Genomic DNA, 115,343 nt, shown 5'->3' with positions numbered 1-115,343 from the left:
ACAGCAGCGAGCGAGTATACGGATGCACCGCCCGCTGGAAAATATCGTCTACCGTGCCCGTCTCTACCAGATAACCATGATGCAGTACACCAATTCGGTCGGAAATATGTTTTACTATCGCCAGATCATGAGCGATAAACAAATACGCCATACGCAGCTCTTGCTGTAGTTGCTTGAGCAGATTGACGATCTGTGCTTGAATCGATACATCGAGCGCACTGATCGCTTCATCGGCAATGAGCAGCTTCGGATTCATAATGAGCGACCGCGCAATTCCAATCCGCTGCCGTTGTCCGCCGGAGAACTGATGCGGATACCGATCCGCATAGCTGCGTGCCAGTCCGACACGATCCATCACCTCATATACGCGCTGCCGCCGTTCCGACGCCGAACGATATGTACGATGAATATCCAGACCCTGACCGATGATGTCGATCACCCTTTTTTTCGGATTTAAACTGGCCATCGGGTCCTGGAAAATCATCTGCATCCGGCTGGCAATATATCGCCTGTGTTCCCGGGTTAATGGGCCACTAATCTCTCTACCATCCAGCATGATCTTGCCCTCATCCGGGTCATAAATACGGATCAAGCATCGTCCAATCGTCGATTTGCCGCTACCGGATTCACCGACCAGTCCATATGTTTCGCCCTGCCGAATTTGTAAATCGATCCCATTGATAGCCTGCACGATCTGCCCACCGGAACGAAATGATTGTTTTAATCCACTCACCGACAGTAAAGGTGTAGGCTCGGTTGCCGTCTCTAGCGGTTGGATCATGTCGGTAGGTTGCACGGTTACGGTCATACTATCCGCCTCCTTTGCTTCATATTTTCAACTTGGAATCCAGCGCATCACGCAAACTGTCAGCCAACAGATTGAAGCTGATCATTAACAATGCGAATACGGCGACAGGGATCGCGACCATATACGGATGAATCATCATCGACTTAAATCCAGTGCTGATCAATGTACCGAGTGAAGCGGTCGGCTCCGGAATGCCCAGTCCGATAAACGACAGAAACGATTCAATAAAGATCGCTTCAGGAATCGACATCATCGCCATAATAATGATCGTGCCGTACATATTCGGCAAAATTTCACGCAGCAAAATCATAACGTCGGAAGCGCCCAGCGTGCGGGCTGCCAGTACATAATCTTGCTGCTTCAACCGCAATACCTGTGCCCGTACAATCCGGCTCATACCGATCCAATTTGTAATCATAAGTGCGATAATGATCGTAATCAGCCCTGGCTTAAGAATAATCATAAACAGCGTAATCACGACCAGACTCGGTATACCCGCAATCACCTCGATGATCCGCTGCATCACCAGATCGACCTTGCCGCCAAAATAGCCTGAAATCATGCCATATGTAATCCCGATCACAATATCGATACAGACTGCCACCATCGCCACAAACAGTGAAATGCGTGTACCCGTACATACGCGTGTCCACAGATCACGACCGAGCGTATCGGTGCCAAAGTAGTGATACTGCTGTTGTAGCCCTCGCTCAATATACGGATTCTCCCCCCGCGTCTGTCCGTTCCAGAAACCAAGTTGTTCCACCACCGGCAGTCGGGGTGGCAAGTTTTGCATGTTCATATCGACTGCATTGGGTGCATAGCCACTAATCAACGGGCCGATCAGCGCTAACAGCATGATGATGGTTAACAGGATGACACCGATCAGACCGCTTTTGCTTTGCAGTAGACGGCGGATACTTTCATAGCGTGGCTTGTGATAATCCTCGTTCACATATTCAGCAGCAGGCTGCCGCTGCGCTAGCTCAAACGGAGCAGCAAGCGCAGTATTCACTGCATAGGAATCGTGATTATAAGCAGCATTCTTATCGGTATGGACTACATGTCGTACAGTATTCGACCGCTGTTGTACCTCCTTCGTCTTTCGTAATATAGCTGTCGTTTGTGTCGTTTCTATTGCATCTTTCGCTCCGCTGGTCTGACGATGAGCAGCAATTTGCTGTGCATCGGGAGCGGCAACCTGCTCGGTAGGAGGAGCTGATGTGAACGCTTTGTCTTTGCTGTCGTTTTGACCGGTAGGCGTTCCATATACTTGAATGTGTTTATTCATGTCTTCCCTCCTCCAGCTAGCCGAATACGTGGATCGATCAAACCGTACAGCACATCGACCAGCAGCATCATGCCGATAAACAGAATGCTATAAATAAAAGCAATCGAGATCGCAACATTGTAATCGTTCACCTGAATAGCCGTAATAAACAGATTACCGATACCTGGAATGGCGAAAATATTTTCAATGACCATACTGCCCATCATCATGCCCACAACCATCGGTGCAATTACTGTCAGCAACGGAATCAGCGTGTTACGCAACGCATGGAAAACGATAATGACAAAGCTGTTCATCCCTTTTGAATATGCCAGCTGAATGTAGTCTGATTGCAACGCTTCAATCATCTCATTACGTGTAAACCGTGCCACTTTGGCAATCGGTAACATCGCCAGGGCAATACTCGGCAAAATGGTGGATGAATCTGCCATCCGCTGCGAGAATAACACCGGAAACCAGCCTAATTTGAAAGCGAAAAAATACATCAGTCCCAGCGCGAACACATACGATGGAATGCTCGCCCCCAGCATCGATACGAGCGAGGAAATCGTATCCCAGATTGTCGAGTGACGTAGCGCTGAGATGATGCCGAGCAGAAGACCGATCACGATCCCAAGCGTAATTGCCTGCAAACCGATCTGGAAGGAGATTAGTAACCGATCCTGAATTAAGCTAGTAATAGGCATATTTTTCTGAATTACATACGACACGCCAAAGTCACCTTGTAGTACATGGGTTACATAGTTGGCGAATTTGATGGGAACTGGCTTATCCAATCCGTAAGCGGTGTTAAGCTGGGCCAGTTGCTGAGCAGTTAACTTATCATCATTGAATGGCGTGCCTGGCATCCATTCCATCATCGCGAACAAAATAAACAAAATGACCAGCAGTGTACAGCATGCAATCAACAACCGTTTAGCTACATAATTGATCATACACAGTCCCTTTCTCTAAAGCTTATAATTCCTATCGGGTTTATTAAATTAATAGATGTATATTAGGTTATCGAAATTACCAATCGGCGTCTAATAGATAATGTTGATAAGAGAATGAAAATATAGATATATGCGTGTAAAAAGCTTCTTAAACGGACAATTGCTGTTACAGCACATAACAAAAACAACCACCCGCGTCATTATAGCGTCGCGATCTTCTACCATTGCTGTTACAGTACAAAACAAAAACAACTAACCGTCGTCATCACAGCGTTACCATCTCCTACCATTGCTGTGACAGTCCATAACAAAAACCCTACTCGGAATTTTCCGGTAGGGTAATAAAAAAGTATTTACATGTCGTTGGATAGCCTAGTAATGACAGTGCAACCGACACTTTTCATTGAACATCGCCTTTGCAGTTTACGAACAAGATCACTTCTCCGCTTCTTTCGTGCTCGCAGTTAAGTGCGACTTACATGCCTATACATTACGCATACGTTTTAGTTCTCTTCAATCACTACTTCTTCAATTTCTTGCAAAATTTCTGCTGGCGTTTGTGCAAAAACATCAAGATTTTTAACATCCCGTATATTAACGGTCACAATATTAGCAGGCGTAACTGCTTTGGCATGAGCAGCTAAATAAGCATCCGTAAAATCAATTCCTTTTTGGCTAAAGTTTTTTAAAGCTGCTTCAATAACTTTTTTCTCTTCACACTCTATCCCTTTTAAATTAATAAAGGAAATTAATGTATTCTTTATTTCTTCTTTCTTTACGCTGAACTGTTTACCCATTAACACAAATACACATTCACTAATGATCAATGGCGAAATTTTCAGTGTAAACATGCCTTCTCCTGCTTTTTGAACCAGTGCGCGAGCGGAAGGAGAGAAATCCTTATTTGTTCTCAACACATAAATAATCACGTTTGTATCAATCCAAATTTCAATCTTCTTTTTTGACAAACTATTCTCCTCCAAAATGATTCTTCGCTAAAATCTGCTCACTACGTTCTTCTCGAGCACTGTCTAGGTTCAATACAAATCCATCCTGGTCCTGAGATTGATCGAATATACCAAACAATTGTTCCGCCGATAATAATTGAACCGGTTCGACAGTAATTACACCATCTGGATGTAATGAAAAACGAAGTTGGTCTCCTTCTTTTAAACCTAATTCCTTCATAATTTTAGCTGGAAATGTAGTTTGCCCCGAACGACCAATTGTTGTTTTCGTTTCTATAGATTTAATTTTAGTGTTTGTCTGCATTGTTTTATTCCTTTCACACTTATTACTTTATATACATTTCAGTACATGGAGTAGTTTATGCTATACTCAAATATTATTACATGAAATAAAAATTTTCAAGTATTTTAATATATTCAAGTAAAAAACAAAAAAATTGTATATTATCGATATTTTCAATATTTCAGCACTACCTTGTATGCCTTTTTTACTTCGGTTTGATATAATCTACTCTTTGAACACGATTTGAATACATGCACTAATGAGCAACCTTTTCCCGGCGATAACGATTCGGAGCTACGCCCATTACTTTTTTGAAGGCGGTGCTAAAATAGTGCTGCGACTCATAACCAACCCGTTCCGCCACTTCCAAAATCGTACAATCCTCATCAGCGAGCAAATGTGCCGCCTGCTGAATACGCATATGCACAAGCAGGTGAATAAACGACTGTCCCAGCTCGCGTTTCATCGTGCGGCTCAAATATGTTGGCGATACTTGCAAATGATCAGCTAACGATTCCAGCGTCAATTGCGGATCGGCATAATGCGCCTGAATATACGAGCGTGCTCGCCGCACAAGCGGCGACAGCGACAGCTGTCCGTCCAGCATCCGCTTCGCTGTGCTATATACCGTGCTGATCGTTTCCAGCCCCATTGCTTGTTCTTGCCTATGCTCATATGAAGTCTCTGCCGTTGATCGCTCCAATGCGCTATTTATTTCCGTCACAGCTGCTTCTGACTCGCCTATCAATGCAGATTGATCCGGCTGACTTTCCACTTCTATTTCTACTTCTACTTCTACTTCTACTTCTACTTCTACTTCTACTTCTACTTCCACTTCTGCTTCCACTTCTGCTACAAGAAGCCCGTTTTCCTTTACCACTGCTTCCTGTTCCCCATATTGTACAGGCATAGGCTGCTCGACCGGCTGCACATGCGCCTGAATATGCAAACTAATACAATCACGCACCGCAGCAACAATGCGTTCAGCCAGATCATGCTCAGGCTGACGCCACAGGCAGAGTACAATCAAGCCCGATCGATCCCGACAGACAGCAAGCGGAATATCCTGCAACAGCTCGGCAGCGATATTGCCAATCGCAAACTGCAACAGCTGGCGATCGCTATCCTGTAATGGTGGTCGTCCGTCTGCAATGCCAGACCAGCGCAGCAGCAATAGTGCGGCTGGAAGCTGCAAAGGAAATCCAAGAAATTGCAGCTGATGCGCAATCTCCTGCTGTGACAATCGCCCATGCAGCCAATCCAGACAAAATTGCTCGCGCAGTAACGGAATATTACGCTGAATCTGATCGGTCGCCTGCTTCAAATACCGCTCCTGCTGCCAGTCTCCGGTCAGCTCGGTTGCAATCTGAGACAGCACCTTACGCAGATGCGCCGGATCGACAGGCTTCAAAATATAATCTTTGACACCTAATCGAATCGCTTCCTGTGCATAGCTGAATTCATCATGTCCGGTAATGATCACAAATCGGCATTCTGGCTGTGCTTCACGAATGCGTTTGATCAGCGTAATCCCATCCATAAACGGCATATTCATATCTACCAGTAAAATATGCACCGGCTGCTGTAGCGCAAGCTCCAGCGCTTCTTCTCCATCTTCTGCCTCTGCTACAACGACCATGCCGAGCGCATCCCAATCGACCGATGAGCGAATGCCTTCGCGAATAATAAACTCATCATCTGCAATCATAACTTTCAATGCTTCATTCATGATGTTCCTCCTCCTGACGGATTAGCGCTGCTGGGAACTGGCGCAGTAGCGGTTGCGTGACGATAACCGCTGTTCCTCCTTCTGGCAAACGCCGCAGTGTCAGTCCATAACGCGTGCCATAAGCAAGATGGATACGCGCCTGAATATTCAGCAATCCATAGCTGCCTGCTGGCTCCGGCCCACGACTTTCCAGTGTACCAAGCGGCTCCTGTAACTGTGCTTCTAGTTCTGCTAACCGTTCGTCCGTAATCCCTGCGCCATCATCGGTAACGGTGTATATGAGCAGATCGTCCTGCTGATGAGCAGAAATTGTAATCATACCCGGTCCACGGCGTGCACGGATACCGTGATAGATCGCATTTTCCACCAGTGGCTGTAACAGCAGCTTGATCACATATACCTCACGCAACGATTCATCGATATCCAGCGTATAATGAAGCTTGCTCGCATAACGAGTCTGCTGAATTTGTAAATAACTACGAATATGTTCTTCTTCCTCAGCAAGCCGGATCATATCGCTCCCTCCACTAAGTCCGATGCGGAACAGACGCGACAGCGAACCGACCAGCTCGGATATATCATCAGCCCCCTTTTTACGAGCCATCCATTGAATGGTATCCAGCGTATTGTACAGAAAATGCGGTCGTATATGGGCTTGTAAACTGCGCAACTCAGCAGCACGCTTTTGCCGCTCCTGCCTTACATTTAGCTTCATCAGATTGCGAATTTCATTGATCATCCGGTTAAAGCTACGACCGAGCATACCGACCTCATCTCGCCGATCATTCATATAACGAGCGCTCATATCGCCAGCTTCTGCCTTTTGCATGAGCGCAGACAGACGATGGATCGGACGCGAAATCGATTGGGATAGCCCATACGATGCGGTTAACCCGACAAAACAGACGATAAATAGAAAGATCACGACATAAAAGCGAATCGCCCTTGATTCCGCTACCGACTCGCTCAAGCGAAACACACCGACTGTTTTCCAGCCTGTATAATCAGAAGTCGTGTATACGAATTGCACCTGCTGACCTTCCAGCTCACCGGTAAATACAGACTGCTTCGCTCCAGTCAGTGAAGCGGCAAGACGTGCAGGTACAGCCTGTTCCAGCGGTCCTTTCGGCGCATAGATTGGTTGTCCAACCGCATCGGTCACCATCAAATAACCGGTCTTTCCAAGCCGTACATCTTTAGCTGCCTCCGCAATGACACGCAGCTTCAGATCGATCAGCACGACGCCAGTCACTTTACCGGTACGCGGATCATTGAGCGCACGTGCAACCGAGATCACTTCGCTGTCCAAATAATTCGTATGACTGGTCACATTCCGTCCAGTCGGGTGCCCAACAATTGTGAATAAGCCCTGTTTGGCTGCCGCATCCTTATACCATTGCTCCTCAGTCAGACTGCGATTGGCGTTACGGGCATACATTTCATTGCTAATATAGTCACCATTACGATTGACGACGAGCATCCCTGCTATTTCTGGATACACGGTCGTAAACCCTTGCAAAAACTGCCGAATCCGGTACACCGATGTACCGGACAATCCTTCGGTTACCTTTCCATCTTCCGGCTCAGCATCGCTCAAGTTACGTGGATTCGTCGTAGACGATGAAGACATAAACTGCTCTACTGTTGGATCAAAGCCGATCAGATAGGTGATACTTTGCATATGCTCCATATACGTATCCAGCGTCTGATTTACTTTACCGATCAGCTGAAACGTATTGTCGGTCACCTGTTTTTCGATAATGCGATCAGATGTCCAATTCACCATCACTCCAAGCAAAATCGATGGCAAAATGCCTACGAGCAAAAACAGAGCGATCAGCTGATCACGTAACGGTAGATGATGCGGATGATACTGGCGCCAATCCTGACGTAGCCAGCGGCGCATTCGTTCGATAATGCCTAGCTTATTTGGCATAATAATCGCTCACATTATCTTTTGTCACAACCGAGACCCCTGTATCGACTCTGACCGGCACCGGTGAGACGATGCCACTCAGTGAGGGTGCAGGTACGGTTAATCCATGATGCAGATGAAATAAATATTGCAGTGACCAGTAGCCCATATTCCATGTGCCCTGCGCAATAGTTGCATCGATCGTACCATTCTGAATCATATCGAGTGTTTCTTTATTCGTATCAAAGCTAATAATGACTGGCTTGGTGGAAGCAGATGATGTGACAGGCTGAGTTACAGACGAATGAGCCGCCTGATTCACCGATCCAGTTGACTGATTCGTACCCGCTTGCTCATTCGTTGCGCTGACATTGGCGTTGGAGTCGGCGGCAGCATTACTGCCTACGCCTGATGCAGTAGACTGTGCTTGACCTTGCATCCATTGTTCAACCGCCGATCCGACACCGTAGGCACCGGTTGCTTCGGTAATGAAAATACCTTTGAGCTTAGGATACGCTTTGAGCAGTTCACTCGTCTGCTGCTGTGCCAGTACCGCATCCCCTTCATCATTTTTCACGGCAACGATCTTCATCTCGGGATAACTTTGCCGAATACGCTGCTCAAAACCAGCGGTACGATCTTTATGATTTTGCTGATTAGCCAGTGTGATAATCGCAATCTGCCCGCTCTTACCGATGCGTGTCGCCATCTGCTCAGCAGCGATACTGCCCGCATTTTGATTATCGGTAGCGAGGAATGAATAGGAACGACTGCCAGGTGCTTCCGCATCGAACATCACCACCGGAATGCCTTGATCAACCGCTTTGTTGACCGCCTGCACGAGCAGTGGCGAATCAATCGCTGAGATCGCGATACCAGCTGGTTTTTTCGCAATCGCCTGTTCCAAAATCATTGCCTGCTCGCGTGCATCATAACGTGTAGAGCCTTGATACTCCACCGATACATCCAGCGCCTCGGCAGCATCTTCAAATCCCTTTAATCCACTTTTCCAATATTCAATACCGGACTGAAACGTGATCATCATATATTTCTCGTTCATATCTCCCTTCATTCCCTGCTCACTCCAGGCAGAAGATGATTCCTGTACTTGATATTGTACGATATAAATGATCAAGGCTACGACCAGCGTAATATAGATCCATAGCATCTTGCGCATACAAGCCCTTCCCTTCAGCTCCTGATGATAACATCCTGCATGTGGAACAACATTTAATATAACGCAAATCCAGTTTTAAGAAAACGCTTTATATGTATTTGAGAGCAATAATATCCGTATGCGAAAAAACAGCCGTTCTTGCCCGACAATAAGGGAATAGAACGACTGCTTAAATTGTGGATTCGTTATGGAGTTGTTATGGAGTTATTATTGATTCGTTATGAAGTTGTTATGGATTCATTGTTGTTCAGTTATTGTTTCATGGTTACCCATTTGTTTTATATCGTCATCTTATAGAGTACATGCATCATACGAAGGCACCATGCAGTTACATGATTTAGCTAGGTTATTTAGCTAAATTATGTATCTGAGTGGTTTAGCTAAACAATGCGACTAATCCACTTATAAAGAGCTACTGCTCCAATCGAGACGCCGACTCGGATGCTCGGGCAAACGTGCGGCAATGAGCTGCTGTACTAGCGGATGCTGTGACTTCATCAATGCCTGTGGTGAATTAGCCGTGTACACGATCTGTCCGGCATCCATAACTATAATCCGATCACTGATCGTGAGCGCAGCCTGTACATGATGCGTAATAAATAAATACGACATGCCATAATCCGCACGTAATTGAGCAAGCAGGGACAGAATCTGCGTCTGGTTCACCATATCCAGACTGCTGATCGCTTCATCGAGCACGATCAGCTTGGGACGCAGTGCAATGGCACGGGCGATATTGATCCGTTGCAGCTGTCCGCCGCTAAATGCTGCCGGACGCTTGTCCACATCGCTTGCTTGCAAGCCTACCTGCTCCAGCAGTTCAGCGACACGTCGTTTCTGCTCCAGCGGACTCAGACGCTCATAATTACGCAGCGGCTCGCCGATAATCTGCCCGGCGGTCATGAGCGGATTTACCGCCGAATAACAATCCTGAAAAACCGCCTGCACCTCGCGCCGGATACTGTGCAATGATCGTCGATCACTCGTATAACAATCATGTCCGGCAAAACAAACCCGTCCTGCGGTCGGTCGCTGTAAGCCAAGAATGATTTTGCCAAGTGTGCTTTTGCCTGTACCGCTCACACCGAGCAAGCCCAGGCACACGCCCGGCTCCAGCGTAAAGGAAATGTCATGCAACACCGGCACAGCCGCTTTGCGCCATAGCCGTCCACCACCGGCATAGTGATGACTCACATGCGATACGTCAAGCATTGCTTTCCCCTCCCTGCTCCTGCTCCTGCTCCTGCTCCTGCTCCTGCTCCTGCTCCTGCTCCTGCTCCTGCTCCTGCTCCTGCTCCTGCTCCTGCTCCTGCTCCTGCTCCTGCTCCAAATGATGATATGCGGTCATCCGTGAATCCAGCAATAGCCGTGTGTATTCATGCTGCGGATGATCGAATAGCTGCTCTACACTGGCCTTCTCCACTATCCGACCGTGACGCATGACAGCAACATCATCCGCCATCTGTGCAATTACGCCAAGATCATGCGATACGAGCAAAATCGCTGTCCCACATTCTCGGCGCAATCGATCCAGCGCACGCAGCACCTGTAGCTGACTGACAAGATCAAGCGCTGTTGTCGGCTCATCGGCAATGAGCAACTTCGGCTGTAGACACATCGATAACGCGATCATAATCCGTTGTAACATACCGCCACTAAGCTGAAATGGATACTGCTTCAGCAAACGCGGCGGATAGGGCAAACCCATATTGTCCAGTGCATCTGCTGCGATCACGAGCGCCTGTCGCCGTGACAGCGTCTTATCATGTGTGCGTAATGTCTGCACAAATTGTGATCCGATCGTATGCAGCGGTGTGAACGCATTCATCGGATTTTGTAAAATCGTACCGATCTGCGCTCCACGCAACCGCCGCATATGTCGATCCGAATACGCTGTCAGCTCCTGCCCTTGCAAACGCACCTCGCCCGATCTAGCCATCTGTGCCCGATCCAGCAGTCCAAGAATCGCTTGGCATGTGAGCGACTTGCCGCTACCGCTTTCCCCTACAATGCCAAGCACACGTCCAGCTTCCAGCCGTAGATTAATACGATCTAACAATTCCAACCTACCCGATGGTGTATGGCACGCTACAGAAAGATCTACCGTTTCCAGCACAGGTGGATTCTGCGCGGCTATTGCTTCTGTCATGTGTAACTCCTTTCCAGCGATTAGCGCCGCTCGATTCCATATTTGGCAGATAGCGCTTCACCTAGCCTATTGAACAGCACAACGACGATCAAAATAAGCAGTCCCGGATAGATCATCAGCTCAGGATGACTGCGAATGTACGCCGTACCTTCATGAATCATTGCGCCCCATTCCGCCTGTGGTGGCTGTACGCCAAGCCCGAGGAAGGACAGCGCCGAAATATCCATAATCGCCCAGCCCATTTCCAATGTGCCGACAACCAGAATCGGTCGCTGTACATTCGGAATGATATGGGTACGAATAATGTTCCATGTAGATGAACCGCTAATCCGAGCAGCAGCAATAAAGCTCTGCTGCTTCAAGCTCACCACCATATTGCGACAAATGCGCGCATACGCCACCCATTGTACAAGCAACAGGGCGAGTAAAATTTGCAACAATCCGGGTCCAAAAATACCAACGACACCAAGCACAAGCACCAGATGCGGAAACGCCATCACACCTTCACAAAAGCGCATCAATATGCTATCCAGCCAGCCGCCTACATAACCAGCGATAGCACCAACGAGCAGTCCAACGCCAACGGATACGATAAAGATCACAAGCGCAAAGCCGAGTGATACCCGTGATCCGTACAACAACCGCGATAATGTATCTCGGCCCAGATGATCCGTACCGAGCCAGTGGGTGGATGTAGGTCCTTGTAACTTGTGTAGCAGATCAACTTTGATCGGATCATGCGGTGCAAGCCACGGCGCTAACAGTGCTGCTGCAAATAACAGTACGAGCAGCAGTGCGCAGATGCGAATGGTCATCTGCTCATAACCTCCGAATTTCCATTTATGTCTCACTGCTCGTCTGTCCTTTCAAAGAAATTCGTGGGTCCATCCATAGCTGAATCAGATCGACCAGCAGATTGCACACAATAAACAGGCAGGCTGCCAGCAACACATAACACTGGATAACCGGAATATCGCGGTTAAAGATCGCATCGACAAAATAACGTCCTAAGCCTGGCCATGAAAATACCTGCTCCACAATAATCGTTCCGGTCAACAGTCGTCCTAGATTAATGCCGATGCTGCTAATAAGCGGCATCAGTGCCATTTTTAATACATGTCTTAGCATAATGGTGCGTTCATGCAAGCCACGCATACGTCCATATTGCACATAAGTCGCCTGCATCTGATCGAGCATGCTCGCACGCAGCAAGCGCGTATACATCGCAATCAGCACAAGCGATAACGTGATCGTAGGCAACACCAGATTCGTCCAATCGCCCCGTCCTTCGACCGGCAACCAATCCAGCTTGACGGCAAAGAAGAAAATCAGCAGATAACCGAGCCAGAACTGTGGAATCGACGCACCGAGATACGCAATCGCACGGCTCACCGTATCGATCCAGCTATTCCGATACACCGCAGCAGCGACGCCAAGCGGCACACTCACGATGATGGAAAGCAACATGCTGGACAGCGCCAGCTCAGCTGTTGCAGGCAAGCGCGACTTGATCTCCTGCCATACCGGCTGATTGGTCAAATACGATGTGCCAAAATCAAGCTGCACCAGCCGTCCGAGTGTATGCACATATTGCACAACAAGCGGTCGATCGAGTCCAAACTCATGCCGTTTTTGTGCCAGCACTTCCTCTGTCGGATAAATATGCGCGGCGGTCAAATACGCCTCAGCCGGATCCACAGGTGAAACATGAATGAGTGCAAACGTAATTAGTGTCGCAATCAGTATAATCGGTACAACTGCGAGCAAACGCCTGCCAATATATTCGATCATAGACGGTTCTGCCTCCTGTCCTCTGCAATTGGTATGAATGGTATCGTGGACGCGATACACGGCAGTCAAGCATCAGCAAGCTGGAAAGCGTCCAATACTAACCGGACACTTTCCGCTTGCCACCATGCCTGCCGCCGTGTACAAGTGTGATTCCCTGGCAAATGAAGATCGCCTTATGGCTGACTCAATGTAATACCGGAAAATGCATTTTCATCCCGGTTCGCTGGGAATTCAAATGAAGCGATATTTTTATGATAAACTGCTGTCTTTTTCACATAGGAAATCGGTACAATCGCAGCTTGCTCCTGCAACGCGCTCAAAATCGATTGGTACAATTGCTGACGTTTTTTCTCATCTGTCGAAGACAATGTTTCGCGAATTTGCTGATCCAGTGCAGCTTTGTTTGGCATCGCACTCAGCGTCTCAGCAATACCGAAGCCTTTTTTCGCCACAACGTTAATGAAGGAATGTGGATCATACGGTGCGCCATAGTTGTACCAGAAGTACAGGTCGAAGTCATTAGCTTTCAGACGCTTGATCTGTACCGTCAGCTCCAAACCGGTCAGATTCACTTTCACGCCAAGCGCACTCCACTCCGCTTGAATCGTCTCTGCCATCGCCTTTTGAATTGGATCGGTTTTATCATAAATCAGTTCAAATTCCAGCGCCTGTCCATCTTTCTCGCGTACTGTGCCGCCTGCTGGCAGCTTCCAACCTGCTTCGTCGAGCAATGCTTGCGCATGCTGAACATTATAAGCGACTGAAGCTGACTTCAAATCGATATTCGTATACGGATAGTTTTTCGACAGGATCGTATCGGCTGGCTCTTCCAGACCGGATGTGATGCCTTCTACCATTTCCTGTTTGTTAAAGCCTTGCTGTAACGCCTGACGTACCCGTATATCCGCCAGCTTTGGATTGGACGAGTTCAGCAACAGACTGCGTGTGCCTACCGGATCGGACAGCTTGGTCACATAATCGGAGTTGTCACGCAACTGCTTGAACGCATCGAGGCTGATCACACCTTCGCCATAGATCAGATCCAGATCACCTTTCTCAAAAGCTGCTACGCGTGTCTCTGCATCAGGAATAATTTTTACCGTTACCTGATCCAGTGCCGGTGCTTTACCCCAATAGTTCGGATTGCGCTTGAACACTGCATATTCATCCTGCTTGTAATCAGCAAGCACCCATGCACCGGTTCCGATTGGCGTTTTAATGCCTGTTGCTGTATCGCCATTGTCCGGGAATCCGGCTGCACCGAGGAAACGGAATGGACGGACAACCGACAGATCTTGTAGTGCAGGGTAGTACGGTTCCGTTAATGTCATACGGAAAGTCAGATCGTTAACCGCTTCGGTTTTGGCGATAACGCTAACGAGTCCGAGCCAGCTATGTGTATCCTTGTGCAGCATAACTGCATCAAAGTTCTTTTTCACAATTGCAGCGTTAAATGTACTGCCATCGGAGAATTTCACATTGGGACGTAGCTTAAATGTGTATACTTTGCCGTCTTTGGAAATCGTCCACGACTCGGCAAGTGCAGGTTCCAGCTTGCCATTTTCCCCATAATGTACGAGCGGATCATATAGCATCGACTGAGCAAACAACTGCGATGGGTTATAAGTATGTGGATTCATGACACCAATATCGCGCGGCCATGACATCGTAATCGAACGAATGGATGGATCTTTGGTTGCGCCTGCGGCGGCGGAATCTGAATTACTGCCGCAACCGGCTACAATCGCTACGAAAACTAGCGACAAAGCAAGCAAAATCATAGATGAACGTTTCATGCGAAATAACATAATGGTCTAACCCCTTCTCTGTATCTATTGATAACGATTATCATCTTCATTTCATAAGAATAGGTAGCTATGCAGTGTTTGTCAACTAAATTGTTACAGGAAGTAAATGGATTTTCTTGTGTTTCTCATATATGGGATTTTGTGTGTCATGAAGGTGAGAGAAAGACGTGTTGCTGTTGCTGTTGCTGTTGCTGTTGCTGTTGCTGTTGCTGTTGCTGTTGCTGTTGCTGTTGCTGTTGCTGTTGCTGTTGCTGTTGCTGTTGCTGTTGCAATTATGATACGGATCGCTCGTCGATGTAAACCAGTCGGCTATGAATAAAATAACACGTCGGCATCCATCCCCATACTCAAAAGCCCATCCGAACGCTATTGAAGCATCCGGACAGGCTATCCAGCACACCTATCATACAATGGTGATCATCGTTCGTATCCATTCTTAATCAAAATACCTATGCAAGCTCCCACCACTAACGATCGAAGCTCGCCATCTCCAACTACCTTGTACTGGATTTACTTTTATACCGATCTCCATCCAGATGATCGAATCGTACAATGCAACTCTACCATTCTATACAAAAGCCAAACTAGGCACGTTCCTGCCCTGCCAGCGCTACGATCGCTGCAATCGCCGCGTCCATCTCACGATGCACCGCATCAGCAACCGCTGTCGTATGCGGATCGTATTCTGCTGCCAGATCAGCGTCAGCATAGCCATCAATCGCCACAATCGCTCCTGCACGCACGCCGCGCAAGGAAGCAATGATGTACAAGGCGGAAATTTCCATCTCTACCGCAAGTGCGCCTGCCTGCTTGAACTTACGGTGCGGAAACTCCTCGACTCCATTAAAAAATACATCAAGTGTTACGGTAATGCCCTTGCTTACCGCACCCTCACCCTGACGTGCAGCATAATATAGCGCTTCAGTTACCGCGCTATCGGCTACAGCTGGAAACGTCTCCGGTACGAGCTGACGGGTTAGACCGTCCGTCCGCACAGCCGCGGTACTGACGATCAAACTACCGGCAGGATGATCCGCAGAATATGAACCTGCGGTACCTACACGAATGAGCGTTTTCACACCTGCACGAATCAGCTCTTCAAAACAAACGGCAGCGCCCGGCGAGCCTACGCCGTGACTCACAACGGCGATCTGAACGCCATCCTTCGTGCCCACAAAGCTGCGGTACTCCCGGCTAAAAGCAAGCTCGCGCGGCTCATCCAGCTTGGCAGCAATCGCAGCCGCACGCTTCGGGTCACCGCACACAATCGCGTATTCTGGAATATCTTCACTATTCACTTGCAAAATGGGCATTAACATCGCTCAATCATACTCCTTTTTCGTCCATTCATCTTCCGGAATAGGCAGCGCCTCACCGGAGAAACGTTCTTCGCGAAACGGATCGGCTTCGTTGTGGAAACCATTTTGCTCCCAAAAGCCCGGACGATCCGCCGTCATAAACTCCAATCCCTCAATCCACTTGGCACTTTTCCAAAAGTACAAATGCGGCACCACGAGACGCAGTGGCCAGCCATGCTTTGGGGTGAGCGGCTTTCCATCATAATGATAAGCAAGCAGCACATGATCGCCCAGCAGATCAGCCAGCGGCACATTCGTTTCGTAATCATTGCCACCATGCACCATCACATAGGTCGCTTCCGGCTGAACGTGAATCCCCAGCTGCTCCAGCAGATCGCGAAAGCGTACACCTTCCCAGCGCGTATCAAACTTCGACCAGCGGGTGACACAGTGGATATCGTCGGTGATCTCCACACGCGGCAGTTCCATAATCTGTTCAAAAGATAACGCCTGCTCTTGCTCCACTGCTCCAAAAATACGCAGCCGCCACGTAGCCAGATCAATCTCCGGCACCTCGCCTTCATGCAAAATCGGAAACTTGTCCGTCAAAAACTGCCCTGGCGGTAGCCTTTTTGCCTGCTCTTCGGTCAGATTGTTAATGAGCGGCGTTTTGGAGGATTTAATTCGGTCTGCCTTTTTACTACTGCCTGCCATATCTGAATCCTCCCTTGTGAGCAACTGATGCATAGCTCTATTGTATACTGCATTTGATTACAAAAAAATCGGATGGTCGGATTGTAAACAAACTACCTCATGCATCGATCAACGCGAGCTACCATTCGCACGCTGCGCATCTTTAAGATAACTGCGATCTTTGAAAAAGAACATCGCTGCCAGTGTCATCATATACGGCAGCATCTGTGTAAACTGCGCTGGTAACGCAAATCCCTGCAAACGAATACTAAACGCATCCATCAGACCAAACAGCAGACTGGACGCGACAACGCCTAATGGATTCGATTGACCGAGCATCGTCGCCACAAGCGCGATAAAGCCGCGACCTGCGGTCATGCCTTCCGTGAACATCGTTACCTGTCCAAGCGATAGCTGCGCACCTGCCAATCCGCACAGGGCACCTGATACAAGTACCGCGCCATACTGGATGCGTCGCACCGGAATGCCCAGACTTTGTGCAGCGACCGGGTTCTCGCCTGCGGCACGCAAACGGAAGCCGCTCACCGTTTTGAACAAATATACCCACATGATGATTGCCGCTACGAACGCTGTATACACAAGCGGCGAATGTCCGGAGACGATCCCACCGAGCACGGGAATATCTTTAATAAGCGGAATGTCCCAGCGCGGCAAGCCCTGCATATTTTTATCGTAATACGCGCCTTTCACATCGAAGATCGCACGCAGACAGAACGTCGTTAAGCCTGCCGCAAGAAAGTTAAGCGAGATCCCGACTACGATCACATTTGCGCGTAAATTAATGCTCACATACGCAAATAATAACGAAAATAACATCACACAAATGACGGCAAACACGACCGCCAGCCACACATTACCGAGCAAATGATTGCCCAGAATGGCGGAAAAGGCACCGACCAGCACCAGTCCTTCCAAACCGACATTGAACAGTCCGACCCGTGCACAGATCGCACCGCCCAGCGCCGCCAGCAGAATGGGCGTCAAAATACGCAGTGTGGAGTTAAACAGCGAGATATCAAACAACTGATCCATTATTTTTGCGCTCCTTTCTGCGTTTGAGGAACAGATAGCCAAAACGTGCCGATACAAACAGCGTTAATGTCGCCTGAATGACACTTGCTACTTCCAGTGGAACATCCGTATTGCGCTCCACGCCCATCGCACCCGTTTGTAGGGCTGCCAGTAAAATACCGGCAATCGCTGTGCCGATCGGATGTGAGGAAGCGAGCAATGTCGCCATAATACCGCTCCACCCATAATCGGCTGATGCCAGCGCACCGTCCAAATAACGATGCTGCGTACCGAGCACCTCACCTGCTCCAGCAAGCCCGGCGAGCGCACCACTCGTCAGCATCGCTACAACCATCATTTGTCCGCGCTTCACACCGCCATAGGCGGCGAAAAATGGATTGTTACCGAGCATGCGAATCTCATACCCTGCAACCGAATGATGAATAAAAATATAGATCGCTACCGCCGCAAGCACCGCCAGAATGAAACCTGCATGCAGACTCATACCGGAAAACAACTTCGGCAGCCATACATCGGTCGCCAGCATCGGCGTTTGCGACATCGCGGCTGAGCCTGTCCGATCTTTGAGTGGAAACGACACCATATAACCGGCAAACAATGATGCGATATAATTAAGCAACAATGTCGAGATCAGCAGATTCACGCCAAACCGCGCATCCATATACCCCGCAAATAACGACCATAAGCCGCCAACGACCATACCGACCAGCAGCGCCATCATCATCACGAGCCAGCCCGGTCCTGGCATATACAATCCGGTAATCGCCGCAGCCAGACCGCCGAGCACCATTTGCCCGGTCGCACCCATATTGAAAAAGCCTGCCCGAAACGCCAGCGCCACACCAAGTCCGGTCAAAATAATCGGCGTCGCTCGCGTGAGCGTATTGGTCAAAAAATAAAAGCTGCCAAAAGCACCATTCCACATCTCGCGATACGTATCGACAACCGAATCACCGATCAGTATAATCGCAACCGCTCCAGCGAGCAGTCCGATCAGTACCGCAACGACCGGCTGGAGCATCCCTAGCAGTGTGCGTTTAATTGCATTCATGATTGTCTTTTCCCCCCTGCCATCAACAGACTGATCTGCTCTTCGGTCGCCTGTTCTGCCGTTAGCTCACCAGCAATCTTGCCTTCGTACATGACCACAATCCGGTCAGATAGCTTTAATATTTCCGTCAGTTCAGACGAGACGAGTAGAATACCATCTCCACCTTTACAGCGTGCCAGTAACTCCCCATGAATCAGTTCCATCGCACCCACATCCACGCCACGCGTCGGCTCGGCTGCGATCAGAAAAGGTTGCTGGTGCGCAAATTCACGCGCTGCGATCAGCTTTTGCAAATTACCACCAGACAGAAATTGTGCCTGTGTATCCAGTGATCCCGTCTTAATCGCAAAACGTTTCACCCATTCGTCCATCACTTTGCGTAATGCCGAACGGTCGATCAGTCCACGCTTACGAAAGCGTTGCTGATGACCCATTAATCCATTATCCAGCACCGTGGCGTCACGCGAAGCCCCCCACATATATCGATCCTCTGGAATATGAGCCAGTCCCTGTTCCCGAATACGGCGTACTGGCGCACCTGTCACATCCGCACCATTCAACTCTACCGTTCCGCTATCCGGTCGACGCAAGCCAGCGATCACCTGCAATAGCTCCGATTGACCGTTGCCAGAAATACCAGCAATCCCTACAATCTCACCACGGCGTACCGTTAGGGATATATCATCCAGTAGCGGCTTACTGCCTTTATGACCTGCCAGCATAATTCCCTGTACGTCTAGTACGGTATCCCCTGGTGCACGTGCAGCACGGCTCATCGGCACCAGCTGGCGTCCAACCATCAGGCGCGAAATTTGTTCTTCATCCGTATCGCTTGCCTTCATCTGACCGGTAATGATGCCATCACGCAGCACCGTAATTCGATCTGCGGCTTCCATAACTTCATGTAGCTTATGCGTAATTAAAATAAAGCTTTTCCCCTGTGCCGCCAGCCCTTTGATCGCAGCCAGCAATTCCTTCACTTCACCCGGTGTGAGTACGCCTGTCGGCTCATCCAAAATGATCACATCGGCACCCTGATACAGCACTTTCAAAATCTCGGTGCGCTGCTGAATACCGAGCGGACAATCGCCTGCTTTTTTCCACGGATCAACCGGCATCCCGTATCGTTCACCGAGTTCACGGACTTTGTCCGCTGCTGCCTGCCGATCGAAAAAAGCTGCCTTTTTCGGTTCGCCGCCAATGACGATATTTTCCGCCAGTGTAAAACTTGGAAATAGCATAAAATGCTGGTGCACCATCCCAATGCCATGCCGAATCGCCTGTGACGGATCATGAAAATGAACCTGTTTGCCATGAACGAGAATGCGCCCAGAAGTAGGCTGCTCCATACCATACAGCATACGCATCATCGTCGTCTTCCCTGCTCCATTTTCCCCGACCAGCGCATGAATCTCGCCCTTGCGCACATCAAAATGAATATCGTGATTGGCGGTGAATTCGCCATATTTTTTCGTAATGCCCTGCATTTCCAGCAAAACCGTCATCTGTTCGTTCCCTCCTGTTGCCCGATTGATGCCTACAGATAAAACAAAACCGGCTGCTCGGTGAAGCAGCCGGTTTCGTCAACTTGCCGTGCTAACATATGGTTCGCATTGATTTTTTATTTCGTTTGATTTCATTTTGATTCTATTTCTGTTTAATGAAGCCGATTATTGCTCCAATGGATTTTTAACTACAATTTTGCCGGAAACGATATCGTCTCTGATTTGCTTGAGCTTCGTGATATTCGCTTCACCGATAAATGGACTCAGCTTCGATTCACTATCTTTTGTCACAAAGGTAAGACCGACGCCATCTTCTTTCAGACCGTAGTTCGCTGTACCAAATTTAAAGCTGCCATTAGCAAAGTCTTTCACCGTTTCATAAGCAACCGCATCGGTTCCTTTGAGCTGGGACAGTACGATATGATCCGGGTCTTCCACCGTACGATCCGTATCTTGACCGGATGTGTACAGGTTTTTCTCCTTCGCCGCTTCGAACACGCCGAGATCACTCGTTGCGGATGCGCCTGCGACAAAGTCAGCACCCTGACCGTATTGCACCAGCGCAAGCTCTTTCGCTTTGGCAGGATCGTTAAAGCTACCTACGTAACCGATCAGGAATTTCGCTTTCGGATTGACCGATTCCAATCCCTGCTTGAAGCCTTCGCTGTACTTTTTGAGCAGCGGTACATCTTGAGCGGCTACCATACCGACCACATTGGTTTTAGTGGACAGTCCAGCAGCTGCACCGAGCAGATACGATGCTTCGTACTCACGGAAACCGACGCTACGCACATTCGGCAGATCAACTGTCGTATCGATAATCGCAAACGATTTGTCCGGATTTTCCTGAGCGACTTGTTTCAGTACATCCTCTGCCTGGAATGTTGCCGTAATGATCAGATCATAGTTCTCAGCAACGGTCGCACGCATATTTTGTTCAAACGCTGTCGGGTCGGAGGATTGGATCGTTTTGGTCTCTACACCAAACTCTTTGCCCGCCTTTTGAAAGCCTTCATCCATCTGTACAAAAAACTGGTTCACTCCGATTTCCTCTGGAAGCACAAGTGCAATTCTCTTCTTTGCGGTGCCGCTTTCACTGCCTGAAGCCGATTGTTCGGATTTAGAACCGCCTGATGCACATGCAGACAGCATTGCAACAAGCAATACCGAAACAATGACGAACGAAAAACGTTTCAACATGCGTTTTTATTCCCCTTTTGTTTCAAATTTTCTGTTCATTTTCAATAATGCTAATGGAATTTGTCGCCTTTTGTCAAATAGTTTTTTGCTATCTGTCTTATAGGTAAGGTTTGGCGGTGTAGAGGGTAACGTGGCAATGTGTCGTTTGTCGAAGTTTGTGGATGGTTAGAGAGTCGGTGCTTATTGGATACTACAGCTTAAATTTGCGATATGAATAAAATTCAACGGCGTATCGTCGTGTTAGGGGCTTTTTCGGAGTAGATGTAATTTGCATAAAGGGTGTTATTTTCTTCCATTATATTAAAATATGTACGTAAACTCGTATGAATGTAAAATTCATCAGTTCATATTTCGTCACTTCAGTTTTTATATACAACTTAATACACTTACATTGGTGCACATACATTAATACACTTATATTGGTGCACATATAGTCATTTTTATCACTCTGTTTGTACATATATAATTAGCAGCCTCTCCATACAACCATATATACCAGTATACAAAAAACCCCTTTTCTCTTGACCATAGAGAAAAGGGACTTTGCCTGTTTAATCATTACTGCTTATTTCAAACTTATATTTTATTTCAAACTTATATTTTATTTCAAACCCACCTTTTATTTCGGGCCTGCATTATTTTGTACGGCGCTTGGGATACTACCTGCATCGTCTACGCTATAGCTGTATGGGAATGAAGTGCCTGGGAAGGCTGCGCCCTGGGCGTTTGTTCCGGTCGTTTGGTTGTAGATGTTTTTGCGTTCGTAAAATTTGTAGCCGTCGGAGCCGTTGTCCAGACCGACCTGATGGCTGTTGTTCGTGCGGTAGAAGTAGTTGCCCTCGGAGAAGATGTTGCCGCCGCTACCGATCTGGGCTGCGTTGTATTGCTCCTGTGGGAACCCTTTGGAATTTTTGCCGCTTGGCTGGGTGCTGTTATCAAAATAATTGTTGTACATATGCACATAACCGCGCAGCAGTGGGCGGCCTTTCATGTTCGGGCCAAACCAGTTATGGTGCAGGGTCACATGCAGCTTGCCACCACCGTATTGATACGAATCGTTTTTGTTGGAGCCGATAATCATAGCAAGGCGTTCGGATGCCAGATCCTGATTGTTGCCCACCCAGTTCCAGAGCGGGTTCGGATTCATATTCAGCCAGCTATCGGTAAAATAGAAATGGCTATTCGATACGGTCGCATAATCCGAGCCTTGAGAGATTAGGAACAGATCGTCACTAATATTGTACATCGTCACATGTTCAACCAGAATATTGCTTGTACGACGGAACGATACGCCCAAATAGTTGGTGCCAATTCCGCCCGGCTGTGTATCGGCACCGGATAGATTTTGCAGGTCTTTAATATTGCCGTAGAAGGTAATATTTTTGACAACGACATTTTCGATATTCGTGCCAGCTGGTAATAGCTCACCGCTGAATTTAATTTGAATATTTTGCAGCACGGCTCCACCACCTGGTGCACCTTCAATGGTCGTGTTATTCCATTGTGTGCTGGCAAACGTAAATGTTTTCGGCTTGGTACCACCATAAATATTGCCTTTAATGACGATATGATGTTTACCGGCATTAAAGGCATTTTCCAGCTCCTGCAAGTTCGTTACGGTCACGGCTGCTTCATTCGAGCCATTGGTAGTCGCATAGCCACCGGTTGAAGCGGCATAGGCTTCATGCTGGCCCGGCCCTGTCCATACGAGTGCAGATAGGAGGGCTGTACTAAGCAATACTAGCTTAACCGGAGATAACGGTTTACGTTGTAATTTAGGAAAACGAATCATACTTTATGCCTCCTTTATTTTATGCACACGTTAACATATAGGGATAAACAAGCTGTTTTGATTGAAGAAAAACGGCTAAACTTGTACATTTTCATTTGGCTTGGATACGTTTTTTAGATTCGTAATGCCGTAATGATGCGTGGTTGTAGGTGCAGAACGACGGCTGCAATGACCAACAATCCTCCCCACTACGTCATAGATCGCAAAGTGACGTTCATTTTTAAATCCATGTTTGTACCAGAGTTCCGTTTTGATCAGAGTTTCAAGTGCTAGCGATCTAACTCATTCATTCAAAATGTGCTTATAATTGTGCTTATATTAGTTGCAAATAAACGATACAAAAACTATGTATTTACCTCCTTTCCAATCTGTATGGAAAATATTGAATATCAATAACTACATATCCAATTATAGATTTATATAGGCATTTATTCTATATAAATAGACCGATATGCAATATGAAGTGAATACTATAGCGATTTTGTGTTATCCAACTTCTCTTCTCAATCTTCATTATTGAATACGCTTACATAAAATAAAACGTTCGAATGACTGCCATCGCTTTGTTTGCTGTTCTTCGTCTTCATTCTGTATTCCATTTCATTCCAGTCGCTCTCAAGCTAAAAGGCAGCAAACCATTTGTATATACGCACCTCCCCCTTAACTGTGAAGTATAGAAATACAGATATTGCTATTCACTTTCTATTGCATCCCTAAAACTATACAAAAAAAATAGAGTAGCCTTCCCGCAGCCGCTTTTCTGAATGTCATACTTCTTCAGAAAAACAACTACAGTCTGCTACTCCTCGTTACGTTGCATATTCATCTGTCTTTCGATCAGGTAACACTAGCTAAAAGCTACATCGCATAGCGAAGACAAAGAACTATAAAACAAACAACAGTAAGGTACAGAACCACAACACAAAGAACAATAAAGACAAAAACCACAGCTGAAATTCAAACTCGTACCTTGACCGATATTCATTTCAACTTTAAATCTGCAAATCTGCCGCACGTTCTAAAAGATAGGCATGTTAACTCATCATCAAAGTTGAAATGTAACAGGGTTAAGGTACTAAACTTTTACGAACCATAACCAGAACGTTAAAAGCCAACCCTGAATATTAAAAGCTCAATCCAGAACGTTAAAAGTGAAAGCCAACGCGCCCTTCGCTGTTGTGCAGCCATACCCCTTTACGACTCTTATCCAGCTCGCCGCGTAAACCTTGAATCACCTCATGCATATCCAGCTTGCCTTCCTCATGCCAGCGCAGTGCCGCAGAAACGTACAGCTCGCCAAGCTGAGCAAAGGTAAAGCCCTCGGTTAGACGCGCTGCTTCCACTACCGTCTCATCCCCAGCAAATTCATGCAGACGCTTGCGGCGGAAATATTCCAGACGCAGCTCTTCATCCGGCAGCGTGATCTCATACGCACGATCAAAACGTCCTGCTCGGTTCATCAAGCCCGGATCGATCTTCTCTGGATAGTTGGTCGTACCGATCAGGAAAATCCCTTCCTTCGACGTCGCTCCATCCAGCGTGTTCAGGAAAAAGGAACGTGCTTCCGCTGGCATCGAGTCAATATCTTCAATGACAAGTACCATCGGCATCATCCGCCCAGCCGCTTCAAACACTTCTTCAATCGACTCACTGCTCGTATACTCGGTGATCTGCCAGTACGCTACCGGGCCAGGCACGCTGCCAGCAATCGATTTGACGAGTGTCGTTTTACCATTGCCGGGATGACCGTACAGCAAAATACCACGCTTATAGGGCACATCATATTTTTGATAAAAGCTGCGATCCTCTTCAAAGAAGCGATCCAGCGAACGGTAAATGTCCTGCTTGATGCTGGCAGGCATAATCACATCTTCACGCGATACGGCGCGGCTCACTGGCTCCAATTGACGATTAATACCATGACGCCCATCGGTGAATACGGTCACCCGGCGCAGACTTTGTTCACGCTGGCGCACACGCACATCGGCAAGAAATGTGAGCAATGCCTCATCGCTGACCGCGAAGACCAGATCATCATTGCTGATTCCATGCTCACGGAATACCGGCATACGTGCCAGTGCAATACCTTCCTGCGGATAAGCAAATACATTATTTTTCAACGAACGGTGTACATCGAAATCCGGTTCTGGCTTATCGCCGTCATATTCAAATGTCCATTCTTCCAACCGATCATAAATTCGGGTTACATGCTCGATTCGAGGAGAAGCTTGACGAAGATCCTCCTCTAGCAAGGTCCAATACTCTACATTCGGGTCCTCACTTGCATACAAACAATATTTCACGCCATAACGTTCGAACAGCCGCGCTTCAATTCCCGCAATAATACGGGCATAATCGGCATAACGTGAAGGCTGATGTGAATTGTGCTCATTATATACGATGATCGCGTCGTTCTGCTCTGTGACAGTATCACGCATAGTGTCTTTGCTGGTACGGTAAATAGAATCCAAACCGTTACCCTCCTTTGTAAGTTCAATTGTTTCCTATATTTCAAAACGTATGTGTTCACCTGTATACAGTGATCGATGATCGACATTACTTGTCGCCACTGTCTCCTTGCAGGGCGTTGTCGGATACATGTAAGCGAAATGTGAGCGGCATCGCCGAGGAGCTGATCCACGGAACTATAGCGCTCCGGTGTGAATGCATGATGGGCTGATCTTGTTATTTTGGCTCGTCTTTTTGTAAAAGTAGCTAGTTTATATCCGATAGATAAGCGATCGCATCACATATAATGCTATCAGACAAACGCTATTTTACGAACAAAAGAGATGAGCAGACCAGCCACACATTCCATCGATGCCGCTACAACAATCGATATTATTCAATTATACGCCTTTATAGCGCAAACGTGTAATGATGCCAACTAAACATACCGAAAGGCTACCTTCAGCTCAAGTTAGACTAAACTTTTGACTGCGCCACCTATAAAGTTGTTACCTATAAAGCTTGACGTCTAAAGCTTTACTTCGGTTCGTATCGGAAAAATCGATACTGTGGTTCACATGTATGTTATACGATGCAGTAACTCCGACTTTGAATTGGAGTTCGTCCATATACTATGTGGTAATCTCCATATTCTGTCATGCTATCAACTTCGATGGAAGACCTTTTCCTATACCCATCATGACACCTCTTTATGCCTTCATGCCAGTTCAATGTTCAGTATGATATCCACTAGTATAGTGTTGCATTTTTCATGTGATCTACTCCATTTACACGTCGTACACTGGCATTCGCTCAGTTCGTCCCCTTAATCGCTGCCAGCGGCTGGCAACGAGCGACGACAGAGGCAAGGCCGGCTCCGGTTACACTCTCAATAATTTGATCCACGTCTTTGTACGCCTGCGGTGATTCATCGAGTATGCTTTCCAGTGAACGCTGATTCACAACAATTTCGTCATCCGTTCCAACTTTAAGTGAACTGGCAAATTCGTCCACTTTCACCAGACGTTTCGTTGCTGAGCGTGAGCGTATCCGTCCAGCGCCATGACAGATCGAGTAGTAGTTCGACTCTCCACCTGGCTGACCGACCATAATGTATGAGGATGTGCCCATCGAGCCTGGGATGAGTGCTGGATGACCGGTCTCCACGTATGGCTTCGGATTGCCAGGATGACCGGCAGGTAAAGCGCGTGTTGCTCCTTTGCGGTGCACGAACATCGCTTCATCTCCACGATATTCGGACCATGCATAATTGTGCATCAGATCATACAGTGTACGAAACTCGCACTGATTACCAAACACATCACGGAATGCTTCCCGAATCGCAAAGGCGATCAGATGGCGATTGACCGTTGCATAATTAAGCGCCGAGTACATCAAATTCACATAGTGCTTAGCTTCTGGATGCGACAATGGCAGGAAAGCAAGCCGTGGGTCAGCTGTTCCCAGTCCCAGTCGATGCATCGCTGCCTGCATCGCCGGATTGCTATCCTGACTGATCGCTCCGCCCCATGAGCGTGAGCCAGAATGAATCATCACCACAATCTGTCCATCGTACATGCCCCATGCTTCGGCAATCGCTCGATTCTCTTCGGCAATCTCCAGTGCCTGAATTTCAGCAAAATGATTACCGCCACCGAGCGTCCCCAGCTGACGATGACCACGATGCCAGGCGCGATCCTGCACACCGCTCAGGACATTTTCGTCAAAATGAAACCGGCTTTCCTCCACATGTGTAAGCGAGGTCGCACGTTTCGGCGTGTAGCTGTCCGGCACATATTTGCCTGGCAGTCCTTTTAATCCGTTGCGTACGATATGTTCCAGACGCAAATCGGCAAAATGACCGCGCTGCTGCGATTCCATAGGCAAATACTTTTCAATCGCCCGCACCAGCTTACGACGCAGCTTCACTTCACGCAGATTATCACGGTGCAAATTGGTCAGATGCACGCGCATCCCACAGCCAATATCACTACCGACGATCGATGGCGAAACAATTCCGTCTTCGTTCCCCCATACCGCTGTCGTACCAATACATGTACCGACGCCCACATGCACATCAGGCGTATAGCCCATATAGCGAATACCTGGAATTTGCAAATTGTTATTCGCCATCTCAAACACTTTATAATCCAGTCCGGCAAATAGCTCTGGATTAGCATACACATTCAGATCACCGGCAGGTAGCCGTACCTGATGAATATAAGAATTATCGTTTGTTATCATAAAAGATAGTCCTCTTTTCTATACGTATCATTAGTTTTATATGTCTCGTTAATAGGTGCTGCCCATACGCTGCGCAGTGTTGCACGAAATAGCTCATCCAGTTGATGATCGGCAATTCCCGTACTTGCTGGCATCTCGGCGGCACACCGTTCCATCTGGTCGATCATTTCATCGATAAATTGTCGCACACGCGGCAGACTGGCTTCGACTCCTATTAAGTCGCCGCTACGTTTGCGCTGTAATAGCCGGTTCACTTCGTCTTTTAATGCTTGATCCTGAATTTGCTGCTCGATCAGCGTCTCCATCGATAACGGCGGAAACGTATGCTGTTCATGAATCCAGCTGCAAGCGAGCAGCGGACGTAGCACATACATATATTTTTTAATGCGCACCTGCTGGCCTTGCAGGTAGCTGCGAAAGTTACTTTTAGCCATGCTCAAATAATGATGCATACACACTCTGGGTGAAAATGCTTGTTCCGACCATTCGCGTAACGTTGTACTCCATTGATTCCATTCCTCATAAACGATATCCGAGTTCAGCCATTCGAGCAGCGACGGATTGGAGCGGCGAAACAGATTCAGCGCCTTGACAATATCCCAACCATTCAGATCCAGACCCGCATCGATCGGCTGCTCGATCACATCCCGGCGTGTAAATATAGACAAATACCATTCGGGACGATGCACATAAATAAAGCGCACATCATAATCGCTTCCTGGCGCATCGCCTCCCCATGCGCGACTGCCTGCTTCACACACATACAGTACACGCACATCTTCGCGCGTTTCAATGTCACGAATATTGTCCATCATTCGTTGCTGCATGATCCAATCGATTTCTTTCAAAGCGACCACTCCTCTCCATATCGTTATGAACGATAGATCAACGTAAAAATAGTTCAAAATCACTGCGAATGCAGCTCAAAATTAGAGCAAATACAACTCAAAATCATAGCGAATACAGTTCAAAATCAGAGCAAATACAGTTCAATATCATAGCGAATATAGCTCAAAATAAGACGCTAACATCGCTCCTCCTACTCACGAAGCTGTATAGCTTTTTGTGCATCTATATCAGGAACGAATATACATGCCTATCCAACTACGATTTAGCAAACGAGGCTGACTATTCACAACCGAAATCGAGTCTGTTGGTTTGACGATCAGCCGAAAACACATTCTGTTCAAGTGAATACATAGCGCGATCTGGATAAAGCTATATTCTCCATTTCAATGACAATAAAAAAAGCCGCAATCCCTCCTACGGGCTGCGGCTTAATGGTCGTTGGCCGACCTTTCTTGTCAAAAGGAGAGCACAAACGATCCATTCGCATGATACAACTGTAATTTTCAATCTTATACCGGGTTATAGCTGAGGTAAGGTCAATCGAGCTTAAATGCAGTGAGCGACCGATATGCGCATCCTATGCGTGGTGTTAGAGCAAGTTAGCCGCATATCAACATGGCTACTGTAAAACGTATCATTTGCATACGATATACGACCATGTTTACTGCAAGCTACATCGTTTACATGCCATACACTGGCATGGTTAGTGCAAACTATAGCGTTACATCCTATAGCATTACATGTAATACACTCGCACCATTACTACAAACCATAGCGTTGTATAGAATCCGCTCAATTGGTTACTGCCGTCCGTAGCCTATACATGTGGTTACTACCATCCGTAGCTTATACATACCGTGCATTCGCGTAGCTACTGTAAGTCGTATCATCTACACAAGATGCACTGCTACTGCTCTTTTTGCCCATAAAAATAATCAGGTGCTCGTGCTCACCTGATCCTCGCGTGGTATGGATGTACACCATACCAGTCAAGCTATAACTTCGGTATACTGAAGATTATGTCGTCCGTTGGAAGCTGGAAAATATGGAACAGGAATATGCAGTTGTCAAATAGCAAGTTTGAATATGGTTGTGCTGCGTGTCCGTGCTCGGACGATTAGAATGCTGAATGTGACGTGTACGTATATCCCGGATCATATGGTCCAACCTCCCCTCGTGTAAAATGTATCTCCATCATAACGACTGATTTTTCCAATTGTCAAATAAGAATGATAAAAAAAGGACTTTAGTCCTGTTTTTTCGTGTACAGTAGCATCGGATCAATGATACTATATTTTTGTATGCCATTTGTTCTAAATAACTTATATTTCATATTGTATTCATCTTCTTTTGTTAGACTGTTTCACTGGGGTAAGGTTGTTTTATTGATAAACAGATAGAGGTGAATCCATGACAAAAGAGCGAATTAACGAATGGTCGCTGCTACGTGGCTTATGCTTTCTCGCTGTCGTCATGCAGCATAGCATCGGAGAATATATTTATCGTAGCGATATTATACCAGCGGATTCGATTATGCTCGGTATGCTGTATCACTTTACTCGCTTTGGTACACTAACGTTTGTGTTTTTGGCAGGTGCGATTTTGTTTTACCAGTACGGTGGCGGCAGATCGTATCGACCGGTACTGTGGAAACGAATTGGTGATATTTATGTTCCGTTTGTAGTGTGGACGATCATTTACTGGGTAACGGTACGACTGAGCAATCATCAACCGTTATTTTCAAAGGACAGTGTCGTGTCATTTTTCCAACAACTGATCGTTCCGACCAATGGGTATCATCTGTGGTTCGTCATTATGATTTTCCAGTTTTATATGTTATTTCCGGCTTTTCGCTGGCTGGCTCGTCAATTCCGCACCCATATGTTGGAGCAGCATTCACCGCAAGAACAGCGTAACCGTATCGTTTGGATGCTGATCGTGATGGCGGTGGCGTATGGCTGGTTAATGTGGCTCTGTTATTATGTATTTCCGTTCTGGAATGCAGGCGGTATCGTACAAACGTTGCTGAATTATCGCACGAGTGAGTTTGCCTTTTATTTCTTCTACTTTATTCTTGGAGCGGTATGCGGCTCCGCGATTCAGGCGTGGCGTGAGACGGTTCTACGTCTGCTGCCGTGGACAACGATCGTCTTTCTCGGTATGTATATCTGGCTTGGCTATGATCTGCTTCGTCACTCGACCGAGGCGATTGATTTGAATGTATCGACGTATCTGAAACCGACGACATTTTTACTCGTTCTGTCGCAACTGTTACTGATGTACGGTCTGGCGATTTTGCTATCACGTCAACAGCATCTTATTACACGTTTCTTGCAATGGTGCGGACGTTATTCATTCGGTGGCTATCTGTCTCATGCACTCATTCTGGCAGCCGTTTCGTCGTGGACACGCCATCTGGTGCTGACCGATGTGCATTTGCCGTGGACGATTCTCACTTTTGCGATCGTAGCTCCGACTGCAATCGGGCTGACCAGCCTGTTATCCCGTCTGCCAGGCGGACAATGGCTGACTGGCTCCGCAGGTAAGCGCAAAAAGCCAAAGCCGACCCAGAACCCTTCTCCACGCAGTGTGCTTGGTGCGAAGTGATGTGGGTAGCCGGGGGGTACGTTAGTTAACCTGTGATCAAGTGACCTGTACAAGCGCGCCTTATTGCAAAATGTGATAGTTTCAGGCACAGGAAAATAAGATGCGTCAGCGTAGTAGCCAATCGCAGCCTATCCATGTTGTCTTTTGTAATCCATGCCAAAAGACCCGATATTCCTTGCTCTCTTTACAGAGAGACAGAGATATCGGGTCTTTTTATCGTTGTAATCGGGTTATGATCTTGTCACCTTGCTTGTAGCATACGATATGACTACCTAAATGAAGCACATAAAGGCGTTACATCGGCAGACGAACCGAAAATTCTGTCCAGTCCTGATCGCTCTCCACCATGATGATTCCGCGATGCTTTTTCAGTATTTTCGTGACAATCGCTAGCCCCAGACCGGAGTTTTTCCGGTTGAGCGGCTTGGTGCTAAAGCCCGCTTCGAAAATTTGCTGCTTAAGCTTTTCGGGAATCGGGTTGCCATTATTACCCACAGTAAAAGTCAATTGTTCGCCGCGAACCTGTCCGGTGACACGAACGACCTTTTCTGGTTTACCGGTTTCAAGTACGGCATCAAACGCGTTATCGATCAGATTACTAACAATTTTGACAAGCTCGGTCGATTTGACGGTTCCGAATTGTACCGACTTCAAGTTAGCGATCTCGTATTCGAATTTGATTTTACGATCATATGCCTGCGTCATCTTCGCCTGAATAAGCGCAGACATCGCCGGCAGGTTGATGTTAATAATTTGGTTCATCGCGATCGACTCACCGACCAGCTCTGCGGTATAGGCAGACAGATCATCATATTTTTTCATTTTAACGAGCAATTGGATCGTATTCACATGGTTGTTAAAATCATGTCGCTGCTCCTTGATCGAATTGAACAGGGCATCGATATTTTCCAGGTATACATTTTGTACGCTCTGCGCCACAGCTTCCGTGCGACGATTTTGCATCGCAATCACGCCAAGCACAAGCGCAATAATCACGATTGTACACAAAAAAATCGTCAGCGAAATCAAAATCAGTTGCTCATTCAGTCTATGCTGTACGTCGGTCAGATCCGAGACGATCATCATAATAGCTGGATAGGTGAGTTCCACCGGAATAAATGTTTTGAGCACCTGCTTATTATTGTATGTCTCTGTCACCGAAATCATCTGATTGGTGCGGTTTACCTGTCTTACATTATCCAAATCAGTTGCATTTTTGTAAGAGTAATCGTTATTTAGCGTTTGATTATCGTCATACCAGATCACCCCGCGCGAATTGTACTGACTCGCTTGATCGAGAAAGATCGGCGGATTGAAAATAGAAATACCGAGTGTCTGGCGATTCGTTTCTCCATGCAAAATTTCACGAATGACTGCCTCGACACCTGTATCCTGACGATACTGTCGTACCGACTGGTCATCCATATAGACACTAATTACATAATCCGTTGATCCATCATAATAAAAGCCCAGCTTCTCACTAATCTGTGCAGGATCGTTATCTGAAGCGACCAGCGGTGCACCCCAGAAATTAGGCAGCTTCTGCCCCAGTTCTACATTCGGCTCCTGTCTGCGCAGCAATTGCTGTACAGCTTTAAGCCAATCGCTACGCCAGTTCCCCCAGCGATTCAGATCGTCAGGGTCAGAGGAACGCACAGCGACTATATTGTTTCCCTGTTGTTGGAACAATGTGATGCGATCAACACCAATCTTTTTCCCCAGACTGGCCAGCTGGTCATTCGTAATCGATGCCAAACGGCTTCCAAGTTTTGCTTGTACCGCCTGCGCCGCCATACGTAAATTTTCACCGTTAAGGCTCTCGACAAACTCTTCCCCGTTCTGGGATAGCTTGATCGAGGAGCGAATCTGTTCAGCGATGACACGCATATTTTGCTCTTGTACAGCAATCAACGCGCTACGTGTCGAAAAATAATAGGTCGTATTAACGATGAGCAATACAACAGCCATAATAACCAGTATATAGACAGTTACCGGGATCGGTTTGGGCAACAGGCTCTTGCGCTGTTTCATATTAGCAGTCTTACCTCCATTTATATCAGCACTTGAAAATGAATATGCGGCGATATGAAACCATGTCTGGCATTCGTATTTATGCATGGATAGATAAGTGCGTTAACCATTTTATCGACAAAGTTCGATGCTATTCTTCGATCATACCATGAACTTTGTCCCACCACATCGGATTTCCAAAAAATAATGCGATTAAATCCACGCTTCTATTAATTTCTGGAAAAGATGCCTAATATTTATTTTAACCGAGGTGACTAAATAAATCCATAAAGAAAGACTCCGGCCACATCATGAACATGCATGCCGGAGTCGTGAAACGACTTATTGACGCGCGATTCTGCTTCAATAAGTTAGAGGTACAGATGAATGTACGACAGTCGCTTATGTATTCCAAAGAAAAAGTACAGCGAATATCCATCTGCATGAACGCTATTTCATTATTCTGTTATTCGTTCAGCACGCCACTCCACATACTGATTCTCCAGCATTTCCAGTGTACGCTCGGTATGTTGCTTGCGCTGTGGAAGCCATGCAAGCGTATCGTCATCCTCATAGATCGTCCACAGATCGGAAAACAGATGCTCCTGTAATTGTATAGGTTGTCCCTGTAATCTTCCGTCTGCCCAGACAAGGCCTGCTGTCGTTCGTATGACGATACGTATTCCGTCCATCGTGCGTGCCTTCTGTCCAAGCTGAATGACCGTCAGCAATTGAGCAAGCGTATGCCAGTTCATAATAGTAATTAACGCTCGATCAATTTGAAATCATCGTAATGGAAGCCTGGAGCAACTACGCAGGATACAAATACAGGCTCATCGCCCAGTGGACGTGCCATTTGCCATACGCCAGCCGGGATTAATACTTGTGGCATCTGTCCAGCTTCGATGTCCAGACCGAGAATGAATTTCTCACCTTCCTCTGGATGCTCACCGCTTCCGCCGAGTGTCAGCTCCAGCGGGCTACCGGAATGGATTAGCCACAGTTCATCGGAATGCACAACATGCCAATCCGACGTTTCGTCTGCATGCAGCAGGAAGTAGATCGATGTTGCAGAAAAGCGCGGGCCGGAATATTGTTCCGGTAAAATGCTTTGCGGAATCTCAAACGAAGCTTTCCACATTTCGCGATACCAGCCGCCTTCTTCGTGAGGTTTCAGATCAAGTGCAGCTACAAGTGGAGACAGGGGTAAATTCGTTTTCATGGACAGTTCCTCTTTTCTGTTATCAAAATAAGTGCAGATTTCCAATCGGATTTCATTCATTATATTCAAATCATCTTATTCAACGATCAGAGTCTGTTTGCTCAATCGTCGGCACGGTGGACAGCTGTACATTACCTGCAACAGCGCGTGAAATCATACACGACTGCTCCGCTTTATGAGCGAGCAGATTGGCTTTTTCCAGCTGGGCTGTAGTTGCCGTGGCAGCCAGCACGATATGCGGACGGTGAATGATCTCTTTGTACGTAAAAATATTGTTTGTCACATCGACATAGCCTTCGGAGCGCATCGTCAGCTGCTCCACTGCAAGTTCGGAACGCTCCAGCATCGCGGCGAGCGTAATGATATAACAGGTCGCTGCTGCACCAAGCAGCATCTCGTCGGGATTCGTGCCCGTTCCCGGTCCGCCCATCGGCTCTGGAATCGAGATGACGGTATTCAGATTGCCGGAGGAAATGGTTCCTTCGCTGTTGCGTCCGCCCTTCCAGTTGGCATCCAGTATAAATTCATGAATCATTATGCGGTCATCTCCTGATTGTATGATCAGAGGCAGGTTCAGAACGCTGCTCTTATTGCTTGTTACATACCCATAACGCCAATGTACCTGCTGCACATCGTATAAGCAGTAGTGTACCATATTCGGTTGTACAATGTGCAGTCTAAGCTTCCTTTCATTCGATTCGATACAGCAAAAACACCGCCCAACCGGAACCCAATCCGGCAGCAGTGTTTGCTTTTACAATTCTTTACGATTAAACCGTCTCGTGCCCCATAACAGCAATATTAGCGTATACAGTACAGCATAAACGATAAAGCGACCCGAAACGACCTGTCCCAGTCCCATGCCCGCAGTCAACGAAGAACCGACTTCCACCATACCGGCAAGATCATCGAATCCTAGCATGAGCGCCATCATTTTGCGTTGCAGCGCATCAACCGGCATAAGGAATGAAATGATTCCGGTAATATTATTCAATCTCTGATGCACGTCCGGCTCCAAATCCATGAAGGACGTGAATTTCTCCACCATTCCGCCAAGCCAGCCTGCTCCATAGAACATCGTCATAAATACGCCGTTGCCCAGCGCGGAAAAAGCAGTTGAACCGAGTAAGCTAAGCGTAATCAGAATCGGTACAGCCAGCGCATAAACAAGGAAAGACTGGATATGTACCGTCAAATTGCCAGGTACAAAGGTATGAATGTCCGTTACGATAATAATCGATACATACAGCAATAAGGCATACAGTACACCGAATGACACATATCCGAGCCAGCGTCCGATATACCATTTCCAACGTGGTACCGGACGGGTTAATGTCGCCTGCATAATACCAAGCTCCGCTTCACCGGAAATCGACGAAAATGAACTAAAAATAACGAGAAATGCCAGAATAAAGCTGCCAAAGAAAAAGCCGAGCGTCAGCAGCGTTGAGCCTTTTGCATACTGTTCGACCAGATCGACCGCGCCCGTACTGGAAAGAGGAATGTCTTTCGTCAATGTGCTGGCGATAAACCAGAACAGCACCAGAAACAAGATCGTCATGACCAGCGTCATCAGCATGACCTTTTTACGCAGCAGTTCCTTCCATGTCATTCCGATAATCGTATTCATTCGTGTTCCCCCCGGTGGCTGAGTCCTGATACGGCTTCCATAAACCATTCTTCCAGCCGTTCCCGTACCGGATACACATGATACAGTGTCATTCCTTGATTGACGATCAGCGTCGTAATGAGACCGACCTGCTGCTCGTTATCAATGACTGCCTCCAGCCAGATTTCGTCGCCCATACTGCCGCCGTTTCGCTCGCCATCAGGCAGTGATTCTGCCCGATGCAGCTGTACACCGCTCGTTTCGATCAACCACGGCAAAATTTCGGGAGTATAGCCCCCGATTTTGAACAGCCAGCGAGTCTGTGCATGCAGTACCTGCTGTACGGTTCCATGACGCAAAATCTCACCATTATTAAGCAGCGCGATTCGGTCACAGATATTTTCCACTTCCTCCAGCAGATGTGAATTGAGGAAAATGGTCTTGCCTTCCTGCTTGAGTTCCCGTAACAGTGTACGTACATCCAGCCGACCAACTGGATCAAGCGCCGAAGACGGTTCATCCAGAAACAGAATCGGCGGATCAGCAATTAGCGCACATGCCAAACCTAGACGCTGCTGCATGCCTTTGGAGTAATGCTTGACTCTGTCTTTCCCCCGATTGCCGATGCCTACGCGATCGAGCAGCTCCGGTATGCGGCGCTCTGTCGTCGGTTTGTCCAGTCCGCATAATCGGGCATGCAGCCGGACGACTTCACTACCGGTCAACCATTCCTGATAACGGTACAGCTCTGGCAAATAGCCGATATGCCGCTTGGCTGCCACCGTTCCGATCGGATCGCCCAACAGCGAAGCCGTGCCACCTGTTGGCGTAATCAGACCGACGAGCATTTTGACAAGCGTGCTTTTGCCAGCACCATTAGGACCGAGGAAGCCAAAGGCTTCCCCCTGTCCGACGGTAATCTGCACATTGCGGCAGCCGCGTCCATTATCGTATTGCTTGGTGAGATTATCGATATGAATAGCCGTTTGTGTCATGAGGCTGTCAGTTCCTTCACTTTGGCAATAAAGGCATCCGAGCTTTTAAATGCAATTCCATTCCCTTCCAGATTGAAATACTCGCCGTCTTTGATCCAATATGCATTGTATCTGGCATAATCATTTTCTCCTGGGACATAGGGTTCTTCTTGAAAGATAACCGGTATATTGTTAATTTCTATGCGTTTGCTTGGCTGATTGGATACAATCGGCAGCGGCAGTTCACCATTCAACATTTTTTGTTTTTCCAGCATGTTTTTTATATCCTGTGGTACCAATGGTAGATTCGACAGTGTCTCAAAAATACGAGCAGCGTCCACACCTTCATCAAATGTCACTTTTGGTACGGCCATCTGCTCCAAATTCGCCCAGCCAGTCAAGCCATCGCTCGTTGGCTCGCTCACTGAGTCGGGCAAAATCAGTTGATAGTGGATCGTCTCTGGTACAGTCATTGTAATAAGTTTGCCGTTCATTTCTTCCGGCAGCAGTGTAGTACCACCAAGACGCGTAATCGCGCTGTTCACAGCATCTGTATTGAGCTTGATGGTTTCCGTGTGGGAATTGAAGACCTGCACGCGATCCTCCATCTGCTTCAGCACCGATGCAGGAAGAGCAGTATATCCCAGCTTACTAATTGCCTGACTAGCTGTCTGCTCGCCCTCATAAGTACCGGAAGTGGATGTAAATGTACCAAAGCGGTTCATATCTTCAGTTGTTACGCCTTTATTATGATATTCATCGATCATATTGTTAATGCCATTATCATTAATTGCCGTTAGCTCCTGCATACGGAACTGGTTCAGCAGCGATGCCAGTGCATTGTTACCAAACGGGGTTGCCAGTACCGTACCGGCTACAACACAAGCGGCAATGCCAGCTGTCCATTTACGGGCTTTGCTACCGAAGCGGCGGGATTTCTCGTTCTTATTCATCTGCTCCGAAGCAGTGGATGGTTGATTATTCATGATATTCAATCCTTTCACATTCGATATGGGGGTTGACTCCACGGTCGATACGTCAGATACGGTCGGTTGATATTCGTTCCATTGCTGCCAGTTCGGATGAGGCGTTTCGTCGGCAAGGAGAGCTTGCATTTTCATCCAAGCCGCATCGGTTTCGGCACGGTCGGCAGCAGGATGATTGTTCATCTCATCAGCGCCAGGACGGCGCACGGTGTCGTTCCGGTAGGCATGTTCATCTTTGCCTTGCACAGGATATTTATTCACCTGCAACTTCCTCCTTTATTTTGTAGTAGTAAGCTTCGATCCATTTTCTTGCTCCATCATCAGGTGGAATTCAGCATCTTTTTACGTAGCTTGTTCGTTGCCCGGTGAAGCAGTGTGCCTACAATTGGCGGTCGTAGCTGCAATTGTTCGGCGATCTCCGAGTAGCTATACCCTGAATATTTCATCAATAGCGCTTGTTTGTCCCGTTCGGGAAGCTGATCCAGCAGCTCATGCAGTTCGGCTTGTTCCTGCTGCTGAATCATCGTTGCTTCTCCATCCGGCGTTATCGATTCGTTCAGGTCATAATATTGCTCCTGCTTATTTTGCAAACGGCGTTCACGCGCCTTTTTATCCATATAGTCGTAAGCAATTCGGGTTAGCACACGATGCAACCACGCACCGACCGCCTGTAACTGATCTGGCGGATTACGATAGAGGCGAAGGAAGACCTCCTGTGCCAGATCGTCAGCCGCTGCTTCGTCACGAACCATTGCATTGAGTTTGCGTTTGACACTGGGGTAATGTTCATAAAAAATCTGTTTGAACTGTTCCGGCTCCGGTTTGTTCATCAAATGGATGCTCCTTTCCGCTGCAGCTATAAGAAAGACGGGCATGCCGCGTTATTTGTATCACCTGCATTTAACTATTTTTATTTTTTGTATGTATTTCTATATACAGGCGATGTAATAGCCATTTTTATCGTATGCCATAACTGCTGACAAAGTGAATCATTGTACGATATAAAGTGAATCACTCTACTATATAATGTCCATTTTCCTATACCATTTATGGCATCGTTCGCTTGATCTGTCCTACTGTGCACTGAATAGGTATTTATGCCCTATACAATAAGCTGAAAATCAGACATGATATTGCTCAAAAGTAGCATCTTTGTAATGGCAATACCTAACCGATTCGCTATAATGAGAATAGTTTCAGACCCTTCGGAGGTGATCATATGGATTGGCTCGAAGATTTTAAACCTCAACTTGAACGCCTGTTCTTGCAGGCGGAAAAACGGGTTCGCTCGTTCCCCGCTCCGCTGCATGAGATAGGTCTGCGCTACCTGTCAGCATTCGACATTCGCCTGCATAGTAGCACCAAAAATTATATCTGCTATTTGCTCCCCTTCTGGCTGGAACGGATGTTGTCGGCACGTCTGGAAGCTTCCGCTTCAGATGCTTTACTGCAAACCGCTCGTCACGCCGCACTCGGTAATGTGATGGGCATGCTGCACTTTTTTATTCAGGATGATCTGATGGATACGAGGCAGCAGGATACTCCGCAGGATGTACGTTCTCTCGTACCGCTCAGCCAGCTTTTTCACAGTGAATTTATTACAGCCATGTCCGCCGCTAGCAGTTCTCAGCATCATACACGTCTGTGGGAATATTATCATGATCTTAGCTCGGAGTGGGCATCGGCAGTCTACGATGAGTCTGATTCCGATTATTTCCTCCATGCTAGACATCGTGTCGCTGATAAAGCCAGTCCAATCAAACTATCTGTGATCTTATTCATGCTGGAGGCGAATCTCGCTTCACAGCTCCCCGCCTTACTGGAGCAACTTGATCGTGTCTTGCTCGTCTTGCAAATGAACGATGATGCAGCCGACTGGTCCGAAGATCTGGCATCCGGCAACTACAACTGCCTGCTATCGCTCGTTCGCCAGGAATATGATGACCTGGCATCCAATGATCGGAATAAACAAACACTTACTTTTGACGCATTGACTGAAGCACATGTACAACAGGCGATCTATGATCGTCACATTTTGCAGCGCTACACCTCGATCGCTGCCGATAGCTACCTAGCTGCCGATTCCGCTTCGCTCAATCCCTATCTATCTCAGTTTCATGCTTATCTGATTCGTCAGCTAACACGCATGTCAGAACAGGTGGAACAGCATCGCAACCTATTGCTCCAACAAGGAAGCATCTGGTACTATGCTAAACTTTCTAATTGAAAATAACATGAAAAATATTACAAAAATTATTGATTTTAGGATTGGTGCCTGTTATAGTATAGGAAAATATAACCATTTCAAGAGAGGGATGATGGGTATGTCTAGCCAAGCCATTTTTCATACGCAGGTAATTCAGAAAGCATGGGAAGACCCACATTTTATGGAGTTATTGAAAAGTAACCCCAAGCAGGCGTTGCAGGAAATGATGGGCATTTCCTTTCCGGAACATGTCAAATTGACCACCGTCGAAGAAACACCTGAGGAGTTGTATCTGGTCATTCCTCCTAAGCCTTCTGAGGTGGCTGCCTATTCTCGTCTGAAAACAGAGGCTTCCTGGTAAAACGTGATCGATCCTTTCCCTTTATGTTGTTCTATACATCATTTTTTCTAACTTTACATTTTAGATCCACAACCGAATGAAAAAGTGCAATTCGTTTAAGAGACGGATTGCGCTTTTTTTATATGCGATTGCGTCTTTTCTCCCTTGTGCGATGTTAACGATTTGATTATTCTATTCATAAAAACGCTTACATTATTCTATGCAGCTCGTTTCTATCTATGTCTGGTATACGCAATTAAGGAGGCCTGCATTGATGAATACCGAATTTATGCTGGAATATTATCATCTTCCAACGTTTTCACTACGATATAAGCCTGCATTGGATGGTAGCAAATGGACGCTTTTGTATGTAAACGCCAGCTCGGAAGATGCTCTGTCCCCTCACGATAACGTGTATGGACAGATGTACCTGATTCCGCCGGGCAAGTTACCTCTCGACCTGCTGCAATCGGTGGTGACTTCAGCTAGTGGTATCTGTTGTCAGTTTACCGCCTATTCGCAATGGTCTGCCTGGCTGCATAAGCTGCAAACAACGGATTCGCAGCAACCGCTTCAGCTTGCAGATCGTAAACTATGCCAGCAGATTGAATATACGCTGGAGCGACTGATGGAGTATGGTGAACATGCCGACCACCCCGGCTATCGGCAATTGTCCTTTCATTTGCTTAGTGAGCTGCTGTTATTGTTAACCGTGCACCAGCAACCGACCGTACAAAATCACTCGGATTCGCGTATTGAAGAAGTGCTGCACTATTTGCAGGTGCATTATGCTGAAGATATTCGGATCGAACAGCTTGCTCAGCTCGTCTGTCTCTCTCCTTCTCGTCTATCGCATCTGTACAAATCGCATACCGGTGAGACGATTATGGATACGTTAATTCGGCTAAGACTGGAGCGTGCACAGCATTTGCTGGCATCAACCTGTCGTTATGTGGGCGAGATTGCGTATGAAGTCGGCTTTAACTCGCAAACGTATTTTACATGCAAATTCACGCGTCATTTCGGCATCAGCCCTTCGCTCTATCGCAGCAGCCTCGCTTCATCCAGTAGCTGTACTTCCTCCGCGCCTGCCTTTTCTCGTCAGCTAACTGGTACCGTTACCAGGTCATCGATGTAAATGGATCAAAGCCCTGTGCACGTTGAAAACGAACCGAACAGCTAATGATGACAGCTCTCTAATGTGGCTATGAATAACCGAGCTGTTGAAGCATGAAGCGTTCGTCACCCTGTGCAGGGCTTTACCATGTGCTGAAGCTGTATTTGTGGCTTCAATGTTTATATTGCAATAAATAAAATATAGACTTTTAAAACGAACAGGCTCTTACTACGGCAACAACGTACCGTGTAAAAGCCTGTTCGTGTTCAACGATCGTAATCGATCCTGGTATGATCGATTACGCATACTATTTATTCTTTTTGGTTCATCTTAGCTTGCTGCCCCTTATTTAGCAGCACTACTCTCCATTTGCGTTTTGTACGCATCCAGCTGACGTTGCAGTTCTGCCATCACTTTATCATAGCCGGCGAGCTTCAACTTATCGCGGAATTGCTGCACCGCCTGTGTCGGATCGCCTGCTTTACCATAAGTGATCGCCGGGCCCATTTCGGCAGTAACCTGTGAAACAGCGGTCAGCTCGGATTGAACATTCGTATTGTCGAATACAAATTGTCCATAAGGATAAGGCTTTTTGATTTTGTCATACTCGCTGTACAGCGTATCGATTTTATCCCATGTGGTATCACTTGGAATCTCGAATTTGTCCATACGACCTGCCCAGAAGTCAGAGTAGAATCCATCTCTTGTTTCGTCATAGCCATCTGGCAGTGTACGTTTGCCATCTTTGATCACATATTGGGTGCCTTCCATACCATAGTTCAGCAGTTGATAGATTTCTTTATTATTCCGCATCAGATCATAAGCCATCAATGCACGCTCTGGATTTTTGCTATGTGCACCCAGTGCGACACCGCCGTGTGTGATTGGCATTTCCAACAAATTGCCACTCTGACGGGAGAATGGGAACATTTGCAGCTCAGAGCCAGGTTGCTTTTTATCCATTTGTACACGCAGACCGGAGAATGTCTGTGTATGATGCTGATCCATACCCGTTTGACCGGCTTGTAGGGCGGTACGTGTATCGTTTTTGTTGTTCAGTACATCTTCACGCCAGTAGCCATTGTCTGCCCACTGTTTCATCGTTTTGGCAAAATCAAGGAATGTATCGTCAAAAACAGGACTGACGACGGTATACCGCTCATCATACGATTTACCAGCAAACACCGGCAGGTATCCGGTGGAGATGGGCAGTTCCAGATTTTGCGTATGGGATTGTACCCAGCCGCCGAAGATGCTATCGCTTGCCTGTACATCCCACGGGATCACATCAGGTTTATTGTCTTTGATCCATTGCAGATATTTGCCGATCGTATCCCAATCTTTAATCGGCTCGGTAATACCAGCTTGTTTCGCCCAATCGCCACGATAGAAGAAACCGTGGTTAATCCACTGCGTGTAATCGTTTTCAGGGATCAGGACAATTTTACCGTTATATTTGCTTTGTGCCCAGTCTTCCTTCGGAATCGACTTCCATGTTTCTGGCGCATACTTTGGCAGCAGATCATCCAGTGGCATAAATGCACCGCGCTGTGCATTACCCCATGTATCGAGCCAGTCCGTACCGATCGTTACGAGATCAACAGGCTCACCGGAAGCGAGCAGCAGATTGTACTTTGTTTGCCAGTCTGCCCACTCAACCCATTTCCATTGTACGTTAGCATTGATCTTTTCCTTCATAATGGCGTTAACTTTATCTATCACTTTCTCAAATTGACCATTTTTCGGTTTGTCTCCAAGCGCTACAAAGGTAACTGTGACGAACTGAGACTTGTCATCCCCTGCGGCGTTGTTGGAGCCTTTGCCTCCACATGCTGCAAGCGTGAATACGAGCATGCTGACGAGCAGTGCGGCCATCCATTTACGGTGTTTCCACATACATTAACCCCCCTGAGTTGTTGGCTGAATGCGAAATGAGCGGTATGCACACTTTCGATTCATGTTGCATACCTGTTGTGTAACGTCTTCATATCTACTATATAGGTCTTCCTGCACGAACTATTCTCTTGCCGAAAGACGGAAGCGTTCAGCCCTTAACGGCACCGACCGTAATTCCCTTAATAAAATAACGCTGCACAAACGGATAAAACAAAATGACCGGTCCGGTCGCCACAACAGCTGTTGCCATCTTCATCGTCTCCAGCGGCACATCGCTCATCGATACATTGGATGATGCGGCAGAGTTACGGATAAAGTCGGCACTCGTCACGACGTTATACAGGAACAATTGCAGCGGACGATAGTCCATATCCGGCGATAGGAATAGCATCGCATTGTACCACTCATTCCAGTACCCAAGTGCAATGAACAAACCAATCGTCGCCAGTGCAGGTGTCGACATCGGCAAAATTAGACGCATGAAAATGGTGAAATCGCCGGCTCCATCAATTTTTGCCGATTCGGTAATCGCATGTGGGATGGAACGAACAAAGCTTTTCATCATAATGATTAGAAACGGACTGAGTAAGCCTGGCAGCAGGACAGCCAGATAATTGTCTTTCAACTCCAAATATTGCGTGATCAGCAAATAAAACGGCACCAGACCACCGGAAAAGAGCGTGGTGAAATAGATGAAAAACGAAATTTTGTTCCGATACGTAAAATCAGGACGCTGTAACGCATACCCCGTCATCGCCACAATGAACAGTCCGATTATCGTTCCGACTACGGTCAATCCAATCGTGACGAGATACGAACCGATAATGAGCTTCGGATTCTCAAATACGATCTGATACGCAAATGTACTAAACTCATGCGGCCAGATCGTAAAGCCGAATTTTTTCACCGACGACTCACTCGTAAAGGACGTTCCGAGAATGAGCAGAAACGGCAGCAAACAGCAAATCGCAAATATACCGATCACGATATATCCAAACCAGCGGACGATAGTTTCACTGGCATCGGAGCGGATGCGTGCCGGACGCGGCGTGTTGCCTCCAATCACATTGCCTTTGGCATTCATGTCCATACCGGTCACCTCCTAGAATAGTGAGTTGTCAGGCGAAACTTTTTTAATAATCCAGTTCGCAGTCAGCACGACGACAAAACCGAATACCGACTGATACAAGCTAACCGCGCTACCCATGGAGAAGTTAAAGTTTGTCATCAGGGAGCGGAATACATACGTTTCAATAATATCGGTACTGGCATACAATGCCGTGTTATTCGCACCGACCAGGTTATAGAACAAGCCGAAGTTCCCTTTGAGAATACCGCCGAGCGAGAACAGCAGCAAAATGATAAATGTTGGTTTCAGCCACGGAATGACAATATGGATAATACGCTGGAATGCATTGGCACCGTCAATCTCTGCCGCTTCCACAATTTCAGTATCCAGTCCCATGATCGCAGCAAAGTACACAATTGAACCGTACCCTGTCGTTTGCCACAAATATGTGATCACGATAATAAATGGCCACAGACTTGGCTCGGAATACGCTTTGACTGGATTCAGTCCGAGCGATGCCAGCACATGGTTCAGCAAACCGTAATCATAGCTCAAAATGTTGTAAGCGAGCAGACCGACCAGAACCGCCGAGATAAAATAGGGCAGGAACATCAACGTCTGCGTTACTTTTTTGAACCATTTTTTACGGATTTCATTCAGCAGGATCGCCACCATAATCTGGGCAATGTTACCGATCAGAATGAAAGCTGCATTGTAAGCGATTGTGTTAAAGGTCAATCTCCACAAATCACCTGTCATGACGAGGAACTTGAAATTGTCCCAACCGACAAATGGACTGCTGAAAATACCGTCGGTGTAGTTGTACTTGACGAAGGCAAGGTACAATCCGGGCATAGGCAAGTACGCGAATACACAGAAAAATAAGATCGCTGGTAAGCACATCAGCAGGAGCATCCGGCTGTTTTTGAACGTTTTCCGCTTCGTGCGCTTGGCGCGTACTGCTGGGATCGACTTGGCTGTATCCAATGAACATTCCTCCTTTGTGCTTCGTTCGCTTGACCGGCAATCAGGCTGCCGGGACAACACGATGGTTTACCCTTTTATTGTAAGCGTTTTCTTAATGTATGTTATTACACGATTCTGCTATTCCCTTTTAATATTCTGCTATATTTTTCCCGTTTACGTTCGATTTATATAAAAAAACCGCTCTTACCTGCCGTCAGTCGCCCGTTTTAGACAGGCTCGACTGACGGAAAAGTAAGAACGGCTTCGGTTCCTTCCCCTTTTTTGCTATGAAATTCTAATTGACCGCCCATCGCTTCAATGATGCGGAAAGTAACCATCAGACCGAGACCGGTGCCTTTCGTTTTGTTAGAAAAATACGGCTCACCGAGTCGGGCTAATTCCTGCTCACCCATACCTGCACCATTATCACGAATGCTGATGATCACATGGTATTCCTGCTGCCATGCTCGGATGGTCACCTGACCTTCTTTACGCAGCGCTTCGATACTGTTCTTAATCATATTAATGCACGCTTGCTTGAACTTGGACGAATTACCGCGAATATGCAGTCCATCCGGCAGATCGATCGCCAGCGTGCCACCCTGTAGGCTGGCTAGCGGCTGCATAATATTTTCGATATGCGAAAATTCTTCTTTTAAATCTAGCAGATCGATCTTATCAAACTGCGGCTTGGCAAAGGTAAGAAAGTCCGTAATAATATCCGAGGCACGATCCAGCTCGTCCAGTGCCATTTTCAAATGTTCGCGTCCTTTGTCATCGGTATTCATACGCGTTAATTGTAGAAATCCACGCGTCACCTGTAATGGGTTACGCACCTCATGCGCAACCGATGCAGCCAGCTCGCTGATCATATCCATCTTCTCCGAACGTTGCAGTTCATTGTTGAACAGCTCCAGCTGACGTGAATACTCAATCGCCTGCCGCCGATTTTCAGCAAAAATGCGTCCCATAATGGCGATCAGTGCAATGACGAAGAAGATCACGCCCCATTTCCATAATACCAGCTTGTAATCGCCATCTTGCACATAGAACCAGATCAGCTCAAAGCCGGTAATGAGCGCAAAAACGGAAAATCCAGCTGCAAAAATCTGTGCTGCCCGATTACGGTTCATCGCAAAACGTAGCGTCATAATCAGGAACATGATCAGACCAATAAGCATAAATACGCCAAAAACAAGCACGGTCATCACGTAATAAATTTTAAAATAGCGATCATGGGTAAGCGCATTGCCAATCAACGCCAGCAGGCAGAGCGCCGAGTAAATATACTGCGCGCGCTTCATCCGGTGAATCAATCCACGATAACCTTGACCAAATACACTTTCAAAAAACTCATAAAACGCCGGCACCAGTACAAACAGGCTAATATCAAACAGCAGCGTATACACCCGATCGCCGTATGGATAAAACGTAAATAAAAACGGTGAATACGTGACTACGAGCAAACCAAGCGCTAAAATCACCACGCACAAACTAAGCCACATCCGCTTGGCCTGTCCTTCCAAAAAGAACGAGCAAAACGCCATAATTAGCGCGACCAGTACAAACGAGAACCCGATCACCACATCCGTTAGATCAGAGCTAACATATGCAGTCAAAATATCCTGATAATCGCCGATCAAAATGCCATTCGTTAAGCCGATCTTCTCCCGCGCCGATTCCACCCAGATATAGACCATTTTATACGAATCATCTCGCGTGAGCGGCAATAATAACTGGTTCTGCTCATAAGCATAGCCGCGTCTGGACTCATAGATTTTATTATCATCCAGATACACGATCACATGCTTGCCCTGCAATTCACGAATTAACAAACCGGATGTATTCCAGTTCAGCTCCGGCAACGGAATACGAATCCAGGCGGAGGAACTATTGACCGGCTTGCCATCCTTCATTAGCTGGGATGATGTCCAGTATGTATTCTGTTCATCATTCCACGGTTTAGCTGTAAATGTATTTTGCGCTTGCCAGCGTACTTGCCAGTAATCGATACGTTGAAACTTCTCATCTTCGCGCGTATTCGATGATAGCGATAGGGCAAGCAAAATGACGAGCACGATCAGTAAACATAATACTAACGCTTTGGACATGATTTTCATGGAGCACCTCATTATCAGTCAGTCTGTCCAGCAGTCTCAGTTTATAGGTTGGCGACAGATCCACCATTATATCGTCCTTCCATATCTAACGTGCATCACACTATGTATAGACAGAACAAGCCATAAAGCCCACAACCTCTATTATACTGCGTCCATTGTTGGAGGAACACTACTAAATTCCTAGTCTCTACCAAATTGTCTTTGTTTGTCCATATTTAGAACATGATTTAGAATACGCTATCGCTGCTTATCCAGACGGAATCGACTGTTTGGTCATCCAGAATGACGGGTAAGCTCCAGTAGGGAGGCATAATTGCCCTCCAAAATCCGTAAAGGCAAGGAGCTGATCAACATGGCAGACAAAAAGCATTATGACGATGTGTTCTGGAAAACACGCGATACCCTGCTGGATGACGAGGATGCCCAGCCTGTGGATGAGGAGCTGGAAGCCGAACTGCCGCGCGACGCGGAGCTTGCGGTCATTCATCCAGAGCGACTGGACGAGCCGATCCTTAAAACGATCATCGATGAAGAGGATTCTGATGTACACCCACAGGCAGACCCGGAGGATGCAGCATCTGATGCGAGTCAGGTGACAGATGGGGAGCCGGAAGAGGATGGCGATGAGAAGTCGTGATGTGACTGAAAGGTACATTTGTATCTGAATACGTAAAGCTACATTTGTATCTGATGTATCTGAATCATGTAGTGATGGATGCAATGCGCTGAGCAGTGGATGGAAATGGTAACCACCACTCCTGCACAGAATAAGAAGATGGAATCAATGAAAACACCGAAGTGGACGGAGTAGTAGAAGGGTCACACTATAAATCGCCCTGTCGCCTTGTTTGTTGGCTGAAGTGAGTCGCCGAATTTCATCATGAAATTACCTTTTGGGTCAGAGCATATACATCCAATTTATGCGTATACTTCAGCATAAATCAAAATCCGCTAGATCACTTTGATGTGATGTAGCGGATTTTTTAATGAATTGCTTATTTACGTCCATAATCGGCTTTAATCTCGCCCCAGCTGCGTGTTTCCCATTTGAGCAGTTTATTCGTGTAGTTGTGAGTGCGTAGCCATTCTTCCGCACGGTCGACAAGATCCCAGATTTCGGCAGTCGATTCGTCGCGCACGAGGGTGGACGCTGCTTTTTTTTGCTTGACCCATTTGAGTGCATTTTCCGAGTCGCTATATACCGTTTTATTGCTGTCCTGTTTGTGCAAGTAAGCAAGCGCGTGTACGATTGCTAAAAATTCGCCCATATTGTTCGTGCCTTTGGCAATTGGACCTTTGCTGAAAATGATCTGTCCGGTGCGCGTATCCACACCTTTATACTCGACCGGGCCAGGATTGCCACGTGTACCGACATCGACGGAGATGCTATCGTAATCGATCTGATCCATCGGGATGTTGGTTGCAGCTGCCTGACGCTTGCCGTAGCTTGGAGTTTTGCCTCCTGTAGCTGTCGATTTGCTTTTGCCAGCGCCTGCGGATTGACCCCAGTGCTTTTTCCAACCATCACGGTAGGCTTGCTCTGCCCCTGCGCGAGATTCATATGATTTGTATTTGGCATCTTTGTAGCCGCTCGTTTGTTTCTGGCATTCCGGCCATGAGCTGTATACACCCGGCTGGTGCCCTTCCCATACGACATAATATTTTGATTTCGCCATAACGATTGTATTCCTCCATTACATAACTGAACTGCTTCTATATCCCTGCTGTACATCATTGCTTCATAAACGTGCTTCTATGCTATTATGACTGCTTTGTTTGTACATTGGCAACCGAATCAGCTGGTTGTGTTGCTGGAGCAGGCGTTACCTCCCATTTGCGGCGGGCAACAAAGATGGCGCAGCACAACAACAGCAAGCCATTAATAATAAACACATATCGGATATCAAGTATCGAGCCGAGCAGACCGCCGATGAGCGGTCCGGCCATCGTCGCGATCTGAGATGCTGACTGGTTTAATCCGAAGGCGCGCCCACGGAAATCAGCAGGCGTGACTCTCACGATTAGCGCATTGATCGACGGCATAACCGCAGCGAAGAACAGCCCGTAACCGAAGCGTAGCATGCCAAAGCCCCAGATGTTGGCGAGCAGGAACTGTAATACATTGCCGATCCCACTACCGATCAATCCGATTAATAGAACCTTACCAAAGCCAATCTGTGAACCAATCTTCCCCCAGCGCGGCGCCATAATGAGCGTCGCTACCCCTACCGCTGAAAAGACAATGCCCGCACTGAGCGAAGCGCTGCTCGTGGACACCCCAAGTCCTTTCACATAGATCGTAATGAGCGGTTCCAAAATCATAACCGAGAAGTTAGCTACGCCTGTCAAAATGAGCAGCGACACAAAGATCGGATTGGCTGCCGCCTGACGAATATCGCTGAGCACGTTAGAGCGCTTCGCCGAACGGTTGAAATTATGCTCTTTCACCCAGATCGTTGCGATCACTGCCGCAATCAGTACGATGAACGCTGAGAACAAAAAGGCGTTCCGGTTGCCTATGTAGTAACTGACGACCCCACCGATCAATGGCCCAATAATCGTACCGGTCGCACCGGAAGTCGCCATAATGCCAAGCGCATAACCTGTTTTGTCCTCCGGTGTATTGGTGCCGACAAGTGCAATAGACGCAGGCACAAAACCTGCCAGCAAGCCCTGAAACAAACGTACAACCAGAAACACATACGGATCGGTCACAAAGTAACTGATCACATACAATACCGCCAGACTGAACCCGGAACGGATCAGCATCGGCTTCCGTCCATACTTATCCGACAGTGAACCCCAGAATGGAGCAATCAAAGCACTGGCTAGAAAGGTAATCCCAAAAGCGACCCCAGACCATACTTCCAGATGACGAGTGACGCCCAGCTCCGTTTCCAAAAAGATCGGCAAAAATGGAATCGAGATCGAATACGCCATACTGCAAAAAAACACACCGACCCAGATCACCACAAGATTACGCTTCCAAGAAAACTCCATGCACGTCCACCCATCCTTTCGTTATCGTCCATTCTACTCCTGTTCGACAAAATCTCCAAATCGAGACATATGGAAGATACGATTGAATCGTAAAGAAAAGATATCGACATAGTGAATGGATCATCTAGCTAGAACGCATATAGATAGCCCATGCATTTCGTGAATATTACGTACTGGATGCACACCTATCATTCGTTGGCTTCCGATCTGTAGCTCATAACTCCCCCGCTTGCTTCCATAAACATCGGGTTTATGTACTGCATGATCGATTGGGCAGATAAGTCGGATAAGGAAAAAGGAGATCTACCCTCGTAAACGATGTCATGATGTGCATTTGCGGGTAAAGACGAGTAGGCGCTGTCATAAGGAAAATCTTTATGATGAACCCGGACACAGCTGAATTACCTAGTTCACATACAAATTCATGACAACCGAGGAGATGAGCGACATGAGTACCAACTTTGATCATAATAAAGACGCTGCGGCACAGGAATATAATCGTTACCGGACGATGGACGCTGTAACCGGACATGACGAACAGGAGTTGCGCAGCATTCCAGATAATGAGCTTGATGCGGTACAGCCTACCGTGCGTGATGAAGACGGCGTGCGCTCGGTTGTGAGTGAGCCGGAATCGGTCAATCGTCTGGAGAATGAAGCAGACGCAGGCGTGATGGATCAGGCGATTGCCACCGATCGCGGAATGCATGGACATCCTACTTCCGCCGAAGTTGCTCCAGTTGGCACGATTGATATGGAGAATGAAATGGATACGGTCAATGTAGACCAGGAAGAATACGCGCTGGAAGATGAAGATGCCCCACTTCCAGACGTACCGGATGCGGATGAATTTAATGGCGGCGAAACACCAGAAGATCCGTCGGTGCCTTCATCCTATGACCAGGACGCGCATGGTACGGATCTGCGTAATGGCTCGGTGGGCGATGATGAGATCGTGGATGTGGATCGCAGACGCGAATAATCGATAAGATAGATTGTCTGCGGAAGCCAGTAAGTGATTAAGTAATCAAGCAAGCGATTTGGAGTAAGTTATACTTTGCGGAAAAGTTGTAGATTACAGACATATGGTCATACTGTAATCTCAGCTACGAATAGTATTGATATCGAATACGCTGTAGCAGACACATTTATTGCAGTACTGGTGTAGTGCTGACAAACAATATGTTGCAGATCATCGTGTACAGGAGGGATTATGATGAGTGAGGATCGTTCCAAACCGGAAGGGCAGGAAGTGGAGGAGGAACAGAATCTCGTGACCGAGCGCGACAATGATGAGTCGTTTGGCTTGTTCCGCGAGGATTCATTCCCTGGCGCTGGGGATGATGAAGTGCAGAAGCGCATTATTCATAATGAGCTGCCACGGGATAATACGTTGCCGCAGGATGAGGATGAAGGTAAGGAATAAAGTAGAATTTTAGGTATAATGCTTTGTTGGGCAATACATCATTAGCAAATATATCAGTTTAGCTACATCTTCTATTGCTATAATTCATTTAAATCAGCAAAAAGCTCACTTTTGTACAAGAGTGAGCTTTTTGTTTCACATAAATTACCAGTTGTAATTTCCAAGTTATTTTTAACATTTATAAAATACAATCAACCAATAAACACTATAGTATCCTCTTGCTAAAATGCGAGTGGCAATTTATCTTGAAGTCCTTCTATTCTTTCAAATATCTTATCTTTTTGTTCTTCATTTAAAGATTTAGCCGCTCATTCTTTTATAAGCACTAGCTCCGTAAGGATACAAGGTACATCTTCTTTCTTCACATCGGCGTCTGTCTGGAAAAGTTCTGTCCATCGTAGACTTAATGATTCAATTGCTGGTATCCAGCACTCTTTGAAAAAGACTCCGTAGCAACCGGAATGAAAAAATCCTTTCGAAATTATTTTGTGGGTCAAGGATGAATGTACTAATAGTCATATCTATATACCTCCAAAGATCCACTGATCTTGTGATTAGGAATGATTGTTTTAAGGGGGTTAACTAAATTCTGTATCAATTCTTTATTTCTAAATTTGGAATGAATTTTCGATAAAATCGACGGGGAAATTAAGAAAATAAAGAAACAGGTCAATCATGGGACAGTTGACCATAATTAACCTGTTTCTTATAAAACTTTAATGATATTTAGCATATAGCATGAAAGTATTTGACATTGCCTATAAATTTCTTTACATGTGTACTACATTGGTTATTTAGGCTCTTGATTAAACAATAGGTTTATTTAGCACTTGATAGACCACCATTATTTTATTGTAATTACTCTTCTACTTTTAAACCTAGAATATAATCTACTCTAGATTTCGCGGAATCACTTGTTTCTCTGATTTTATAGTTCCCTCTATTATCAATTAGGTTCTTATATATTTGAATGTCTTTTTTCAGCATTTCAATATCATTTTTATCTATATTCTCTCCAAATTCACTATTTTTCAAATAACTATCTATATTAGAATATATAAAATCAGCAATTTCTTGATGTTTCAAACTTTCTATTGCTATAGAAACAAAATACAGTGTTTTAGTAAACAAACTATTGTTTACTATTTTCCAATCTTCCTCGAAAATTTTTGCTGCAACTTGCGCTACATTTAATCCGTCTTCCTCAATATATTCCTCAAAGTCTAATACTATAGATGATTTTATGGATTCATAACTTGCTAAGTTCATTTACATTACTCCCTATTTCATACTTTTAGAATAAGCATTCAACTCAATGTTTGGAAACTTCCGTCTGAATTCCATGATTAGATTAGAACAACTTTGACACGCATCTAATTCTGTGAACAAATCAATTCGTCCTTTAACATTGGGGTCTTTTATTTGAGAAGCAATATCTTCGAGAATTTTTGCCTCCGTATCATTAAATCTTGGAAATTCATCATCAACATAACTTTTTAATGATTTATCAGCTTTAGAGTGGCTGAAATCCCCTGTACTACTACCGATACTATCAGCAGAATGAATCTGGCTGTGTGCTTGAAATTCTTTTTTAACACCAGGAATATTTACCTCTGCTACTGCGACATTTCCATTATTTAACTTTCTTATTTTTCTATCAAGTTTATCTGCCTGTGTTTTTGAAAGATTTTTATATTCTTCTGAACTTGTTATTTTTTCTATTTCTTTTTTAATATCACCTCTTACATTTTGAGTCTTCTCATGCAAGCTGTCTATTTTACGATTAGATAATGTACTACTCCCAGCTCCCTCAGCCCCAACCTTCCCAGCCGACCCTTTCCCTTCACCATGAATTAACTGAACCAAATCATTCATACTTTGTAAAGCGTTTTTCGTACCCTGCACCACGGTGCCAGATCCGTGTACAATTCCGGCTACGCCAGCGACGCCTACCGTGACGCCAATTGGAGCCGTAATCAGACCAGCATCCAGAACCAGACCGCCGCCTTCAGCAGTCGCTCCGCCTGCCACTTCCGTACCGCCCAGCGCGGTCGCTGCGAGGTGGCCGATGAGTTCGCCGGTTTTATGAGCGATGGGGTGCTCCGTTGGTGTCGGGCGTTTCTGAGCGAGGCCCCACGTCATATCGCTGATCATCGCTTCTTTAGCTCCATCGAAGCCTTCCTTCGCGGTATCGATGCTCTGGTTTACGGTCTTCGCAACGCTCTGGTAGGCGTTACGCACTTGTTGTCCGGTTACTTTAGCTTGTTGTTTGGCATTTTGAATCGATTGACTGATCGTATGCTCAACCTGTTGTTCTTTTTGCTTGATCACAGACACATCATGCTTCACCGTCTGACCTATGCGATGAAAATCATCGATAAATTCGGTTTTCGCCTGATGCAGGAATGCTTTCGTGCCTTGCTCTGCCTGTTTGGCAGCATGAACGGTCGCTTTAACAGCATGCTCGGTGCCGTGTACGACCGCCTGAGCATCATGCTGTATGTCTTGCTTCATCTCGCGGCCTGCTTTCATCGCAGCATGATACGTCTCACTGACTTTGTGCTGTACGTGATGAACGAGCGGTGTAACGGCTTGTTTGATAGCTGTTTCTGCCTTTTGCTCCGCCCGAACCGCTGTATGCGTGACCTCGCTGATCCGATGCTCCGTATTATGTACAGCTTGCTTGATGTTGCTTTCCACTTTGTGTTCGGCATGTTGAACCGCATGATACACTTCTTTGCTTTTTTGTTCAACCGCCTGGGTAACATGATGCACCGCCTGTTCGGTATGTTCGACCGCTTGCTTCACCGCCGGATGACTGTCGACGGCATGCTGGATTGCGTGGGTGACTGTATGCTCGGCTTGTTTAGCTTTTTCGCTCATATGGGTGACAGCTTGTTGTACATGCTGTTCGACTTTATGCTCGATTTGAGCGACCTTCTTCTCTCCTTGCTGAAAAGCCTGCTTTGCTGCGTGACTAATATTGACCGTATCGTGTGCAACTTGTTTGACCGTTTTTTCTACTTTTTGCTCGGCGTGCTGGACAGCGTGCACCGTTGCCGCTACCGCTTGCTTGGTCGTGTTCGCGAGCTGTTTTTCTTTCGTTCCAGCCCAATGTGCGATTTGTCCAAAAAATGACATGGCCTCACTCCTCTTATGAATATGCAACATGGATCGTGTTTTTTATTTCGCGTAGTTACTCACTAAGCTACTTTGTTTATTTTATATACATGCTGACATATGGATAGAGGCATTTATGGTCAATTTTACATATATTATCAGTTTGTCCTAAAAATAATTCCCAAGTCCGTAAGCTGAACTGTGTTTATATCCTACGAATAGCATATTTTTGCAGAAATGCGCATAATAATTGCGTCAACAAGTGAATAGATGACGTAGGCATATCCTTCGCAGGGTTATTCTTGCACATCAAAAAACCTCTATGATGTGTCTGTACAGCGCTGATTTCAAAATAGCTGTACATCATAGAGGTTCGATATGATTTGATTCGCTTGTTGAACACTATTTTTATATTGGAAACTGAATACTCCTTTACTTCATCCCAACGAATGTATAACTATAGCTCCAATTGAGAACTAGAATTAGAACTAGAAATATACCTATGAACAATGAATGATATCATCCCGTTTGTATAGCGGAAGCGAATTGTCCGCAGATGGATAGGCATGCGCGCAGCTAATGTAGATCGTATTCAGAGTGAATGGAGTGCAAATAAATAATGATCATGGATCACGAGTATTAAGTATTATCATGAACTGTACTTATTAACTGTACTTGTAAACTCCATTTGTTAACTGCAATCATTAACTATTCTCATTAGCTGTAATTACTAATGTAACGGCTAACCGCCACGCCTTACTTACGCTAATGAATAACTCTACCTACCGACCACAATTATGATCTATGCCCTATAATATGATCTACACCCCTAACCGCCACTGCCGCTTATACCTTCTCCAACACAATAATACAGGTACTATCCGGAAATGGCACAGGCAACTCCCACTCATCCGTAATTCGTACCCGATGCTCTAGCGCTTCCGTATAGCCTTGCTGTAGGAACGCTTCCAGATGCACAATCCGCACCTGCTCACCCAGCGTGCTCTCGATGAATTCGCGGTAGCCAGTCGGTGTCAAATAGCCAAATTGCTCCTGTACTTCATGCACATATGCTTCTTCGCCCCATGTGTAAGTGTAAAGGAACTCCATCGCATCGTTCACGGGCAGTTGTACCGTTTGTTCGTCCAGTACATCATAACGAATGGAACGTCCCTGGAAATCGCGTGCATAGCGTTCCAATGCTGCCATGCCATCCGGCTCCAGAAATGTCAGTCTGCGCTGCTGTACGGTTGGCTCGGTCATAATGCCATCGCGAATAATGATACGACCGCCGGCAGGCAGTACATCACAGGCGCTCATTAATGCGGCAGCTACCGTATCGAGATTGAATTTGCGGCCATGTAGCGGAATGTATGAATACAGTTCATGCAAGATCGACGAGAACAGAATCGTATCCACACTGCCCTGCTCGATCGTTTCCTTTAATGCTAGCGCATCGCCCTTCATCACTTCCCAGCGATGACCTTCCATGCGGCGACGGCGTTCCAGCGCTTCGATTACATTTTCAGAAATGTCGATCCCGATCGCGCGCAGATCTGGCATTTCCTGCTCCAGCAGATCCAGCATTACACCACCGCCAGGACCGATATCCAGCACGGTCTTTCCGGTCACATAGCGCAGCAATAAGCGTTTGTAGTCGACCGACTGATTCATCGTGGCGAGATAATTTTCCTCATTATGAAAACGATCATATGCGTCCCGGCGCAGGCCGAACAGATCGTACAGCATGAGCACGGCTTTTTCATATAGCGGCGACTTCTCCGCCTCCACGCAAAATTCAATCAGCTTCTCAGCAGCAGCGGAGAATTGAAAGTTGAAAAATACGGTGTCCGCAATATGTGGCTCTGTTACCAGCTCATATTGCAAATGCGGACTGTCTGCGGGCGGCTCTCCTGCATGTAGCGCTTCCCAGCTCCAATGTGACAAATACTTTTCGATCATCCGCTTCTTGTACAGATTGATCTTCTTCACGCCTTTGTAATCATAGTACAGACTATTCATCAGTCGCTCGAAGCTAATATGCTTGACTTCAGCTGGTACGAGACGCGCAATCAGCGTGAACACCTTGCAAAATTCCTCCAGTGAAAAATCTTGCAGCGCCGCTTCCACATACCAGAACGTATGCTGCTCCAATCGCTGAAACACCTGCCCAATGCGCGCCGCTTCGGACAGTTCCTGTAGACGCTCCAGCGTGTTTTCGCCGCGCGCCTCACTGCCTGTGCGTAATCGCAAAATACGGCTCTGCACATCCAGTCCTTGCGGCTGCTCACCATAGGCGATCGCGTGTACAAGCACAGATAGCTCATCCCGTACTTGCTGCCATAATTGCGGCGATACTGCTTCAATAATGCAGCGATTGAGCACCAACAATGTACTTTTCAACTCTTCCGGGGATAATGTGCCTTCTGCTACCACATCCGCAAGCGGCAAATGTTCTGCAAATGGCACTTCACCACGTAAAAATTGACCAAGCAATCCATGCGTACGAATGAGTAGTGCAACTAGACGTTCACGCTCTCCTTCTTGTCCTACCGCACGCTCATACAGCGCTGCCGAACCTTCATTATGCACAAACAGATTAATACCGTCTTCCTGCCAGCGCACCCGTTGACGTGCTGTACCACCTTTCGCTGTCTCTGCCCAGCATAGCGTTTCCTCGACAATATCGCGTAACCAGTACGATACACGTAACCCATCCAAAATACGTAATGTACGTTCCACATAGTCCAGCACCGGATTCGCTTCATTCAGTTCACGTAACGTGCTTACACGCTCCAGATTGACGACTCGCTCCTCTGCGGATACGAGATAATTGAGCCAGCGCTCCGTCACCGTGCCATCGACCTCATGTTGACGATATTGTTCTATTGCCGCCAGCGTATCCAGCATGATCATTGCCCCTCTTTCATTCGTCCATTTGTGCAAAGCTTATATCGATCTACACCCCGGTCGTTCAACGTAATCTCACTTAACGATCAGGAAATTCCACAAATTCTTTACCTACCGAATAGTGCTTGCCATGATTGACGATATCATCCAGCCAGCGACTGAGCTTCACACCGCTTTCCTGTGCTGAATAGAACACTTTGTATGGAGATAGCGTATGTGGTGTCCCCCGTCTTTTCTTACGACTACCTACACCATAATCCGTAATAAAAAAGTGATAATTATCCAGTTCCTGTTGCAACCGACGCGCCGAATTCAACATGCCCAGCGACCAGTCATTGGTGATCTCCAAATCGTCGCTAATTAACCGTTTCGTGCGTTCATTCAATATCGCTTCATAGGAAGGTAACACCTTGTCATAGACCGTATTCGATTGCAGTAATATCGCGTTAGCAGGCAAGCTTTTCGCATTAGCACGGAAAGCTGCACCGATCAGATCATGCTCAATCTCATAGCCAAAATTACGTTTAAAATCCGCTTTCCATACCTCATCGATAATATGCGGCCACCGATGAGAAGACAGATACGCACCATCCGCATAATGATACACCTGCGCATTCGGATAATGCTCGGCAATATGCGGTGCCCAGAATGCCGAACCGAAACCACCTGCACTTGCTCCAGCGATAAACAGCTTATCCGGCTCCGGCAAATGCTGGAACATCCATTCTAACCCGCGCAATGTATTATCACGTCCACTATAATGCGCGGTGAACGGAATCTTCCCCCGATCTTTGTACTTCACTTTGCTATGCCCAATATGGAAATCCCCTGTCGCATACGGAATATAGACGATATTCCAATCTTTAAATGGATTATCCCGACGCTGATTATCAAGCATGCCACCGAGCAGATCGGGTTTGTAGAACGGAATATTGGCAAAATAATAGCCTAGCTCGCGATTTTGCAACAATGTGCGCAGACCAAACGGCTTGGTCGCCGTATTGCGATTCCAGCTAATCCCACCACCGGAAAAATAGACGACCAGATTGTTGCTCCGCCCGCGGCGAGTGAGCAAATAATAGTCTGAGCCATCGCCGGACACCGCCTTGCCACTTAAACTGATCCGATTCCATTTATATAGTGGGGATTGATCGAAGTGCTCAATCAGCGATGGACGTTTAATAATAAAGACCATAACGGCGATGACGATCAACGCCAGCATCAGCCATTCCATGCTGGATACGATCATGATGGGTTCCTCTTTTCTGGGATGCAATTTGAGAAAGTCGAATAGGGATCGATTAAGCTGAGCTACGATTTATCGCCTACGCTCAGGTGACAGGGCGAATAATCGATACTCTTGTGCGGCGTGGTGTGCGGTTCGCTTTCCGTCCTTTGAGCAGCCACAGCTCTGGCGTATCGCGCACATCACGCACTTCCAGTTGAAACGGCGTATTCGGCAATGCTCGGGCAAAGCGCAAAAACAATCGATTGCCATCCACTGCCGATCCGGTCACCTTCAGCTCCTGTGGACGGCTCATACCAGAGGATAAGTGCAGCAACACCTCGCCAATTGAATCGGGATCAATCCGCTTGTTATACGTGATCATTACCTCTGCGTCATCCAACCGCAGACCGGACGATGGCAGGGGCGGCTCTGCATACATATAACCACCAATATGATATTCATACGCCATCCATGTCCGATAACCGAGCGCATACGCATGATGTTCAAAATCATCCATCCAGCGGCGTCCTTTGATCATACTAGCTCGCGAACCGATATCTGCCTGAATACCGAGTGGCAGATCAGGATGGCGCTCACGAATGGAAGCAGCTAGCGGCTCGTACTCGCGAATATAATCAGCAGGTAGTCCACGTTTCATCCAGTCCGGCCAGTGCGTTTGTAGCACATGTAAATCTGGTTTCACTACATCAATCATCGATACGGCATCCAATCCCTGCCATTCGCGCAGCTTACGTGCAGCATCGTCATCACGTACAGCGAGTGACCAGGTCGCCACATAAATATCCGGTCTGACTTCACGTGCACCTTTAGTACCGTTAATTAATTCATCGATCAGTCCATTGACCGCATCGACACGTAAATCGACCCATGCCTCATACAATTCCGGTACACGGGTATAGTAGCGTGAGGACGATGGATCGCGGAATTCCGGCATGTCTTCTCCATAACGCTCTCGGAATGCCTGCGCCGCCAGTGGTCCTACATCGCCATAGACGCCACGTTCCAAACCGTTCCATTCTGGAAAATAAGGTTCTGCCACTTCCACTCCATCAAAGGGCACATTGGCAAGCACATACGAGAGCACTTCTTTTTTCCATTCCATATAATCCTTTGAAAAATGGGAAAAACGCTCAAACCCGTCATTGATCGGTCGCAATAGCTCCATCCGCCATTGCTTCCATAGCGGCGGAGCATGCTCAGCGCTAAAGGTACCGTTACCGAGCACAAGTGCCCATACCGCAATCTCTCTACGCTGCAATGCTTCTACGAGCCGCAGATCGACCTTTTGCTCATTCACGACAAAATAATGCACCGTCCGATAACCAGCCAGCACCAGCTCATCTGCAATACTATCAGGCGAACGGTCGGCATAATATGGAAATAACGGATCAATCTGAATACTTGCTCCACGCAGCGCCCACGGGCGTGCTGCCTGTACATTCGGCTTCATCGCGAATATCCTCCACGCTTATAAGATGAACGTGTGCGTACCGCAGGCTTGCGCTCTCGCACAAATAATCGCGCCGCTCTGCTCGCACACCAGATTGAAAAGACAGCAAACCATGCGCCCCATACAACAGGCGGTAAAAAGAATTGACGGGCAAGCCCTGTCGCATCCCCCGCCGATGAAGGCGACGTGACCGACATAAGTACAATCGTCAATGCCGATACGACCGACTCCTCCAACGTCAAAAACATAATGAGCATAAAGTAGCCATTACGCAACCATTCCGGCGCGATCAGCATCAGAATGCTCACCATTACAAATCCGATCAGCCACACGACGCCAAATCCTTGATGCACGTACAGGATGAGCATCATGAGCGCAATCGCTGCGGTCACGATAATACCGACGCGTTGCTGACGCTTGTGATACAGATAAAACATCCATACGACAAAGATCGAAGAACCCATATAACCGGCAAGCCCAATCGGTAAACCACTCCATGCCGAAGTGATCATCGAATAGGTTACGCCGCTATGGTCTGCATTTAATTCAATGCGACTCACTCGCCCAGAGGTGAGCAATGTGACCATCGCATGGCTGAATTCATGGATCATCGTATCCAGATTACGAAATAACGACGAGAATGGCACCAATCTCGTCAATACTGCCGAACCGATCAGCAGCAAAATCAATTTCAGCCAATTGTTCAAAGCTTCACATCCTTACCCGTTTTAGTTGCTACTGCCACGTTCTATATTGAAATCGCACAGCGACAAGCCTTTTCCCCATTTTACCGTGCGTATGCAATGAACACAATTTGAACTGCTATAGTAGGAACTCTGTTCATTTGTCTATTTTTATTTACTTTTATCTAAATTTACAGCAGATCGGTCTCTACTTATCTACATCCATAATAGACAAAATTATATTTGTTTATTTTATTGTAGACAAAACTATATTATATCTATAAAATAATCATCAAAACACTAGATTGTCTATTAAGGAGCTGATATATAATGAATCGCAGAAAGGAACTACAACAGCAATATAAAGAAACACCGATCGAAGCAGGCGTATATGTTGTACGTAATATGGCAGAGCATAAGGCATGGGTCGATAGCCTGCCTAATTTACGTTCGCTTAATGGGCGTACATTCTCGCTGGATATGGGTTCGTTTGTCCATCGGGAGCTACAGGCGGATTGGTCGCGTCTCGGTAAGGAGCAATTTACGATCGATGTACTGGAAATGGTGAAACCGCCTGAAAATCCATTTGACAGTCATAAAGACTTGCTTGCTGATAAAGAACAGGAATGGACAGAACGTATGCGCGCTGAAGGCTGGAATTTATATCAGCCGCTGGAGAAAAACACATCGTTATAAGCGGTTTACGCGGACATTCATTAACGGACTGTTCGCGTATTCGCTTCGTTTCTAATCTTTTTATCGAGATACAGTCACTTTCTATTAATTTGCTGATCACTCTGTTGTATACACATCGCTTGCATAGCTGCTTTAACTAGCTTCTATCGCATACGTATTACTAGCTTATCTACCCACTCTCCCCTGTCCGCTACGGTATACGTTTCGCTTACCTATCTGTTCTTCAATAACTTCTAATGTACACATGTCGCTTATTTATTAGCTGCTTCATACTTCATGGGGGATGTGCCCAATAGCCCTGTACTGGATTCCGATCCGGTACAGGGCTATTGGCATCGATATGATATACTGTTAAGCAGATTACAGCAGCGGTTGGGCATAGTAGCCCTTACCTTAGGCTTGTCTCGGATCGGACACCATGTATACCAGATGACGAAAGAAAGAAGTGGAGCCTTTGTTTCTCGATATTTTGTTCGGTGTCGTATTGCCGATTATTGTGCTGATCGTTGCAGGCTCAGTGCTGGAGCGCATTTTCCGACTTGACCTGTACACTCTATCTAAAATCAACTTCTACTGTATTACACCGGCAACGGTATTTATGAGCATGTACCATTCCAATATGAATCCGGCGCTACTGGGCAATGTGATTCTGTTTTACACGCTCTATGTACTGTTGCTGTACATCGCCGGATCGATCACCTCTCGCATTATGGGCTATCGCAATGGTAAAAAAGCGGCTTTTAACAACAGCATTATGCTGGATAACTCCGGTAACTATGGTTTACCAGTGAATCAGCTTGTCTTTAACGGGGAGCCGTTAGCCGCATCGATGCAGGCGCTCATTATGTCGCTGCAAAGTCTATTAACCTTTACATACGGGGTTATCTCAATTCAAGGGTCACGACTACAGGGCAATTACCGCAGCGTTATTATCGGCTTTTTAAAAATGCCTGTTCCTTATGCGCTTGTACTTGGTCTACTATTGCATGTGATGGGCGTGCCGCTACCTGCCATGCTATCTCAGCCGCTGACGTATGCGCAGCAATCGATGGTCGCGATTGCGCTCATTACGCTGGGTGCCCAAATCGTCAAATATCCACTACGACTGTATCGGACAGACATTTATCTCAGCATGGCACTGCGGCTGTTTGGTGGGCCATTAATCGGATTGTTGCTTATTTATGTACTGGGCTTGAGCGGCATTCCTGCCCAGGCGTTATTGATTGCCTCCGCGATGCCGACAGGCGTGAACACGTCGATTCTGGCGGAAGAGTATCGCAATGAGCCGGATTTTGCTGCTCAAACCGTGCTGCTATCGACGATCGTCAATGTGTTTACGATTACAGCCGTTATCACCCTTTCGCATTATGTCGCCTGAGGAAGCGGCTGCAAAACTTGTTTTCAGGGTAGTCCAGGTCTTATACTGATACTGTTTGCCCTGCTTGTGTGTTCATTCCAACCTTTACTGTTTATCGGTATGGACGCGGATGCACGATCTGACTGCTCGTCAGCAGCAGGCACATCGTTCTAAGGCAATTATTCATTTAAAAGGAGTGAGCATATATATGCTACGCCAACCACGTCAAGCAATTGTATTTTTCCTGATGTTTAGCGCATTGATCCTCGTGCTTGCAGGCTGTGGTAATGCAAGCACTGGCAACAATGCCGGACAGAGCAGTACGTCATCCAGTAGTTCATCCGAATCCGGTACGACTGGATCAGACAACAGCAGCTCCAGCAGTGAGCAAAGCCAAGCGACGGGCACTGACAGTAATTCGACTTCTGCCAATGACAATTCAGCAAGCTTCAAGCAAGCGAATGATCCGATCGTCACGATCGAAATGGAGGATGGTCAGAAGATCGAACTGGAGCTTTATCCAAAAGCTGCGCCGAATACAGTGAACAACTTTATTTCACTGGTAAAAAAGGGATTCTATGACGGACTCACCTTCCACCGTGTTATCCCTGGTTTTATGATTCAGGGCGGTGATCCGAATGGCAATGGCTCTGGCGGTCCGGGCTATAGCATTCCAGGTGAATTTAACGAAAACAATGTACAAAATGATCTCAAGCATACACGTGGCGTGCTATCGATGGCACGTGCTGGCGATCCGAACAGTGGTGGCTCCCAATTTTTCATTATGGTTGCTGATGCTCCGCAATTAGATGGAAAATATGCCGCATTTGGTAAAGTGATTAGCGGTATGGATGAAGTGGATAAGATCGTTAATTTGCCACGTGGCGATATGGATAAACCGAATACCCCACCGGTGATGAAAAAAGTAACGGTCGATACGAAAGGTGTCGACTACCCGGAACCAGAAAAGAGCGGTAGCAACTAAGCGCTAACCGCCCCCATTTATACTCATCAAGCAGGCAGAGTAGCTCAGGATATCGATTCCTGGCGACTCTGCCTTTATTTTGCCTTGATGATGTACAAATCGACAGATCCGTTTTCAAATCTATACGATCGATACACAAAAAATTAATTTTAACTATTTAGACACTTAGCCATTTAGCCGATATATACATTACTCCGTCTACAGATTGGAGGATGCGGTACAGATCATCGTCTGACCACCGCATATTATACACGGAACTCATATTCAATCAGGGCAAATTCATCGAAAGGTGAAGACGCAAAGCCATGGGTCTACAGCGAAAGGCAGGGTTTCGCCATGACAGCCGGTTGCCGACGAATACCTGATAGGTATGAATCGAAGGAGTCCGATTCATCATGAGCTATACTAGAAATAATACAAAAACCATCTGGATCGCGATGCTTACGTTGCTGATCCTGCTGGGAGGTTTACCTATGCAATCCGCTCATGCGCAATCGGCTCAGAAAGCTACCTGGCTGTGGAATACGCAACTTATCGTCACTTCCTCAGCCGACGTGCTGCAATTTGCATCATCCCAAGGGGTCAACCTGATCTACCTGCAAATCAACCGTGACCTGGATGCTGCTGTGTATCACAACTTCATCGCCGCAGCTACTGCAAAAGGCATTGCTGTGCAAGCACTCGACGGTGATCCTTCCTGGGCGCTGGATTCCCAGCGTTCAAAGCTACAATCCTCGCTTGACTGGATTACCTCGTATCAGAATACAGCTAGTGCGGATCAGCGCTTTAGCGGTATTCATATCGATATCGAACCGTATTTATTGCGAGAGTGGAAAACGAAACAGAGTAAAGTCATTCGCGGCTGGCAACAAAGCGTACTGAGCGTTTCGCAAACCGCGCAGCAGCTAGGAATTTCCGCTTCTGCCGATATTCCATTCTGGCTGCATACACTGTACACAGCCGATCAGAAAACGACACTGAGCAGCTGGATGATGCAGCAATACGATTCGATTACGATCATGGCGTACCGCGATCGTGCGGATGCCATTGTGGACGTTGCTTCGGCAGAACTCGCTGAAGGTGTAACGGCAGGGATTAGCGTCTATGTAGGTGTAGAAACGAATGCTTCCGCAGAAGGAAATGGCATTACCTTTTACGAAGAAGGCGCAGCCTATATGAACCAGCAACTACAGATTGTAGATGATACCGCGTCGACGTATTCTTCCTTCGCTGGTATAGCGGTTCATGATTATGCAGGCTGGTCAGCCTTTATCAATCGCTAGACGAACAAATGATAGGCCACGATGTTTTGCTGATTATCGAATACAGAATTAGCAACACATCGTGCGATATGTATCCATGTACGTCTGCTCGTCTAACACTGGATCTTGATCCATCATTGCCAAAACGACTGCCCTTTGCTTTTTGAGGGGGAGTCGTTTTAATATAACAATAGGGACATATCGATCTCTCCATCGATTTGTGACGATTGTTGCGATTGCCTGACTATTTGCCTATATCTCCTTATTTCAATCTCTACAATTTAAACAATTGCTTCTTTTATAGGGCTGAATGTGACAAAAATGTTATGCAATAGTATCGTTTGGAGACAGATTAACATGTCGTATTGCTGGTATGATGGAACACGGGAACAAGAGAAATTTACTATGTAAGGAGCGTCTCACCACATGCTACATATGAAACGGTGGCTCATAGTCACACTCATCATGGCACTTTTCATTCCGCAAGCGATGACCGCCGATGCGAAAGCATCCGGCAAAAGCACTTCCGCAGCGTCCACTTCGGGTAAAACGGTATACCTGACGTTTGATGATGGGCCTACTGCACACACGATGGATCTGCTGGACATTCTGGACAAGTACAATGCACATGCTACTTTCTTCATGCTCGGTCCGCACATGGAGCGCTATCCTGCGGCAACCAAGCGTATCGTAAAAGAAGGGAACGGACTCGGACTGCACGGCGTTACTCATGTAGCAAGCAAATTTTATCACTCGCCGTACAGCGCTTATAATGAGATGGTTGGTGCTAACAACAGTCTTTACAAAGTGACCGGCCAGCGTACAAGTCTTGTTCGTCCTCCATACGGTAGCAAACCGTATCTGAAGCAGAACTTCCGTGATGTATTGCTGCCTGTAGGCGGATTCCACCTGTGGGATTGGAACGTCGATTCGCTGGATTGGAAATACAAAAAAGATCATCAGAAAGTGTACAACAGCATTATGCGTCAGATTCATTCCGTAGAAAAACGTGGTCAAACACCGGTTGTTCTAATGCATGATCAGCCAGCAACACTAAAAGTGCTACCTCTCGTATTGAAAGAGCTTCAAGCGGAAGGTTACACATTTAAAGTATTGAACAAGCAGCTTAAACCATTGAACTTCTGGAATGACGAGCGTTAATCATTAATCAATATGGATTCAACAAAAGCCAGAGCTTGAAGCATATGCTTCATGTTCTGGCTTTTTTGCATACGGAATGTGCAGACGGAATAGTGAGATTTAGACATCAAACCTTTGTTCCTTTAATTACGAAAATAACTGTGTAGTTAACTAAGCAATTAAACAAGCCAAACCGATAATGAACATAGAGCCTGACATCAGGCGTAAACAAAATCAAAAGGGCGAAAGGATGATTGTATGAATCGATATCATGCAATGTCAAAAGCAAAAATGCTCAAAATTTCATTATGTTTCATTCTTCTGCTAACTTCTTTTTCAAGTGCAGCAGGTTTGGTTTTCGCAGGACCAATGAATAATGTTTTTACAGTAACGAATACGAATGGTGACGACAGTACAGGTTCATTCGCCTGGGCGATTGCGCAAGCAGGACAGGTCGCTAACGGTAAAGTCGTATTTAACCCTGCTCTTGCAGGATCGACGATCACTCTGACAGGGAGCCTAACGCATTGGAATCCGGGGGATAACACTTCTCTTGAAATCGGAGCGCAATCGACCGGCAGCTTCACCATTCAAGGTCTGACTGATGCTCAGGGTAAGCCTGCGGTTACGATCAATGGCAATGGCGTACAGGGGATCTATGCAACAGGTAGTGGAACATTCAGTATGTCCAACCTGATTATGAAAAACTTCAACGTCGTCGATACGCATGGCGGACTGGATTACATGGGTTCTGCGTTATCCATTACAGGAGAACAATATTCCAGTGTGACGCTGGACAATGTTTATTTTATTGGCAATAACAAAGCTTTCAAAACGATGGGCGGTATCGTCTCGCTTAGCATCGTAAAGGCACCGTACAAAGCCAATTTTAACCGCGTTAAATTCCTCAATAACTCTCTAGCGGCGAATGATGCCTCCAATAACACTTTTCAAGGTATGCTATTTTTCAATAGCTTCGTGAAGGCAGTCATTACGAATTCCTTATTTGCAGATAATACAGTGAATACACATACTTCCTCAACTGGAATCGGCTCCATTAGTGCTGGTGGCGGTGCTTATGATGCGATCTGGTATAACAATACATTTGCTAATAATAGTCTGACAAATGATCAGGGAAATGTACTCGCGCCTATCGCATACCTTACAGATGCAGGCAGACCGAGCAATACGACGTTTGAAAATGAATTCCGCAACAATATCGTTGCTAACTCTTCGTTAAACTTTACTGCACAGACCAAAATCTCTGCTCTGCTGTTTAGAGCATCACCCGACGTTCCACCAGTGAGCGTTGATCCTAATCTTATTGTGACTTCCGCAGATTCCAGCTTATTCCGAAACACAGATATGCAGGACTACAGACTGACTAATACAGCTGTATCTGCTATTGATCAAGGCGATAATACGTATGTGTTGAGCAGTTTGGATCTGGACGGTAATCCTCGTTCAGATGGCGGCATCGTTGATCTGGGCGCGCTGGAATATGCACCGGGTTCCAATGCGGAGCTTGATTCCATCGCTAATCAGAAACCACATGCGGATGATGTATCCAAAGACAATGGTAGCTCGATTGCAACTGCAATCAAATGGGCTATGAATATGCCTCCTACAGTGAGCGCGATTGATCAATCCAGCCTGAAAGCTGTAGATTCTGCCGCTACCATCAATCTATACAAAAGCGCGGATTATGCAAGCAATGAAGTAGCAGGTAGCAGCTCGATTCCGATCAAAACCGATGGGCAACCGACGTATCTCTATGTTAAAGTGACCGCTGAGAACGGCACAACGGTTCGATACTATCAGGTCGCTCTGTATCCGCCCATCACAACAGTTACTTTGTTATCTGCTGTTGCAGATGGATCGGATACAAGCACAACGACCAAAATCGATCTTACATTCGACAAAGACATCAGCAATTTTACGATCGATGATATGTTAATTTTCGGTATTACCGCTTCGGCATCTGTTCAATCGGTAAGTGGTTCCGGCAAAAAATGGTCGGTCTTTGTAGACTCCATTCAACTCAATCCAGACCCCCCTCCTGCCAACCAGTATCCGACATCCGGGGAAGTTCAATTTATTCTCAATTCAGTACCTTATCTGTATAACTTTGATGTCGATTCGTCTTTACAAAATCTTACGATCTACAAAGCCAAAGCACCGCATACAACACCACAAGCAGCGATTGATTATACGAGCGAAAAGCTAACTGGACTGGAACCAGGTAATACCTATTCCATTAACGGCTCAAGTGTGATCGCTGATACGTATGGTCATGTCGATATTCCTTCGTTCTGGATGGGTCAGACGGTGAATGTGATCCATGTGGCAAGTGGTGGTTCTGTAGATAGCCAGCCACAAACGTTTACGATTCCAACTCGTCCGTTGCCGCCGATGAACATTAGTGTGACCGATGCGACCTATGCACAAGCACATGACGGCAAGCTGTCTGGCGTGAACAGCACAATGGAATATATGATTGGCGATGGCATTCAATGGAACAATATCCATAGCAATGAGATCGACAATCTCGCGGTAAACACGTACTTCATTCGTTACAAAGCAACGGCGACTTCATTCGCTTCCAAAGCGACTAGTAAAGCAGTCGGTGTGAAAGATCCAAATGCCGAGATTGTACCAGCACCTGCTGTAATAGCCGATGATACGATGAACACGATCAACGGTTTGGACACCACGATGGAAATTTCCGTCGATGGACAAGCATATGTATTGTACAATGGCTCGAATTTACCGGATCTGACAGGTGACCATGACGTGAAAGTACGTTATGCAGCCACTTCATCCAAGCCGGCTGGCCTGGTCACCTTGCTCAACTTTACCGCTAATCCGGTTCCGTTGTTGCTAGTAACTGCAACTGATGCACCCGGCTCCAGCAATAACGGTAAAACAGCGATTAGCATTACTTCTTCTAGTCTGCCTGGCTCTGGCCACAAATGGGTATTCAAAAACTTCGGTACTACTACGGTCGTGCAGCCAGCAGTAGGAACTATCGCTAATGGATATAGCGACTTGCCAGCCAGTGGATGGATTGATGCGGCGAATAATGATTCGATCATCGTAGCTGAAGTGGATGGAAACGGCAAAGTGCTCCGTTTTGCTACGGTCAAAGCGATCGTTATTACGGAAAGCTCCAGTGGTGGCAAGTCTTCGGGTGGTGGCGGAAGCACGCCTTCCACAACACCGACCGTGCCCACTCCTGGAACGAGCACACCGACTACGGCAGGCAAACAACCGGTTATCGTACTCGTGAATGGCAAACAGGAAGATGCTGGCGAAGCGACTACCACAACCGAAAATAATATCAAAACGACAACGATTGATGTGGATACGAACAAGCTGAAAACAAAGCTGGATGCAGAAGGTCTAAACGCCATCGTCACGATCCCGATCTCGTCTGATTCCGATGTGAATCGAGCACAGATCGACGGTCAGGCATTGCAAAATATGCAGGACAAGTCCGCCACCATCGTACTGCAAACAGACACTGCATCGTATAAGCTGCCAGCCAAAGAAATTCAACTGAGCACGCTCGTTTCTAGCAATGGAACAAGCACTACCAATACGGCTAGCGATGTCAAAGTCATGATGCAGATTGCCAAGTCTCCTCAAGCGGTTACGGAGAAAATGACAGAAGCAAGCAAGTCGAAAAAAGCGACACTGCTCACCGCTCCGTATGATTTTAAAATTACAGTAACGAACGATGGCAAGTCGATCGATGTGAATTTATTCAACGCGTATGTAGAGCGTACGATTCAATTACCAGATAATGTTGATCCAACGAAAATCACGACAGGCGTTGTGCTGCGTGACGATAACTCCATCGATCATATCCCGACCAAAGTGATCCAGCAGAACAATCATTATTATGCGGTGCTGAACAGTTTGACCAACAGCAATTATTCTGTTGTGTGGCATCCAATGACCTTTGCGGATGTGACTAATCACTGGGCCAAAGATGCGGTTAACGATATGGGTTCACGTATGGTCGTTAATGGTGTGACCGATACGACCTTTCATCCGAACGCCAACATCACCCGCGCAGAATTTGCGGCTATTATCGTTCGCGGTCTGGGACTGCCAACAGATCAAGCAGCAGCTTCCTTTAGCGATGTGAAGTCCGATGCATGGTACGCAGGCGCTGTACAAACGGCTGTTTCGTACAAGCTGATCAATGGCTTTGAGGATGGTACATTCCGTCCACAGGATACGATTACACGTGAACAAGCGATGATGATCGTAGCGAAAGCGATGAAGCTGACCGGTCTTGCTGAACGTACCTCTGCTTCTAATGCGACATCTGCACTGGCTAGCTTTACTGATCACGGTCAGATTGGCGGCTGGGCTAAAGACAATCTAGCACTGACTGTTCGTGCCAAGCTGATCAACGGACGTAGCGGCAAAATCGATCCAAAAGCGAATATGACGCGTGCCGAAGTTGCTGCGCTTGTTGAGCGTCTGCTCAAACAATCCCAGCTGATTTAAATAGGCAGTAGGAAAATGTCCGTAGGATATGTAGTATTGTAGCGAAGTGCGATTTTTAGAATAGATACAGGAGATTTCAATAATAGAGTGCATCCTAAATAGACATTAGAAAACCCTCGGGTAAACCAATGTGCAATTTAGGGTGCACTCTACTTTAGGTTCTAGCTTTTTAAATTGTTCAGATAAATTAGCGAAGTCGAATCACGCATTATTGCATCAATTATTATATGCTTCTCGATGTTTAAAGTGGTATCCTTTATCTTCTTGCAATTTTTCATCTTCACTCGAAGGCGTACTATATTGACGAACTCCAGCATCATTTTTCAAATAATAATAAGTCACAGTTGGTTCATCCTTAAAAATCACTCGCGTATTATAAGCAGGTGCTTTACTAAAATCAGTTTCAATCGATAAAATATCGGAGGCAGAGTATCCCTTTTGTTCTAAATAAGCTTCAACATCTTTAGTGTGCATATGCTTCATCAACTGAATATGTCCATACAAAGTAACTATAATAATTAAGACAAATGTTGCTAAAAACAGTATCTTCCTTTTCATCATACAGCACCTACTCATTTTTCTCTTGGTACATTTGTATATTCATCATCTAATAAGCAGCTAATACAACAAAAGAAATACATATCTCTTTATCGATTTTTTAACACTATTATCTCGATTGATTTCGTCTCCACATTCGCAGTCCAGCACGTTCGCTGGTATGATAAAAGAAGAAGCGAACGCTTCATCTATACGATCATACGATCAGATTTAATCATGAAAGGACGCCGATTCGATGATGAACATTCAACCCCATATTCACTGGCAGACTCCTGCTGTTACTCGTCACGAACGCGAGCAGCGGTATCAACAGCGTGGCAGACTGCTATGGTTAACCGGTTTGCCAGGTGCGGGTAAAAGCACGCTTGCTTTTGCACTGGAACGCGCTTTATTCGAGCAAAATAAACTTTGTTATGTACTGGATGGCGATAATGTACGTCATGGACTGAATAGCGATCTGGGCTTTTCCGAAGCAGATCGCCATGAGAATTTACGCCGCATTGGTGAGGTTGCCAAACTAATGGTCGATGCCGGACAGATCGTCATCGCTGCGTTCGTTTCTCCATACCATAGTGACCGCGATAGGGTACGCCATATGTTTGCAGCAGCGGATTTTGATGAGATTCATATCCATTGTCCGGTTCATATTTGCGAACAACGCGATCCAAAAGGACTGTATGCCAAAGCGCGTGCCGGACAGATTCAAGGCTTTACCGGAATTGACGCGCCGTATGAAGCACCCCAGCAGCCGGAACTAGTCATTAATACCGAACTGCTATCGGTGCAGGAAGCGGTACTGTTAATAATGGAAACAATGGAGTTAAATACTGCATCTTCATAACGAATCGCTCGCTATCTCGCTATATTATGAAGCGAACGATAGCTCACTACGATAATTTCTAGCAAACGGATGCAATGCGGTTACCAGTACAGCTTACGATACTCAGTCGGCGTCATATTTTCTCGCGCCATAAATTGCCGATTAAAATAGCTCACACTTGGATACCCTGCATCCTCGGCAATTTGTCCGATATTACGATCTGGGCGCTCCAGCAGCCATTGCTTCGCCATTTGCAAACGAGAGCGGGTAATGAACTCCAGCGGTGTCATTTCCACTAACGTCTTGAACAGCTTGCAAAAGTAATACTCACTCACCCCTGCGCGATCCGCCCATTCTCGCAGCAAAAACGGCTGGCATGCCTCCTGCTGCATCTGTGGTAGTAAGCCCAAAATACGACTTTCCGCTTTGCCTGCACGCGTATTTTTAAGCGGAACAGCTTGATGAACAAATTCGGCAAGCACCGCATACGTGAGCGTGGACAGACGCGCCTGATGCAGCATCCGATTATGCTCCGCTTCGGCTAATAGCTCCAGATGCGCCTGCTCCCAGCCACCGCGCTGCCGCAGCGTCCACAACACATGCCGATGAAAGCCACGCTCAATCATATAATCATGCAGTCGCTCCCCATAAAAATGTATCCAGCGGATATCCCACGGGTCATCCTCACTGCTGTAATAATGCTGACGCTGATGCGGAAAATAAAGCACCGCCTGACCACTACGCAGCTCATGTACCGTACCATCGATCTCAACATAACCTTTACCCGAAGCGACATAATGAATATTAAAATTGTTCAGCGCACCTTCTTCCCGTAGCACATGATGATCCGGTTGCTGACGATAGTGCCCCACCGATTCCGGCAGGCAAAAATAGGGCTGCTCCTGCAATGTCAGCAGCACGCTTTGTCTGTTCATGCTCATCCTCCTTAATGACAATATTGTACTAATTTTATTCAATATATTATCATTTCCAAGCGCTTATTCATTTATTATAATCACAACATAGAACAATATAGCAACTCAGACAGGAGGATCTTTTTAATGACACAAGAACGTAAATTACGCTGGGGTATTCTCGGTAGTGCCAGCATCGCTGTCCGCTCGGTCATTCCAGGTATCCAGCAGTCCAGCCTGAACGAAGTGACGGCGCTCGCCAGTCGTACACTGGAGAAAGCCGAGCAAACAGCAACCGAGCTAGGCATTCCAAAAGCATATGGCAGCTATGAAGAATTGTTAGCTGACGAAAGTATTGATGCCGTTTACATTCCGCTCCCGAACCACTTGCATTATGAGTGGACACTGCGTGCTGCTGAAGCAGGCAAACATATTTTATGTGAAAAACCACTTGCTCTAAACGCTGAGCAAGCCCAGGAGATGGCAACAGCCGCTTCCAAAGCAGGCGTACATCTGGCAGAAGCATTTATGTATCGCCACCACCCACGCTATGAGCAAATCCGCGATATTATAGCCAGTGGAGAAATCGGCGATGTGCGTGGCATCCACAGTACATTTACATTCAACAGCTGCGGCTCTGACGGCAATGTACGCTTCCGCAAAGACTGGGGCGGCGGCTCGCTGTACGATATCGGTTGTTATTCCATCAGTGCAGCACGTATGCTGCTCGGCAAAGAACCATCCGCGGCAACCGTCATTGCGATGTTCTCACCAAAGCATGACGGAGTCGACATGATGGCAAGCGGCCTGCTGGAATTCGGCGATAATATCGGCGTCACCTTCGATAGCGGCATGTGGGCAGCCTTCCGCAACACACTGGAAGTGCTGGGCACCGAAGGCATCATCGAAGTCCCATCTGCCTACGTCAGCCCGGACGATGAACGCTCTAATTTCTTCGTCACCGTAGGCGACAATCGCCGCGAAGTACAGGTTGCCACACTCAACCAATACGCAGCCCAGGCCGATGCCTTCGCTCGCACCGTATTAAACGGCGAAAAGTCCATTTATGACGCTGAAGACGCCGTCCGCAACATGCGCGTACTGGACGCCTGCCTAAAATCAGCTGAGGAACGCCAGCGTATCACATTGTAAGCGATACCTAGAAACGCTAACCCTAACCATGCAAGAATTGTATAATTATAAAACTCTTGCAAAGCCCCTAAAAAACAATGTCGATATTCATAAAAGCTGCACTACACCCAAGAAAACAAGATAGAAGTTCAAATGTGTAATATCTATTCACTAATTTATACGATCCGTACAACTATAAATAACAATCTGTCATATAAAAGGCGCGCAATAAACAAACTTATGTATTCAACTACCCTAACAAATAAAACGTATGTAATCTGCTCAAAAAATGTATGCGTTACCACCTATGTTTAAAACGGCTACACCATCCAAAATATGATTAGAAAATCTCCCACCGCCATCTTTTCGGTGTACAAATGTTTTCAACTCATGTTGCGAGCAGCACAGAACGAAGGGAAGGAAATAAGGGATAAGGACGATTTTGGAGGGGCGGGAATCTACAAGTCATTCCTAATCCGTAGATTCCCGCGGCTCCACTGAGTCCGTTCCCTTATTCCTTGCCGGAGTGATTGATGCCCCCACCAACAAAGGTGAGCAAGAACATCCAACACATCACACCCTATTTTCTAATCAAATCCCCCACAAAAGAAAGGAAGCTGATCCCATGAACCACATCGAAATCCCAGGCGCAGGCAAACCTGTATCCACACTGATCAAAGGCTCCGACTATTTTACCCATGATGCCTACGACAAAGTCGTGACCAATCTAAACGCCTTTATCGAAATCGGCGGCAATACGATCGACACTGCACACATTTACTGCGGTGGTCAAAGTGAAGAAGTGCTCGGCAAATATATGCAGGAGCATGGCAACCGTGATTCGCTCGTCATTTTGACGAAAGGTGCTCACCATGATCAGAACGGACCGCGGGTTAACCCAGAAGCGATCCGCAGTGATCTGATGACCAGTCTGGAACGCCTGCAAACGGGGTTTGTCGAGCTGTATGCCCTCCATCGTGACGATGAATCGGTACCTGTCGCTGTTATTCTGGAAGCGCTTAATGAACATATCGAAGCGGGTCGCATCGGAGCGATTGGAGCGTCTAACTGGTCATGGCAACGGATGCAGGAAGCGAATGACTATGCTGCTTCCAACGGACTGACTGGCTTTGCCTTTAGCAGCCCGAACCTGAGCCTTGCTAAAGCGAATGAGCCATTCTGGGCGGGCTGTGTGTCCGCCGATCAGCAAACGCTGGACTGGCATGAGCAGACTCAGCTGCCGTTACTGTCATGGTCGTCACAAGCACGCGGCTTCTTTACCGGACGATTTACACCGGAAGTGCGAGATAACGAGGATCTGGTACGCGTGTTTTATAGTGATGATAACTGGGAGCGTCTGCACCGTGCCGAACAGCTTGCTGCCGACAAACAAACAACAACTATCCAGATCGCACTTGCTTATGTGCTCAACCAGCCATTCCCAACCTGTGCACTGATCGGTGCACAAAATCGTGATGAGTTGCTGTCGTGTGAACAGGGCGCTAGCATCACACTCACGCGTGACGAACTGAACTGGCTCGATCTGAGCGGAACTCATTCTTCCAACGTCTAAAATCATCTATATGTACAATCATTATGTGCTCGAAATGACGCTACACTTATTGGTGTAGACTCATGTAGACTCATTTCGAGCAGACATTCATACTCATGCCATAAAATGAACAGCCAGCATATACACTTCCATAAAGAGGAAGATATGCTGGCTGTTCATTTATAAAGTGATCTATAGATTGATAATCATTATGAGGTTCTACGTGCTGATGCAGACTCCACCATATTTAACAAAAGATCACGCACCAGCGGAAATTCCACATAGCCATCCCGATCCAAAAAGTGTCCTCCCTTTTCCATACGATGCAGTTCTGCCTGTAAGCACTGTGCGAACCGCTCACTATATACGATCGGTACAATCGCATCATCTTCGGCAGCAATGACGATCCGTTCAGAAATGCCTGTTATTAACTTTTTATAATCTACTGGCTGGTGCACAAATCGGTCTAACTCAGGCAATGTAGAAAGGGGATCGCCAAAACCAGATACCATAATGACACCGCCCACCCTGGCATTAGCGTCCAATCGTTCTAAATACTTCAGTATCGTAATACATCCAAGACTATGTCCCACAAAAAAAGTATGCTGATCCGGTTGTTCCACATGATCGTTCATATAAGTCAGCCATGCTTCAGGATCAGGCGACATGGAATCAGGCATAGCCAATACTTCAACTGTGATACGTTCTGTCGTCAATGTTTTTTGGAGCCACGGAAACCAGTGATGCTCCGGTGCAGCCGTATAGCCATGTACAATATAGATCTTCGTTTGTTGCATACGTTCTCCTCCCAGCTTTGCATAGTTTGCATAGTATGTATAGAAATAGGTGTCTATTTATTATATTCATTTGCTATAAAAATAGCCAAATGCTAATGACCTCATTAGCATCTGGCTATCTGGATAATACGCTGGAATGATGTTACTGCGCGGCATTCTGATATCCGAGCAACTGGTGAAACGTGCCCTTCGTTTCGCGTGATAACTGACCAAATTCGCCCATCTGTACAATCCGTCCATCATCCACAACGACGACCTGATCGGCATTACGAATCGTCGATAAACGATGCGCGATGACGATTAACGTAATACGACCTTTAAGCTTATCGAGTGCCGCCTGCACCTTCGCTTCATTTTCCGTATCGAGCGAACTCGTCGCCTCATCCAGAATAAGCACCTCTGGCTTACGTAAAATGGCACGCGCCAGCACAACACGCTGACGTTCACCACCCGACAGCCGCACGCCACGATCCCCGATAATCGTGTCCAGTCCTTCCGGCAGACGACGGACAAATTCATCACAGGCGGCAAATTCCAACGCTTCCCACAGATCATCCTCGGTCGCATCCGGCTTCACTAGCAGCAGATTGTCCCGAATACTGGAATGGAATAGGAATGGCTCCTGTGCCACATAGCCAATCGAATTACGCCACGAGAGCAAACGCTCACCTGTTAATCGTTGACCATCCACTTCGACTGCTCCTTGCTGCGGCTCCATCAAGCCCATTAACAGATCGATCAAGGTACTTTTCCCCGCACCGGAGCGCCCGGCAATCGCCGTCATTTGCCCGGCTGGAATAAACAGATTAATCTGTTGCAGCGCCGCTGCATGCCCTTCATTGTAGTGGAATGTCACATCTGTACAGCGAATGCCGTCCTGTAACGGTTGAACTGGCCCTGTGCCGTGCGCCACCGGACGATAGCTTTCCTCCGACTGCTGGCATTCCTTTTGCAGCTTGGATAACGCATGAAAGGCAGGAATAAGCGCACTAATGTATTCCAAATACGACTGAATGCCACTAAATCTCGGCCATAGACGGGCAAAGATCAGAATGATCAGCACCGAGCGCTCCGGCTGAAGCTGAAATACCTGCGCAGACAGCACGATAAAACCAATAATAAACACAACCGAGATCAGCTTATAAATGAGCTGTGTCATCGAATTGAGTCGTACTTGCTGAATCAGATTGTATTCCAACCGATTCGCCATATTGCGAAACCAGTTAAAATGCGAAGCTTCCAGCATATTGCTTTTAATATCTTTAATCCCATTCAAATTTTCCTGAATCCCGGAAAAATAATCCTGTGATAGCTCGGTCATCCGATCGCCATATGCTTTTGATTTGCGTACAAACCGACGTGAATATAGTGCCAGCAAACCGCCACCAATCAGTACAATCAGTGTCATTTTCACTGAGATCACCATCGCAAAACCGATTTGCAAGACGGTAAACAGGATCGATGTGGCCAGCATGAGCACCAGATTCGTTCCCTGGCTGACACGAGCCAGCTCCGTCGTGAGCATATGACTCAGATCGGATTTGCGTTTACGCAGGAAAAAAGTCCAGTTCGAGCGCATAATCGAACGATACACACGTAATCGCAATGATTTGATAAAGCCCTGCTGAATCTCTGCACCCACTATTGCTTGCTGACGCTGCATAAAGCCCTGCACGATCGTGAGCACACTGTACAGTCCGAGCACAATCGCAAGTGACGTGACAAGCGGCAATCCTTTAAGCGGTTCAAATAGTTGCGCAAATGGCAAAGAGCCTGTACTGCCGCCAAACACACCGATCAGACTAAGCAGCGGAATCAGCATATAGAGCGTAATCATATCGAGCACACTAATGAGCAGCATCAGCAACACATATCCATATAAACGTTTGCCTGCATACTGGCGCAGCTCATTTACATAATTGCGGACGATGTTCATTGCTCCACCTCCCGCTGTAATGCTGTACGTCGCTGTGTGCGTCGATACAGTAACAGGAATGGATGCAGTGGATAATATAGAAAATAGAGCCTTTTCGGCAATGGTAATGTTTGCATATCCCAATCATCCGGTCCCAGCTTGCGTACCCAAAACAACGCCTTTTGCCCCGGCTTTTTGAGTGCATACTGATAAGAACGATAGGGCTTTGCCAGCGCTTCGCTTTCAGGCTCCGGGCATAAATTGACCCGATTCGTAATAAAAGGAAGCACACGTACCGTTAGCTCGCGCGCATGGGCACGTTCGGTCCAGTACATCATGTCTGTCTGGATGGGCGTACCGAGCCAATTGGCGCTTAACAGCAGCGCCTGACCGACAATATGCTCACAGCGATATTGCTGCGATAACTTCCGCAATAGTGACCAGTCCAAACGGTGTTGCACGAGCCGGTCGATATCAACGAGCCAGCGCAAACGGAACCAGGCATGACGCGCCCCATGTACAGCCAGATAGATGAGCAAATCTTCCATCCCCAGCATAGGTACATCTGTACCGCCAAAAGCAAGCGTTTGTCGCCGACTCCATAGCTCTTCAAAGCCCTGTTCTTTGCCAGCATCCCCATTCAGCCGCCAGTGTAGTTCAATCTCTACACCGGTGCGTTCATCGGTATACGATTCATGATTGTATCGCCAGCGCCAGTTTTCCGTTGTACGTGGTACAGATTGCGTTTTAATATAACCCATCTCCAGCAGCAGTTCTTCGGCTTGCTGTGCCTGCTCCATCGGTACGAGCACATCCAGGTCTTTAGAGGTGCGGCGCGATAGATCGCCATACAGTAACTGTGCCAGCACCGGGCCTTTGAGCTGTAACGCACGAATGCCGCGTTCGTTCAACACGGCGCTCAAACGCTGCATCTGTCCGCTCAGCTGAAGCATCGTGAACGCATTACGATTATACTTTTGCATTAGCCACTGCTTCACCTGTTCCGGCAGCTGCGGATGCTGTGCACACTGCGCTTGAATCGTCGGGTATACACGATGATGATGCGCTAGCGCGACAAATTCTTTCCAGTCGAGCGACGATGCTGGGCTAGGACTCGAAACGGCTTCTGCTGGCAAAGGTAAAGCAGAGTCGGACTGGAGCAGCTCTAACAGCAGTGCCAGCTCAGCAGGATACATATGCGGTTCAAGGCTCTTTTGCTTGTTCATGGCGTACTCCTTTAATAGGGTGGTGGTTTGTGACACCACTTCCGGTAAGGAATAAGGGAACGTCCTCCGGTGGAGTCCAGGAATCTACGGATTAGGAATATATGTAGATTCCTGGACTCCAAAGCAGTAAGATATTTTGCTTCGCAAAAATCACTTGTCATTGAACCCCGTGTTAGGAAATCGCTAACACTGTAAGCAGTAAGATATTTTGCTTCCGCAAAAATCACTTTTCATTGGACCTCGTGTTAGGAAATCGCTAACACTGTAAGCAGTAAGATATTTTGCTTCGCAAAAATCACTTGTCATTGGACCTCGTGTTAGGAAATCGCTAACACTGTAAGTCGTCCTTTCCCCTTATTTCCTTCCCTCCGTTCAGTACGTATCGCAACCCGTGGAGGGGAAGCAGCATCAAAACCCTAATAGCTAAAAGCTAAAAACTTTAACTATTAAATCTTAAATTTCAATCTTAATCTTAAAATCAAAACTCCATCTCAACAGCCTAAAACCCCTTCGCAAATTGACCGACTACGGTGTATTGTTCCAGTTCTTTAGCGCCTGTTAAATAAAAACGGCCGCTGCGTAGCCAGGCATGGGCGGCGGTTTTGCCTTGTTCGTCGCGGCGCATGCCAAGATAAAGTGTACTGGGTAAGTGGCGGCGATTGAGCATTCGGCGTGCGGCGAATGCCATTACGAGGCATTCCGCTTCCCACGGAACGTGAGGACTGACCAGATGTAATGCGCGCGAGATTTGTACAGTCTGGCGGTGGTGTTCGCGCTCGCTTTCATACGATGTTTCCTTCATATACTCACCAAGTGATGGTGATACACGGGCAAAAGGGAGCTGTTTGAGCACACGTCCCCATGCGAGCGCAATCAGCGCTTCGACCATCAGCCGCCGCATATCGGCAGGGTAGCTGCGTAGTTTGCCAAGTTTATCGAGACGAAGTGCCTTGATCATCGACTTCGACCAGCCCTTCGCTCAGCATCTGACCCATAAATGTCGACACCTGCTGCTTGCATACTTCTGGTGAGACTTCGTATTCTTCCAGTAAACGTGCTACGATCTCATCCACAGTGGATGATTGAGCGCTCAGATCCCAGATACGTCCGCCGATCGTACCGAGGTTGTAGTATTTACCAGATTGCACATCCAGCATGACCTTTTCTCCATTCATATCACTGGCGATATAATTTTTGTTCTGGATAAATTTTTGTTGATCCAGTCCAGCCATATTTGTCATCATATATTCCCCTCTCACTCTGTAAAATTAGTGCCCGTTTACTGGCAGATCGTCTGTTTACGATTATGAGTTATTCCCTACAGGCTTCATCCTCTCCCTCTGTTCCTTATATCGTCGTAGTCATCAGCCTATCGCTTCTGATCCGAGCTTATTTAGTCGATTCAGATCGTGGTCGATGCTTTCATTACCATGTACGCTGTCTTGTGGAGTTTTCTACACTTCAACGCTACGGGATTTGCCATCATGCCCTTTCCAGCGTATTCATCCCTTACATACACATACCATCATTCCCATTCCTGCATTCACGCTTCACTTCGAATCAGCTGTATAACACGCTCTACAATATCCGGCGCGGTAAATGCTGTCGTTGAGCGGTGAATCTGATACGTCGCAAGCTCGCCTGCCAGCGCAGCTACCATCGCGAAATGCTGTTGCTTCAGATCAAGCCGCGGAATGATCGCACTCCGATACGTATGCGCCAGTAAAATATGCAGGCGTTCCAGACGCTCCAGCTTGTGGATCGATGCATACGGTTCTGGTGTTTTGACTAATTCAAATACACCTGCCAGCGGAATCGGCTCGTTATGGAAACGATCACCAACTGGAATAGCAAATTTATCATATTCATCGTGCAATGCTGAATATCCACTAGAAGACTGTCCAAAATGGTCCAGACTTTCCTGCCATAGCTTTTGCTGCGGATAGGAGGGATACACAAACGGCACGCCATTTTCGTAGCTAATTGCAATTACATCATCACTAATGAGTGAATATCCAGCTTGAAGGAAGCTCGCTGCCAGTGTCGACTTGCCCGCACCGGACTGTCCCACAAAAGCATACGCACGTCCATCAATCGATAGTGCACTACCATGCAGCGGAAATAAACCACGCTGCATTAACAACACACCCATACATGTACCGAGTACAAATAAACGGATTTTTTCTTTGCTCACTCCAGGGAGTGGATCAATCGTAATCGTTGAACCATTTTGAATGCAAAAGGTCGCTGTGTCCGGCATACGGAATACAAAACCTTCTGCTTGATTGCTAAAATTCGTATCTCGCGCACCGACAATTTCATCCAAATGCGACAAAATGGCAAAACGAACGGTAACATCGATGCCTTTACTGCCATGAGATACAGGCTGCAATTCAGGCAACGGAAGCTCACTTTGAATCTTTAAACCAAATGCTTCATATATAGTTTGTTGAATCGTATTCATCATCTGGGCCTCCCAGCATGTTTGTGCGCTTTGCGCCAACATATAATGTAGTGCAAGCCGATTTTAGACCATCGCATCTTATCTCTCCTAAGATACGTTGTAGCCTGGCACACACGATGGTTGCTATAGCTGATTGATGAAGAAAATGGGCCCTTATACCTGTTAAACGCATAAGGGCCATCTTCATTTTCAGCACATACATTGGTCCAGGGATAAGTATGCAAAATGTTCAGCACCTGTACTCATAATGTCGCTCTTGCCCTCGCATGAAGCATGATGCCCTCAGCTGGCAACAACTTTTTGGAATCAAAGACGATCAGCTTGGGTTGTACAGATCCGCATCGTCGTAAGTTACCCAGTCAATCGCTTTCCAGCCTTTACCTGCTGCTGTTTCGTTCATGTCCAGCACTTCCATCACTGGCGTGTGCCATTGCATTTTTTCGTTCGTCACTATCGATTCCTCCCTACTCTGTTCCATTATTTAGGTATAGTGTGGTCGATCAGCTCGGATTATACAGATCCGCGTCGTCGTATGTCACCCAGTCAATAACTCTCCAACCTTTGCCTGCCATTGTTTCATGTACATCCAAAACTTCTAACGTTGGAGCCTGCCATTGCATCTTTTCATTATTCATGCGTTTGCCTCCTCAAATTTGGATATAAACAACGAGCGACTACCCCTTATTCCGTGCATCAGCTTGGATTGTACAGGTCAGCATCATCGTAAGTAACCCAGTCGATTACTTTCCAGCCTTTACCCGCCATCGTGTCATTAACTTCCAGAACTTCAAGTTCCGGAGTGCTCCACTCCATTTTGGTCATTATTTGTTTTCACCTCCTTTATAGAGTATACGTTTGGTTCAGCATAGTTCTGGTCCAGCTTCGTTTCATCCAGTATGCTCACAATCAAGCTAATCCGCGGATAAAACGCCCGACGATCAGGCTACGCATGAGCAGCCTTGTCGATGGATTAAATGCCGCCTCAGCATCCGGCGCATCGCCTACTTCGTGTAATGCACTCAGTATATTGTCCGTATTGACCCACTGCGCCACCGAAGCATCCCGGCATAGGTCGCGAATTTCATCAGTAAAGGCACCCCATTGCGGACGCATCCGCAGTACCCAATCCGCTGGCTGTAAGCCGCGTACTTTCTGGTTCAGACGAATCTTATCCGGTAATTGCCCTGCTGTAGCGCGGCGAATGAGCGCCCGATCCATTCCATTTTGCACATACTGGTGAAACGGTACGGACAGACAAAACTTAACGATACGCGGATCATTCGTCGGATCGCGTTCCCATACGCCATAGCCCATCGATATTTTCGCTGTTACCGCGCCGTCCTTGTTGGCAACGGCAAGATTGGCGAACTTGCTATTACGAACTTCCTCGTCGGTCATCGTATCGCTACCGATCAGGTCAAGTTCAGCCTGACGTACCCGTTCTGCCATACCGGTTCGTGCAGCTAGCTCTGGATTGATCCAGCGCAGTGCATCCGGTCGTCCTAAATCCGGGCCACTGCGTACCAGAATTGGAAAAGCGGACTGTCCAATTTGCTGGACGAGCTTTTTGCGCCGGATACCAGCATTGCGGCTGTACAGCTTTAATTCCTGATACAGACGCATCCATTGAAATTTGCGTAGCATTTGCCCGTAATACTCAATCGCTGGTCCCCAGGAGATGGTAAAGTTGCCCCGTGCTCCTGTCAGCAGTACACCGGCTCCACGCTGCTGTGCCTGCTCGAAAATACCGCGAATCCAAAACGAATTTTCAAAATACTTGTACGGCATTTCCATCAGTGACAGCCAGTGATCCACTTCGCTGAACGGACTACGATCGGCAAAATCCATATAATGATCATGCACTTCATTAATGCGGCGCACATGCCGTACCGTTTCCTCGATATAAGGTCGCTCATTCGCCATCACACGCGATGAAGTCCAATCTTTAAAGCCCGGAATCGGCACAAAGCTGTACGTGTAAAGCGGTTTATTTTGCTGAGACAGAATCGGTGCGGCATAGCTAACTACGCTGCCTGAATCGAGTCCACCGCTCAGTGTAGCGGCCACGCCATGCCGTGTACGTACTTTAGAGCGCACCACCCGAGAAAATAAGTCGCGGAATGCTTCCTCATATTCACCATCTGAGCGCAGCTGTAGCGGACCATCTGGCAACAGATTGCCGTACTGTTCCACCCGACAACGACCGGAAGCAACGGTAATTTTATGGGCTGGCGGCAACTGGCGAATCTCTTCATATACGGTGGCATGAATATCGGTCGATTCCTCCATTGCCACCGTAGTTAGAAATTCCGCCATCCACGGTGTGGACAGCTTACGATTGATTTTGCCTGTATGCAGCAAAGCTTCCATCGTACTGGCAAAATAAAACTGATGTGGCGTATGCGCATAATACAATGTGCGGTTGCCTGACCAGTCCCGTGCTCCAAAAAGCCGCTCCTGTTTGCCATCCCAGATCATAAAAGCAAAATCGCCATTTAATCGCGCTGGCATCTGCTCGCCCCATTTGGTATAGGCGTGAATGAGCAGCAGCATATCCGGCAATTCGGGTTGCAGTCGTAAATCCAGCTGCTCCAGCAGTTCCTCCCGATTGTCCAAAATGACATCACCGGTAATCGCCAGTCCGCGCAGAGAATCATAATAAGGCATTTGCTGACCGACCGCTTCCGGTGTCACCCACTGATCATGACAACCTAGCCAGACGCGATGTTGCTGCCATATACCCGAATGATCTTTAGGATAATGTGCCATTGGCTCCATCATATGCTGTCCAACCTGTTCCAGTGCTTCGGATGACCATTGTTTACTGTAATCCCATACTCCAGCTGCTGTGCTCATTCGCTCCACTCCTTTCCTGAGGCTATTGGTGTCTGACATCGTAAGCGAAATGTACGATCAAGATGTATATAAGATCAAACTGTGCAATCAAGATGTACGATGTAAATAAGATGTAATAAGAACAATATTTCAAATAATAAGAAAACGATTCGTTTCCTTTCACACGACTAATGGCAATTAGACCGCCGTCAGCGCTATTCCATGTGATGGGATATACAATTATGTATCGATTAACGTGTGTGCCATTCATTCAAAGGATGACGGTGTAACAACTGAGCGGCCTCTGCTCGCAACTGGTTGCTGCGCTCGCGTAGCCGTTCAATCTGAGTGGCATATTGACGTGTACGTTCACTGTAATGGTGTACAAATGTGTTCAGCTCCATCAGTTCCGCAATCTTCACGGGCTGTGTCGGCTGCTCGCTCTCGGAAGCAGTAAGCTCTGTTGCTGTACAAAAATCATTTTCTATTGCACCCCGTGTTAGAAGAGCGCTAACACTGTGATCTGTAACATATTTTGCTTCGCAAAAATCCCTTTTCATTGCACCTCGTGTTAGAAAATCGCTAACACTGTGATCTGTAACATATTTTGCTTCGCAAAAATCCCTTTTCATTGCACCCCGTGTTAGAGGATCGCTAACACTGTGAAAAGTCGTATTATAGTTATGATCATGATCGTTTACAAGTTGAGTAAGTGCCTTAATCTTTTTTTCACAATAGATCACCATTGCACCTCCAATCGATAGAGTTGTGCCGAAACGACAAACGGTCGGCTGATCATATACAAATGTGGAACTACGGCTTTGCGAGTATAAACATTCATGTATGACCAAAGAACTTATCGATTCTATCGGATCATCCGCATGTTCATAGGGAACGTTATCGCAGAAACAGTTTAATCAATGAACCATATGCTAACCTTTCTGCTCTGTTACCTTTACCCAAATGTTATTCGTTTTGAATAACTTCTTGTCTGTTGAAGCTATTATATACTCTAAACGAATAATTTACATGATAAATTTTCCATTTTATGCGATTCTGGCGATTTTTTTTAAAAGCGGTAATCCCTTGTGCTGCAAGGCTTGACAAGGATTCTTATCTTGATTTTATGTCGCTATAAGTATATGCAATGTGCAAACCCCTGCTATGACTGGCTTTTATCGAATCATTAGTTAAACAAGTAAATACCCATAATAACCAAAACTGACTTTGTGAGTTAACTAAAAAGAAAGCGATTAAAAATATTACAATTAGGTTACAAAACCTTTCCTTTTGTCATTTAATAAGATATTTATACCATTAAGGGAATGTATGTTCCTATTTAATTATTTTTATGTATCGCTAATGAGAGGTAGAATGTAACTGTAATGGAGCGGATTTTATGCTTTTTGTGGATAAGAGGATATACATAAAGTGGATTAGAACGAAGTCGTTTGCTGCACATAAAAGGTTACATTTACGCTTTTACGTTTACTTCTAATCCCGTCTAAAGTCCTGGTAGTTCGTGATTCTCATAGCCTAATTGGTATTATGCCGTCGCAGGCAACAATGGTTGATGCTATCGCTCGTCATACATCATAAAGAGCCGACCTGCGCAGCTTCTTATTAGATGCTTGCAGTTCGGCTCCTGGTAGATGGGATGGCATGTACTCATATTGAACGGTTTTCAGACCATCCTGTACGATTGAAGATGACCTGCATTGAAGATGATCCTTATTACAGATGACTGTCTATGTGTAATGTGATCACGATAGATGATCAACTGTCTTCAGCTTAAGGCACCATTTGTCCGCGGGCGCTTGTATACAGCAGATACCACTCGTCACGTGTCATTTGTTCTGCCTGACGTTCGGCATCCTGACAGGCTTTAATTCGTGTCGGGTTGGTCGTGCCTACAATCGGTTGGATCAGAGCAGGATGACGCATCAGCCAGCCTAGCACGATCGCTTCGGCTGTTGTTTCTTTTTCATCAGCGAGACGTTGTACAAGGGCTGCGGTTTTGCGAATATGTTCGGGTTCCTTCTTCACCTCGCGACCGGAAAATTTGCCCTGTGCGAGCGGACCCCATGCTTGCAACTGGATATCGCGTGTACGGCAATATTCCATCAAGCCCGAACCAAAGTTCACGCTTGTACCTGCATGTTGGTTCACATGAATGTCTTGATCAACAAAGTGCAGATGTCCGAGACTCATTTCCAACTGATTCACGGCAAAGGAATCCGGAATCGCCTGCTGCAAAAACTCAATTTGCGGCGCGCTCATATTGGAGACACCCACATAGCGAATTTTGCCTGCTGCCTTTAATTGAGCAAGCGCTTCCGCTACTTCGTCTGGCTCTACAAGCGGATCGGGACGATGAAGCAGCAGTACATCCAGATAGTCGATACCGAGACGTTCCAGACTGGCATCTACCGAGGTAACGATATGCTCACGGGAGAAGTTGAATCGTCCAGGCCATGTGTCATCCTGCAATTGAATACCGCATTTGGACTGAATGACAATCTGCTCACGCAGCTCTGGTCTTGCCTGTAAAATACGGCCGAATACTTGCTCTGCCTTACCACGCGTATAAATGTCCGCATGATCAAACATCGTCATTCCGATCTCCAGAGCAGCATCTACCGCAGCCTCTGCTTCTTTCACATGCTCGTCTGTAAATGGCTGACTATCCCAGCTTCCTCCAAACGGCATACATCCGAGTGCAAGGCGGCTTGCCTGAACCCCGCGCTTTACAAGTGGCATTACTTTGCTCATCCTCTATATCCTCCTGTCGCTATATGCTTGCTGATCGTTATGCCTTACTATGTTCTCACATTCAACCTATCCATGACAATAGAGCAAGCAACTACAATTGGCATGCCGTACATAAAAAAAGGAACTGTCTCGAGGGACAGTTCCTTCATATCGTTTACATGCAAACCTATGTGATAGGATATCGACCACTTCGGCAAAAAATGAGGACGGACTACCCACAGTAAAGGTCGTCTCCTAGTTTCTATACGTGGTACACATCTTCTCACAGATGCTGCTCTTTGGCACTCAGTACAGCTCCAACTCACTAATACTAACCTGCGCTGGACCTGTATTGCGGCTAATGATCAGCTTATACGTTTTATAAGCTCTATCGTTATCAACAGCATAGGTTTTGGTCACACCTGAATCCCAATGGATTGAGGATGGCACTTCATGTACGACCTGACTCCATTGTTCACCATCGTTGGAGCCGACTAGCGTCCACGATATCGGAGCACTTTGTGGACTTGCCGCTGTAATGGAATAGCCTTTGATCACTGTTGGTTGGTCAAATGTATACGATAGCGATACATCAACATAGTTTTGCGAATCAGACGTCCAATAGCTATCTGCTGCTACCGAATGATCAAATGCTTTCCAGGCTGTATCTGCATTTTCCGAAGCAGTCGCGGTTCCGTTGGAGGACATGCCTGTTGGCGGTACCAGATTGTAATTGTTCTGATATTGCTTCAACTCCAGATCGTTGACCGCTACCCATTCACCGCCGTTATTGCTCGAAATGAACAGCGCGTATCCGCTATAAGCCACATCATTATCGATATCAAATGTTCTTCGCTCGCCTGGCTGCCAGTCTGTCTGTGTAGACTGCTCATCGATCTCTAACCACCGGTTACCAAGCTTACCTGCAAATACCCAATCCTGCGGCGCATCAGCTGCATCGTATGTATTTGCCTGCACCGTGTACTGTGTGATCACTTTTTTGTCATTGAATTCATAGCCAATTTGTGCAAGTGATCCATCTGCCGCTGCACGCCAGTAACTGTCCGTTATTGCCGTATCATCAAATGCCCGCCACGCCTCATGTCCTGCCTCTTCCCCACTTGCAGTCGCTGCGCCGTTGCTGCCTGTGTCGGAAGTTAACTGTGGAACGACATCCTGACTATACGAAAGTGCTGCTGCCGTCCCTGCGTGATAGCATGTACCTGCCAGTAAAATGCCTGCGATCCATAATCCCTTTTGTTTACTCCATAATTTCATGTACCTAATCTCTCCTTTATATTCAATCAAACATCCGAACTAGCAATTCGGAAATGGTTAAACTGGATTAAATTTTCCATGACGGTTTAATAACCATTTAATTCCTAATTGACTCATTTTATTACATACTTAGTAAGCAGTTTTTTATTTTTTTAAATGGATGGGCTATAATTTCAAAATGAGTCTGCCCGAAACGACGATGACGATTCATCGAAATTTCGGGCTGGTGGGATCAATTCTATGTATGCCTACATTTTAGCGGCTACATGTCCGCTTGGAATGATTCGAATTGCTTATTTATTCTTTTTGTCCAATTACTCCCTCCATCTCTGGTTTTTAGGACAACACATCGGTTTTGCGAAACCGATCAACACGCTTCAATCGCGAATTTCGAGCAATTACGACGCCGTCACGTATTCGATTCACCGATCCTTTCATGTCTGCGTAACAAAATGCGTACAAAAAAGGACGATTTCAGTAAATGAAATCGTCCTTTTCGCTATTATTATATCCAGTTTCGCAACTGCGAAATGTATAGCTCACCCTATTTACGCTCGATTGTAATTTCTCCATACGATGCATTCACCGTAGAACCGAGTAGGCTTGCACCGGCACGTAATGGTACATAGGTCGTACCTTTCACTTGAATTACATTTGCTGGCAGCATACGAGCTTTGCCATCTACGGTTGCTTTTTTGGAGTTCACGTTTAGCTCCACTACCGCTCCACTAATATCGTCAGTCAGACGAATTTGTTTGCTAGCCGCATTCCATTCCATTTTCGCATCCAGCGCGCTTGCCAGATCCTTCACCGAAATGTACGTCATTTTGTTGCGAGTAATCGTTTCGTAATCAGAATACTCACCGACATAAACGGTTTTTTTCGTCGCACCTGACATTTTCATCAGCTGATAGACCGGAGAATTCGATTCAAAGTTACGCAGTACCGTACCTGCTGTCGTGCTATCGTTGACGTTCAAGAGGCCGCCGCTTCCATCGACCGGATCAGCAACGACATTGCCGTTCACATTCCAGGACTCGCTCTCTGAATGAAGATTAAACGCAGAGTACGAAGATTCCGCAGGCAAGGCAATCGTTACATCCATCATTTGCTTGCGTGCATACATATCTTTGTCAAAATACACATCGGTGACGACACGGGTGTTTGGACCGAAGATCGTTTGTACGGATTGATCCGCTTTAAATTCTTCGAAGTTTTGATCATAATCTTTGAGCAAATCCGTCAACGCCTCGCTAATGGACTTATAGCCTTCATTGACGAAATTATCGCGGCTACCAAAGAAACTATCAAGTTCTTCCTGTGATGAACCGGTAAATAGCGGTGCATAATAATCATAAAATGCACCAAGCAATTCTTTCATACCTTGTTCGTCAGCAGCAATACTGGTCAGGAATGGCTTCACCAGTTGCAGTAGTTCCTGTCCATCTAGCTCGATATGCAGACGAGTCATATCCATCGTTTCGCCACCATATACAGCTGTGCTCACGGTATCGGCAGAGATGTTCGCTGCATTGGGCAGATGAGTGAACAGGAATGAAGCGACTGCCTTAGCAAATTCCTTTTGTTGACCTTGCAATACTTGCAAATTGAAGCCGGAATCAAGCCCTACAGCCTCTCCATATGCTTCATAAGATATGTAAATCGGCTTTTTGGCACCTTCCAGATCGATCGTAATCCCGCCCTGATTCATATACACATGGAACGGCAGACGTTGGCCGCTGTATTCAACAGCTCCAACCAGTGACAGCTCATTCGCACTCTGCATTTTGGCGCTATCGATCACCAGTTTGCTGGAGTTCAGCATCGTAGCAATCATGCGATCTTCGGCACTTGCTGATTCAGAAGGTGTCAGGCTCAAACTTAATGTCTGGTTGGATTCGAGCGACTGTACCTCCAGATTGCGAATCAGTGCATTTTTCACATCCAGATTGCCTACTGCTTGACAGCCGGACAGTACAACAAGCAGTAAAACAAGCGGAAGTGCGATCCACAATTTCCTTTTCATTGATATTGTTCCCCTTTCTGTATCGGACTTCGCCTTCATTATCCCAGTTTACGTACAGTTTGTAAAATGAACAAATACCTATAATAATCCGCTTTCAGGCGGGCTATGTTACAATGGAAGCACTTGTTTTACAATCTAAGTACGAACGCCTAGTTCTGGAGGACATTTAAATATGATTAAAAATGAGAAAATCAAAGCATCTGAAGTATATGTGACCGGGATAGAGGGCGAAGATTTAGGCATCATGCCCACCGCCGAAGCACTCAAGCTTGCCAAACAGCTTAAAGTCGATCTCGTATGTACTTCATTATTAAGCAGCCCACCGCCATGTCAACTGATTGGTGCTGGCGCAGCACGTCAAAAGCAGCAACAGGACGCCAAACGCGATCGCCCAGCCAAACTTAAGGAAATCCGGCTCACCGCATCCATTGAAGATCATGACTATGAAACCAAACAACAACAGGCACGCCGGTTGCTGCAATCCGGTCATGCTGTGATGCTCGTCGTAAAAACGGGCAATACTAAACAATCCACTGCCGCACGCAAGCTGCTGGAAGATTTGCTGCGTGACCTCAAAGCCGATGGACGTCCAACGACCGGCATTCAAGTCAGTGGGAAGCAGTCAATGGTACAGCTTGATCCGCTAAATTAAGCCTGCTGTACAGTGTGGAAATGTAAGCTGTACTCCAATGATCAGCAATGTAGCCCAGTCTATACTCATCTACAATAACACTCTGAAAAGATCTGAGAAGCTCTGAAAGGCTATAAAATAAAGGTTCTGAAACCGGCTGGCTGGATCGCGGATATAATAACCGATTCTCATCATAGAACCATGCCTATGGCGACAGGGTGCATATGGCGATACGATATGCTACAGATAAAACCACCAAAAAAGCCTTTCCTACTATACAGGAAAGGCTTTTTGCTAATTGTGATTATCAGTTTACGTTCTCATTTTATCGTGTTCATTCTCATTTTATCATGTTCATTTGTCTTTTTAGCTCAACATTGGTATTCCACTAGTCTGCACTCTATCGTTTCACATTTTATCATCATGCATTTCACGATCAGCGATACATCATCAATTTCATCATTTGCTTCAACATCCTGTCCGCTCGTCAGCAATGATCATCATTAGAATAGTCATTGTCTGGCAGAAAAAACGTCTGGTTACGCCGATGAGCAATCTCTTCATTCGATGCCAACTCTACACATGTGCCTGGCGGATGCATGCCTGTTTGTCGTACCGCGCCTAGCTTTAATACAAAGCGGAAGCTGGACCCTTCATTGACTACACTCGTCACATCGATACTGCCATCCATCAGCTCAACGAGCTTTTTACAAATCGACAGGCCCAGTCCGGTTCCACCATATTTGCGATTTAACGCTGGATGCAATTGTGAAAATGGCTGGAACAGCAAATGCTGCTGCTCTGCGGCAATCCCAATTCCAGTATCCGACACATTGAACTCCAACCACGTCTCTCCACCATTGGACGCTTGCCCTTCCTCACGCAATAATGAGCGAACCGTCATATGAATCTGTCCCTCATCGGTGAATTTGACGGCATTGCCAACGAGATGAGTCAAAATTTGCCGAATCCGCAGTTCATCTCCATACAGCAGTTGCGGCACATCCGGCTCAATCGCTACCGTTAATGCATTGCCTTTTTCAGAAGCGCTTAGTAAAAATAGCTCAGCAATATGATCAAATAGATCCACAATCGAGAACGTCTGCGGCTCCAGCACAAGCATCCCGGATTCCACTTTGCTAAAGTCCAAAATTTCATTGAGCAGATTCAATAGGGCTTCACTGCTATTGAGCAAAATGTCCAGATAATTACGCTGCTGTTCATCCAGCATCGTCTCGGCGAGTAGCCCCGCCATGCCCATAATGCCATTCATCGGCGTGCGTAACTCATGACTCATCACCGACATAAATTCGGATTTGGCGCGGTCTGCGCGCTCTGCCGACTCCTTCGCACGTAGCACTTCTTTTTCATTCGTAATATCGCGGAATACGATAACCGTTCCCCGACGTTCACCTTGCTCATATACGGGAGTAACGCGATACGCCGCAAGAAAGCTGGAACCATCGTTTTTCCAAAAAATGGTCTCTTCTTCGCGATGTGGGGTTGCCTGACGAATCGCCTGAATGATCGCAGACTGTTCATGCAGCTCATCAAAATTATAAAACCCATGTTGCCAGCCGGATTCATTTTCGTTATGGCTATTCGTGATCGCAGGTTTCATATTCAGTCCTAACATCTCAGCTCCGGCACGATTGATAAAAATACCGCGTCCATCTTCGTCCACACTGAAAATACCCTCGGATACCGAATCCAAAATGAGTGCTCGTTCATTGCCCAGCTTTTCAATCAAGCTAATATAGCGCTTCAGCTCCGTCGTCTCTGTCACGATACTGTACAGTCCGATCACTTCAGTATCCGACATAATCGGCACATTGATCACATCGGCGCTAAATAGGGAATCATCCCGGCGTCGTATATTCAGCTCATAGATTTGCGGAACGCCCTGTCTGGCAAGTCTGGCATGATGGCGAATCTTGGGCATCTCCTCTTCCATAAGAAAAGAATACACTTTCGTTCCGATCAGCTCATGCCGGGAATAGCCAGTCAACTCCTCCAGACTACTATTTACCGATAAGAAATGGCCTTCCAGATCGATCGCACATACGCCGGACGGATTATTTTCAAACAACGAACGGTAACGATACTCACTATCTCGAAGCACAGTCTCCAAATATTTGCGCTCCGTAATATCACGCGATACCGCCATAAACGTATACCGATTCTCATATTCGTTATACGTATATCGGCTAAGAGTCTCCAACCAGATGTAACGACCGCTTTGATGACGACAACGGAAAATGAGCATATCGTGATGGTTATGCTCCCTGGAACGTACATTTTCAACATACTGTTGTAGCTTATGCCGATCTTCTGGATGCGCCAGTTCAAAGCACGAACGTCCGATTAGCTGCTCCGGCTCATAGCCAAGCAATGTTTTGCATGCAGGCGAAGCGAATAGGAACGTACAGTCTGCATCATCCACATGACGCGAGATCAAATCCAGTGAATTGTCGGTAATTAAACGGTAATTGTATTCGCTACGACGTAGCTGCTCGCTAACACTATATTGACGGGTCATATCCTGTACCACACCGATCATCTGCATCGGCTTACCGGTGTCTGGATCACAGATCGTTTCCCAGTGCGTTTGTACCGTCTTCTCTGTACCATCTGGAATAATGATTCGATACGTGTTCACACCACCCTCGCCCAGTTCAAGCGAACGCTCCATACATTCAGCGACATAGTCCATATCGTCCGGATGGATAGTGGATAGATACGAATCCGGTGTATGTTCAAGTGATTTCATTGCATAACCGAAAATGCGCAATACATCGCGTGAAAAATGAATTTCTCCTTTGACCATATCCCAGTTCCAGGCTCCAATCCCTGCTAATCGGTGAGCACGGGAAATAATATCCTCCTGCGATTTGCGCTTGGTCACGTCTTGAATGACACTCATAATGTTTTTTAATTTCCCGTGTTCATCATGCATTTCTTGAATAAACGCTTCAATCCAGCGTTCTTCTCCATTTTTATGACGAACACGGCGAATAATGCTAGTCCGATCCTGATGCATCCAGACAGGCATATAATCGCCCTGCGTATCCACGCAAAATTCGCTGTAATGAGCATGAATCAGCTCTTGAGGCTCATAGCCGAGCATTTGTTTAATAGATGGCGATGCATATTCAAGATATCCATCAGGTGTGCTGAGCGCGACGGCACTTGTCGCATTGCGTGTCACAAGTGTGCGAAGATCTTCCTCGTGATGCTCCTTAATCTCGCTCGCATACACAATAATATATTGTAGCGGTTCAGCCGGATGCTCCGGGTAAAAGGAAGACTGTAGCGTTAACCAGATTGGACGATGATCACCGCGGATAATCCGATGATCCAGCTCCTGACTACTGTGATGCTTCTGCCAGAATTGGACAAGTTGATGTTGTTCCAGCACATGGCGCAATTGCTCTTCCTCATACGCTAACAAATAACAAAAAGCCGGGTTTACGTATTGACACGCTCCCTCCGGCGAAAAAATGGCAATTCCACCGGGCGCGTGCTGATATACATGCAACAGTAAAGCCATATCAGGTACAAGCCCTTTATTCACAATTCCATCCTCCCATATGATGCACACTTCTTTAAACTTGGAACTTTCACCATAATATAGCCTATTTCCAAGCATGTTAAACGGTTTGACTACGTATATTTCGTGAACGGGAAGATTGTTGCTGATCAGCGATCAACGAATAGCTTTTATATCCTATTATACAGAAGCTTTGATTCGAGCATACGAATGAATGTAAAATCGTATACGCATGCTCATTATATCGGTTATAGCTAGTAGTGTTCTTAGCTAAAGGAATGTTTTATTTCAGCGCCTTTAGAGTATGACTACTGTAACTCATTACGATCAAATACGATATGTTTTATCGTATGGGCAGAAGAACGATACGTATACACATCTCAGAAATATTGTAGTTGTACACGTACTATTTCAGAAATATTGTAATTGTACATGCACCATTCATAGTTAGAAGTAAATACGACTCCACATCAAAAAGGACAGCCACCTATTGCTCGTGACTGTCCTTTTACTCGCAACATCCTCGGATACAGATGATGCAACTATCTTCTTTAATAAAATGCTACTTTATACAATAATCTTCATTTAAGCATCGATATTGTTATTGTCCTCATCCTCATCATGGATGCTGACCATTATTAATTATATTAGGATCGATAAGTATACTAGCATCAATAAGTATAATAAGATCGATCACTTCACAAATAAATGATGTGTACACCGCTCAATCATACTTTATTGCTATGAAGCCCTGCCTTCCATGCAATCTCATCTACAATGTCCGCTGTCGGCGATACCTGTCCAAATTCATAAGCAACGACCGTTAACGTCATGCGCTGAATATCGTCTGCCGTCACCGCACCCCAGCCCATATCCGGATAATCCATCGCTGCATTTGCATCGCTGAGGAAAATAATTTTATATTCGCGATGCGCGCCATCACGAACAGTCGTTTCACAACATACATTCGTAACCGTACCACAAATGATGATCGTCCCAATATCATGCTTACGCAAAATCGTATCCAGATCGGTATCGTGAAAGCCACTGTAAAATAATTTATCTACAATAATATCGCCCGGTTCTGGTGCCAATTCATCGATAATTTCCACTCCCGGTGTGCCGCGCTTCAGAATTTCATTTACATTCGGATACATATCGAGCATCCGTCCTGTATCACTGCCATCACCACGTACAATATGACGTAAGTAAATGACCGGCATGCCTGCTGCACGCGCTACAGCTGTTAGTTGTTGAATCGGCTCAATGATTTCTTTGGTGCGCGGCACATACAGCGCACCATCTGGCTTGCAAAATACGTGCTGCATATCGACGACGATCACAGCGGTGCGCTCTGGCTGAATATCCCATTTGATTTTATTTTTCATTCTTATCCTCCTCTTTGGTCGCGATGCTTGTGCTGATGGCTAGCCTATCTTGAGGTCTGCTTTGTTGAGGGTAGTTATCTAGCATGTGTACGCAGCCTGTTTTACTATGCATACACGACTACCGCTTCCATGTATACGAGCCTACGTACACGTCCTGGTTTAACGTATTTGCTCATCAAACTTGATTGCGCATATGGATCGCATATATGGATTACAATACTGATTGCATATTACAAATAATCGTCTAACCATAGTTATAAGACTTCTGTCGTTGTCACTTCAGGCAATAAAGGCTCACGCTGGGCACGCCGCTCCAACGATGGACGCAGCCACATATTCACTATCGTATTCAAGCCGATCAGCAGCACGACACCAACGAGCATCGGTTGAGTGACCACACTTTGAATCGCTAGCGGTAGCTTCGCGGTCAGCTCTGCTGGCAAATACATCGTACCTAGCGAAATAATGAACGAAGCGCCTGCTACGACCAGATTCAATTCATCCCACACAACTTTGCTGACCATCTGTACACCGCTAATCGCAATAATGCCAAACAAAATTGTAGATGCTGCTGACAGCACCGGGCCAGGCAAAGAGGCAATAAACATGCCTACTTTTGGAATCAAACCGAGTACAATCGCCAGTATACCTGCGGTCATCGTTACGTAGCGACTACCGATACCGGATACACGCACGATTCCGATATTTTCTGGATAGGAGGTAGTGCCCAATCCGCCGAAAATTGCACCGAGTGTACAACCGAGAAATTCACCGAATAGTCCACGGTTGACGCGATCATTGCTCAGCTTCTGTTTGCCCCATTTGGTCAGCAGTGTATACATACCTACCGCTTCTGCCGAAGCCTGCAAAAAGGCTAGCAGCATCAAAATGACAATCGGGATCGATACGCCAAATCCGAACGGAAACAAGCTCGGCAGACTAAACCAGCTTGCAGACGAGACAGCTGAGAAATCGGTCGTACCAAAGATGGAATAAAAAACAGTTCCGACCAGGATGCCCCATAATAATGCACCACGCCGTAAAATCGTACCACCGCCAACGACCATACATACCAGTACACAGAGCACCGTCACCAGTGAAGCGATAAAATTAATGCCGATGTCTGCACTACCAAACCAATTTTTAAGCCCGATACTTGCCAGTTGCGCACCAATAATAATGAGCAGCGTACCGTACACAATCGGCGGTGAAATAAATTTATTCACATAGCCGATCAGACCGAAACGACGAATCGGGATCGCCAGCAACATGAAGATCACGCCGGCAACAGCCATCGATCCAAATGCGGTTCCGAGTCCTACGCTGGCACCTGCTGACAATACAGCTACAAAAAAGGCGGCGGTCGGTCCCTGCACAACAGGTAGTTTTAACATACGACCGGACTGCAATACCGTGACCAGACCTGTCGTTAAAAAGCACGCTTGAATCATATAGCCGATCACACTGGAATCAAGCTTGAGCGCCTGACCGATCAATACCGGAAACAGGAAAATGCCTGTTAAAGCTAGTAAATGTTGCAATCCATACGTCATATTCGCGCCTACAGACAGCTTCTCTTCAATGCCTACCGTTAACACTTGCTCTTCCCCATGTGTATCTTGCATATGATCCACTCCTATCGATTATTCATACACCGTGCTTATGAGCTGAAATGAAGTCAGCATATCATCTGATGTTTGTTTATACAGATATGGCTGTCTTCCAGCATAGTTCCCCTGTATGATTTCTACAGCACTGCGATTAAAACTAAATTGCGATGGAGTGCTGTATTACGATTGAATACCGCGACGACTGGTGACTGCATCTATATTTTGAAGCGTGTAATGCTTGGCAGCATCACCATTCTGTGCCTCAATCGCTGTATATATCGCCTCATGGTAAACGGTATTATCCTCATAGCTTTGCGTATCCAGAATAAGCTGACTGAGCAATTCACGTAATCCTTCTGCAATCACGCTATACATAGCGGTAAATACATCATTATGACATGATTCGACAATCGCAATATGAAAAGCGATGTCCGATGCCACATATTCAGCGTATCGGCCTGTATCCAAATATTCATTGCGTTGATCAAGCAAGCTGCGCATACGGTGCAGATCAGCTTCGGTACGGCGGATGGCTGCCAGTCCAACTGCTTCACATTCCAGCATACGTCTTACTTCCAGCACCTGCTCCAAATTGGGCGGGATCAGTGTCGCCTTCACCGCTTCAAGTCCTGCCGACGACTTCTTAATGTACGTTCCATCCCCTTGACGAACTTCTAAAAATCCAGCATGCATCAGAATTTTGACCGCTTCTCGTACGGTAGAGCGACCGACCGCTAACAGCCGCATTAACTCCGGCTCAGCAGGAAGCTTTGCTCCAGGCTCGTATTGTCCTGACTGAATGAGCGCCATCAATTGATCCAGCACTTCATCGACTAGCTTGCGTCGTTGTACTGCTTTTAATCCAGTCTGTGTAGAAATGAACAGCACTCCCTTCTATCTGTATGTTATCTTTTATAACTCAGGTAAAAGAAACATCTGATGTTTGATTCGTTATATCGCACATTATAGGAGCTGTATTGTGTGAAAACAAGCGTTATTTTTCTTTATTGTTATATTAATTAACACAAATTATAAACAAAATGCGCTCTATTTCTTATTTTATGGCAATTTATCTATCTTTATTTTATTAAAAAAGCTGTTTTTATATTATGCGTGTTAAATTAAGTTACACATTAACATTTCTACTCCATTCCTTTTCTGCTTCTTCCTTCCATTTACTATTATCCTGTAGCGTGAAAACGAAGTTATGTACAAATTTCATCTATTGTCAGCTTTGCCAATTGACGAAACCTGCGGGAATTGTCAAAATATTATACTAAGACACATCAAAGCAAATATGGAGTCAGCTCTATCATTTGCTGCAAAGGGAGCTGAAGGCATGACTGTTAAAATCAAAGACGTTGCCCGCCGGGCAGGTGTATCCGTGACCAGTGTCTCTCGTGTTCTAAACGGTGAGAAATATGTAAGCGAAGACATTTTAAACCGTGTGAATCAGGCGATTGAAGAACTCAATTATTCGCCAAGCTATATTGCGCGCAGTTTAAAAAAGCAAAAGACGAATACGATCGGCGTCATTGTACCGGATCTAACGTCTAACTTTTACTCGACTATTTTGAGCAGTATTGAAGAAACCGCCAGTAAATATGGCTATAATTTGATCGTCTGTAATATCGCTGAGAATCTGAGTAAAGAGCTGAAATATTTGCATATTTTTCAGGAGATGCGGGTGGAAGGCATTATCATTATGCACGAGAAGACGAATGAGGAGATCGTGAACTTTATCCGTAATGCGACGATGCCCATTCTGTTCTCCAGTGTGCAATCACCAGATGCGGACTTCATCTCTGTGCTTATTGATGACTATCAGGCAGCCTATGATGCAACCGAATACCTGATCCGCTCCGGTCATACAGCGATCTCTTATCTGGGTGGTGATCTGGAAGATGTCACATCCGGGCAAAATCGTTACAATGGATTTCGCGATGCACTGAGCAAGCATCATATTACGATTCCCGAAGAGTATGTGAAATTTGGCGATTATAAGCTTCCGAGCGGACACCGCTTGATGGGCGAATTACTCGCTTTAGCACAGCCTCCAACCGTAGTGTTTGCCGCGAGTGATGATATGGCTGTAGGTGCATTGAACTGTGTGCTTGATCAGGGGTTTCGCGTGCCGGAGGATGTATCGATTATGGGCTTTGATGGCAGTACCATTACCGATATTGTGCGTCCTTCAATCACCTCCATGCAGCAGCCGATCTATGAAATGGGTCAGGTATCGCTTGAAAATCTGCATCGACTCATTATTCGTGATAAACATCGTCCGCAAGCCGACATTATGCTTCAACATCAACTGGTTGAACGCGAAAGCTGCAAAACGATGCATCCTTCCAACTCACGGTAACGCATAACGAAGTAAAGCTTTGTCAGCATGAGGTATGTTGCTTTGCAAATCACTTTTTCATTAAAACCCATGTTAAGAGAGCACAAATACTAGAGCACCAGCAAAGCATTAGCGATTAAAGGACAGAGCGGATACGAAAATAGGATTCGATAAAAAATGGATGCAAAGTCGATTGATCTGTCGATCATTTTATGGTTTTATCCAGCGTAACTTCCGATACAACAACTCAGCCCGGCTCATCTACTCGGCTCATCTATAAATATAGCTTAACTGGAGTACGCGGCTACACCGCCTGGAACGGAGTATCGCTAAACCAGCTAAACTACGCACATCAAGGAAGTTAGCCTGTTTGATGTATTTAGAATGAGTGCCTTTGAACGTTATGTTTGCCCTCAATCATTGTGTTTACCTTCGATGATAATATTTGTATTTGTGACTACTCTGGATCGGCACCACTACCAGTACAAGCACAATCGCTGCCTGGCAAATAAATTGATGAGCAACAGCTATAATTTATGTTTACGCTTTCATAAAAATATGGTATCGTTACCATACAGACTCAACGTACCTTCTTCTTCAATTGGCAGGCGGCTCATTCAGCTGCTTGCTCCATTTCAAAATAGAATGAGCAAAATGAAAAGTTTTACTTGTCAATTCCAAAATGTACGTAATATAATGTCTCATAAGAACAGAAATTGTCGAATCCGCCTTCCTTAATTGCCTACGTTAAAGTCACTTATTATCACATCATATGGATTTTTCAATCTAAAACTATCGTATTTTCCCAAAACCTAATTAATCACGTAATTTTATTTAACATCGCTTTATCCATGTTGGAATATCGATGTACAGCTATATTTGACTCATCCTATTAGCTCATTCATTTCATTCAGCTATCCATTCACTTATGGTTTCACTTGCGTACACCGAGTTTGCTTCCTACTCGCCTATCATCAGCGTCTGGTCGATATGACTACGGTATATGCTCCTTATATAACGCCTGATCCGAAACTGACATCTATATGCTTCCTATTCTTCTCTTAAGTGTGCATATGGTATCGATTCCAGATAAAGGATCATGCAGATCATATCGATCAGAATTGTTCTACAATCCTCATCTTCAACAACCAGGTTTGAACACGCAACCGTCTGTTTTATCCGTAGGAATCATCTAGCTTCATGCCAGTTAAATCGTATGGAACTACATCTGGTATCGATACCAGACACAAGGGGGAATGTTTGCTTGAATCACGTATCTGTCGCAGGAATCACACTATCGCCGCTAATTATCGGTACCGGGGACTTGTCTCGTATGAATGGGACATGGGCACTTGATGAGTTTGTCGAAGCAGGCGGAACAACAATTGATATGGCCTATCAGTACACAAACAGCGAAGAAATTATCGGTCGTTGGATGCAGGAGAAAGGGAATCGAAGCGAGCTTGTGTTGCTTAGCAAATGCGCGCACCCACTTAAAGGTGATCCTACTCCGCGCGTCACACCGGAAGCGATCACACATGATTTGCTTATTAGTCTGGAGCGTCTAAATACGGATTATATCGATCTGTATGCACTACATCGTGATAATGAAGCCGTACCGGTTGAAGCACTGATCGACACATTAAATGAACATCTGGCTGCCGGTCGCATTCGTGCACTGGGCGCCTCGAACTGGAGCTGGCAACGTATTCAAGCAGCAAATGATTACGCCGCAGCCAATAGTTTACAAGGCTTCAGCTTCAACAGCCCGAACTTATCGCTTGCAGTAGCATTGGAAGCACGCTGGCCTGGCTGTGTATCTGCGGATGCCGCAACCGTGCAGTGGCATGAAGCAAACCGGATGCCGCTATTATCATGGTCGGCACAGGCAGGCGGATTTTTCTCCGGCGCATTTTCACCGGAGGATACGTCAAATGAAGAAATGGTACGTGTGTATTATAGCGAACCGAACTGGGAACGTTATCGCCGTGCGGTGCAGCTTGCCGAAGAAAAAGGCGTATCGCCAACACAGATTGCACTTTATTTTGTCCTTCACCGCCCCTTCCCGACCGCAGCGATTATTGGACCACGTACAAGCGATGAGCTAGCTCAGTCGTTTGCCGTACTGGATATTACAATTTCCGATCACGACCTGCAATGGTTGAATCTTGAAAGGGAGGAACGAGCATGATCGAACATAAACTGGCCGCACAACTATTTACCGTCCGGAATGAACTCAAACAGGACTATATCTATACACTGCGCGAACTAGGCAAAATGGGCTGGCAGGCTGTTCAAATCGACGGTCTACATGGCAATGATCCGGTTGAGATTGCCGCTGTCGTGAAGGAACTAGGCATGAAAACCGCTGGGATGCATGTCGGTCTGGAACGGATGCGTAACGATTTGGACAATGTACTGCGTGAAGCCGATCTGTTCGGTACACCGGATATCATTTGCCACTCCTTACCGGATGAACACAAAAATGCCGCTGGATATGAATTTGTGAGACAGGAATTGCGTAACGTATCCGCTATCGTCTCCCCTCGTGGCTATCGTGTTGGCTTCCACAATCACGATTGGGAATTTCATACGATGATGGGTGAGCAATATGCGCTCCAATATTTACTCGATTACGATGAGCAGACTCCGGTTTACGCTGAAATCGATACGTACTGGGTGAAAAAAGGCGGTCATGATCCACTATCAGTCATTAGTCAGTATGCTGGACGGATGCCCATCTTGCATTTCAAAGATATGACCGATGATGGACGCGAATACTTTGCCGAAGTTGGCAGCGGAACGATTGATTTTATGCCGATCATTCAATGGGGCGAAGCGAACGGTGTTGAATTTTATGCGGTAGAACAGGATTACTGCCCAGGCTCACCGATGGACAGTCTCGAAAAGAGTCTTCGTTATCTGCAAGGGCTAGTTGCACAGCCGGGTTAAGTTCCCCGGCTGCTCGCTTCCCTTTCCAACTATAATACGGCAGTCCTTTCGGACTACAGTATGGACAATTGTTTATGAGTCGGGTAACATCCAGTTCCCGCACCTTTGAAATGAGAAAGGAGTCATGCTATGCAAGCCGAACTGGATTCGATGTCCAAAAGAAAGAGTAAGGCCAAAAAGGCCGCTTCAGCGGGGTTATGGAAAACGATCGTTGCTAACCGCTATCTGTATCTGATGCTTCTGCCGTGTTTAATTTTCTTCGCGATTTTCTCGTATTTGCCGATGGCTGGACTGGTGATGGCGTTTAAAGAGTTCCGTTTTAACGGCGGGATGTTCGGAGGCCCGTGGGTAGGGATGCGTTACTTTAAGCTTTTCTTCTCCTATCCAGATGCAGCACAATTGATCGCCAACACGTTCATTGTCGGCTTTTTGAAAATTATCGTCTACTTCCCGTTCCCGATCCTGCTGGCGCTTATGCTGAACGAGCTGCGCACCAAATGGTTCAAATCGATGACACAGACGATCTCGTACTTGCCTTATTTCCTCTCCTGGGTAGTCGTCGCTGCTTTCACAACGAAGGTACTTGCACCGGATGACGGTATTTTCAACCAGTTCGTTGCCGCTCTTGGCGGTGATGGCAGTACATTTTATATGATGGATGGTCATTATTTCTATTCGATTATGTTCCTCACGTATGTATGGAAAAATATCGGCTGGGGTTCGATTATCTATCTCGCATCGATGGCAAGTATTGATCCGACGCTTTATGAAGCCGCCGAGATGGACGGTGCCAGCAAATGGCGCAAAATCTGGCATATTACATTGCCTTCGATCCGCCCAACGATTGCGATTCTGTTCATTCTCGATATCGGCAGCTTGCTCACAACCGGTTATGAGCAAAACTGGCTGCTGCGTACCGCAGGCAACTCCGACTTCTCTGACATTCTGGACACCTACGTGCTGCGTGTCGGTATGATGCAAGGTCAGTACGGTTATGGTGCTGCTGTCGGTCTGCTGCAAGGTCTGGTCGGTCTGATTCTCGTGATCGTGACCAACTATCTGGTCAAACGCTTTAGTAAAAACGAGTCTAGTCTCTGGTAGTATACGGCTCTATCGTCATGACGGAGCACAACTAAACATGAGCCGCAAGCTGTCGGTTGTCCACCAGGTAGCTATAAATAGTAGCTCCTATCGCGCAGAAGTTCCGTTTTCAAACCGGATACATGCCATTCGCTTATCCGTTTGCTTTCAATAATTCATTTGGGGTGATTTCATTGAAAAAGATTACGCGTCGCCTGTCCTTTACGCTTGCCCTTATGTTGATGATGGTAACGATCCTGTCCGCCTGTTCGTCCGATAAAGATGAAGCGGCTAGCACTGTCGCTGCGGACGGTCGCAAATCCGGTGAAAATGGCTTTATCGCTAACCGTGATGTGACCGGTCGTATTTTCCTCGAAGGTGATGGCGCACAATTGCCGGACGATCAGGTGAACAATCCGGTTGCTCAGAAAATTAAAGAAAAAACCGGTATGACGATGAACTGGCAATCCAGCGGTGCTGCGGACGGTTTGCAAGAGCTGACGGTTGCACTTGCTACAGGCGATCTGCCTGATGTGATCGAAGCGTATCTAGATCATGGCGGTCGTCCAGAAATGCCTGTTCTGCTCAAAGCAGCACGTGAAGGCATGTTCACCGATTTGCGTCCATATCTGGAAAATACAAAAGTGCTGAAAAACTATCTCGATCCAGACTTCCTGCCGCGTGATACACGCGAGAACATTATGTTCCGTCCGGACTTCGAAGGTAAAGTATATTTCATCCACATGAATATCCCTGCTAAAAATACAACCGATGCTGACCGTATTCACTACCGTGGCGGCATGTGGATTCGCGCCGACATTGCCAAAGCGCTGAATGTTGATCCAACTTCCATCAAAACACAGGATGATCTGTTCAACCTGGCGATGAAGATTAAAGAAGGCAATTTCAAAGACAATAATGGTAAACCCATCACCGTTATCGGCCCTCGTAAATGGGGCGGTCAAGTCGTAAGCAGCCTGTTCAAAAACTATGACTTCGGTAACGGCACCCAGTTCGATGTACTGGATGGCAAAGTCAAACACGTTGCTGAAACCGACTACGCGCTGAAAAGTATCGATTTTGTCCAAAAGCTGCTCAAAGCGGGTCTGCTTGATAAAGAAGCATTTAACATGGACGGCGTTCGTGCAGAAGAAGCGTACAACAACGGCTCGTATGCGATCTCTCCTTATATGAACATCGCACCAGACTCGCTGACGATGTTTGAAAAAACAAAATATTTGCCAATGGATCAAATGTACAACTACAAAGGCGAAGATGCGATCTACGAAAAAGCGAAATCCGGTAGTCAGGTGTGGGCGATTCCGGCAACGACCAAAAATCCGGAGCAAATCGTACAGTTTGCTGACTATCTGGCAAGCAAAGAAGGTAAAGCACTGTGGAACTACGGTATTGAAGGTGAAGACTACAAGATCAACGATAAAGGCCAGTATATTTTCACAGACAAAGTATTGTCGATCTTGAACAACAGCCCGCAGGATGAGCGTAATACGATCCCTTACTTCTGGGGCAGCCTGCTCGGCAAAACCGATGTGAACAACAATAAAGACTTTGGCGAATTGATTCGTGGTGCCAATTCCCAGCCGGATCGTTACAAACTGTATTTCGAGCTGATGAACTATGGCAATCCGAAATACAAATACTGGGATGGTTACACGGCTGCTTCCTACCTGTCTGAAGTACCAGACATCGAAGCTTCGCTGAAACCGGTGCTTGATTCGTATAAAGACGTGCTCGTACAAGCATTCTTTGCTAAAGATATGACCGAAGCGACGAAGATTTTGGACGACTACCGTGCTCAGCTGAAAGCGGCTGGCGTGGAGCAATACGAGCAATATCTGCAACAGAAATACGACAAAGACCCTAGCTCGGTAGTGTTCTACATCGACGCATTCTTCTGATCGATAGATTCATAATGGATTGGATTCACATTTTCATCCCTTCTGTAGTCGGGGCGAGCGAAGCTTGCTCCGGCATACGGACAGGAAACGGAGGTTATACGGATGGATCAACACGCTGTAGGCAAAACGCCTCTTAATGAACGCATCGCAACGATCGTCAACTACATCCTGCTTGCATCATTATCGCTCATTATTTTGCTGCCGCTGGTCAATATTTTAGCGTTATCATTCAATGATGGTAAAGATGCTTCACTTGGCGGAATCGCTTTCTGGCCGCGTATATTTAGCGTCTCCAACTATATCGAAGTGTTCAAAAATCCAGCCGTTATTAACGGATTGGAAGTGACGCTGTTCCGCACGATTGTCGGTACGGCGGTCAGTGTACTGCTGACGGCAATGGCTGCCTTTGCACTGAAAAACCGCAATCTGCCCGGTGTGGGCATTGCGAGTATGTTTATCGTATTCACGATGCTGTTCAACGGCGGGATCATTCCTTTCTTCATGGTGCTGAAAATGTTCCACCTGAACAATACGATCTGGGTGTATATCGTTCCGACATTGTACAGCGCATGGAATCTCATTCTCGTCCGCACGTTTTTCCAATCGATCGATCCGAGTATGGAAGAATCCGCGAAGATTGATGGTGCGCATGACTTCCAGGTACTGTTCCGCATCTATTTTCCACTTAGTATGCCGGTATTGTCAGTGATCTGTCTGTTCAATGGTGTTATGCACTGGAATGACTGGTTCTCCGGCGCCTTTTATGTAACCGATGAGAAGCTACGTCCATTGCAAACGGTATTACAGCAAATGCTAACCGCTGCCGAAGCGATGCGTAAAAATCTATCGATGAACGCGATGATGAGTGCATCAAGCACGGTAACGAGCGAATCGATGAAGATGGCGATGGTTATTATCTCGATCGTGCCGATTGCAAGCGTATATCCGTTTATTCAGAAATATTTTGTACAGGGCATTATGGTCGGTTCAGTAAAAGGCTGATTCCTGTCCAAATTTAAGCACGTCATGCCTTTAACTTAAGTGGGGGATGTTCATTGGATAACAAACAATATGATGTCGTCTCCATCGGTGATGCCAATATCGATTTGATTGTGGCGGGAAGCGACCATTTACCTGAACCGGGACAAGAAGTATTCGTTAGCAATATGCTTGTGCATATCGGCGGCGGCGCTGCATTATTTTCAATGGCGCTTGCCAAGCTTGGTCTTAAAGTTGCCTTTAATGGTGTGCTGGGACAGGACTATTATGGACAGTTCATTCTGGACGAGTTCAGTGAGCTGAATATCGATACGACTTATATCCGGCAGAGCAAGCATAACAATACAGGGATTTCGATTGCGATCAATCCTGAGCATGATCGCTCCTTTATTACGTATATGGGTTCTAATGCCGAAGTTCGGATGGAAGACTTGCACGAAAATAGTATGAAATACGGTCGTCATGTGCATATGACCGGCTATCAGGGTAGCCGCAATCATGACGCCTATATGGCGATGATCCACAAAATCAAAAGCTTTGGTACGACAATTTCATTTGATGTTGGCTGGGACGATAGCGGCGAATGGTACAGTGGCATTTTGGAAGTGATGCGCGAAGTGGATGTATTTTTCCTGAATGAGATCGAGGCGCTTCACTATTCCCGTCACTCGGATATCCGGCAAGCGATCGCACTCATGTCGCAACATGCCTCACATCTTGTCGTAAAAATGGGCGCTCGTGGTGCCGTATCGATCCAGAACGATCAGCAGACGTATCGTTCCGCCTATACCGTAACCGCGGTCGATACAACTGGAGCGGGCGACAGCTTTAACGCAGGCTATATGTACGGCGTATTAACCGGCAAAGCGGCTGGCGAATGTTTGCAATACGGCAATGCATGTGGTGCATTATCCGTATCTGCCTATGGCGGCAATACTGGAATTCCCGATCAAGCAGGCGTAGAAGCCTTTATTCAAAGTCATTCCACACAAGTCGTCGACGACTGGGAAGTTATTGCCTGATGACAGAGGAGGAGCTTCATGTTTTTTACAGAGGAGAAATTAAAAAAGCGGCTGGAACAGCTCGGCCCGCTACGTTACCGGGACACATTCCCGGTAGCGGAATACGAAGCACTGGAAGACGCTGCTGGCCATAATGGCATCTATCCGCAACAGAAACAAGCCGAAAGCTCCGGCGCTGCGTATACAATGAAAAATGGAGAAACGTGGACAGGCAGAGATCGCTACTTGTGGCTCTCTGCCTCTGTCTCTATTCCGGCACAATGGGCGGATCGCACTGTGGTCGGCTTATTTGACTTTGGCACGACCGAGGAAGGCAATAATGTCGGCTTTGAAGCGCTCGCTTATTGGAATGAGCATCCGTATCAAGGCGTGGACAGCAATCATATCGAGATGATTTTGCCCGTCGCTTACACCGGTGAAGCGAAGCTCGATTTCCGTCTCTGGTCAGGTTTGGAAGGCGGCGGCCCGCCGCGCCCAGCGACACATACGATTCGTGATTCACGGATCGGCTGGCTCCATCATGCTACTGATCGACTTTACTATACGTCCAAAGCGATCTTGCAAACGATCGCTATTTTACCGGAATCGGCGTATGAGAAGTCGCTGCTCACCAAGTTACTGAATCAGTCGTTATTAAAGCTGGACTGGTCGGTTCCTGGCTCAGACGCTTTTTATGCTTCGGTACAGGAAGCCGATCAGTATCTGGATGCTGAACTGGAAAAAATCAAGCAGGATCATCCCGTGCTCGTGACGACTGTTGGACATACGCATATCGATGTCGCCTGGCTATGGCGACTGAAGCATACTCGCGAAAAGGCGGCACGCTCCTTCTCTACGGTGCTGCGTCTGATGGAGCATGATCCCGAATATATTTTCCTGCAAACTCAGCCACAATTGTATGACTATATTAAAAATGACTATCCTGAACTGTACGAACGGATCAAAGAGCGGATTGCGGAAGGTCGCTGGGAAGCGGGCGGCGGCATGTGGGTCGAAGCGGATTGCAATCTGACTTCCGGCGAATCGCTCGTGCGCCAATTCCTGCTCGGTACACGCTTTTTCAAACAGGAGTTTGGCATCGTCAGCAGCTATTTATGGTTGCCCGATGTGTTCGGCTATAGCTGGGCATTGCCGCAAATTTTACGCAAATCAGGCTTTGATACGTTTATGACGACGAAGATTAGCTGGAATCAGGTGAACCGGATGCCACGCGACACGTTCCGCTGGCGTGGGATGGATGGCTCCGAGGTGCTGACGCATTTTATTACGACACCGGATGACTGGGAAGGCGGTAACGCCTTCTATTATACGTACAACGGCCATGTGAAGGCAGATACGGTACAGGGCGTATGGAACAGCTATCAGGATAAGGAAGCGAACCAAAATATGCTGATCGCTTACGGTTTTGGCGATGGCGGCGGTGGGGTGACGCGCGAAATGCTGGAGCTGCGTCGTCAACTGGATCGCATTCCAGGTATTCCAGCGGTGAAAAGCGGACGGGCAGATGATTATTTTGCCCGACTTCAAAACACGTTCATGCAAACTGACAGTTATGTACACACATGGGATGGCGAATTGTATCTGGAATATCACCGTGGTACGTACACCAGTCAGGCCTATAATAAGCTGTTGAATCGCCGACTGGAACTGCTGTATCGCGAAACCGAGTGGCTACACGCCCTACGCGCAGCAGCGACGGGCAAGTGGTCAGCTTATCCAGCACAAGCGCTGGAAGAAGGCTGGAAAATTATTTTACGCAATCAGTTCCATGATATTATTCCCGGCTCGTCGATTGCTGAGGTATATGAGGATAGTACGATTGAATATGCGGAAGCCGAACAGATTGGACGACATGCATGGGCAACGGCAACTGGCACAGCATTGCCAATCGCTGCCTTGTCTGCCTCCCTTCGCTCGGAAGAAACTGAACGGGCAATCGAAACGAAGCCGATTATACATGCAGCAGCATCTATTGCTGGTCATGCTCAAAGCGATACCGATCATAACGAGCAGGATATCGCGGCGACAGGTCTTGCTGGGCAACAAGAGTCATCCCTATTTGCTAATATCGCTAATGAGCATGGAACTGGAACTGCTGATGTTGAGGCTGATACCCATGCTGGTCAAGCCACATCCGGCGAACTTGCTGTATTGAACAGCTCTTCCTGGTCACTTGATCCACTGGTACATGTCCCATTCAACCAGTGTGGACAGGAGCACTATCTCTGGAGTGACAGCACCGGTCAGCCATTGTCCGCACAGCAAACGACAGACGGCTGGCTTGTACAGGCGACTGCGGTTCCTTCTCTTGGTTGGAGCACGATTCAATATGCGACAGCGCTAACCGAAACAATGACAGCTACGAATGGCACGGCTAGTTCGGCTAGTTCGACTGGTACAACCGTTACGGTTACCGCTGAGGCAGCTATCGATGCGCGAACAGCCGATGTCTTTTTCCGTTATGAAGATGGTACATTGATTACGCCTCATTATGAACTGGAATGGAATGCTAACGGACAGCTTACTCGTATTACCGATCGGCAATATGATCGCGAGGTGCTTGCTACAGGTGAACGTGGCAATGTGCTGCAATTGTTTGAAGATAAGCCGATGAATTTTGACGCATGGGATATTGATATTTTCTATCAGGAGCGTATGGATGAGATTACAGCGCTGAGCAGTGTGCGACTGATTGAATCCGGCCCACTGCGTGCCATTGTAGAATTTGGATGGAGCTATGGCGATACCTGTATCGTACAGCAGTTGATCGTGTATACGACGAGCCGCCGGATTGATTTTGTAACCGATGTCGATTGGAAAGAACGTCAGAAGCTGCTCAAAGTTGCCTTCCCGGTACAGATTCGCACAACCGAGGCAACGTATGATATTCAATTCGGTAATGTGAAGCGTCCGACACACTGGAATACGAGCTGGGATTGGGCGCGCTTTGAGAGCGTAGGCCATCAGTGGGCAGATCTGTCGGAACGCAACTATGGTGTCAGTCTGCTAAACGATTGTAAATATGGCTATGATATTAAAGACCATATCATGCGTCTGTCCCTACTCAAATCAGCGATCCATCCTGACCCGATGGCTGATTATGGACAGCATCACTTTACGTATTCGCTTTATCCACATGGTGGAGATTGGCTGGATGGCGGCACGGTACAGGAAGCCTGGCAGCTGAATGCACCAGCGGTGACGATTCCAGCAGGCTCATTAGCAAAAGCAGCATTTGCCAATGTCGATGTACAGTCAGCATCCACTTCTATTACAACTGAGCCAATCGCTATCATTGATCAGACTGCTAGCACCGATCCGACGTACAACGATACTCGTACTTTGATACATGAAGATCATGCGTCTATCCAGAAGCAGGCTTCGACCTATAAACCAACTTCAAATCTAACTTCAGATATAACATCAAATCTAATCCACACCGACTTCTCTCTGTTCCGCTTCTCAGCCAATCATGTGATTGCCGATGCGATCAAAAAAGCGGAGGATTCGGATGCGATCATTTTGCGCATTCATGAATATGGTGGTATGCGTACACCGTTAACGATTGATAGTGATCTGAATATCGTGTCGTGGCAGGAATGTAATCTGATGGAAGAGCCGATCGGTGACATCCATCAGGGCGATATCGAGCTGACGATCACTCCGTATGAGCTACGTACATTCCTGATTACGGTACAGGAGGTATGACATCGTGACATTACTCAACACACCGCTTACTCTTACTCCAGCGATGGAACAATACGTACAGGGGATTGAACAACAGCTTGCACATCTGCCGGACGTGCAAACGATGTTTCGTGGCTGTTATGCAAGTACGTATGAAACGACGATCCGCGTAATGGAAGACGGAAGCTCTTTCATCATTACCGGAGATATTCCAGCGATGTGGCTACGGGACTCAGCAGCGCAGGTGCGGCATTATTTGCCGCTCGCTGCTGAGGATAACGAGCTTGGAGAACGTATTGCAGGACTGATTCGCAGACAGCTATTTTGCATCGGTCTGGACCCGTATGCAAATGCATTTAATCATGAACCGAATGATGCGCGTTACGACGATGATCTGACCGAGCTAACGCCGTGGATCTGGGAACGCAAATATGAGATCGATTCGCTCTGTTATCCGATCCAGTTAAGCTATTTATTTTGGCGGCAGACCGGACGTACCGATTTGTTCGATGTTCATTTTTACAATACGATGCACCGCATTATCGATCTATGGATATGCGAGCAGCGACATGATGAACGTTCGCCATATCGCTTTATGCGCGAGCATTGTCCACCATCCGATACATTACGCAATGATGGACGCGGTATGCCTACTTCCTATACAGGCATGACCTGGTCTGGCTTCCGTCCGAGTGATGATGCCTGTACATTTGGTTATTTGATTCCGTCCAATATGTTTGCTGTCGTCGTACTTGGCTATATGGCTGAGATTGCACGTGAAATTTACAAGGATGAACGCCTGATCTTGCGCGCTAACAAGCTGCGTGAAGAGATTGAATTCGGCATTGAGCATTATGGCACCGTACTGCATCCAACATATGGTAAAATCTACGCATACGAAACGGACGGTCAGGGCAATCACCATCTGATGGATGATGCCAATGTACCGAGCCTGCTATCGATTCCCTATCTTGGCTATCGTGGTGCAGATGATCCGATCTATATGAACACACGCCGCTTTATTTTAAGCGAGGATAATCCATATTACTTTTCCGGTACAGCCGCAAGGGGCATCGGCAGTCCCCATACACCATCATCGTATATATGGCATATTGCCCTGTCTATGCAAGGTTTAACGTCAAGCGATCCGAACGAAATGAAACAACTGCTACACTGGCTGTCTACGACACATGACGAGACAGGCTTTATGCATGAAGGCTTTCATAAAGATGATCCTGCGCAATATACAAGACCGTGGTTCGCCTGGTCCAATAGCTTATTCGCCGAGTTCGTCATTCGTTTTGTTGAACTATGCGGCAAGGAGGAATAAACCTACTTATGACCCTTTTCATTCCAAATTATCATCAACAGCTAGATGTGCTGCATGTGAACCGTGAACCTGCGCGCGCCTACTATGTTCCATACGCTGATCAGCAAACGGCACATACGGGACAGCGCAGTCGTTCTCCCTTTTATCGTTCGTTAAATGGCACTTGGCAATTCCGTTATTATGACTCGGTTCGCCAGGTAGAACCGGCATTTTGGCAGGCTGCTGGTGCTGGTGCTGGTGCTGGTGCTGGTGCTGGTGCTGGTGCTGGTGCTGGTGCTGGTGCTGAGAAAATGGTGACACGTTCAGGCGAAGATTGGAATCCCCTAACTGTTCCCTCCTGCTGGCAGCGTAATGGATATGATCAGCAGCATTATACGAATCTGAGCTACCCTTTCCCCTGTGATCCACCACATATTCCTACCCGCAATCCAGCGGGCGCTTATGTGCGTGAATTTCAGCTACCGGATGACTGGCAAGCACGGGAAACGTATGTTGTATTTGAAGGTGTACTATCCTGTGCGTATGTATGGGTAAACGGTACATTTGTTGGCTACAGCCAGGGCAGCCGTGTGCCTGCGGAATTCCGGCTTACTCCTTATTTGAAGCCCGGCACGAACCAGATGGCGGTACTCGTCTTAAAATGGTGCGACGGCTCG

91 protein-coding genes and 1 riboswitch (1 of these 92 running past the window's edge) are annotated in these 115,343 nt (G+C 46.6%); of the genes, 28 read left to right on the top strand and 63 right to left on the bottom strand.

Annotated features, from left to right (window positions below):
• The 13 genes from AAHF22_RS09360 to nikA all read right to left on the bottom strand — a co-directional run.
• Positions 1–781 carry the 5' portion of an ATP-binding cassette domain-containing protein gene (locus AAHF22_RS09360; protein WP_442956383.1) on the bottom strand. The gene continues 179 nt to the left of window position 1, outside the view, so the window shows 781 of its 960 coding nt (coding positions 1–781); the start codon lies at positions 779–781; its stop codon lies beyond the left edge, outside the window.
• A 46-nt stretch (positions 782–827) separates the two neighbouring features.
• Positions 828–2,099, bottom strand: coding sequence for an ABC transporter permease (locus AAHF22_RS09355; protein ID WP_347324738.1), 1,272 nt, complete (start codon positions 2,097–2,099; stop codon positions 828–830).
• Positions 2,096–3,034 (bottom strand): ABC transporter permease, encoded by a 939-nt coding sequence (locus AAHF22_RS09350; protein ID WP_347324737.1) that lies wholly within the window; start codon positions 3,032–3,034, stop codon positions 2,096–2,098. Before AAHF22_RS09350 ends, AAHF22_RS09355 begins: the two co-directional genes overlap by 4 nt.
• 503 nt (positions 3,035–3,537) lie before the next feature.
• A complete protein-coding gene (locus AAHF22_RS09345) occupies positions 3,538–4,002 on the bottom strand; it encodes a type II toxin-antitoxin system VapC family toxin (protein ID WP_347324736.1) in 465 nt (154 codons plus the stop codon).
• 1 nt (position 4,003) lies between these two features.
• Positions 4,004–4,306, bottom strand: coding sequence for an AbrB/MazE/SpoVT family DNA-binding domain-containing protein (locus AAHF22_RS09340; protein WP_347324735.1), 303 nt, complete (start codon positions 4,304–4,306; stop codon positions 4,004–4,006).
• Positions 4,307–4,541: 235 nt separating this feature from the next.
• Positions 4,542–6,014 carry a response regulator transcription factor gene (locus AAHF22_RS09335; RefSeq protein WP_371834039.1) on the bottom strand — a complete coding sequence of 491 codons (1,473 nt, stop codon included), beginning with the start codon at positions 6,012–6,014 and terminating at the stop codon, positions 4,542–4,544.
• On the bottom strand, positions 6,007–7,950 hold the full coding sequence (locus AAHF22_RS09330) for a cache domain-containing sensor histidine kinase (protein ID WP_347324734.1): 1,944 nt from the start codon (positions 7,948–7,950) through the stop codon (positions 6,007–6,009). Before AAHF22_RS09330 ends, AAHF22_RS09335 begins: the two co-directional genes overlap by 8 nt.
• Complete coding sequence (locus AAHF22_RS09325) at positions 7,940–9,106, bottom strand: substrate-binding domain-containing protein (RefSeq protein ID WP_347324733.1); 1,167 nt, start codon at positions 9,104–9,106, stop codon at positions 7,940–7,942. Before AAHF22_RS09325 ends, AAHF22_RS09330 begins: the two co-directional genes overlap by 11 nt.
• A gap of 402 nt (positions 9,107–9,508) precedes the next feature.
• Positions 9,509–10,318 carry a nickel import ATP-binding protein NikE gene (nikE, locus tag AAHF22_RS09320; RefSeq protein WP_347324732.1) on the bottom strand — a complete coding sequence of 270 codons (810 nt, stop codon included), beginning with the start codon at positions 10,316–10,318 and terminating at the stop codon, positions 9,509–9,511.
• Complete coding sequence (locus AAHF22_RS09315) at positions 10,311–11,255, bottom strand: ABC transporter ATP-binding protein (protein WP_347324731.1); 945 nt, start codon at positions 11,253–11,255, stop codon at positions 10,311–10,313. Before AAHF22_RS09315 ends, nikE begins: the two co-directional genes overlap by 8 nt.
• A gap of 20 nt (positions 11,256–11,275) precedes the next feature.
• A complete protein-coding gene (nikC, locus tag AAHF22_RS09310) occupies positions 11,276–12,070 on the bottom strand; it encodes a nickel ABC transporter permease subunit NikC (protein ID WP_347324989.1) in 795 nt (264 codons plus the stop codon).
• Between the two features lie 25 nt (positions 12,071–12,095).
• Entirely contained in the window at positions 12,096–13,046 is a 951-nt protein-coding gene (gene nikB, locus AAHF22_RS09305; protein ID WP_347324730.1) for a nickel ABC transporter permease subunit NikB, read from the bottom strand.
• Between the two features lie 173 nt (positions 13,047–13,219).
• Positions 13,220–14,854: a nickel ABC transporter substrate-binding protein gene (nikA, locus tag AAHF22_RS09300; protein ID WP_347324729.1), complete on the bottom strand. Its 1,635-nt coding sequence runs from the start codon at positions 14,852–14,854 to the stop codon at positions 13,220–13,222.
• A gap of 148 nt (positions 14,855–15,002) precedes the next feature.
• Here nikA and AAHF22_RS09295 point away from each other — a divergent pair, with 148 nt between their 5' ends.
• Positions 15,003–15,173, top strand: coding sequence for a hypothetical protein (locus tag AAHF22_RS09295; RefSeq protein WP_347324728.1), 171 nt, complete (start codon positions 15,003–15,005; stop codon positions 15,171–15,173).
• A gap of 265 nt (positions 15,174–15,438) precedes the next feature.
• Here AAHF22_RS09295 and AAHF22_RS09290 read toward each other — a convergent pair whose 3' ends face one another.
• The 10 genes from AAHF22_RS09290 to AAHF22_RS09245 form a co-directional block, all read right to left on the bottom strand.
• Positions 15,439–16,173 (bottom strand): nucleoside phosphorylase, encoded by a 735-nt coding sequence (locus AAHF22_RS09290; protein ID WP_347324727.1) that lies wholly within the window; start codon positions 16,171–16,173, stop codon positions 15,439–15,441.
• 3 nt (positions 16,174–16,176) lie between these two features.
• The gene (locus AAHF22_RS09285; protein WP_347324726.1) at positions 16,177–16,866 is read right to left on the bottom strand and encodes a sulfite oxidase-like oxidoreductase; all 690 of its coding nucleotides are present in this window, start codon (positions 16,864–16,866) and stop codon (positions 16,177–16,179) included.
• A gap of 108 nt (positions 16,867–16,974) precedes the next feature.
• Complete coding sequence (locus tag AAHF22_RS09280; RefSeq protein WP_347324725.1) at positions 16,975–17,898, bottom strand: ABC transporter permease; 924 nt, start codon at positions 17,896–17,898, stop codon at positions 16,975–16,977.
• A complete protein-coding gene (locus AAHF22_RS09275) occupies positions 17,882–18,949 on the bottom strand; it encodes an ABC transporter permease (RefSeq protein WP_347324724.1) in 1,068 nt (355 codons plus the stop codon). The genes AAHF22_RS09280 and AAHF22_RS09275 overlap by 17 nt, the downstream gene beginning before the upstream one ends.
• A complete protein-coding gene (locus tag AAHF22_RS09270) occupies positions 18,946–20,454 on the bottom strand; it encodes an ABC transporter ATP-binding protein (RefSeq protein ID WP_347324723.1) in 1,509 nt (502 codons plus the stop codon). The genes AAHF22_RS09275 and AAHF22_RS09270 overlap by 4 nt, the downstream gene beginning before the upstream one ends.
• Positions 20,455–20,619: 165 nt before the next feature.
• The gene (locus tag AAHF22_RS09265) at positions 20,620–21,654 is read right to left on the bottom strand and encodes a BMP family ABC transporter substrate-binding protein (protein ID WP_347324722.1); all 1,035 of its coding nucleotides are present in this window, start codon (positions 21,652–21,654) and stop codon (positions 20,620–20,622) included.
• 619 nt (positions 21,655–22,273) lie between these two features.
• On the bottom strand, positions 22,274–23,446 hold the full coding sequence (locus AAHF22_RS09260) for a pectate lyase family protein (RefSeq protein ID WP_347324721.1): 1,173 nt from the start codon (positions 23,444–23,446) through the stop codon (positions 22,274–22,276).
• Positions 23,447–24,591: 1,145 nt separating this feature from the next.
• Positions 24,592–25,884: an AAA family ATPase gene (locus AAHF22_RS09255; RefSeq protein ID WP_371834048.1), complete on the bottom strand. Its 1,293-nt coding sequence runs from the start codon at positions 25,882–25,884 to the stop codon at positions 24,592–24,594.
• Between the two features lie 823 nt (positions 25,885–26,707).
• Entirely contained in the window at positions 26,708–28,138 is a 1,431-nt protein-coding gene (locus AAHF22_RS09250; RefSeq protein WP_347324719.1) for an RtcB family protein, read from the bottom strand.
• Positions 28,135–28,986: a nucleotidyltransferase domain-containing protein gene (locus AAHF22_RS09245; protein WP_347324718.1), complete on the bottom strand. Its 852-nt coding sequence runs from the start codon at positions 28,984–28,986 to the stop codon at positions 28,135–28,137. The genes AAHF22_RS09250 and AAHF22_RS09245 overlap by 4 nt, the downstream gene beginning before the upstream one ends.
• Positions 28,987–30,397: 1,411 nt before the next feature.
• Between AAHF22_RS09245 and AAHF22_RS09240 the strand changes: the two genes are divergently transcribed.
• On the top strand, positions 30,398–31,594 hold the full coding sequence (locus AAHF22_RS09240) for an acyltransferase (RefSeq protein WP_347324717.1): 1,197 nt from the start codon (positions 30,398–30,400) through the stop codon (positions 31,592–31,594).
• Positions 31,595–31,888: 294 nt separating this feature from the next.
• Here AAHF22_RS09240 and AAHF22_RS09235 read toward each other — a convergent pair whose 3' ends face one another.
• The 8 genes from AAHF22_RS09235 to AAHF22_RS09200 all read right to left on the bottom strand — a co-directional run bounded on the left by AAHF22_RS09235 (position 31,889) and on the right by AAHF22_RS09200 (position 39,225).
• On the bottom strand, positions 31,889–33,625 hold the full coding sequence (locus AAHF22_RS09235; RefSeq protein WP_347324716.1) for an ATP-binding protein: 1,737 nt from the start codon (positions 33,623–33,625) through the stop codon (positions 31,889–31,891).
• 437 nt (positions 33,626–34,062) lie between these two features.
• Positions 34,063–34,359 (bottom strand): hypothetical protein, encoded by a 297-nt coding sequence (locus tag AAHF22_RS09230; RefSeq protein WP_347324715.1) that lies wholly within the window; start codon positions 34,357–34,359, stop codon positions 34,063–34,065.
• 8 nt (positions 34,360–34,367) lie between these two features.
• Positions 34,368–34,826, bottom strand: coding sequence for a cupin domain-containing protein (locus AAHF22_RS09225; RefSeq protein WP_347324714.1), 459 nt, complete (start codon positions 34,824–34,826; stop codon positions 34,368–34,370).
• A gap of 79 nt (positions 34,827–34,905) precedes the next feature.
• Positions 34,906–35,361 (bottom strand): OsmC family protein, encoded by a 456-nt coding sequence (locus AAHF22_RS09220; protein ID WP_347324713.1) that lies wholly within the window; start codon positions 35,359–35,361, stop codon positions 34,906–34,908.
• A gap of 219 nt (positions 35,362–35,580) precedes the next feature.
• Positions 35,581–36,456, bottom strand: a complete 876-nt coding sequence (locus AAHF22_RS09215; RefSeq protein WP_347324712.1) for an ABC transporter permease subunit — start codon at positions 36,454–36,456, stop codon at positions 35,581–35,583.
• The gene (locus AAHF22_RS09210; protein WP_347324711.1) at positions 36,453–37,430 is read right to left on the bottom strand and encodes an ABC transporter ATP-binding protein; all 978 of its coding nucleotides are present in this window, start codon (positions 37,428–37,430) and stop codon (positions 36,453–36,455) included. Before AAHF22_RS09210 ends, AAHF22_RS09215 begins: the two co-directional genes overlap by 4 nt.
• On the bottom strand, positions 37,427–38,656 hold the full coding sequence (locus tag AAHF22_RS09205; RefSeq protein ID WP_347324710.1) for a hypothetical protein: 1,230 nt from the start codon (positions 38,654–38,656) through the stop codon (positions 37,427–37,429). Before AAHF22_RS09205 ends, AAHF22_RS09210 begins: the two co-directional genes overlap by 4 nt.
• A gap of 59 nt (positions 38,657–38,715) precedes the next feature.
• Positions 38,716–39,225 carry a sigma-70 family RNA polymerase sigma factor gene (locus AAHF22_RS09200; RefSeq protein WP_347324709.1) on the bottom strand — a complete coding sequence of 170 codons (510 nt, stop codon included), beginning with the start codon at positions 39,223–39,225 and terminating at the stop codon, positions 38,716–38,718.
• Positions 39,226–39,614: 389 nt separating this feature from the next.
• On the opposite strand from AAHF22_RS09200, the gene AAHF22_RS09195 reads away from it, so the two are divergent.
• From AAHF22_RS09195 to AAHF22_RS09185, 3 genes are all read left to right on the top strand, one after another.
• The gene (locus tag AAHF22_RS09195) at positions 39,615–40,622 is read left to right on the top strand and encodes a hypothetical protein (protein WP_347324708.1); all 1,008 of its coding nucleotides are present in this window, start codon (positions 39,615–39,617) and stop codon (positions 40,620–40,622) included.
• Between the two features lie 97 nt (positions 40,623–40,719).
• Entirely contained in the window at positions 40,720–40,962 is a 243-nt protein-coding gene (locus AAHF22_RS09190) for an NHLP leader peptide family RiPP precursor (RefSeq protein WP_347324707.1), read from the top strand.
• 253 nt (positions 40,963–41,215) lie between these two features.
• Positions 41,216–42,079: a helix-turn-helix domain-containing protein gene (locus AAHF22_RS09185; protein ID WP_347324706.1), complete on the top strand. Its 864-nt coding sequence runs from the start codon at positions 41,216–41,218 to the stop codon at positions 42,077–42,079.
• Between the two features lie 324 nt (positions 42,080–42,403).
• Here the strand turns inward: AAHF22_RS09185 and AAHF22_RS09180 are convergent, their stop codons facing one another.
• The 4 genes from AAHF22_RS09180 to AAHF22_RS09165 all read right to left on the bottom strand — a co-directional run bounded on the left by AAHF22_RS09180 (position 42,404) and on the right by AAHF22_RS09165 (position 48,109).
• Complete coding sequence (locus tag AAHF22_RS09180) at positions 42,404–43,954, bottom strand: ABC transporter substrate-binding protein (RefSeq protein ID WP_347324705.1); 1,551 nt, start codon at positions 43,952–43,954, stop codon at positions 42,404–42,406.
• 148 nt (positions 43,955–44,102) lie between these two features.
• A complete protein-coding gene (locus tag AAHF22_RS09175; protein ID WP_347324988.1) occupies positions 44,103–45,038 on the bottom strand; it encodes a carbohydrate ABC transporter permease in 936 nt (311 codons plus the stop codon).
• Positions 45,039–45,056: 18 nt separating this feature from the next.
• The gene (locus AAHF22_RS09170; RefSeq protein WP_371834038.1) at positions 45,057–46,010 is read right to left on the bottom strand and encodes an ABC transporter permease; all 954 of its coding nucleotides are present in this window, start codon (positions 46,008–46,010) and stop codon (positions 45,057–45,059) included.
• A 206-nt stretch (positions 46,011–46,216) separates the two neighbouring features.
• Positions 46,217–48,109, bottom strand: a complete 1,893-nt coding sequence (locus AAHF22_RS09165) for an ATP-binding protein (protein WP_347324704.1) — start codon at positions 48,107–48,109, stop codon at positions 46,217–46,219.
• A 352-nt stretch (positions 48,110–48,461) separates the two neighbouring features.
• On the opposite strand from AAHF22_RS09165, the gene AAHF22_RS09160 reads away from it, so the two are divergent.
• Complete coding sequence (locus tag AAHF22_RS09160) at positions 48,462–48,746, top strand: hypothetical protein (protein ID WP_347324703.1); 285 nt, start codon at positions 48,462–48,464, stop codon at positions 48,744–48,746.
• Between the two features lie 358 nt (positions 48,747–49,104).
• On the opposite strand, the gene rnhA is transcribed toward AAHF22_RS09160, so the two are convergent.
• Positions 49,105–49,785 carry a ribonuclease H gene (gene rnhA, locus AAHF22_RS09155; RefSeq protein WP_347324702.1) on the bottom strand — a complete coding sequence of 227 codons (681 nt, stop codon included), beginning with the start codon at positions 49,783–49,785 and terminating at the stop codon, positions 49,105–49,107.
• A gap of 85 nt (positions 49,786–49,870) precedes the next feature.
• Complete coding sequence (locus AAHF22_RS09150) at positions 49,871–51,109, bottom strand: MFS transporter (protein ID WP_347324701.1); 1,239 nt, start codon at positions 51,107–51,109, stop codon at positions 49,871–49,873.
• A 448-nt stretch (positions 51,110–51,557) separates the two neighbouring features.
• Between AAHF22_RS09150 and AAHF22_RS09145 the strand changes: the two genes are divergently transcribed.
• Both AAHF22_RS09145 and AAHF22_RS09140 read left to right on the top strand, forming a co-directional pair.
• Positions 51,558–52,091: a hypothetical protein gene (locus tag AAHF22_RS09145; protein WP_347324700.1), complete on the top strand. Its 534-nt coding sequence runs from the start codon at positions 51,558–51,560 to the stop codon at positions 52,089–52,091.
• A 234-nt stretch (positions 52,092–52,325) separates the two neighbouring features.
• The gene (locus tag AAHF22_RS09140; protein ID WP_347324699.1) at positions 52,326–52,535 is read left to right on the top strand and encodes a hypothetical protein; all 210 of its coding nucleotides are present in this window, start codon (positions 52,326–52,328) and stop codon (positions 52,533–52,535) included.
• A gap of 858 nt (positions 52,536–53,393) precedes the next feature.
• On the opposite strand, the gene AAHF22_RS09135 is transcribed toward AAHF22_RS09140, so the two are convergent.
• The 6 genes from AAHF22_RS09135 to AAHF22_RS09110 all read right to left on the bottom strand — a co-directional run bounded on the left by AAHF22_RS09135 (position 53,394) and on the right by AAHF22_RS09110 (position 61,971).
• Positions 53,394–53,804: a hypothetical protein gene (locus tag AAHF22_RS09135; RefSeq protein WP_347324698.1), complete on the bottom strand. Its 411-nt coding sequence runs from the start codon at positions 53,802–53,804 to the stop codon at positions 53,394–53,396.
• A 12-nt stretch (positions 53,805–53,816) separates the two neighbouring features.
• A complete protein-coding gene (locus AAHF22_RS09130) occupies positions 53,817–55,676 on the bottom strand; it encodes a deaminase domain-containing protein (protein ID WP_347324697.1) in 1,860 nt (619 codons plus the stop codon).
• Between the two features lie 825 nt (positions 55,677–56,501).
• Positions 56,502–58,565, bottom strand: a complete 2,064-nt coding sequence (locus AAHF22_RS09125) for a class I SAM-dependent methyltransferase (RefSeq protein WP_347324696.1) — start codon at positions 58,563–58,565, stop codon at positions 56,502–56,504.
• A 79-nt stretch (positions 58,566–58,644) separates the two neighbouring features.
• Positions 58,645–59,814 carry a pectin acetylesterase-family hydrolase gene (locus AAHF22_RS09120; protein ID WP_347324695.1) on the bottom strand — a complete coding sequence of 390 codons (1,170 nt, stop codon included), beginning with the start codon at positions 59,812–59,814 and terminating at the stop codon, positions 58,645–58,647.
• Positions 59,815–59,896: 82 nt separating this feature from the next.
• Positions 59,897–61,264: an N-acyl-D-glucosamine 2-epimerase gene (locus AAHF22_RS09115; RefSeq protein WP_347324694.1), complete on the bottom strand. Its 1,368-nt coding sequence runs from the start codon at positions 61,262–61,264 to the stop codon at positions 59,897–59,899.
• Positions 61,261–61,971: a M50 family metallopeptidase gene (locus tag AAHF22_RS09110; protein ID WP_347324693.1), complete on the bottom strand. Its 711-nt coding sequence runs from the start codon at positions 61,969–61,971 to the stop codon at positions 61,261–61,263. Before AAHF22_RS09110 ends, AAHF22_RS09115 begins: the two co-directional genes overlap by 4 nt.
• 306 nt (positions 61,972–62,277) lie before the next feature.
• On the opposite strand from AAHF22_RS09110, the gene AAHF22_RS09105 reads away from it, so the two are divergent.
• The 6 genes from AAHF22_RS09105 (at position 62,278) to AAHF22_RS09080 (ending at position 71,908) form a co-directional block, all read left to right on the top strand.
• Positions 62,278–62,643 carry a GIY-YIG nuclease family protein gene (locus AAHF22_RS09105; RefSeq protein ID WP_347324692.1) on the top strand — a complete coding sequence of 122 codons (366 nt, stop codon included), beginning with the start codon at positions 62,278–62,280 and terminating at the stop codon, positions 62,641–62,643.
• A gap of 454 nt (positions 62,644–63,097) precedes the next feature.
• Positions 63,098–64,021, top strand: coding sequence for an AEC family transporter (locus AAHF22_RS09100; protein WP_347324691.1), 924 nt, complete (start codon positions 63,098–63,100; stop codon positions 64,019–64,021).
• Positions 64,022–64,208: 187 nt separating this feature from the next.
• Positions 64,209–64,985: a peptidylprolyl isomerase gene (locus tag AAHF22_RS09095; protein ID WP_347324690.1), complete on the top strand. Its 777-nt coding sequence runs from the start codon at positions 64,209–64,211 to the stop codon at positions 64,983–64,985.
• 262 nt (positions 64,986–65,247) lie between these two features.
• Positions 65,248–65,340, top strand: a riboswitch (cyclic di-GMP riboswitch).
• Positions 65,341–65,380: 40 nt separating this feature from the next.
• On the top strand, positions 65,381–66,268 hold the full coding sequence (locus tag AAHF22_RS09090) for a hypothetical protein (protein ID WP_347324689.1): 888 nt from the start codon (positions 65,381–65,383) through the stop codon (positions 66,266–66,268).
• A 405-nt stretch (positions 66,269–66,673) separates the two neighbouring features.
• Positions 66,674–67,408, top strand: coding sequence for a polysaccharide deacetylase family protein (locus AAHF22_RS09085; protein ID WP_347324688.1), 735 nt, complete (start codon positions 66,674–66,676; stop codon positions 67,406–67,408).
• A gap of 348 nt (positions 67,409–67,756) precedes the next feature.
• Entirely contained in the window at positions 67,757–71,908 is a 4,152-nt protein-coding gene (locus AAHF22_RS09080) for an S-layer homology domain-containing protein (protein WP_347324687.1), read from the top strand.
• Between the two features lie 216 nt (positions 71,909–72,124).
• Here the strand turns inward: AAHF22_RS09080 and AAHF22_RS09075 are convergent, their stop codons facing one another.
• A complete protein-coding gene (locus tag AAHF22_RS09075; protein ID WP_347324686.1) occupies positions 72,125–72,466 on the bottom strand; it encodes a DUF3139 domain-containing protein in 342 nt (113 codons plus the stop codon).
• A gap of 238 nt (positions 72,467–72,704) precedes the next feature.
• Here AAHF22_RS09075 and cysC point away from each other — a divergent pair, with 238 nt between their 5' ends.
• Positions 72,705–73,307 carry an adenylyl-sulfate kinase gene (cysC, locus tag AAHF22_RS09070; RefSeq protein WP_347324986.1) on the top strand — a complete coding sequence of 201 codons (603 nt, stop codon included), beginning with the start codon at positions 72,705–72,707 and terminating at the stop codon, positions 73,305–73,307.
• An 80-nt stretch (positions 73,308–73,387) separates the two neighbouring features.
• Here cysC and AAHF22_RS09065 read toward each other — a convergent pair whose 3' ends face one another.
• Positions 73,388–74,221: an AraC family transcriptional regulator gene (locus AAHF22_RS09065; protein ID WP_347324685.1), complete on the bottom strand. Its 834-nt coding sequence runs from the start codon at positions 74,219–74,221 to the stop codon at positions 73,388–73,390.
• A gap of 126 nt (positions 74,222–74,347) precedes the next feature.
• Here AAHF22_RS09065 and AAHF22_RS09060 point away from each other — a divergent pair, with 126 nt between their 5' ends.
• A complete protein-coding gene (locus tag AAHF22_RS09060) occupies positions 74,348–75,352 on the top strand; it encodes a Gfo/Idh/MocA family protein (RefSeq protein WP_347324684.1) in 1,005 nt (334 codons plus the stop codon).
• A gap of 604 nt (positions 75,353–75,956) precedes the next feature.
• The gene (locus tag AAHF22_RS09055; RefSeq protein WP_347324683.1) at positions 75,957–76,904 is read left to right on the top strand and encodes an aldo/keto reductase; all 948 of its coding nucleotides are present in this window, start codon (positions 75,957–75,959) and stop codon (positions 76,902–76,904) included.
• Between the two features lie 188 nt (positions 76,905–77,092).
• Here the strand turns inward: AAHF22_RS09055 and AAHF22_RS09050 are convergent, their stop codons facing one another.
• The 14 genes from AAHF22_RS09050 to AAHF22_RS08985 form a co-directional block, all read right to left on the bottom strand.
• Positions 77,093–77,680 carry an RBBP9/YdeN family alpha/beta hydrolase gene (locus AAHF22_RS09050; RefSeq protein ID WP_347324682.1) on the bottom strand — a complete coding sequence of 196 codons (588 nt, stop codon included), beginning with the start codon at positions 77,678–77,680 and terminating at the stop codon, positions 77,093–77,095.
• 142 nt (positions 77,681–77,822) lie between these two features.
• Entirely contained in the window at positions 77,823–79,616 is a 1,794-nt protein-coding gene (locus AAHF22_RS09045) for an ABC transporter ATP-binding protein (RefSeq protein WP_347324681.1), read from the bottom strand.
• Positions 79,613–80,821, bottom strand: a complete 1,209-nt coding sequence (locus AAHF22_RS09040) for a nucleotidyltransferase domain-containing protein (RefSeq protein WP_347324680.1) — start codon at positions 80,819–80,821, stop codon at positions 79,613–79,615. Before AAHF22_RS09040 ends, AAHF22_RS09045 begins: the two co-directional genes overlap by 4 nt.
• 499 nt (positions 80,822–81,320) lie before the next feature.
• Positions 81,321–81,779, bottom strand: coding sequence for a lasso peptide biosynthesis B2 protein (locus tag AAHF22_RS09035; RefSeq protein WP_347324679.1), 459 nt, complete (start codon positions 81,777–81,779; stop codon positions 81,321–81,323).
• On the bottom strand, positions 81,754–82,062 hold the full coding sequence (locus AAHF22_RS09030; RefSeq protein WP_347324678.1) for a lasso peptide biosynthesis PqqD family chaperone: 309 nt from the start codon (positions 82,060–82,062) through the stop codon (positions 81,754–81,756). The genes AAHF22_RS09035 and AAHF22_RS09030 overlap by 26 nt, the downstream gene beginning before the upstream one ends.
• A gap of 302 nt (positions 82,063–82,364) precedes the next feature.
• Positions 82,365–83,285, bottom strand: a complete 921-nt coding sequence (locus AAHF22_RS09025; protein WP_347324677.1) for an aldolase — start codon at positions 83,283–83,285, stop codon at positions 82,365–82,367.
• Positions 83,286–83,601: 316 nt separating this feature from the next.
• Positions 83,602–83,736 carry a paeninodin family lasso peptide gene (locus AAHF22_RS09020; protein ID WP_347324676.1) on the bottom strand — a complete coding sequence of 45 codons (135 nt, stop codon included), beginning with the start codon at positions 83,734–83,736 and terminating at the stop codon, positions 83,602–83,604.
• 49 nt (positions 83,737–83,785) lie between these two features.
• Positions 83,786–83,920 carry a paeninodin family lasso peptide gene (locus tag AAHF22_RS09015; RefSeq protein WP_347324675.1) on the bottom strand — a complete coding sequence of 45 codons (135 nt, stop codon included), beginning with the start codon at positions 83,918–83,920 and terminating at the stop codon, positions 83,786–83,788.
• A 58-nt stretch (positions 83,921–83,978) separates the two neighbouring features.
• On the bottom strand, positions 83,979–84,107 hold the full coding sequence (locus AAHF22_RS09010; RefSeq protein ID WP_347324674.1) for a paeninodin family lasso peptide: 129 nt from the start codon (positions 84,105–84,107) through the stop codon (positions 83,979–83,981).
• An 84-nt stretch (positions 84,108–84,191) separates the two neighbouring features.
• The gene (locus AAHF22_RS09005; RefSeq protein ID WP_347324673.1) at positions 84,192–86,141 is read right to left on the bottom strand and encodes an asparagine synthase-related protein; all 1,950 of its coding nucleotides are present in this window, start codon (positions 86,139–86,141) and stop codon (positions 84,192–84,194) included.
• Between the two features lie 230 nt (positions 86,142–86,371).
• Positions 86,372–86,680 carry a hypothetical protein gene (locus AAHF22_RS09000; protein WP_347324672.1) on the bottom strand — a complete coding sequence of 103 codons (309 nt, stop codon included), beginning with the start codon at positions 86,678–86,680 and terminating at the stop codon, positions 86,372–86,374.
• Positions 86,681–87,911: 1,231 nt separating this feature from the next.
• Positions 87,912–88,892 (bottom strand): aldo/keto reductase, encoded by a 981-nt coding sequence (locus AAHF22_RS08995; RefSeq protein ID WP_347324671.1) that lies wholly within the window; start codon positions 88,890–88,892, stop codon positions 87,912–87,914.
• A gap of 285 nt (positions 88,893–89,177) precedes the next feature.
• The gene (locus AAHF22_RS08990) at positions 89,178–90,149 is read right to left on the bottom strand and encodes a hypothetical protein (protein ID WP_347324670.1); all 972 of its coding nucleotides are present in this window, start codon (positions 90,147–90,149) and stop codon (positions 89,178–89,180) included.
• 544 nt (positions 90,150–90,693) lie between these two features.
• Positions 90,694–92,175, bottom strand: a complete 1,482-nt coding sequence (locus AAHF22_RS08985) for a copper amine oxidase N-terminal domain-containing protein (protein ID WP_347324669.1) — start codon at positions 92,173–92,175, stop codon at positions 90,694–90,696.
• Positions 92,176–92,347: 172 nt separating this feature from the next.
• Between AAHF22_RS08985 and infC the strand changes: the two genes are divergently transcribed.
• Positions 92,348–92,827, top strand: a complete 480-nt coding sequence (gene infC, locus AAHF22_RS08980; RefSeq protein ID WP_347324668.1) for a translation initiation factor IF-3 — start codon at positions 92,348–92,350, stop codon at positions 92,825–92,827.
• Positions 92,828–93,293: 466 nt separating this feature from the next.
• On the opposite strand, the gene AAHF22_RS08975 is transcribed toward infC, so the two are convergent.
• The 4 genes from AAHF22_RS08975 to AAHF22_RS08960 all read right to left on the bottom strand — a co-directional run bounded on the left by AAHF22_RS08975 (position 93,294) and on the right by AAHF22_RS08960 (position 100,242).
• Positions 93,294–96,380 (bottom strand): PAS domain S-box protein, encoded by a 3,087-nt coding sequence (locus tag AAHF22_RS08975; protein ID WP_347324667.1) that lies wholly within the window; start codon positions 96,378–96,380, stop codon positions 93,294–93,296.
• 704 nt (positions 96,381–97,084) lie between these two features.
• A complete protein-coding gene (locus AAHF22_RS08970) occupies positions 97,085–97,744 on the bottom strand; it encodes a cysteine hydrolase family protein (RefSeq protein WP_347324666.1) in 660 nt (219 codons plus the stop codon).
• Positions 97,745–97,998: 254 nt separating this feature from the next.
• A complete protein-coding gene (locus AAHF22_RS08965) occupies positions 97,999–99,369 on the bottom strand; it encodes a uracil-xanthine permease family protein (protein WP_347324665.1) in 1,371 nt (456 codons plus the stop codon).
• A 165-nt stretch (positions 99,370–99,534) separates the two neighbouring features.
• Positions 99,535–100,242, bottom strand: coding sequence for a FadR/GntR family transcriptional regulator (locus AAHF22_RS08960; protein ID WP_347324664.1), 708 nt, complete (start codon positions 100,240–100,242; stop codon positions 99,535–99,537).
• Between the two features lie 451 nt (positions 100,243–100,693).
• On the opposite strand from AAHF22_RS08960, the gene AAHF22_RS08955 reads away from it, so the two are divergent.
• The 10 genes from AAHF22_RS08955 to AAHF22_RS08910 all read left to right on the top strand — a co-directional run.
• Positions 100,694–101,719 carry a LacI family DNA-binding transcriptional regulator gene (locus AAHF22_RS08955; protein ID WP_347324663.1) on the top strand — a complete coding sequence of 342 codons (1,026 nt, stop codon included), beginning with the start codon at positions 100,694–100,696 and terminating at the stop codon, positions 101,717–101,719.
• Between the two features lie 1,243 nt (positions 101,720–102,962).
• On the top strand, positions 102,963–103,889 hold the full coding sequence (locus AAHF22_RS08950; protein WP_347324661.1) for an aldo/keto reductase: 927 nt from the start codon (positions 102,963–102,965) through the stop codon (positions 103,887–103,889).
• Entirely contained in the window at positions 103,886–104,650 is a 765-nt protein-coding gene (locus AAHF22_RS08945) for a sugar phosphate isomerase/epimerase family protein (RefSeq protein WP_347324660.1), read from the top strand. Before AAHF22_RS08950 ends, AAHF22_RS08945 begins: the two co-directional genes overlap by 4 nt.
• Before the next feature lie 150 nt (positions 104,651–104,800).
• Positions 104,801–105,751, top strand: coding sequence for an ABC transporter permease (locus tag AAHF22_RS08940; RefSeq protein WP_371834047.1), 951 nt, complete (start codon positions 104,801–104,803; stop codon positions 105,749–105,751).
• Positions 105,752–105,924: 173 nt separating this feature from the next.
• Positions 105,925–107,649, top strand: a complete 1,725-nt coding sequence (locus tag AAHF22_RS08935; protein WP_347324658.1) for an extracellular solute-binding protein — start codon at positions 105,925–105,927, stop codon at positions 107,647–107,649.
• A gap of 102 nt (positions 107,650–107,751) precedes the next feature.
• Positions 107,752–108,651, top strand: a complete 900-nt coding sequence (locus AAHF22_RS08930; protein WP_347324657.1) for a carbohydrate ABC transporter permease — start codon at positions 107,752–107,754, stop codon at positions 108,649–108,651.
• A 53-nt stretch (positions 108,652–108,704) separates the two neighbouring features.
• Positions 108,705–109,670: a carbohydrate kinase family protein gene (locus AAHF22_RS08925; protein ID WP_347324656.1), complete on the top strand. Its 966-nt coding sequence runs from the start codon at positions 108,705–108,707 to the stop codon at positions 109,668–109,670.
• 18 nt (positions 109,671–109,688) lie between these two features.
• The gene (locus AAHF22_RS08920; protein WP_347324655.1) at positions 109,689–113,378 is read left to right on the top strand and encodes an alpha-mannosidase; all 3,690 of its coding nucleotides are present in this window, start codon (positions 109,689–109,691) and stop codon (positions 113,376–113,378) included.
• Positions 113,379–113,421: 43 nt separating this feature from the next.
• Positions 113,422–114,687, top strand: a complete 1,266-nt coding sequence (locus AAHF22_RS08915; protein ID WP_347324985.1) for a glycoside hydrolase family 125 protein — start codon at positions 113,422–113,424, stop codon at positions 114,685–114,687.
• Positions 114,688–114,695: 8 nt separating this feature from the next.
• Positions 114,696–115,343, top strand: a 648-nt coding sequence (locus AAHF22_RS08910) for a sugar-binding domain-containing protein (RefSeq protein ID WP_347324654.1), incomplete at its 3' end; no start/stop codon positions are given.

It is taken from the genome of Paenibacillus wenxiniae (assembly GCF_039822605.1).
GTDB classification, from domain to species: Bacteria; Bacillota; Bacilli; order Paenibacillales; family Paenibacillaceae; genus Saccharibacillus; species Saccharibacillus wenxiniae.
Note: the sequence above shows the minus strand (reverse complement) of the source record. Positions and strands in the feature narration are given on the sequence as shown.

Bases quoted from the DNA above. Each gene is read 5' to 3' on its own strand.
- AAHF22_RS09080 (WP_347324687.1), top strand. From the start codon at position 67,757: ATGAATAATGTTTTTACAGTAACGAATACGAATGGTGACGACAGTACA.
- AAHF22_RS09130 (WP_347324697.1), bottom strand. From the start codon at position 55,676: ATGTCATTTTTTGGACAAATCGCACATTGGGCTGGAACGAAAGAAAAA.
- AAHF22_RS09115 (WP_347324694.1), bottom strand. From the start codon at position 61,264: ATGAAGCCGAATGTACAGGCAGCACGCCCGTGGGCGCTGCGTGGAGCA.
- AAHF22_RS09200 (WP_347324709.1), bottom strand. From the start codon at position 39,225: ATGAACAAACCGGAGCCGGAACAGTTCAAACAGATTTTTTATGAACAT.
- AAHF22_RS09220 (WP_347324713.1), bottom strand. From the start codon at position 35,361: ATGATTCATGAATTTATACTGGATGCCAACTGGAAGGGCGGACGCAAC.
- nikB (WP_347324730.1), bottom strand. From the start codon at position 13,046: ATGATCGAATATATTGGCAGGCGTTTGCTCGCAGTTGTACCGATTATA.
- AAHF22_RS09075 (WP_347324686.1), bottom strand. From the start codon at position 72,466: ATGAAAAGGAAGATACTGTTTTTAGCAACATTTGTCTTAATTATTATA.
- AAHF22_RS09280 (WP_347324725.1), bottom strand. From the start codon at position 17,898: ATGGATCAGTTGTTTGATATCTCGCTGTTTAACTCCACACTGCGTATT.
- AAHF22_RS08955 (WP_347324663.1), top strand. From the start codon at position 100,694: ATGACTGTTAAAATCAAAGACGTTGCCCGCCGGGCAGGTGTATCCGTG.
- AAHF22_RS09330 (WP_347324734.1), bottom strand. From the start codon at position 7,950: ATGCCAAATAAGCTAGGCATTATCGAACGAATGCGCCGCTGGCTACGT.
- AAHF22_RS08915 (WP_347324985.1), top strand. From the start codon at position 113,422: ATGGAACAATACGTACAGGGGATTGAACAACAGCTTGCACATCTGCCG.
- AAHF22_RS09055 (WP_347324683.1), top strand. From the start codon at position 75,957: ATGAACCACATCGAAATCCCAGGCGCAGGCAAACCTGTATCCACACTG.
- AAHF22_RS09235 (WP_347324716.1), bottom strand. From the start codon at position 33,625: ATGAAACAGCGCAAGAGCCTGTTGCCCAAACCGATCCCGGTAACTGTC.
- AAHF22_RS09350 (WP_347324737.1), bottom strand. From the start codon at position 3,034: ATGATCAATTATGTAGCTAAACGGTTGTTGATTGCATGCTGTACACTG.
- AAHF22_RS09065 (WP_347324685.1), bottom strand. From the start codon at position 74,221: ATGAACAGACAAAGCGTGCTGCTGACATTGCAGGAGCAGCCCTATTTT.
- AAHF22_RS09270 (WP_347324723.1), bottom strand. From the start codon at position 20,454: ATGACGGTTTTGCTGGAAATGCAGGGCATTACGAAAAAATATGGCGAA.
- AAHF22_RS09215 (WP_347324712.1), bottom strand. From the start codon at position 36,456: ATGAATACGATTATCGGAATGACATGGAAGGAACTGCTGCGTAAAAAG.
- AAHF22_RS09255 (WP_371834048.1), bottom strand. From the start codon at position 25,884: ATGCGTGATACTGTCACAGAGCAGAACGACGCGATCATCGTATATAAT.
- AAHF22_RS09045 (WP_347324681.1), bottom strand. From the start codon at position 79,616: ATGAACATCGTCCGCAATTATGTAAATGAGCTGCGCCAGTATGCAGGC.
- AAHF22_RS08940 (WP_371834047.1), top strand. From the start codon at position 104,801: ATGTCCAAAAGAAAGAGTAAGGCCAAAAAGGCCGCTTCAGCGGGGTTA.
- AAHF22_RS09120 (WP_347324695.1), bottom strand. From the start codon at position 59,814: ATGATCGTATCCAGCATGGAATGGCTGATGCTGGCGTTGATCGTCATC.
- AAHF22_RS09005 (WP_347324673.1), bottom strand. From the start codon at position 86,141: ATGAGCACAGCAGCTGGAGTATGGGATTACAGTAAACAATGGTCATCC.
- AAHF22_RS09035 (WP_347324679.1), bottom strand. From the start codon at position 81,779: ATGATCAAGGCACTTCGTCTCGATAAACTTGGCAAACTACGCAGCTAC.
- AAHF22_RS09025 (WP_347324677.1), bottom strand. From the start codon at position 83,285: ATGAATACGATTCAACAAACTATATATGAAGCATTTGGTTTAAAGATT.
- AAHF22_RS09160 (WP_347324703.1), top strand. From the start codon at position 48,462: ATGGCAGACAAAAAGCATTATGACGATGTGTTCTGGAAAACACGCGAT.
- AAHF22_RS09355 (WP_347324738.1), bottom strand. From the start codon at position 2,099: ATGAATAAACACATTCAAGTATATGGAACGCCTACCGGTCAAAACGAC.
- AAHF22_RS09060 (WP_347324684.1), top strand. From the start codon at position 74,348: ATGACACAAGAACGTAAATTACGCTGGGGTATTCTCGGTAGTGCCAGC.
- AAHF22_RS09295 (WP_347324728.1), top strand. From the start codon at position 15,003: ATGAAGGTGAGAGAAAGACGTGTTGCTGTTGCTGTTGCTGTTGCTGTT.
- AAHF22_RS09225 (WP_347324714.1), bottom strand. From the start codon at position 34,826: ATGAAAACGAATTTACCCCTGTCTCCACTTGTAGCTGCACTTGATCTG.
- AAHF22_RS09140 (WP_347324699.1), top strand. From the start codon at position 52,326: ATGAGTGAGGATCGTTCCAAACCGGAAGGGCAGGAAGTGGAGGAGGAA.
- nikA (WP_347324729.1), bottom strand. From the start codon at position 14,854: ATGTTATTTCGCATGAAACGTTCATCTATGATTTTGCTTGCTTTGTCG.
- AAHF22_RS09085 (WP_347324688.1), top strand. From the start codon at position 66,674: ATGCTACATATGAAACGGTGGCTCATAGTCACACTCATCATGGCACTT.
- cysC (WP_347324986.1), top strand. From the start codon at position 72,705: ATGAACATTCAACCCCATATTCACTGGCAGACTCCTGCTGTTACTCGT.
- AAHF22_RS09135 (WP_347324698.1), bottom strand. From the start codon at position 53,804: ATGAACTTAGCAAGTTATGAATCCATAAAATCATCTATAGTATTAGAC.
- nikE (WP_347324732.1), bottom strand. From the start codon at position 10,318: ATGCTTGACGTATCGCATGTGAGTCATCACTATGCCGGTGGTGGACGG.
- AAHF22_RS09275 (WP_347324724.1), bottom strand. From the start codon at position 18,949: ATGAATGCAATTAAACGCACACTGCTAGGGATGCTCCAGCCGGTCGTT.
- AAHF22_RS09105 (WP_347324692.1), top strand. From the start codon at position 62,278: ATGAATCGCAGAAAGGAACTACAACAGCAATATAAAGAAACACCGATC.
- AAHF22_RS09015 (WP_347324675.1), bottom strand. From the start codon at position 83,920: ATGAATAATGAAAAGATGCAATGGCAGGCTCCAACGTTAGAAGTTTTG.
- AAHF22_RS09285 (WP_347324726.1), bottom strand. From the start codon at position 16,866: ATGGCAGGCAGTAGTAAAAAGGCAGACCGAATTAAATCCTCCAAAACG.
- AAHF22_RS09050 (WP_347324682.1), bottom strand. From the start codon at position 77,680: ATGCAACAAACGAAGATCTATATTGTACATGGCTATACGGCTGCACCG.
- AAHF22_RS09125 (WP_347324696.1), bottom strand. From the start codon at position 58,565: ATGCTGGATACGCTGGCGGCAATAGAACAATATCGTCAACATGAGGTC.
- AAHF22_RS09095 (WP_347324690.1), top strand. From the start codon at position 64,209: ATGCTACGCCAACCACGTCAAGCAATTGTATTTTTCCTGATGTTTAGC.
- AAHF22_RS09240 (WP_347324717.1), top strand. From the start codon at position 30,398: ATGACAAAAGAGCGAATTAACGAATGGTCGCTGCTACGTGGCTTATGC.
- rnhA (WP_347324702.1), bottom strand. From the start codon at position 49,785: ATGGCGAAATCAAAATATTATGTCGTATGGGAAGGGCACCAGCCGGGT.
- AAHF22_RS08945 (WP_347324660.1), top strand. From the start codon at position 103,886: ATGATCGAACATAAACTGGCCGCACAACTATTTACCGTCCGGAATGAA.
- AAHF22_RS09210 (WP_347324711.1), bottom strand. From the start codon at position 37,430: ATGACACAAACGGCTATTCATATCGATAATCTCACCAAGCAATACGAT.
- AAHF22_RS09190 (WP_347324707.1), top strand. From the start codon at position 40,720: ATGTCTAGCCAAGCCATTTTTCATACGCAGGTAATTCAGAAAGCATGG.
- AAHF22_RS09290 (WP_347324727.1), bottom strand. From the start codon at position 16,173: ATGTTAATGCCCATTTTGCAAGTGAATAGTGAAGATATTCCAGAATAC.
- AAHF22_RS09150 (WP_347324701.1), bottom strand. From the start codon at position 51,109: ATGGAGTTTTCTTGGAAGCGTAATCTTGTGGTGATCTGGGTCGGTGTG.
- AAHF22_RS09250 (WP_347324719.1), bottom strand. From the start codon at position 28,138: ATGATAACAAACGATAATTCTTATATTCATCAGGTACGGCTACCTGCC.
- AAHF22_RS08930 (WP_347324657.1), top strand. From the start codon at position 107,752: ATGGATCAACACGCTGTAGGCAAAACGCCTCTTAATGAACGCATCGCA.
- AAHF22_RS09010 (WP_347324674.1), bottom strand. From the start codon at position 84,107: ATGACCAAAATGGAGTGGAGCACTCCGGAACTTGAAGTTCTGGAAGTT.
- AAHF22_RS09175 (WP_347324988.1), bottom strand. From the start codon at position 45,038: ATGAATGCCAAAGGCAATGTGATTGGAGGCAACACGCCGCGTCCGGCA.
- AAHF22_RS08985 (WP_347324669.1), bottom strand. From the start codon at position 92,175: ATGAAAAGGAAATTGTGGATCGCACTTCCGCTTGTTTTACTGCTTGTT.
- nikC (WP_347324989.1), bottom strand. From the start codon at position 12,070: ATGACCATTCGCATCTGCGCACTGCTGCTCGTACTGTTATTTGCAGCA.
- infC (WP_347324668.1), top strand. From the start codon at position 92,348: ATGATTAAAAATGAGAAAATCAAAGCATCTGAAGTATATGTGACCGGG.
- AAHF22_RS09165 (WP_347324704.1), bottom strand. From the start codon at position 48,109: ATGAAAATCATGTCCAAAGCGTTAGTATTATGTTTACTGATCGTGCTC.
- AAHF22_RS09180 (WP_347324705.1), bottom strand. From the start codon at position 43,954: ATGTGGAAACACCGTAAATGGATGGCCGCACTGCTCGTCAGCATGCTC.
- AAHF22_RS09185 (WP_347324706.1), top strand. From the start codon at position 41,216: ATGAATACCGAATTTATGCTGGAATATTATCATCTTCCAACGTTTTCA.
- AAHF22_RS08995 (WP_347324671.1), bottom strand. From the start codon at position 88,892: ATGAGCAAAGTAATGCCACTTGTAAAGCGCGGGGTTCAGGCAAGCCGC.
- AAHF22_RS09040 (WP_347324680.1), bottom strand. From the start codon at position 80,821: ATGAACAAGCAAAAGAGCCTTGAACCGCATATGTATCCTGCTGAGCTG.
- AAHF22_RS09090 (WP_347324689.1), top strand. From the start codon at position 65,381: ATGAGCTATACTAGAAATAATACAAAAACCATCTGGATCGCGATGCTT.
- AAHF22_RS08990 (WP_347324670.1), bottom strand. From the start codon at position 90,149: ATGAAATTATGGAGTAAACAAAAGGGATTATGGATCGCAGGCATTTTA.
- AAHF22_RS08970 (WP_347324666.1), bottom strand. From the start codon at position 97,744: ATGAAAAATAAAATCAAATGGGATATTCAGCCAGAGCGCACCGCTGTG.
- AAHF22_RS08920 (WP_347324655.1), top strand. From the start codon at position 109,689: ATGTTTTTTACAGAGGAGAAATTAAAAAAGCGGCTGGAACAGCTCGGC.
- AAHF22_RS09195 (WP_347324708.1), top strand. From the start codon at position 39,615: ATGGATTGGCTCGAAGATTTTAAACCTCAACTTGAACGCCTGTTCTTG.
- AAHF22_RS09315 (WP_347324731.1), bottom strand. From the start codon at position 11,255: ATGACAGAAGCAATAGCCGCGCAGAATCCACCTGTGCTGGAAACGGTA.
- AAHF22_RS09000 (WP_347324672.1), bottom strand. From the start codon at position 86,680: ATGAAAAGGGATTTTTGCGAAGCAAAATATGTTACAGATCACAGTGTT.
- AAHF22_RS09230 (WP_347324715.1), bottom strand. From the start codon at position 34,359: ATGAACTGGCATACGCTTGCTCAATTGCTGACGGTCATTCAGCTTGGA.
- AAHF22_RS09335 (WP_371834039.1), bottom strand. From the start codon at position 6,014: ATGAATGAAGCATTGAAAGTTATGATTGCAGATGATGAGTTTATTATT.
- AAHF22_RS09340 (WP_347324735.1), bottom strand. From the start codon at position 4,306: ATGCAGACAAACACTAAAATTAAATCTATAGAAACGAAAACAACAATT.
- AAHF22_RS09030 (WP_347324678.1), bottom strand. From the start codon at position 82,062: ATGACAAATATGGCTGGACTGGATCAACAAAAATTTATCCAGAACAAA.
- AAHF22_RS09265 (WP_347324722.1), bottom strand. From the start codon at position 21,654: ATGTTGAAACGTTTTTCGTTCGTCATTGTTTCGGTATTGCTTGTTGCA.
- AAHF22_RS08965 (WP_347324665.1), bottom strand. From the start codon at position 99,369: ATGCAAGATACACATGGGGAAGAGCAAGTGTTAACGGTAGGCATTGAA.
- AAHF22_RS09260 (WP_347324721.1), bottom strand. From the start codon at position 23,446: ATGATTCGTTTTCCTAAATTACAACGTAAACCGTTATCTCCGGTTAAG.
- AAHF22_RS09145 (WP_347324700.1), top strand. From the start codon at position 51,558: ATGAGTACCAACTTTGATCATAATAAAGACGCTGCGGCACAGGAATAT.
- AAHF22_RS09325 (WP_347324733.1), bottom strand. From the start codon at position 9,106: ATGCGCAAGATGCTATGGATCTATATTACGCTGGTCGTAGCCTTGATC.